86 protein-coding genes and 2 pseudogenes are annotated in these 105,409 nt (G+C 71.6%); 49 read left to right on the top strand and 39 right to left on the bottom strand.

Annotated features, from left to right (window positions below):
• From G3I41_RS23680 to G3I41_RS23640, 9 genes are all read left to right on the top strand, one after another.
• The coding region (locus G3I41_RS23680) for a glycoside hydrolase family 38 C-terminal domain-containing protein (RefSeq protein WP_239081795.1) at positions 1-1,121 on the top strand (1,121 nt) is incomplete at its 5' end.
• Between the two features lie 205 nt (positions 1,122-1,326).
• A complete protein-coding gene (yhfZ, locus tag G3I41_RS23675) occupies positions 1,327-2,265 on the top strand; it encodes a GntR family transcriptional regulator YhfZ (protein ID WP_164402403.1) in 939 nt (312 codons plus the stop codon).
• A gap of 109 nt (positions 2,266-2,374) precedes the next feature.
• Complete coding sequence (locus G3I41_RS23670) at positions 2,375-2,761, top strand: PRD domain-containing protein (protein WP_164402402.1); 387 nt, start codon at positions 2,375-2,377, stop codon at positions 2,759-2,761.
• A gap of 36 nt (positions 2,762-2,797) precedes the next feature.
• Complete coding sequence (locus G3I41_RS23665; protein ID WP_164402401.1) at positions 2,798-3,154, top strand: DUF2620 domain-containing protein; 357 nt, start codon at positions 2,798-2,800, stop codon at positions 3,152-3,154.
• Between the two features lie 47 nt (positions 3,155-3,201).
• A complete protein-coding gene (locus G3I41_RS23660) occupies positions 3,202-4,539 on the top strand; it encodes a YhfT family protein (protein WP_164402400.1) in 1,338 nt (445 codons plus the stop codon).
• Between the two features lie 48 nt (positions 4,540-4,587).
• Complete coding sequence (locus G3I41_RS23655) at positions 4,588-5,541, top strand: phosphotriesterase (RefSeq protein WP_164402399.1); 954 nt, start codon at positions 4,588-4,590, stop codon at positions 5,539-5,541.
• A 2-nt stretch (positions 5,542-5,543) separates the two neighbouring features.
• Positions 5,544-6,659, top strand: coding sequence for an aminotransferase class V-fold PLP-dependent enzyme (locus G3I41_RS23650; protein WP_164402398.1), 1,116 nt, complete (start codon positions 5,544-5,546; stop codon positions 6,657-6,659).
• A gap of 2 nt (positions 6,660-6,661) precedes the next feature.
• A complete protein-coding gene (locus G3I41_RS23645; protein WP_164402397.1) occupies positions 6,662-7,828 on the top strand; it encodes an alanine racemase in 1,167 nt (388 codons plus the stop codon).
• Positions 7,829-7,839: 11 nt separating this feature from the next.
• Entirely contained in the window at positions 7,840-9,084 is a 1,245-nt protein-coding gene (locus G3I41_RS23640; RefSeq protein WP_164402396.1) for a phosphopentomutase, read from the top strand.
• Positions 9,085-9,274: 190 nt separating this feature from the next.
• Here the strand turns inward: G3I41_RS23640 and trpS are convergent, their stop codons facing one another.
• The 5 genes from trpS to G3I41_RS23615 form a co-directional block, all read right to left on the bottom strand.
• The gene (gene trpS / locus G3I41_RS23635) at positions 9,275-10,384 is read right to left on the bottom strand and encodes a tryptophan--tRNA ligase (RefSeq protein WP_164402395.1); all 1,110 of its coding nucleotides are present in this window, start codon (positions 10,382-10,384) and stop codon (positions 9,275-9,277) included.
• 443 nt (positions 10,385-10,827) lie between these two features.
• On the bottom strand, positions 10,828-12,222 hold the full coding sequence (locus G3I41_RS23630) for an MFS transporter (RefSeq protein WP_164402394.1): 1,395 nt from the start codon (positions 12,220-12,222) through the stop codon (positions 10,828-10,830).
• Complete coding sequence (locus G3I41_RS23625; protein ID WP_164402393.1) at positions 12,222-12,683, bottom strand: nuclear transport factor 2 family protein; 462 nt, start codon at positions 12,681-12,683, stop codon at positions 12,222-12,224. The genes G3I41_RS23630 and G3I41_RS23625 overlap by 1 nt, the downstream gene beginning before the upstream one ends.
• Positions 12,684-12,727: 44 nt before the next feature.
• The gene (locus tag G3I41_RS23620; protein WP_164402392.1) at positions 12,728-13,618 is read right to left on the bottom strand and encodes an alpha/beta hydrolase family protein; all 891 of its coding nucleotides are present in this window, start codon (positions 13,616-13,618) and stop codon (positions 12,728-12,730) included.
• Positions 13,619-13,785: 167 nt separating this feature from the next.
• Positions 13,786-14,664, bottom strand: coding sequence for a LysR family transcriptional regulator (locus G3I41_RS23615; RefSeq protein ID WP_164402391.1), 879 nt, complete (start codon positions 14,662-14,664; stop codon positions 13,786-13,788).
• A gap of 304 nt (positions 14,665-14,968) precedes the next feature.
• Here G3I41_RS23615 and G3I41_RS23610 point away from each other — a divergent pair, with 304 nt between their 5' ends.
• Both G3I41_RS23610 and G3I41_RS23605 read left to right on the top strand, forming a co-directional pair.
• Positions 14,969-15,598, top strand: a complete 630-nt coding sequence (locus G3I41_RS23610) for a DUF6058 family natural product biosynthesis protein (RefSeq protein ID WP_164402390.1) — start codon at positions 14,969-14,971, stop codon at positions 15,596-15,598.
• Positions 15,599-16,316: 718 nt separating this feature from the next.
• The gene (locus G3I41_RS23605; protein ID WP_164402389.1) at positions 16,317-16,613 is read left to right on the top strand and encodes a DUF1579 domain-containing protein; all 297 of its coding nucleotides are present in this window, start codon (positions 16,317-16,319) and stop codon (positions 16,611-16,613) included.
• 253 nt (positions 16,614-16,866) lie between these two features.
• Here G3I41_RS23605 and G3I41_RS23600 read toward each other — a convergent pair whose 3' ends face one another.
• The gene (locus G3I41_RS23600) at positions 16,867-17,190 is read right to left on the bottom strand and encodes a hypothetical protein (RefSeq protein ID WP_164402327.1); all 324 of its coding nucleotides are present in this window, start codon (positions 17,188-17,190) and stop codon (positions 16,867-16,869) included.
• Positions 17,191-17,396: 206 nt separating this feature from the next.
• On the opposite strand from G3I41_RS23600, the gene G3I41_RS23595 reads away from it, so the two are divergent.
• The 6 genes and pseudogenes from G3I41_RS23595 to G3I41_RS23570 form a co-directional block, all read left to right on the top strand.
• Positions 17,397-18,911, top strand: a complete 1,515-nt coding sequence (locus G3I41_RS23595; protein WP_239081794.1) for an AarF/UbiB family protein — start codon at positions 17,397-17,399, stop codon at positions 18,909-18,911.
• 43 nt (positions 18,912-18,954) lie between these two features.
• Positions 18,955-20,052 (top strand): polyprenyl synthetase family protein, encoded by a 1,098-nt coding sequence (locus G3I41_RS23590; protein WP_164402388.1) that lies wholly within the window; start codon positions 18,955-18,957, stop codon positions 20,050-20,052.
• A 159-nt stretch (positions 20,053-20,211) separates the two neighbouring features.
• Positions 20,212-21,294: a hypothetical protein gene (locus tag G3I41_RS23585; protein WP_164402387.1), complete on the top strand. Its 1,083-nt coding sequence runs from the start codon at positions 20,212-20,214 to the stop codon at positions 21,292-21,294.
• 119 nt (positions 21,295-21,413) lie between these two features.
• A complete protein-coding gene (locus G3I41_RS37510; RefSeq protein WP_164402386.1) occupies positions 21,414-27,920 on the top strand; it encodes a type I polyketide synthase in 6,507 nt (2,168 codons plus the stop codon).
• Positions 27,921-27,929: 9 nt separating this feature from the next.
• Entirely contained in the window at positions 27,930-29,144 is a 1,215-nt protein-coding gene (locus G3I41_RS23575) for a geranylgeranyl reductase family protein (RefSeq protein ID WP_164402385.1), read from the top strand.
• Between the two features lie 64 nt (positions 29,145-29,208).
• Positions 29,209-29,475, top strand: a pseudogene (locus G3I41_RS23570) (TetR/AcrR family transcriptional regulator); the annotation flags it as partial.
• Positions 29,476-29,566: 91 nt separating this feature from the next.
• On the opposite strand, the gene G3I41_RS23565 reads toward G3I41_RS23570, so the two are convergent.
• Positions 29,567-30,418, bottom strand: coding sequence for a class I SAM-dependent methyltransferase (locus tag G3I41_RS23565; protein WP_164402384.1), 852 nt, complete (start codon positions 30,416-30,418; stop codon positions 29,567-29,569).
• A gap of 116 nt (positions 30,419-30,534) precedes the next feature.
• Between G3I41_RS23565 and G3I41_RS23560 the strand changes: the two genes are divergently transcribed.
• Positions 30,535-31,122, top strand: a complete 588-nt coding sequence (locus tag G3I41_RS23560) for a TetR/AcrR family transcriptional regulator (protein WP_164402383.1) — start codon at positions 30,535-30,537, stop codon at positions 31,120-31,122.
• 6 nt (positions 31,123-31,128) lie between these two features.
• Here the strand turns inward: G3I41_RS23560 and G3I41_RS23555 are convergent, their stop codons facing one another.
• Positions 31,129-32,274, bottom strand: coding sequence for an MFS transporter (locus tag G3I41_RS23555; protein WP_239081797.1), 1,146 nt, complete (start codon positions 32,272-32,274; stop codon positions 31,129-31,131).
• A 372-nt stretch (positions 32,275-32,646) separates the two neighbouring features.
• Between G3I41_RS23555 and G3I41_RS23550 the strand changes: the two genes are divergently transcribed.
• The 4 genes from G3I41_RS23550 (at position 32,647) to G3I41_RS23535 (ending at position 35,468) form a co-directional block, all read left to right on the top strand.
• Positions 32,647-33,012 carry a MerR family transcriptional regulator gene (locus G3I41_RS23550; protein WP_164402381.1) on the top strand — a complete coding sequence of 122 codons (366 nt, stop codon included), beginning with the start codon at positions 32,647-32,649 and terminating at the stop codon, positions 33,010-33,012.
• Positions 33,013-33,069: 57 nt separating this feature from the next.
• Complete coding sequence (locus G3I41_RS23545; RefSeq protein WP_164402380.1) at positions 33,070-34,086, top strand: NADPH:quinone oxidoreductase family protein; 1,017 nt, start codon at positions 33,070-33,072, stop codon at positions 34,084-34,086.
• Positions 34,087-34,131: 45 nt separating this feature from the next.
• Complete coding sequence (locus G3I41_RS23540; protein WP_164402379.1) at positions 34,132-35,016, top strand: DUF1963 domain-containing protein; 885 nt, start codon at positions 34,132-34,134, stop codon at positions 35,014-35,016.
• 218 nt (positions 35,017-35,234) lie between these two features.
• On the top strand, positions 35,235-35,468 hold the full coding sequence (locus G3I41_RS23535) for a DUF5133 domain-containing protein (RefSeq protein ID WP_164402378.1): 234 nt from the start codon (positions 35,235-35,237) through the stop codon (positions 35,466-35,468).
• 170 nt (positions 35,469-35,638) lie between these two features.
• On the opposite strand, the gene G3I41_RS23530 is transcribed toward G3I41_RS23535, so the two are convergent.
• The 6 genes from G3I41_RS23530 to G3I41_RS23505 all read right to left on the bottom strand — a co-directional run bounded on the left by G3I41_RS23530 (position 35,639) and on the right by G3I41_RS23505 (position 44,350).
• Positions 35,639-36,061 (bottom strand): ATP-binding protein, encoded by a 423-nt coding sequence (locus G3I41_RS23530; RefSeq protein WP_164402377.1) that lies wholly within the window; start codon positions 36,059-36,061, stop codon positions 35,639-35,641.
• A 150-nt stretch (positions 36,062-36,211) separates the two neighbouring features.
• Positions 36,212-37,465 carry a hypothetical protein gene (locus G3I41_RS23525; RefSeq protein ID WP_164402376.1) on the bottom strand — a complete coding sequence of 418 codons (1,254 nt, stop codon included), beginning with the start codon at positions 37,463-37,465 and terminating at the stop codon, positions 36,212-36,214.
• 41 nt (positions 37,466-37,506) lie between these two features.
• On the bottom strand, positions 37,507-40,572 hold the full coding sequence (locus G3I41_RS23520; protein WP_164402375.1) for a glycoside hydrolase family 38 C-terminal domain-containing protein: 3,066 nt from the start codon (positions 40,570-40,572) through the stop codon (positions 37,507-37,509).
• Positions 40,573-40,642: 70 nt separating this feature from the next.
• Positions 40,643-41,659, bottom strand: coding sequence for a LacI family DNA-binding transcriptional regulator (locus G3I41_RS23515; protein ID WP_164402374.1), 1,017 nt, complete (start codon positions 41,657-41,659; stop codon positions 40,643-40,645).
• Positions 41,660-41,714: 55 nt separating this feature from the next.
• Positions 41,715-42,641 carry an ROK family protein gene (locus tag G3I41_RS23510; RefSeq protein ID WP_164402373.1) on the bottom strand — a complete coding sequence of 309 codons (927 nt, stop codon included), beginning with the start codon at positions 42,639-42,641 and terminating at the stop codon, positions 41,715-41,717.
• Entirely contained in the window at positions 42,638-44,350 is a 1,713-nt protein-coding gene (locus tag G3I41_RS23505) for a class I mannose-6-phosphate isomerase (RefSeq protein ID WP_164402372.1), read from the bottom strand. The genes G3I41_RS23510 and G3I41_RS23505 overlap by 4 nt, the downstream gene beginning before the upstream one ends.
• 270 nt (positions 44,351-44,620) lie before the next feature.
• On the opposite strand from G3I41_RS23505, the gene G3I41_RS23500 reads away from it, so the two are divergent.
• The 5 genes from G3I41_RS23500 (at position 44,621) to G3I41_RS23480 (ending at position 52,123) form a co-directional block, all read left to right on the top strand.
• Positions 44,621-45,937: an extracellular solute-binding protein gene (locus tag G3I41_RS23500; protein ID WP_164402371.1), complete on the top strand. Its 1,317-nt coding sequence runs from the start codon at positions 44,621-44,623 to the stop codon at positions 45,935-45,937.
• Entirely contained in the window at positions 45,934-46,884 is a 951-nt protein-coding gene (locus G3I41_RS23495) for a sugar ABC transporter permease (protein WP_164402370.1), read from the top strand. Before G3I41_RS23500 ends, G3I41_RS23495 begins: the two co-directional genes overlap by 4 nt.
• 2 nt (positions 46,885-46,886) lie before the next feature.
• On the top strand, positions 46,887-47,717 hold the full coding sequence (locus G3I41_RS23490; protein ID WP_164402369.1) for a carbohydrate ABC transporter permease: 831 nt from the start codon (positions 46,887-46,889) through the stop codon (positions 47,715-47,717).
• 67 nt (positions 47,718-47,784) lie between these two features.
• Positions 47,785-48,963 carry a glycoside hydrolase family 76 protein gene (locus G3I41_RS23485; RefSeq protein WP_343242214.1) on the top strand — a complete coding sequence of 393 codons (1,179 nt, stop codon included), beginning with the start codon at positions 47,785-47,787 and terminating at the stop codon, positions 48,961-48,963.
• Between the two features lie 64 nt (positions 48,964-49,027).
• A complete protein-coding gene (locus G3I41_RS23480; protein WP_164402368.1) occupies positions 49,028-52,123 on the top strand; it encodes an alpha-mannosidase in 3,096 nt (1,031 codons plus the stop codon).
• 98 nt (positions 52,124-52,221) lie between these two features.
• Here G3I41_RS23480 and G3I41_RS23475 read toward each other — a convergent pair whose 3' ends face one another.
• Positions 52,222-53,169, bottom strand: a complete 948-nt coding sequence (locus G3I41_RS23475; RefSeq protein ID WP_164402367.1) for an NAD-dependent epimerase/dehydratase family protein — start codon at positions 53,167-53,169, stop codon at positions 52,222-52,224.
• Positions 53,170-53,298: 129 nt separating this feature from the next.
• Between G3I41_RS23475 and G3I41_RS23470 the strand changes: the two genes are divergently transcribed.
• On the top strand, positions 53,299-54,018 hold the full coding sequence (locus G3I41_RS23470; protein WP_164402366.1) for a TetR/AcrR family transcriptional regulator: 720 nt from the start codon (positions 53,299-53,301) through the stop codon (positions 54,016-54,018).
• Between the two features lie 101 nt (positions 54,019-54,119).
• Here the strand turns inward: G3I41_RS23470 and G3I41_RS23465 are convergent, their stop codons facing one another.
• Entirely contained in the window at positions 54,120-55,040 is a 921-nt protein-coding gene (locus G3I41_RS23465; protein WP_164402409.1) for an SGNH/GDSL hydrolase family protein, read from the bottom strand.
• Positions 55,041-55,503: 463 nt separating this feature from the next.
• Between G3I41_RS23465 and G3I41_RS23460 the strand changes: the two genes are divergently transcribed.
• The 3 genes from G3I41_RS23460 to G3I41_RS23450 all read left to right on the top strand — a co-directional run bounded on the left by G3I41_RS23460 (position 55,504) and on the right by G3I41_RS23450 (position 58,384).
• Positions 55,504-56,259 (top strand): SDR family oxidoreductase, encoded by a 756-nt coding sequence (locus tag G3I41_RS23460; protein WP_164402365.1) that lies wholly within the window; start codon positions 55,504-55,506, stop codon positions 56,257-56,259.
• 78 nt (positions 56,260-56,337) lie between these two features.
• Positions 56,338-57,183 (top strand): helix-turn-helix transcriptional regulator, encoded by an 846-nt coding sequence (locus G3I41_RS23455; RefSeq protein WP_164402364.1) that lies wholly within the window; start codon positions 56,338-56,340, stop codon positions 57,181-57,183.
• A gap of 214 nt (positions 57,184-57,397) precedes the next feature.
• The gene (locus G3I41_RS23450) at positions 57,398-58,384 is read left to right on the top strand and encodes an alpha/beta hydrolase (protein WP_164402363.1); all 987 of its coding nucleotides are present in this window, start codon (positions 57,398-57,400) and stop codon (positions 58,382-58,384) included.
• Between the two features lie 40 nt (positions 58,385-58,424).
• Here the strand turns inward: G3I41_RS23450 and G3I41_RS23445 are convergent, their stop codons facing one another.
• Complete coding sequence (locus G3I41_RS23445; RefSeq protein WP_164402362.1) at positions 58,425-59,324, bottom strand: endonuclease/exonuclease/phosphatase family protein; 900 nt, start codon at positions 59,322-59,324, stop codon at positions 58,425-58,427.
• Positions 59,325-59,466: 142 nt separating this feature from the next.
• On the opposite strand from G3I41_RS23445, the gene G3I41_RS23440 reads away from it, so the two are divergent.
• The 5 genes and pseudogenes from G3I41_RS23440 (at position 59,467) to G3I41_RS23420 (ending at position 63,164) form a co-directional block, all read left to right on the top strand.
• Complete coding sequence (locus G3I41_RS23440; RefSeq protein ID WP_164402361.1) at positions 59,467-59,997, top strand: GNAT family N-acetyltransferase; 531 nt, start codon at positions 59,467-59,469, stop codon at positions 59,995-59,997.
• A 167-nt stretch (positions 59,998-60,164) separates the two neighbouring features.
• Complete coding sequence (locus G3I41_RS23435) at positions 60,165-60,791, top strand: DUF6000 family protein (protein ID WP_164402360.1); 627 nt, start codon at positions 60,165-60,167, stop codon at positions 60,789-60,791.
• Between the two features lie 16 nt (positions 60,792-60,807).
• A pseudogene (locus G3I41_RS36985) lies at positions 60,808-60,954 on the top strand (carboxylesterase family protein); the annotation flags it as partial.
• Between the two features lie 166 nt (positions 60,955-61,120).
• Positions 61,121-62,230 (top strand): hypothetical protein, encoded by a 1,110-nt coding sequence (locus tag G3I41_RS23425; RefSeq protein ID WP_164402358.1) that lies wholly within the window; start codon positions 61,121-61,123, stop codon positions 62,228-62,230.
• A gap of 67 nt (positions 62,231-62,297) precedes the next feature.
• Positions 62,298-63,164, top strand: coding sequence for a DUF3592 domain-containing protein (locus G3I41_RS23420; protein ID WP_164402357.1), 867 nt, complete (start codon positions 62,298-62,300; stop codon positions 63,162-63,164).
• Positions 63,165-63,406: 242 nt separating this feature from the next.
• On the opposite strand, the gene G3I41_RS23415 is transcribed toward G3I41_RS23420, so the two are convergent.
• The 5 genes from G3I41_RS23415 to G3I41_RS23395 all read right to left on the bottom strand — a co-directional run bounded on the left by G3I41_RS23415 (position 63,407) and on the right by G3I41_RS23395 (position 69,022).
• Positions 63,407-64,399: a sugar phosphate isomerase/epimerase family protein gene (locus G3I41_RS23415; RefSeq protein WP_203601537.1), complete on the bottom strand. Its 993-nt coding sequence runs from the start codon at positions 64,397-64,399 to the stop codon at positions 63,407-63,409.
• 2 nt (positions 64,400-64,401) lie between these two features.
• Positions 64,402-65,319, bottom strand: a complete 918-nt coding sequence (iolE, locus tag G3I41_RS23410; protein ID WP_164402355.1) for a myo-inosose-2 dehydratase — start codon at positions 65,317-65,319, stop codon at positions 64,402-64,404.
• A 15-nt stretch (positions 65,320-65,334) separates the two neighbouring features.
• Complete coding sequence (locus G3I41_RS23405; protein ID WP_203601536.1) at positions 65,335-65,883, bottom strand: hypothetical protein; 549 nt, start codon at positions 65,881-65,883, stop codon at positions 65,335-65,337.
• A gap of 21 nt (positions 65,884-65,904) precedes the next feature.
• Positions 65,905-67,047 (bottom strand): ferritin-like protein, encoded by a 1,143-nt coding sequence (locus G3I41_RS23400; protein WP_164402354.1) that lies wholly within the window; start codon positions 67,045-67,047, stop codon positions 65,905-65,907.
• Positions 67,048-67,108: 61 nt separating this feature from the next.
• Positions 67,109-69,022 (bottom strand): GMC family oxidoreductase, encoded by a 1,914-nt coding sequence (locus G3I41_RS23395; protein WP_164402353.1) that lies wholly within the window; start codon positions 69,020-69,022, stop codon positions 67,109-67,111.
• Positions 69,023-69,496: 474 nt separating this feature from the next.
• Here G3I41_RS23395 and G3I41_RS23390 point away from each other — a divergent pair, with 474 nt between their 5' ends.
• Complete coding sequence (locus tag G3I41_RS23390) at positions 69,497-70,786, top strand: haloacid dehalogenase-like hydrolase (protein ID WP_203601535.1); 1,290 nt, start codon at positions 69,497-69,499, stop codon at positions 70,784-70,786.
• A 182-nt stretch (positions 70,787-70,968) separates the two neighbouring features.
• Here the strand turns inward: G3I41_RS23390 and G3I41_RS23385 are convergent, their stop codons facing one another.
• A complete protein-coding gene (locus tag G3I41_RS23385; RefSeq protein WP_164402406.1) occupies positions 70,969-71,574 on the bottom strand; it encodes a lytic polysaccharide monooxygenase in 606 nt (201 codons plus the stop codon).
• Positions 71,575-71,904: 330 nt separating this feature from the next.
• Here G3I41_RS23385 and G3I41_RS23380 point away from each other — a divergent pair, with 330 nt between their 5' ends.
• Positions 71,905-72,687 (top strand): calcium-binding protein, encoded by a 783-nt coding sequence (locus G3I41_RS23380; RefSeq protein WP_164402352.1) that lies wholly within the window; start codon positions 71,905-71,907, stop codon positions 72,685-72,687.
• A gap of 316 nt (positions 72,688-73,003) precedes the next feature.
• Here G3I41_RS23380 and G3I41_RS23375 read toward each other — a convergent pair whose 3' ends face one another.
• The 4 genes from G3I41_RS23375 to G3I41_RS37690 all read right to left on the bottom strand — a co-directional run bounded on the left by G3I41_RS23375 (position 73,004) and on the right by G3I41_RS37690 (position 79,265).
• A complete protein-coding gene (locus G3I41_RS23375; RefSeq protein ID WP_164402351.1) occupies positions 73,004-74,233 on the bottom strand; it encodes a hypothetical protein in 1,230 nt (409 codons plus the stop codon).
• A complete protein-coding gene (locus tag G3I41_RS23370; protein WP_164402350.1) occupies positions 74,230-75,327 on the bottom strand; it encodes a ThiF family adenylyltransferase in 1,098 nt (365 codons plus the stop codon). The genes G3I41_RS23375 and G3I41_RS23370 overlap by 4 nt, the downstream gene beginning before the upstream one ends.
• 137 nt (positions 75,328-75,464) lie before the next feature.
• Complete coding sequence (locus tag G3I41_RS23365) at positions 75,465-78,281, bottom strand: BTAD domain-containing putative transcriptional regulator (protein WP_164402349.1); 2,817 nt, start codon at positions 78,279-78,281, stop codon at positions 75,465-75,467.
• Positions 78,282-78,398: 117 nt separating this feature from the next.
• Positions 78,399-79,265: a universal stress protein gene (locus G3I41_RS37690; protein ID WP_164402348.1), complete on the bottom strand. Its 867-nt coding sequence runs from the start codon at positions 79,263-79,265 to the stop codon at positions 78,399-78,401.
• Positions 79,266-79,782: 517 nt separating this feature from the next.
• Between G3I41_RS37690 and G3I41_RS23355 the strand changes: the two genes are divergently transcribed.
• From G3I41_RS23355 to G3I41_RS23340, 4 genes are all read left to right on the top strand, one after another.
• Positions 79,783-80,616: an IclR family transcriptional regulator gene (locus tag G3I41_RS23355; protein WP_164402347.1), complete on the top strand. Its 834-nt coding sequence runs from the start codon at positions 79,783-79,785 to the stop codon at positions 80,614-80,616.
• Between the two features lie 139 nt (positions 80,617-80,755).
• Positions 80,756-82,423, top strand: a complete 1,668-nt coding sequence (locus G3I41_RS23350; protein WP_164402346.1) for an OPT/YSL family transporter — start codon at positions 80,756-80,758, stop codon at positions 82,421-82,423.
• A 49-nt stretch (positions 82,424-82,472) separates the two neighbouring features.
• Positions 82,473-83,540: a hypothetical protein gene (locus G3I41_RS23345; RefSeq protein ID WP_164402345.1), complete on the top strand. Its 1,068-nt coding sequence runs from the start codon at positions 82,473-82,475 to the stop codon at positions 83,538-83,540.
• A gap of 51 nt (positions 83,541-83,591) precedes the next feature.
• A complete protein-coding gene (locus G3I41_RS23340) occupies positions 83,592-84,866 on the top strand; it encodes an alpha/beta fold hydrolase (RefSeq protein WP_164402344.1) in 1,275 nt (424 codons plus the stop codon).
• A gap of 243 nt (positions 84,867-85,109) precedes the next feature.
• Here G3I41_RS23340 and G3I41_RS36490 read toward each other — a convergent pair whose 3' ends face one another.
• Together G3I41_RS36490 and G3I41_RS23335 are read right to left on the bottom strand one after the other, a co-directional pair.
• Positions 85,110-85,277, bottom strand: coding sequence for a hypothetical protein (locus G3I41_RS36490; RefSeq protein ID WP_203601534.1), 168 nt, complete (start codon positions 85,275-85,277; stop codon positions 85,110-85,112).
• A gap of 67 nt (positions 85,278-85,344) precedes the next feature.
• Positions 85,345-85,512 carry a hydrophobic protein gene (locus G3I41_RS23335; RefSeq protein ID WP_164402343.1) on the bottom strand — a complete coding sequence of 56 codons (168 nt, stop codon included), beginning with the start codon at positions 85,510-85,512 and terminating at the stop codon, positions 85,345-85,347.
• Between the two features lie 312 nt (positions 85,513-85,824).
• Between G3I41_RS23335 and G3I41_RS23330 the strand changes: the two genes are divergently transcribed.
• A complete protein-coding gene (locus G3I41_RS23330; RefSeq protein ID WP_164402342.1) occupies positions 85,825-87,009 on the top strand; it encodes a spore photoproduct lyase family protein in 1,185 nt (394 codons plus the stop codon).
• On the opposite strand, the gene lepB is transcribed toward G3I41_RS23330, so the two are convergent.
• Both lepB and G3I41_RS23320 read right to left on the bottom strand, forming a co-directional pair.
• Positions 86,997-87,671, bottom strand: a complete 675-nt coding sequence (gene lepB, locus G3I41_RS23325; protein ID WP_164402341.1) for a signal peptidase I — start codon at positions 87,669-87,671, stop codon at positions 86,997-86,999. The two genes, G3I41_RS23330 and lepB, sit on opposite strands and share 13 nt — an antisense overlap.
• A gap of 264 nt (positions 87,672-87,935) precedes the next feature.
• Complete coding sequence (locus tag G3I41_RS23320) at positions 87,936-88,580, bottom strand: hypothetical protein (protein WP_164402340.1); 645 nt, start codon at positions 88,578-88,580, stop codon at positions 87,936-87,938.
• Between the two features lie 349 nt (positions 88,581-88,929).
• Between G3I41_RS23320 and G3I41_RS23315 the strand changes: the two genes are divergently transcribed.
• Entirely contained in the window at positions 88,930-90,480 is a 1,551-nt protein-coding gene (locus tag G3I41_RS23315; RefSeq protein ID WP_164402339.1) for an alpha/beta hydrolase, read from the top strand.
• A gap of 6 nt (positions 90,481-90,486) precedes the next feature.
• Here the strand turns inward: G3I41_RS23315 and G3I41_RS23310 are convergent, their stop codons facing one another.
• Positions 90,487-90,657, bottom strand: a complete 171-nt coding sequence (locus G3I41_RS23310) for a hypothetical protein (RefSeq protein WP_164402338.1) — start codon at positions 90,655-90,657, stop codon at positions 90,487-90,489.
• Between the two features lie 562 nt (positions 90,658-91,219).
• Between G3I41_RS23310 and G3I41_RS23305 the strand changes: the two genes are divergently transcribed.
• Entirely contained in the window at positions 91,220-93,082 is a 1,863-nt protein-coding gene (locus G3I41_RS23305) for an ABC transporter ATP-binding protein (RefSeq protein ID WP_164402337.1), read from the top strand.
• 261 nt (positions 93,083-93,343) lie between these two features.
• A complete protein-coding gene (locus tag G3I41_RS23300) occupies positions 93,344-94,444 on the top strand; it encodes an NUDIX domain-containing protein (protein ID WP_164402336.1) in 1,101 nt (366 codons plus the stop codon).
• Between the two features lie 527 nt (positions 94,445-94,971).
• On the opposite strand, the gene G3I41_RS23295 is transcribed toward G3I41_RS23300, so the two are convergent.
• The 5 genes from G3I41_RS23295 to G3I41_RS23275 form a co-directional block, all read right to left on the bottom strand.
• The gene (locus tag G3I41_RS23295) at positions 94,972-95,523 is read right to left on the bottom strand and encodes a hypothetical protein (RefSeq protein ID WP_239081793.1); all 552 of its coding nucleotides are present in this window, start codon (positions 95,521-95,523) and stop codon (positions 94,972-94,974) included.
• Between the two features lie 170 nt (positions 95,524-95,693).
• Positions 95,694-96,689, bottom strand: coding sequence for a hypothetical protein (locus G3I41_RS23290; protein ID WP_164402334.1), 996 nt, complete (start codon positions 96,687-96,689; stop codon positions 95,694-95,696).
• Between the two features lie 249 nt (positions 96,690-96,938).
• On the bottom strand, positions 96,939-97,223 hold the full coding sequence (locus tag G3I41_RS23285; RefSeq protein ID WP_164402333.1) for a hypothetical protein: 285 nt from the start codon (positions 97,221-97,223) through the stop codon (positions 96,939-96,941).
• 191 nt (positions 97,224-97,414) lie between these two features.
• Positions 97,415-98,995 carry an amidase family protein gene (locus G3I41_RS23280; RefSeq protein ID WP_164402332.1) on the bottom strand — a complete coding sequence of 527 codons (1,581 nt, stop codon included), beginning with the start codon at positions 98,993-98,995 and terminating at the stop codon, positions 97,415-97,417.
• 66 nt (positions 98,996-99,061) lie between these two features.
• Positions 99,062-100,186: an NADAR family protein gene (locus G3I41_RS23275; RefSeq protein WP_239081791.1), complete on the bottom strand. Its 1,125-nt coding sequence runs from the start codon at positions 100,184-100,186 to the stop codon at positions 99,062-99,064.
• A gap of 151 nt (positions 100,187-100,337) precedes the next feature.
• Between G3I41_RS23275 and G3I41_RS23270 the strand changes: the two genes are divergently transcribed.
• The 3 genes from G3I41_RS23270 (at position 100,338) to G3I41_RS23260 (ending at position 103,349) form a co-directional block, all read left to right on the top strand.
• Positions 100,338-100,808, top strand: a complete 471-nt coding sequence (locus G3I41_RS23270) for a MarR family winged helix-turn-helix transcriptional regulator (RefSeq protein WP_343242213.1) — start codon at positions 100,338-100,340, stop codon at positions 100,806-100,808.
• Positions 100,809-100,947: 139 nt separating this feature from the next.
• Entirely contained in the window at positions 100,948-102,558 is a 1,611-nt protein-coding gene (locus G3I41_RS23265) for a DHA2 family efflux MFS transporter permease subunit (RefSeq protein ID WP_164402330.1), read from the top strand.
• A gap of 89 nt (positions 102,559-102,647) precedes the next feature.
• On the top strand, positions 102,648-103,349 hold the full coding sequence (locus G3I41_RS23260; RefSeq protein ID WP_164402404.1) for a response regulator transcription factor: 702 nt from the start codon (positions 102,648-102,650) through the stop codon (positions 103,347-103,349).
• On the opposite strand, the gene G3I41_RS23255 is transcribed toward G3I41_RS23260, so the two are convergent.
• Both G3I41_RS23255 and G3I41_RS23250 read right to left on the bottom strand, forming a co-directional pair.
• Positions 103,321-104,556: a sensor histidine kinase gene (locus G3I41_RS23255; RefSeq protein WP_164402329.1), complete on the bottom strand. Its 1,236-nt coding sequence runs from the start codon at positions 104,554-104,556 to the stop codon at positions 103,321-103,323. The two genes, G3I41_RS23260 and G3I41_RS23255, sit on opposite strands and share 29 nt — an antisense overlap.
• Positions 104,557-104,635: 79 nt before the next feature.
• A partial coding sequence (locus tag G3I41_RS23250; protein WP_164402328.1) for an FtsX-like permease family protein occupies positions 104,636-105,409 on the bottom strand: 774 nt, incomplete at its 5' end.

The following is a 105,409-nucleotide window of genomic DNA, read 5'->3' as shown; positions in this document are numbered from 1 at the left end:
CCCGCGGCGGCGTCCCGGCCGGCGCGGCGGCCACCGCCGCGACGGCCGGGACCACCCGGTCCACCCCGCGCGAGGGCGGCGGCCACGTGCTCGACAACGGCCTGCTCCGGGTGGAGATCGACGGCCGGGGCCTCGTCGTCTCCGCGTACGACGTCGCCGCTGACCGCGAGACCGTCGCTCCGGGCGCGGCCGCGAACCTGCTCCAGATCCACCCCGACTTCCCGAACATGTGGGACGCGTGGGACGTCGACGCGTTCTACCGCAACACGGTCACGGACCTGACCGACCTCGATGAACTGACCCCGGTGACGGACGGCGTGCGGATCGTCCGCAGCTTCGGCGACTCGAAGGTGACCCAGCTGCTCACCCTGGAGCCGGGCGCCAAGCGGCTCGACATCGACACCGAGGTCGACTGGCACGAGACGGAGAAGTTCCTGAAGGCCGCGTTCCCGCTGGACGTGCATGCCGAGCGGTACGCCTCCGAGACCCAGTTCGGGCACTTCTACCGGCCGACGCACACGAACACCAGCTGGGAGGCGGCCAAGTTCGAGGCCTGCAACCACCGCTTCGTCCACCTGGAGGAGCCGGGCTGGGGCGTCGCCCTCGTCAACGACTCGACGTACGGCCACGACGTCACGCGCACCGTCCGGGACACGGACGCGGGCACGACCACCACCGTGCGGGTCTCGCTGCTGCGCGCGCCGCGCTTCCCCGACCCGGAGACCGACCAGGGCGTGCACCGCTTCCGGCACGCGCTGGTGCCAGGGGCGGCGATCGGTGACGCGGTCCGGGAGGGGTTCCGCGTGAACCTGCCGGAGCGCCGGGTCACCGGTGAGCGCGAGGTGCCCCCGCTGGTGGGTGTCGACAACGACGCGGTCGTGGTCAGCGCGGTCAAGCTGGCGGACGACGGGAGCGGCGACGTCGTCGTGCGGCTCTACGAGTCGACGGGCGGCCGGGCGAAGGTGCGCCTGGCCACCGGTTTCCGGGCCATGGACGTCGTGGCGACCGACCTGCTGGAGCGGCCGCTGACCGATGCCCCGGTGCCCGAGAGCGACGGCGAGGGCGTGCGGTTGTCGCTGCGCCCGTTCGAGCTGGTGACGCTGCGGGTGACGCGCGGCTGACGCCGGGATGCGCGGGCTGCTGCCGCCCCTGGTGCCGCATGCGGACATCGGGGGCGGCAGCGTGTACGACGGGTCCCGGGGCGGCACTCCGAAGGACGCCGCCGCTCGGTGCGCGATCGCCGCGTAGGGGCACGCCCGGGCCCCGCTGGGTGGGCTTCGGCGGGGAGCCTTGTCAATATCCAGAATCCTGTTTACTGTTCCCTACGTGAACGCCTTCGATGAGCGCTTCCTTACGCGCAACGGCCTGGCCGCCCGCCAGCTCGCGGTCCTGCTGCTCAACCATGAGCCGGACACGCGGCTGCCCCGGGTGCGGGACTACGCGGAGGAACTGGGCTGCGGAAACGGCACGGTCCAGGCGGCTCTGCAACTGCTGGAGGAGTCCGGCGCCATCAGGACCACCGCCCGGGGGCACCTCGGCACCTTCCTCGCGCACTCGGACCGCTCCATACTCTGGCGGCTCTCCGGGCTCGGAACGCTGCTGGCCGCGATGCCCCTGCCGTACTCCCGCCGGTACGAGGGCCTGGCCACCGGACTGCGCGGCGCCTTCGAGAAGGCGGGCGCTCCCTTCGCGATCACGTTCATGCGAGGCGCCGGGGCCCGCACCGCCGCCCTGCTGGAAGGCAAGGCCGACCTCGTCGTCCTGTCCCGCTTCGCCGCCGATGAGCTGATCGCCGAGCATCCGGTGGAGCTGGTGGCGGATCTGGGGCCGGCCACCTACGTCGGCGCGCACGGCATGCTCCTGCGCCACGGCGTGGACCTGGACACCCCGGGGCTGCGGGTCGCGGTCGACCACGCGTCGGAGGACCTGCGGATGCTGGTCGACCTGGTCTTCGCCGGACGCCCGGACGTCCAGCGCGTGGAGGCTTCGTACATGCAGCTGCCCGACCTCTTCGCCCGCGAGGAGGTCGACGCCACCGTCTGGAACCTGGACGAGGTGCAGGACCGGCTCGGTTTTGGTGTCGACGTGCTTCCGCTGGGGGACGAGGTCACCCGCGAGCTGTCACTGCGCAACTCGAGCGCGGCCGTCATCGGCCGGACCGAAGGGGCCAAGGCCCTGGCTGCCGTCCGGGACTCCCTCGACCTCTCACTGATCACCTCGCTCCAGCGCGAGGTGCTCGAGGGCACGCGCCTGCCCTCGTACTGAGCCCCGGCCGACGGGACGGCCGGAACAGGACGAAGGTCCTGCCGCGGCGGGACCTTCGGCCGCATCAAAATACAAAATCCTGGTTACTGTCGATTTTAGGAGGAACGCCATGGACGACCAGCTGGCTCTGCGGCTTCAGCTCTTCCGCGAAGGCGGACAGATCAAGCCCGAGGTGGCCGACTTCGTCACGGCCGAACTGGCCGCCCTGGAGGCGGAGGGCAACACCGTGACCGAGGCGACCGCGGGCATGCTCACCAGCCACCTGATGATGGCGCTCACCAGGCTCCTGAACGGCGAGGCCATCGAGCAGTTCCTCACCGACGACCAGGTCGCCTCCGAACTGGCCGGACACCCCGAGGCCGTCAGCCGCGCCCGCGCCGTCGCCGAGCGCGCCCGGCGCGAACTCGGGGCCGCCCTTCCGGAGTCCGAGGTGAACTTCCTCGGCATGCACCTCGCGGTACTGGCGCAACAGGCCCCCGCCGCCCTCTCCTCCTGAACCACCCCGTCCCCACCATCCGGAAAGAAGCAGGACATGATGAAGATCCTCGCCGGCGGCGTCGGCAAGACCGAGGTCACCCACACCATCAAGCAGCTCGGCATCGAAGGCCTGGAGATCACCGCCTCCAGCGACATGGACGCCGCGATGAAGCTGCGCGTCGCCCAGGCCGACTACTACCTGGGCACCTGTCACACGGGCGCCGGCGCCTCGCTCGGCGTTCTCGTCGGCCTGATGGGCAGCGCCGTCTGCCACACCTTCGGCCGCAACGTCCCCACCGAGGAGCAGATCACCGCCCTGCTGGACGAGGGCAAGAAGGTCTTCGGTTTCTCGATGGACCAGATCGACACCATCGCCCCTCTCATGGCGCGCGCCATCGCCGCCCGCGGCTGACCCCAGCCACCCCGCTCTGATCACCCCGGGCACGAAGGAGTGACCCCGTGAGTACGACACTCGCAGCCGGTACGAGCCTCGACTTCTCGCTGGCCCAGCAACTGACCGTCATAGCCCTCTGTGCGCTGACCGCGTACATCTCTCACATGGCGCTGGCCGTCTTCAACGACGGCGTGCGTCCGTTCCTCCTGGACTTCATCCAGGGGCGCACCACGCGCAGCGCGACGACGGCGGTCTCGTTCGGCCTCTCGGCGGGGTTCATCTTCGGGCTCGGCGCCCCGATGGCGCTGTCCACCGGTGTGCTGAACCCGTGGCTCCTCTTCCTGCCCACCGACATCCTCGGCATGCTGTCGCCGAAGAAGTGGCTCGCGCCGATCCTCGGCGGCGCCTGGGGCGCCGTCGTCGTCTTCGGGCTCAACGGCGCCAACAACGTGGCCCATGACCTGCCGGTCGACTTCATCACCGCCATGCAGCAGATGTCGACCCCGATCCTCTTCCTCTTCACGCTGTTCCCGGTGCTGGCCATCACGAAGCAGTTCGGGCGCAAGTGGGGCGGCATCGCGGGGCTGCTGGAGTTCGCCCTGGTCGTCATGACCATGAAGCTGTGGCCCAACATGTTCGCCGGCGCGCTGGCCATGGCCGTCGGCGTCCTGATGCTCATCGGTCTCGCCGTCGCCAAGGACATCGCCCAGCGCAAGGCCGACAGGGCCGCGGGCGTGAGCGAACCCGTCGTCGAGGGTGACGACCCGATGGCCTCGCTCTTCAGCGCGAGTGCGGCCCGGCTGCGCAGGTACCTGCCGCTGTTCATGGTGCTGGGCGCCGGAGTCTGTGTGCTCGCCCAGATGCACATATTCGGCGGCGGCGAGGCCACCAGCTTCCTGATCGCGAAGGGGCAGTACTCGGAGGCGGCGCAGGTCGACTTCTACCGCGTCTTCGGTTTCATCCCGCTGATCGCGACCACCGCGCTGGCCTCCGGCGCGTACGGCATCGCGGGCTTCACCCTCGTGTACCCCATCGGGTACCTGATGCCGAACCCGTTCCTCGCCGCGGTCGTGGGCGCTCTGGTCTTCGCGGCCGAGGTGCTGGCCCTGTCCTACATCGGCAAGCTCCTCGGGCGGCTGCCCAGCGTCCGCGACTCCTCCGAGCACCTGCGCAGCGCGATCAGCGAGACGCTCCAGCTGGCGATCCTCTTCGGGTCGCTGATGGCGGCCAACGCCATGGGCGGCGGCCTGGGCATCCTCGTCGTCGGCGGGCTCTACCTGCTGAACGAGGCGATGGGCCGGCCGGTCGTCCGGATGGCCGCGGCACCGGCCGCGGTGATCGTCGGCGGCATCCTCCTCAACCTCCTCTACTGGATGGACCTGTTCACACCGATCAAGGGCTAGCCCCACGCCCCCGGATCACGCAGGCCGACCCCAGAAGGACCCCCCACGATGAACAGCTCCGCCCCCGTGCTCCGTACCGTCCTCGGCAACATCGCCCCCGAAGCGGTACGCGGCCCCGCCCTGGCCCACGAACACCTCGTCCTCGACCTCGACCACCGGGGTGACGGCGGCGCCGTGCTCGCAGCCGGCCGACACACCGCCGCCGTCACCGCCGAACTGGCCGCGCTCCGCGAGGAGTACGGACTCTCCCTGGTCGTCGAGCTGACCTGTCGCGGCATGGGCCGAGACGTGGGCACCCTGGCCCGGATCTCCCGGGACGCCAAGGTCGCCGTCGTCGCCGCGACCGGCTGGTACTACGAGCCGTTCCACACCCCCGAAATCGACCGCGGCAGCGTCGAGGACCTCACCGCCACCCTCGTCCACGAAATCGACCACGGCATCGGCTCCACAGGCATCCGCCCCGGCGTCCTCGGCGAGATCGGCAGCCACGGGGACATCCCGACGCCGCCGGAGAGCAAGGTGCTCCGCGCCGCGGCAAGGGCCGCCCTCGCCACCGGGCTCTCCGTCGCCACCCACGCCCAGCTCGGCCGCGGCGGCCTCGCTCAGCTGGAACTGCTCACCGGCGAGGGGCTGCCCCCGCACCGGATCTCGGTCGGACATCAGGACCTGCTGGACGACCCGGCGGTGCACCGGGAGCTGGCCGCGAGCGGCGCGTACGTCGCCTTCGACACCGTCGGCAAGGACGGCTACCAGAGCGACGACACCCGGCTGCGGCTCCTGCTCGCGCTCCTGGAGGCGGGGCACGCCGACCGGGCGCTGCTCAGCTGTGACATCTCCCGCCACGGCTACCTCACCTCAGAGGGGGGCCAGGGTTACGGCCATCTCTTCGGGAGCTTCCTGCCCAAGGCCCGTGCGGCGGGCGTGGACGACGACCTGATCGACCTGCTGACCCGCCGCAATCCGCTGCGCTTCCTCAGCGGCGCGAACGTGGAAGAGAGCTGACCATGCACCCCGTACTCCCCCGGACGTTCCCGCTGCCCACCGTGGCCCCGGCCGACGCCGTCGCCCGGCAGTTCCGGCTCATCGAGGCCACCGCCCGTCACTTCGAGGGCCCGCAGCTGTTCGCCTCCGACGCCGGGGTCGTGCCCGGCCTGGGACGACCGGCCACCACCGCCCGCGTCGAGTCCGTTCTCGCCGACTTCTTCGGCGCCGAGGGCGCCGCCTTCGTCCAGGGCGCGGGCACCGGCGCGATCCGGGCCGCCCTCACCGCCGCCGTCCGGCCGGGCGACCCCCTCCTCATCCACCGGGCGCCCGTCTACCGCACCACCGAGGTCACGCTGCGCGGCCTCGGCGTCCGGACCGTCGAGGCCGACTTCAACGATCCCGACGAGCTGCGCGAGGCCCTGGAGTCCGGCACGTTCCGCTGGGCCTACGTCCAGCACACCCGGCAGCGGCTCGCCGACTCCTACGACCCCGGCGCGGTCCTCGCCGCCTGCCGGGCCGCCGGCGTCCGCACCGTCGTCGACGACAACTACGCCGTGATGCGCACTCCGGCGGCCGGGGTCGAACTGGGCGCCGACGCCTCCTGCTTCTCCCTGTTCAAGCTGCACGGCCCGGAAGGCGTCGGCATCGTCGTCGGCGCCCGCGACCTGATCGAGCACATCCGCCGCGACAACTACTCCGGCGGCGGCCAGGTCCAGGGACACCAGGCGCTCGACGCATTGCGCGCGCTCACCCACGTACCGCTCATGTGGTCCGTGCAGTCCCAGGTCGGCGCCGAGGTCGCCGAGCGGCTGACCGCGGGCGAGGTGCCCGGGGTCGCCGAGGTCCGGCTCGCCAACGCGCAGGACCGGTGCCTGCTCGTCCGGCTCGACCGGCCCGTCGCCAGGGAACTGCCCGCCGTCGCGGCCCGCTTCGGTGCGGCCCCGTACCCCGTCGGTTCCAACTCCCGCTACGAGATCACGCCGCTCTTCTACCGGATGTCCAGCTCCGCCCTGGATGACTCCCCCGAACTGGCCGACTGGACCGTGCGCATCAACCCGATGCGGGCGGGCGCGGACCTCGTCATCGAGATCCTGCGCCGCTCACTGGCCGCGCTGAACGACCCGAAGGACCACTGACCGTGTTTCTCGACACCGTACTGACCCGTAACCCCGGGCTCGTCGAGGCCGCGGCCGCACTCCACGACGAGGGCGCGATCCCGCCGGACACCTATGTGATGGACCTGGACGCCGTGGAGGCCAACGCCGCACTGCTGGCCGCCGAGGCGGAACGGCTGGGCCTCTCCCTCTGGTTCGTCGTCAAACAGCTCGGCCGCAACCCGGAACTGATCCGGGCCGTCGCCCGGCACATCCCCCGGTACGCCGCCATCGACCCGCCCGAGGCGCGCACCCTGCACGCGTCCGGCGCCCGGGCCGGCAACCTCGGCCACCTCGTCCAGATCCCGCGCCGCGCCCTGCCCGAGATGCTGGCGTGGCGTCCCGAGACCGTCACCGTGTACGACCTGGACAACGCCCGCGCCGTCTCCGACACCGCGAGCCGGCTGGGATTCGTCCAGGACGTCCTGATCCGTCTCGAAGGCGCCGAGGGAAGCGTCTACCCCGGCCAGGAGGGCGGCGTCCCGCTCGACCGGCTCGACGCCTTCGCGGACGCCGCCGAACGGCTTCCCGGCGTCCGGATCGCGGGGGTCACCGCCTTCCCGTGCGTGCTGTGCGACCCGGCGACCGGTGCCCCGTACGCCACACCGAACTTCGCCCTCGCCCTCAAGGCCCGGGAGACGCTCGCCGCCCGCGGCCACAGGGGCCTGCTGCTGAGCGCCCCCAGCGCCACCTCGATGGCCTCCCTGCCGCTGCTCGCCGGCCTCGGGGCCACCCACGGCGAGCCGGGCCACGCCCTGACCGGCACGACCCCGCTGCACGCCCTCGACCCGGCGCAGCCGGAGACCCCCGCCTACGTGTACGTCACCGAGGTCGCCCACACCCTGGACGACGGCCGCCCCGCCGTGTTCGGTGGCGGGTTCTACGCCCGCTCCCACATCAGGAGCGCCCTGCTGCCGCGCAGCGGAGCCCGTCTGAACGTGCTGGACGCGCCCGCCGAGAACATCGACTACTACCGGCTGCTCGACGCGCCCGCCCCCGGACAGGACGTCCGCGTCGGCGACACCGCGCTGCTCGCCTTCCGCACCCAGATCTTCGTCACCCGCTCGACCGTCGCCGTCGTCTCCGGAATCTCATCCGGAAGGCCCCGTCTCAACGGTCTGTACGACGCCCAGGGCCGGTCCCTGAGCTGAGGAGGCACCCCATGGCCAAGACCGTCATCGTCGTGATCGACGGGTTCGGCATCGGCGCCATGCCCGACGCGGGCAGCACGCGCCCCGGCGATCTGACCGCCGACACCTGCGGGCATGTGCTGGACCACTGCCGGGAGGCGTTCGGCCGCCCGTTGCGGCTGCCCGTGCTGGGCTCGCTCGGCCTCGGCCTCGTCCACCCGCACCCCGATCTCGCCCGGCGCACCCATCTGCCCGTCGCCGCCGGCCGAGCCGCACTCGGCTACCCGGGCGCCGACACCTTCGCCGGCCACCAGACCATGATGGGCGCCGACTTCAGCCGGGTGACCGTCGCCCGGCTCGCCGACCACCTCGACGAGGTGACCGCCGCACTCGAAGCGGCCGGTCACCGGGTCGGCCGGCTGGACGGCAGGCCGCTCCTGGTCGTCGACGGCTCGGTGCTGGTCCACGACAACCTGGAAGCCGACCCGGGCATCAACTGGAACGCCTCCGGGCGGCTGGAGGACCTGCCGTTCGAGGGACCGGGCGGCATCCTCGCCGTGGCCCGCACGGTGCGCGCCGTCGCTCCCGTGGCGCGGGTCATCGCGGTGGGCGGACACGCGGACGGCCCGCTGGAGAGCTTCGTACGGGCCGGCGAGGAGGGCACGGTCGGCCTCGACACCCCCGCCACCGGCTTCTACCGCAACGGCGGCCTCGAAGTGCAGCACCTGGGGGCCCGGATCGACCACACCCGCCAGCTCCCCGACCTGGCCGCCCGCGCCGGCATCCCGGTCACGCTGGTGGGGAAGGCCGCCGACATCCTGGCCTGCGAGACCGCGGCCCGGCATCCGGCCGTGGACACCGCCGACGTCCTCACGCACACCCTCGAAGCGGTACGCGCCCGCGGCGACGGCCTGGTGGTCTCCAACATCCAGGAGACGGACCTGGCCGGGCACCAGCAGGACACCGAGCGGTACGGACGCCTCCTGGAACAGGCCGACGCGGGCCTGGCCGCGCTCGTCGCCCTGCTCGACGCGCCCGGCGACCGCCTCATCGTGACCGGCGACCACGGCAACGACCCGACGGCCGGGCACGCCTTCCACACCCGCGAGTACGTCCCCGTGCTCATCCACCGGCCCGGCGCGGACGGCGTGGAGCTGCTGCCTGACGCGGAGAGCCTCGCGGATGTCGGCGCGACGGCCGCCGTGTCCCTGTCGCTGGCCCCGGAGAGCCTGGCCAACGGCCGGGAGCTGCGGACGGGCCGAGGGGCGGCAGCCTGACGCCTGTCTCGTTCGGCCGGTCCGGCTCCGAGCACCACCTGACCGTCGACCGCGACGAAGCTACGGTCGCGTCACGCGCCCACGGAGCTGACGCGCCCCGTCGCACCGTCGTCCATGGCCCGCCGGAGGCCCGTATGAGCCGGGATCCTGCCGCTCTGACAGAGTGCCTTCCAGAGCGGCGGTCCGGGGCTCAGTAGTGGCTGTTCATCGCGGCACGCACCTCCGTAAGGGTGCTGTCGGCGATGGCGTTGGCTCGCTCGTTGCCCTCGCGCAGAATCGCTCGGAGGTAGGCGCGGTCGTTCGCGTAGGCCTTTCGGCGCGTCCGGATGGGGGCCAGGTACTCGTTGACCGCCTCGGTCACCGTCTTCTTCAGCGCGGCGGATCCTGCGGAACCGATGTCGGAAGCGACGTGCTCGGGCGTCCGGTTCTGGCACAGGGCGGCCAGGAGCAGGAGGGAGGAGACTTCCGGACGGCCGACCGGGTCGTAAGCGATGTGGCGCTCGGAATCGGTTTTCGCTCCCTTGATCAGGCGTGCGGTCTCGTCGGCGTCGACAGCCAGGGCGATGGCGTTGCCGCGGCTCTTGCTCATCTTGCCGCCGTCCGTGCCGAGCAGGAGCGGAGCGTTCGAGAGGAGAGCCTCGGGCCGGGGGAAGACGGCGGAGCCGGCGCTGTAGCGGTCGTTGAAGCGTCGGGCGATGGTCCGGGTGAGTTCCAGATGAGGGAGTTGGTCCCGGCCGACCGGGACCAGGTTGGCCTTGCAGAAGAGGATGTCGGCGGCCTGGTGAGCGGGGTAGGTGAACATCAGGCCGCTGACGGAGGACTGCCGGGAGTGCGTGATCTCGTCCTTCACTGTGGGGTTGCGTTCGAGGTCGGCGACGGAGACCAGGCTGAGGAAGGGCAGCAGCAGCTGGTTGAGGGCGGGGACGGCGCTGTGCGTGAAGATCGTGCTGCGCGCCGGGTCCACACCGATGGCCAGGTAGTCCAGGACCAGTTCCTCGACGTGCCCGGTCAGATTGTCCGCGATGTCGCGGTCGGTCAGGACCTGGTAGTCGGCGATGATCACGTACAACTCCACGCCGAGGTTCTGCAGACGCACCCGATTGTGCAGCGTGCCGAAGTAGTGGCCCAGGTGCAGACGCCCGGTGGGCCGGTCCCCGGTCAGCACCCGGAAGCGGCCGGGATCGTTGATGATCAGCTCCTCGAGCTCCGCGCTGCGCTTCTGTGCCTGGGACAGCCCGAGTGGGTCGGCGGAAGCCGGGGACGGGGTCGTGAGAGGTGCGGTCACGGCGGTTGTGTTCATCGGTGTCTCCTGGCGGGTCGGATGTCGCCGTCGGGACGGCAAGGCCCTGAGCCAAGGGGGGACACAACAACGGGCCGTCCGTCCGAACGGCCCGTTGGCATGCGTGAGAAGTGGCCGCTCCTACGAGGAGCGCCACCAGCTCAGACATGACGAAAGATGCATGCACGTACTGTACCGGGCGCCATGGGGAAAGGGGAGAAACGATCGGCAAGAAGTCGCAGGTGCGACTCCTGGTTCTTGCGCTGGAGGCACTGATGAGCCGACGCGGCACTGGGTCGCGTCGGCCTCGACACGACTCGGACCGCCTTCGCCGGCCGGTCGCCGATCGATGGCGGCGGGCCCCCTCGACCACGTGCTCATGTGACGGGGCGGAGACACCGCCCGCAGGGCGGCGCGTGCTCATGGCGAGCACCGCCGGCATCGCACCGGCTGCCGCGCTGTCCTCAGATCGCTGCCGGGGCTTCGGCGCGAGCCGCTCGCGGCAGTGTCAGCGTTGCACCGGCGCCGGCGAGCAGCCCGACTGCCGCGAGCAGCACGCTCCAGCGCATGCCCACGAGGAACGACTCCGCACCGGCCAGCAGCGCTCCGAAGACGGCCACGGCGATCGCCCCGCCCACCTGACGGGCTGTGTTGAGCGCGGCACCGGCGGTGCCCGCACGGTCGGCCGGGACGGCGTCGAGCAGCATCGCGGTCAGTGCCGGTACCGCCAGTGCGCCGCCGAGGCCCACCGGCACCATCAGCGCCGCCACGGCCCACACCGGGGTGTGGGCGCCCACGGTGAGCAGGGACAGCAGTCCCGCTCCTCCGACGAGTTGGCCGACCGTCATCGGAACACGCGGTCCGAACCGGGCGGCGACCCGTGCGGAGGCGAGGTTCACCACCGCGACCAGCGCCGTCATCGGGATGAACATCAGTCCCGCGTGCAGAGCTGTCTGTCCGCGTACCTGCTGAAGGTAGAGGCTGAAGTCGAACACGCCGCCGTAGTACGCCGCGTTGAGCATGAAGCCCACCACCAGGGAGACCGTCACGACGTGGGTGCGGAACAACGGCAGCGGCAGCATCGGGCGGGAGCCCCGCGACTGCGCGACGAGGAAGCCCGCGGCCGCTGCCGCGGCCACCCCGAAGGAGACCACGACCCCGAGGCGGCCGAAGCCCTGAGCTCCTCCCTCGATCACTCCGTATGTCAGCCCGCCCATGGCCAGGACCGCGGTCACCTGTCCGAGCCAGTCCAGTCGCGCCGGCATCCCCCGGGACGCGGGGGCCCGGGTGAGAAGGACGCGTGCCACGACCGCGGCCGGCAGGTTGACGTAGAAGATCCACCGCCAGCCGACCGACGCGGTCAACGCCCCGCCGACCACCGGTCCGGCCGCCACGGCCACCGCGCCGCCCACCGTCCAGACCGCGATCGCGCGTGCCCGTTCGGCCTGGTCGGGGAAGCTCTGCCGGACCAGCGCCAGCGACGCCGGCATCATGACGGCCGCGGCGGCGCCCTGCACCAGTCGGGCCGCGACGAGACCCGCGAGTCCGGGCGCCAGCCCGCACGCCATGGAAGCCGTCGCGAACAGGACCAGGCCGCCGCCGAACGCCCGCTTGGCGCCGATTCGGTCGGACAGCGCGCCCGCGGAGAGCATCAGCGCGGCGAACATCAGGGTGTAGCCGTCCACCACCCACTGCAGGCCGGACATGCCGACACCGAGACCGCGCCCGATGTCGGGCAGGGCGACCGTGACGATCAGCGCGTCCAGTGAGATGAGGAAGAATCCCAACAGGGCGGCGCCCAGCGCTGCGGGTGAACCGCCCCGGGCGGTGACCGGCGCGGAGGCTGTGCCGGTGGTCATCAGCCTGCCGCCCGCGCGGGCAGCGCCTGATTGCCGTCGCCCCAGGTCGCGGTCATGACCACGGTGTCGATCAGCCACCTGTCGCCGCGGCGGGCCAGCTCCCAGCGGTAGTCGCCGCCGAGGGTCCAGAGGGACGCGCCGTGGGCAGCCGCCGTCCGGTGGGTCGCCTGGAAGGAAGCGGTGCACACCGCGCGGTCGCCGTCGAGGGTGACGAGTTGGTTGGCGATCAGGTGCTGGGTGGCGTCGTAGCCGGAGAGGGTGGCCCGCCAGGCTTCGGTGATCTGACGGGGTGTGAGGCGGGCCGGCTCCCCTCCGTTCAGGCTGGTGTAGTCGAGCACGACCGTGTCGGCGAAGAGCGTGCCCAGCTGTTCCCATTCACGGCGGTCGGCGTGCACCGCCATGCGGGTGCAGGTCTCCGCGACGGCGTACCTTGCGGTGAGCGACTGGTCGGACATGAGCATGGTGGTCAGCCTGTCTACGTGGGTCAGGGCGGGAACTGGATGGTTCACAGCGTGCGGGCGAAGTGCTCGGCGGCTGCGTCGGCGGCCAGCCGGACCTGCGGTGGCCGGTCGTAGAAGTCGAACTGGGTGCCCTGCGTCCACAGGAACTCCGACGGTCCGGCCAGGCTGGCGTGGAAGCGGCGGGCGCCGTCCGGAATCGCCGCGTCCTCGCTGTGCACGAGGAGCGTCGGCGCGGTCACGTCCCGGGCGAGCGCGACGGCGTCGTGGTCGAGCCACTCGGTCCAGGCCATCACCGCGTACCGGTTGGACCACTGCGGTATCCCGCCCCGCTCCGGATTGAGGTAGAAGTCGATGTCGAAGGGCATGGCCGCGTCCGGGTCGCTGCCGCTGACCACCGGCACATAGGTGACATCGCCGGTCTCCTCGTACCGCCGCCGTGCCTCTGCCGCCGCGGCCTTCTTCGCCGCGATACCGTCCGGCCCGCCGTAGTTCTCCTCGCAGATGCGGCGGTCGTGCAGCCACGGTGCGACCAGCGCGAGCGACCGCACCCGGGTGTCCCGCGCGGCGAAGGCACTCGCGTACATCGCACCGGCACAGACGCCGAGCACTCCGAGGGTGTCATCGGCGACGGCCGGATGGCCGGCGAGGAAGTCGGCGGCGGCGTGGAGATCGCCGGCCTTCAAGGCCGGCGACTCGTAGTCACGTGGTGTGCCCTCCGACTCGCCGTACCCGGTGAAGTCGAACGACAGCGCCGCATAGCCGCGCGTCGCCAGTTCCCCGGCGTAGCGATCGGCCATCTGCTCCTTGACGGACGTCCAGGTACCAGCGACCAGTACGCCTGCCGCGGGGGTGGTTTGGTCGGCGTCGGGCAGATGAAGATGCCCGACGAGCTTGCCCTGGGCACCTAGGAAGCTGACCTGTTCACGTATCGGCACGTGCGACTCCTCAGGAGGTGAGAGGGGGAGGCCCTCACGCTCGCAGCCGACCGCCTCGCTGAACAACGCCGAATAGGTAAGGGCACGTTGAGCAGCACTAAACCTGAGGGCCGAGGATGAGAGGGTCTGCTCTCCAGGGTCCTGGCCGAGGCGAGCCGACTGGGCCATCAGGCCTGGTCGGCGACGGTCCTCGCGAGGGCGCGCAGCCCGGCCGAACGGTTGTCCGTCCGCCACATCAGCGCGTACTCGACCGGAGCGGCATCCTCGAACGGCACATAGACGAGGCCGGCACGCGCCTGGAACGGCTCCGAGCGGAGCGGGGCGATGGTGGCGCCCTTGCCCGCCGCGACAAGAAGGAACACGCCCTGCCAGCCGCCCGCGGTCGGGCCGTGCTCGACGGGTAGTCCGAGAGGTGTACGGGAAGGGAACAGCCCGTCGCCCCACAACTGGGGCATCCCTGAGGCGGTCACCAGCGGCAGGAGGGCCAGGTCCTCCAGGGACACGGTCTCCCGCCGTGCCAGGGCGTGCGAGGCGGGCACCACGAGAGCCAGGCGTTCACGGGAGAGAACCGGCCCCACGGTGATGCAGGTCTGGTCGACGGGCGGTACCGCGACGGCCACGTCGATCTGTCGCTCCCGCAGGGCGGTCACGACGAGGTGATAGGCGACCTCGTGGGGCTCGACGGTGCAACGCGGATTCCGGGCCAGGAACGCCTCGGCGGACCGCAGGAGCAGTTCGCCGGACCACGGAGCGGTGAAACCGATCCGCAGCACCTCACCGATCCCCGCACAGGCCGCCCGCGCGTCGGCCACGGCGCGCTGCATCCGCTGATACGCCGGTGCCACATCGTCGCGGAGCTGCCGGCCGACCGGTGTCAGGCGGACATGGCGGCTGCTGCGCTCGAACAGCGCGCCGCCGATCCGCCGCTCCAGCGCCTTGATCGTCTGGCTGACCCGCCCCGGAGTGACACCCAGCCGCTCGGCCGTCCGCGCGAAGTGCAGCTCATCGGCCAGGGCGAGAAAGGTCTCGATCTCGTACCTCTCCACCCAGCCCCCTTCGTCGCCGCGGAGTATGCCGCCGCCTGCCGGATTGCCGCCGCACCGCTCTCCGAGGGAGGTTACCGGCACCCTCGGCGGCGACGTCTGCGGTCCCACACGTGGGGGCGCTGCCGTACTCCCGGGTGCTCGGTGAGCAGCTGCACCGGACAGGGCGTCGGCCGGCAAGGGTGCCATGCCCTCGTGCCGTCGCGATGGCCTCGACAGTTCGGTGAGCGCCGAACGGTTCGGCCGGTAGCGTGCCGACTCCTGCGCGGGAGGTGCCCGCGGCGGTACACGCAGCGGAGGCGATCCGATGTCCGAGCCCGACCTGAAGCAGCAACTCGCCGAGCGGTTCCGCGAGGTCAACGGCGATCACCCGATGACCGACGCCGATGATCTGTATGTCAGCGCACAGTTCCTCGCCCTGGAGGAACTGTGCGCCGCCCGTGGCCGCGATGTCGACGCGGTCCGGCGGCTGATGCTGGAACGCCGTCTGCCGCTTCCCGGGTATCTGCGCTCCGACGGTGCCGAGATGGTGCCGGTCGACCTGTTCGCTCTCGCCGACGAAGCCGGTGGCGTGGAGCCGCTGGAGGCGTGGTTCACCGCTCACTGGGCCGACCCGGTCACCGGGAAGGTGGAGTGGGACGCGTATCTCAGCGGGCAGTACGTGTGCCTGCACTCGGTGACGCCGTCCGCCATTCAGCGCAAGGAGTACCTGACGACCGCGATCGGTTCCGCCGAGCACGAGGCGGACGCGGGTTCGGCCCAGTGGCGGGAGCGGCTGCACCAACTGGTGGACGAGCTCGACACGTTGGAGCCGGCGTTCACGGCCTATGACCGTCTTCGCTTCGGCGGGCCGACGTCCCGGGACACCTGCATCGACGCCACGCGCGCCCGCTTCTCGCGCCCATGGCCCCTCGTGGGCGACCCGGAGGCCCGCTGAGTACCGGCTGGTCCAACGATGTGCGCCGTTGTCGGCTTCCCGGCGGGAGGCAGTGGCCGACCGCCGGGCCCGGCTGCTGGAGACGGCGGAAGCGGCTTTCCGTCCGTTGGCGTACCACGCACAGCCATGTGGACAGCGAGGCCCTGGAGCCCGGGTGCCGGCGGCAGCCGGCTACCGGAACGTGACGTGGGGCCTCGTCACCGACGTGCGGAAACCGCTGTGCGGTGCCTGTGCGGCTTATTCGGCAACCAGGGAACGCCACTTGTCCGCATGCGTCACAGGCGTCGCCACGATGGCGTGGAAGCGCTCTGACGTGCGGAAGGTGATCACTACTTCGCCTGGTCCCCCGAACTCCGAAGGCGTCGAGCGCGGTCGCGTCGGCCATCAGCACCCGGCCGGAGTTCCCCTCCCGAAGACCATGGCGCGGCACGGTCAGGGGCGTACGCCGGAACGCAGCGGGTGCCATGCGGGCTCGCGCGCTCACTGAGGGCGCGCGGCAGACCGCCCCAGGCGCACAGGTACGCGCCCGGCCCACCGCTTCGCGACGCTCCGTACGCGTGCAAATGCATAGCGTAATTACGCGAGGGAATGCTGATCTTGTCGAAAGCAGTCACCCGCAACGTCGCCCTCGATCCGGGGCAGCGGGGCTTCCTCTCGCGCCGACAGGCGCGACCCCGCTCCTCGGCCGATCAGCCCAACCTGAGAGGACCCCTCCCCCGTGAACGCAATCTCCCAGATCGTCGCGCACATCGTGACCGCCGATATCGACCATGCCTCGACCGGCTCGTGGATCTATCTCGGGGTGGCGGGACGTGAGTTCAGTCTCGACACCCACGGTGTCGACTTCTCGCGGGGGGCGGATGCCAACTTTCGTCTCGGCCAGGACAGCAACGTGAAGTATCCGGAGTACAACGACCCCCGCAGGCCGCCGCTGAGCACTGAGGACCTGCACCACTTCCCCGTCTACCTGCGGGTGGAATCAGCGGGCGAGAGGGCAGCCTGGTGTCTCGAATAGGCGTCCGTAACCGTCGATCCGGGCACCGGGCACCGCCGTCGCTACACGCATCCCGCCCTGTCCGGAACCGGAGGGCACCGCATCTGGCTGGACACCGGCTACGGCAAGATCCTGTATCTGCGCCCCCAGGACGAGGACGAACCACGCCGCTGACCGCGAAGCCGAAGAACCGCGCCCAGCAGTTGCGATCTCGGAACTCTTCTCTCGTCCCACGTCTTGGAGGTCCTCTGTGTCCCGCCGCCATTCCCGTACCTCAGTCAGCCACGCCCTGCGCCGCATGGTCCACGCGACGGAGGATCTCGTCGATGACGCCCTTGACCGCGCCGGGGATTTCGAGCGCGGTGTGCGCCATTCCCTGAGCGACGCCCTGGACGACGACAGGCGCCCGCGCGACCGGGACCATGACGATCACGACGACGACCACGACCACGACCACGGTCACGACCACGACCACGACGGACATGACCGCCGTCGCCGCGGCCCGGACCGCCGCCAGGCCGGCCCTCCGGATCGCGACGACGAGCTGCGGGCGCTCACCGAGCAGATCTCCCTGCTGGCCGACCAGTTGGAAAGGCACCGGGACAGCAGCCGGGACGCCCGGGCGGTGGGGACGATCCCCCCTCCGCGGGATGCCGAGGACCTCGACGCCGTCCGGGCGGACCTGGCGGCACTGGCCGCCCGTCTCGACCGGATCAGCGACGTTGCGCGCTGAGCGCAACGGCCGGCGGGGGACGGACGCCGGTCCGATGACGCATGCGGGTGGGGCAGGCAGGAGTGGTGTCGATGGGTGAGCAGCGTGCTCGACTGCTCGCACGGGTCCTGGCGCAGCTCGCCGGGGCGGAGGCGGCACACACCCTGCTGCCGCGCGGCCGCCGCGCGTCTCAGGGCGAGAGCGCGCGGGTGCGCCGGGCCCGCCGCGCCCGCGAGGCGTTGGAGAGTCTGGGGCCTTTCTACATCAAGGCGGGTCAGATGCTGGCGACCCGCCCGGACTTCGTGCCGCCCGAGATGATCGCTGAGTTCGAGAAGCTGCACGACAGCGTGTCGCCTGCGCCGTTCTCCTCCTTCGAGCCGGTACTCAAGGAGGAGCTCGGTCCGTTGTGGCACCGGAGTTTCGCGGACATCGACACCGCCTCTCCGCTGGGCACCGCTTCCCTGGCTCAGGTCTACCGGGCCGAGCTGCCGGACGGACGGGAGGTCGCCGTCAAGATCCAGCGGCCCGGCGTCCGGGAGTCCGTGCAGGCGGACATGAAGCTGATCCGGTCACTGGCGCGGTTCGGGGCGAAGCGAGCGACCCGGTTCAACGACGTGATCGATATCGAGGCCATGCTCGGTGTCGTCTTCGACGCCATGCGTCCCGAACTCGACTTCGTGAAGGAGGCGCGGAACATGACCGAGGCCGCCGAGGCGGCTCTCGGCTTCGATCACATCGCCGTGCCCGAGGTCGTCCGGGCGACCGGCCGGGTGCTCGTACAGAGTCTGGCACCCGGGGTGTCGATCCGTGACGCGGACCGGGACGCGTTCACCCTGGAGGAGCGCCGGGCGATCGGCCATGACCTGCTCGCCTTCATGTACCGCGGTTACTTCGTCGACCGGATCTTCCACGGCGATCCGCACCCGGGCAACGTCTTCGTGGAGCCCGGCCGGCCGGCGACGCTGATCGACTGGGGCATGGTCGGCCGTATCGACCGGCCCATGAGCACCAGCATCCTGCTCCTGCTGCTGAACCTGGCCATGAACGACGGTGCGGGAACAGCCCGTGCCTGGATCGACATGGGCAGTACCACCTCGTGGACGCGGGCGGCCGCCTTCGCCGGTGACATGTCCGCGCTGGTGCCACAGATCGCCACGGCGTCCCTGGAAGAGCTCAACTTCGGCGTCACGCTGACCGCGGTTCTCCAGCACTCCACCCGACGGGGCATCCGCACCAGTCCCATGGTCGCCATCCTCGGTAAGTCGTTCGCGAACATCGAGGGCTCCATCCGCCATCTGTGCCCGGAACTCTCCCTCATCGACGTCTTCTCCGAAGAGCTGATCGGTATCGTCACCGACCTGGTCAAGGAGGCCCTGTCACCGCAGCAGGCCGTGCGTACGGCACTGGAGCTGATCACGGCCGGTGCGGCAGCGCCCCAGCAGTTGCGCGGTCTCACGAGGGACCTGTCCAACCGCGACCTCAGCATGCGGATGACTCTCAACGGCTCCCGGCCGACGTCTCCCACGAGGCTGGGCCCCGGCGTGCCGGAGCTCGGTCTGTCCATGGCCGCCGCCATGTTCTGGCAGCACTGCGCCAGAGCCAGATGACGTCGTCCGCCCATGCTCCCTCCCCCCACACCAAGGAGCCCTCATGCGTCCGCAGGCCCTGGCCGCAGATGCGCTCGATCTCGCTGATCTGCGCGAGCACATCGACACCGCGCTCACCGACTTCCTGTGCAGCCCCTCGTCCCGCGTCCCCGCCCAAAGCCGGCGCCCCCACGGTGGGCACGACCTCGACCGTGCGCTCGCCTGGTACGTACTCGCGCCGGGCAAACGCATCCGGCCACTGCTCTGCCTGATCGGCTGGCATACCGTGCGCTGCGGCAGGCAGAGCGCGGGCGAGAGCACGGCCCTTCGACTGGCCGCGTCACTGGAGTTGTTCCACGCGTTCGCCCTCATCCACGACGACGTCATGGACGGGAGCGAGCGCCGCCGGGGCGCGCCCAGCGCCCACCGGGCTTTCGCCGTCCGCCATGGGGACCGGGCGGACGCGGAGGCGTTCGGCAGGAATCTGGCCGTGCTTCTGGGTGATCTCGCGCTCGTACGGTGCGACGAGATACTGCATTCCGCCGGGCTCACGGAGGGGCAGTACCGCGTGGTCCTGCCCCTCGTCGACACCATGCGCAATGAGGTGGTGCTCGGCCAGTACCTGGACCTGCGAGCCGCCGGGCCGCCCGGCGGGGACACCAGCCTCGCCCTGCGGGTCGTGCGCCTCAAGACAGCCCGGTACACAGTCGAGCGCCCGCTGCACCTGGGCGCGGTGCTCGCAGGTGCGGGCGCCGGACTGCTCGAAGCCTGCTCGGCGTACGCGCTTCCGCTGGGCGAGGCATTCCAGCTCCGCGACGATCTGCTCGGCGTCTTCGGCGACCCGGCCGTGACCGGGAAGCCGGTGGCCGAGGACCTGCGGTCGGGGAAGGCCACCGTCCTCATGGCGCTGGCGGTCCGGAGAGCGACTCGGCCACAAGCGCGGCTTCTGCGCAGATTCGTCGGGGACCCATGCCTCGATGAGGAGGGGGCGGCGGCAGTACGCCGCGTCCTGGAGGTCACGGGCGCCCGCACGACCGTCGAGCAGATGATCAGCACGCGGTACGCGGCGGCAGTCGCCGCCCTGGAGCAGGCACCGTTCCTCCCACGGGCCGCGGAGGCACTGCGTCGCATCGCCGACAGCGCGGTCACCCGGGCGGCCTGAAGCCCACCGAGGCACGGCGGCCGTTCGGCGTTCCGGCTTCCGGCGAGGCCGACACCGTACGAAGGCCGTCTCGCCCGGCACCACGTCCCGACAGCTCCGGCAGCAGCCAACATCACCGAGACGGGACCCCTGCGGCAACGCCCCCGAGGAAGGCATCCCTTGAGCAGCGACACCTTCACCACCGACGCCTTGGCCCTGCCGTTCTTCTGCCCGATCGGACCGGCCGTCCATCCGCACGCCGAAGAGGCGGAACGCCGTGCCCTCACGTGGGTCGACGCCATGGGTTTCGCCCGGTCCGAGAAGGAACGCGCCCGCACACTGGCCACCAGGAGCGCCGACTTCTACGCACGCTTCGCACCCGAGGCCGACCCCGACCGCCTCTGGCTCGCCGTCTGCTGGGTGTACTGGGGATTCGCCTTCGACGACGCCCGCTGCGACGAGGGCCCCCTCGCCTCCGACCCGTCAGGTTTCGCCCGCACGGCGGCACACACGCAGCGGGCCCTGGAGATCCCTGGGCCGCTGCGCACCGGTGACACCTTCGCCGATGCCGTGCACGACCTCGGCGAACGCTTCCGCGCCTGTGCCACCCCCGTACAGAACCGGCGCTTCCACCACGCTCATCAGGCGTGGCTCACCGGTGTCCAGTGGCAGGTCTGCAACCGTGCCACCGCGCTGATGCCCACCCTCGACGAGTACCTCACGATGCGGCTGCACGCCGCGGGCGGCGAACCCACCTACGCCATGCTCGAGATGGTCAACGGCGAGGAAGTGCCAGCCCGGGAGATGGACGATCCGGCTGTGCGCGCGCTCACCGAGATGGCCGTGTGCGTCGCGGCCCTCGACAACGACCGCCACTCCTTCGCCCGCGAGTCCTCACGCCGTCAGACCGATCAGAATCTGCTCACCGTTCTGATGGCCCACGAGGGCAGCACGCCCGAACAGGCGCTCCACCAGGGCGTCAGCCTGCGCGACAGCGTCCTGTGCCGGTTCCTCGGACTCAGCGAGAGCGTCCGGGCACATGCGAGCCGGTCACTCAACCGCTACATCGACGATCTCGCCCACGGCATCCGCGGCAACATCGACTGGGCCGCGAGAACACCCCGGTATGCCGCCGCCGACAGGGGCGGCGCCCCGCGTCCCGTAGCTCCGGCGCCCTCGCACTGGACGGACACTCCGCTGCCGGAAGGGCACGACCCTCGCGGCCTGCCCTCCATCGCCTGGTGGTGGCAGGTCCACATCTGAACGCATCCGCACCTGGATGCGCGGCGCGGCGACCGGTGCTCCCGGACGCCGGCCGCCGCGCGGCCGGTCACGTGCCGTTGACCGGCAGCCCCAGCTTCCTCACGTTGAAGGACGGCTCCATGCACACCCAACTCGTCGACGACAGGCCGGAAACACAGCAGGACGGACCGATCGCGGTCGTGGGGGCGGCGTGCCGCTTTCCCGGTGAGGTGAGATCCCTGACGTCGCTGTGGCGACTGCTGCTGGCGGGCCGGGACACCAGTCGCGAGGTTCCCGACGAGCGGTGGCGACAGTCGGAGTTGGCGGGCCTGCCCTCCCAGGTCGCCGACCGGCTGCGGTACGGGTGCTTCCTCGACGACGACGTCTATGCCTACGAGCCGGAGTTCTTCGGCATCAACGCGCAGGAGGCACCCTGGGTCGATCCGGAGCACCGGCTGCTGTCCGAGGTGGCCTGGGAAGCGATCGAGCACGCGGGCATTCCGGCCCAGCGGCTCTCCGGCACGCCGACGGGGATGTTCTTCGGGATCTATCAGAAGGACTACATGGTGCGGGTGCAGCGGCCTCTGGAGGAGGTCAACGCCTACGCGATGTACACCGGGTTCGACAGCATCGGCCCGGGCCGCGTCGGGTTCATGCTGAACCTCAGGGGACCGCAGGTTGTCCTGGAGAGTGCGTGTGCCTCCGGTCTGCTCGCGGTGCACGCCGCCTGTCAGAGCCTGCGCACGGGTGAGTCGGAGGTGGCGCTGGCCGGTGCCACGATGCTCACGCTGGGGCCGGAGGGGGTCATCGCGCCGGCGCTCTGGGGTGTCTTCTCCCCTACCGGGCACTGCCACGCCTTCGGCGCCGCCGCTGACGGCTACGTACGCGGGGAAGGGTGCGGGGTCCTCGTGCTCAAGCGGCTCTCCGACGCGGTGCGGGCCGGGGACCGGGTGCTGGCGGTGCTGCGCGGCACGGCGGTCAATCAGAACGGCCGGGGCACCCGGCTGAGTGCCCCGTCGCGGAGCGCACAGATCGATCTGTACCGGCTCGCGCTGGAGCGCTCGGGAGTCGAGCCGGGTGACGTCGGGATGATCGAGGCCCACGGGCCGGGTACCGCGGTGGGTGACCCCATCGAGTTCGCCGCGGTGGCCGAGGTCTACGGCAGGGGCCGTGACCGGTGTGCGCTGGGGTCGGTGAAGACGAACATCGGCCACACCGAACCGGTCTCGGGCGTGGCCGGGCTGCTGAAGGCCATCGCGTCCCTGCGTCACGGAGTGGTGCCCGCCAGCCTGCACTTCGGGAGCTGGAACCCGCAGATCGACGCGTCCGGCACTCGCCTGTTCGTGCCGACCGAGACGACTCCATGGCCCGTCGGTGGTGGAACCCGGCTCGCTGCGGTGTCCTCGTTCGGGATCAGCGGTACCAACGTGCACGTGGTGGTGGAGCAACCGCCCGCACCGGTCCGGCGCGCGGTCCGCCCGCGGCAGTGCCGTTCATCCGGCGCCGCCGCGGGCGAGACCGCCACGTTCCTGTTCCCGTTGTCCGCCGGTACGCCCGCGGCCCTGCGCTCGGCGGCCGGCCGGCTGGCCCGGTGGCTGATGGACGAGGGGGCCCGGACTCCGCTGGAGGACGTGGCGCACACGCTGGCCGTGCGCCGCTCACCCGCCCGGGAACGGGGCGCGGTCGTCGCCGCCGACCGGACACAGTTGGTGGACCGCCTGCGGAAGCTGTCGTCCGATGCCGTGCTGCCCGCGGGAGTCGCGACCGGCACGGCGGTGCCGGACGCCGGTCGCCGGGGCGTGGTGTGGGTCTTCTCCGGACACGGGTCCCAGTGGGCGGGCATGTGCCAGGGGCTGCTGGACCGTGATCCCGACTTCACCCGGGTCATCGACGAACTCGAACCGCTGGTGGCCGAGGAGTCCGGGTTCTCGTTGCGGCGGACGCTGCGGAGTCCTGAGGTGGTGACCGGGTTCGACCGGGTGCAGCCGGTGATCTTCGCGATCCAGCTGGGTCTCGCGGCGATGTGGCGCTCCCGCGGTGTCCAGCCGGCGGCGGTGATCGGTCACTCCATGGGCGAGGTCGCGGCCGCTGTCGCCTGCGGCGCGCTGAGCGTCCGGGACGGCGTACGGGTCATCTGCCGCCGCTCACGCCTCATCCTGCGGGCCGCCGGGCAAGGGCTGATGGCCTCGGTCGCCCTGGACCGCGAGGAGGTCGAGCGGCGGTTGTCGCGGGAGGGCGTGCGGGGGGTGACCGTCGCTGTCGTCGCCGCGCCGGGGAACACCGTGATCGGCGGGGACGCCGACCGCATCCGGCAACTGGCCGGGAGGTGGGACGCCTGCGGGGTCGGCGTCCGTGTCGTCGAGGTGGACGTGGCCTCGCACACCGCCCACATGGACCCCATCCTGCCCGACCTCGCGGAAGCGCTCGCCGGTGTGGCCGGTACGGCTCCGGAAGCGACGTTCTACAGCACCGTCACCGACGATCCGCGCGCCCGTGTCGGCTTCGACGCCCCCTACTGGTCGGACAACCTCCGCCAGGTCGTGCGCTTCGCCGACGCGGTACGCGCCGCGGCCGAAGACGGCCACCGGCTGTTCATCGAGGTGGGCCCCCACCCCGTGCTCACGCACCCGGTCCAGGCCACGCTCGCGGAGCACGGCTGCGCCGGCACGGCGGTCGTGCCCTCCCTGACCCGCGACACCGATGACCTGCTCGCGTTCCACACCCACGTCGCCGCCCTGCACTGCGCCGGCCACCCGCTGGACTGGGCCGAGCGCTACCGGGACGGGATCCTGGCGGACGTGCCCCCCACGACGTGGGAACGCACCCGGTACGTCGTGGACCCTTCCCCACTGAGGCAGTCCTCGGCATCCCACGGCAATGCTTCCTGGCACCCGCTCACCGGGCCGCACACCGTCGATCCGGACGCGGAGGGACGCCACCTGTGGCAGACACGTCTCACCGCTGCGACACTCCCCTGGCTGGATGCCCACCGTGTCGACGGCGTCGTCGTGGTACCCGGAGCCGCCTTGTGCGAGATGGCGGCAGCGGCCGCCCATGACGTGTACGACACCGGCACCGACCGGCTGGCGGTCACCGGCATCGACCTGCAGCGCCTCCTGCTGGTGTCCGACACCACGTCGGTCACCGCGACGGCCGAAGCGGCCGGCCCGGACTCCGCGCGCTGGCAGGTCGTCAGCACCACGGCCGACGGAGCACCGGTCCGGCACGCCCAAGGCTGCCTGCGCCTTGTCCCGAAGGACGAGCCCGTGCCACAGACGTGTGACCTGGAGCGTCTGCGGGCCGAGTTCGCCGACCCGGTGGACGCCGGGGAGATCTACCGCCAGATGCGCGAGGAGCGCGGCGTGCACCACGGCCCCGCCTTTCGCGGACTCCACTCCCTGCACGCGGACGGCGCACCCGTCGGCCACGCGGGCGCGCGCCTCCTGGCCCGGCTCCGGGTCCCCGACGAGGGCCGGTCCGGAGCACAGGCACTGCACTGCCACCCCGTCATCCTGGACACCTGCCTCCAGGCCGTCGCCGCAGTCGTCCTGCGCACCGGTGCCGTGCCCGAGGGAGGCATCCTGCCGCAGCGCATCGCCACACTGCGCCTGTACAGCACCCTGCCGTTGAGCGGTCACTGCCTGGTGACCCTCCGTCAGGTGGAAGATGGCCAGTACACGGCGGATTTCCGGCTGTGGGCCGACGACGGCAGCGTGGCCGCCGATGCCACGGGGGTGGAGTTCCGCCACGTCCCCGCGCAGAGCCCGCAGGAGCGCTTCTCGCAGCGCCTGCTGCGGACGGCGTGGGAGCCCTGCGAGCGCCCGGTGCCGCAGTCCGAACCCGGAAGCTGGGAACTCCTGGCGGAATCGGGACGCGCGCAGTGCGCGGAGGCCCTGGGGGACGCACTCCGGCGGCAGGGTGCCACGGTGTCCGTCCGGACGTTCGCCCCGGACGACGGCCACGGACCGTCGCCGGTGTGCGGGACGGACGGCCGGGCGCCACGCGCGGTGGTGTACCTGCCCGCATCGAGTGGGGCGGGCGACCGCTCACCGGACAGCCTGGCCCGGGCCCAGGTCGCACGGCTGGTGGAAGTGACCCGTGGTGCGGCGCGAACCGCGGGCGGCGGCGCTGCCGCACGCCTGTGGACCCTCACTCGGACCGCGCAGCGGATCGCCCCCGGGGACCGGCCGGACCTCGGACAGGCGGGTCTGCGGGGGCTGGTGCGGGTGCTGGGTTACGAGCATCCCGAACTGCGTCCGGCGGTTCTCGACGTGGACCCCGACACCCCGGTGGCCGAAGTGGCCGCCGAGCTTCTGTCCTGCCCCGACGAGCACGACGAGATCGCCTACCGGGGAGGCGTCCGGCACCTGGCGCGGCTGCGCAACTGTCCCCTGGACGAGCAGGAGCGCCGGCGCGCCACGGTCGACCGGGCGCGGGACCGGGTGGCCCTGCGTCTCACCCGGCTCGGTGACCTGGACTCCTTCGAGTTCGTCGCACAGTCCCGCCGTTCACCGGGGCACGGTGAGGTGGAGGTCCGGATCGACGCGACCAGCGTCAACTTCATCAACGTCCTGCAGGCCATGGGGGTCTACCAGCGCTTCAGCGCCGGAGAGGAAGCCCAGGACGTCTGCGCGTTCGACGGTGCCGGCGTCGTCACCGCCGTGGGGGACGGGGTCCGCGGTGTGCGAGAGGGCGACCGGGTGGCCGCCATGTTCGTGGACCGCTCCGATTCGGCCGTCATGTCCTCCTTCGCCGTGGTCCGCGCCGACTGCCTGCTGCCGCTGCCCGACGGTGTGAGCGGACCGGACGCGGCCGCCCTGCCGTGCGCCTATCTGACCGCCTGGTACGCCTTGCGGCATCTGGCGCGGCTCCGGCCGGGCGAGAAGGTGCTCATCCACTCCGCGAGCGGCGGGACCGGCCTGGCGGCGCTGAACCTCGCCCGTGCTTGCGGCGCGGAGGTCTTCGCCACCGCGGGAAGCGTGACCAAGCGGGCGTACCTGCGCGGACTTGGAGTCCAGCACGTGATGGATTCCCGTACGACGGACTTCGCCGAGCAGGTGCGGGTGCTGACCGGTGGGCGGGGCGTCGATGTCGTACTGAACTCGCTGACCGGGCCCGCGCAGTCCGCCGGGCTGGAGCTGCTGACGCACCAGGGCCGGTTCATCGAACTCGGCAAACGGGACATCTACGCCAACACCCGTCTGGGGCTGCTCCCGTTCCGGCACAACGTCACCTTCTCGGGCGTCGACATCCTGATGATGACGCAACGCCGCCCCGAACTGCTCGCCGAGGGCTACCGCGAACTGGCCGGGATGCTCGCGGACGGCGCCCTGCCGCTGCTGCCCGTCACGGAACAGCCCGTCGCCGAGGCCTCCTCTGCCTTTCACACCATGGCCCGTGCGCAGCACACCGGAAAACTGGTCCTCACCTGGCCGGCCCGGGGTACCGACATCCTTCCGGTGCTGCCCGAGGACGTCCCCGTGGTGCGGCCGGACGCGAGCTATCTGATCACGGGCGGGCTCGGTGGGCTGGGACTGCTCGTCGCCCGGTGGCTCGCCCGGCGGGGGGCCGCAGCCGTGGTCCTCAACTCCCGTACCACCCCGTCGGCGGCCGTCCGGGCCGATCTGGCCGCCATCACCGCGGATTTCGGTACCCGGATCGACGTCGTGAGCGGGGATCTGGCCGAGCCGGACGTCGCCGACCGCCTGGTCGGGGCCGCCGCGGACACCGGTCGTCCGTTGCGCGGAGTCGTGCACGCCGCTGCCGTCGTCGAGGACGCGACCGCGGACAACATCTCCCCGTCCCTCCTGGAGCGGGTCTGGCGCCCGAAGGCGACCGGCGCCTGGAAACTCCACCACGCCGTCGAGGGCCACCAACTGGACTGGTGGGTGGCCTTCTCCTCGGCCGCGTCACTGCTCGGCAACCCCGGGCAGGGTGCGTACGCAGCCGCCAACGCCTGGCTGGACGAATTCGCTTCCTGGCGCCGGGAGCAGGGTCTTCCGGCCACCTGCGTCAACTGGGGGCCGTGGGCGCAGGTCGGGCGCGGAGCCGGGATGGCGGAGCGGGGCTACGCCATGATCGCCGCCGAGGAGGGCATCGACGCCCTGGAACGCATCCTCACCCACGACCGGGAGCGCACCGCCTACACGCCCATCGACATGTGCCGTTGGCTGGACTCCTATCCCGACACCGCACGCACCGCGTTCTTCTCCCAGCTCGCCTCCCCGGCCGGGGACGGCTCACCCGGCTCCCCCAGCGCGCTGCTGGACCAGCTGAAGGAGACCGTAAGCGCCCAGCAGCGGTACCAGTTGCTGCAGGCCCATGTGGTCGAGCACATCGCCACGGTCCTGCGCCTGGAGACCAGTCGCTTCGACGCGGAGACCTCCCTGGTCTCCCTCGGACTGGACTCACTCATGGCCATCGCCCTGCGCAACCGCCTCCAGCGCGATGTGGGGCTGGACATCCCCACCACGGTGATGTGGACCCACCCGACCGCCTCCGCCCTGACCCACTACCTCATGGGCCGCCTCCACCCCGACGAGGACGACCATGAGGCGTCACCGCGCCCGGCCGCGGACGTGCCCCGCCCATCCGCACCGACCGACAGCACCCTCACCGCCCCCGTTTCCGCCCCGGACAACCGCTAGGTGCCTGCCATGACTCCTGCGCACACTTCCGCCCGCCCGCGCGCCGTATGGGACGTGATCGTGATCGGGGCGGGGCCGGCCGGTGCCACCGCCGCCCGCGTCGCCGCCCGCAGCGGCTGCACGACTCTCCTGCTGGAACGCGCCTCGATCCCTCGCTACAAGACCTGCGGCGGCGGCCTCATCGGCGCCTCCCTCGCCGCCCTGCCCCCCGACCTGCCCCTCAACATCCGCGACACGGCCGACCGGTTCACGTTCTCCCACAACGGGCACGCCGAACACACACTCAGCTGCTCCACCCCCACCTGCGCCCTGGTCTACCGCAGCGAACTCGACGCGGCGCTGACGGAGGCCGCCGCGACCGCGGGAGCACAGGTCGACGACTGCACCGCGGTCACCTCCCTGGAGCAGGAAGGCGACACGGTCACCGTACGGACCGGGCGCGGCGACACGTTGCGGGCGCGAGCCGTCGTCGGTGCGGACGGCAGTGCCGGCAGAGTCGCCCGGTACGTCGGAGTGCGCTGCGCCCAGGTCGATCTGGCGCTCGAAGTCGAGGTCCCGGTCTCGGACGTGGCCGCGGCCCGGTGGCAGGGGCGTGCGCTCATGGAGTGGGGTCCGCTGCCGGGCTCCTTCGGATGGGTGTTCCCGAAGGGGGATGTCTGCACCGCCGGAGTGGTCGCGGCGCGCGGGAACCCCACAGCACTGCGCGCGTACAAGGAGGACTTCCTCAGCCGTCAGGGCCTGGCCGGCTCCCGCCCGCTCCACGACACCGGTCACCTGACCCGGTGCCGCCGCTCCGACTCGCCCCTGGCACGGGGCCGTGTTCTCGTAGCGGGCGACGCCGCCGCCCTCGTCGACCACTGGTCCCGCGAGGGCATCTCCTACGCACTGCGCTCGGGCGATCTCGCGGGCAGGGCCGCCGCCCGCCTCATGGACGCCCCCGAGGAGGAGGTCGACGCTGTCACCGGTGACTACGGGTGGCAGATCGCCGAAGTCCTCGGCGTCGAGATGGAGGCCAGCAGCACTTTGATGAACCTCTTCGTCCGCAACCCCCGCCTCGTGCACACCGCCTTGACCCGTCTGCCTCCCGCCTGGCGCCGCCTCGACGCCTACATCTCCGGCCGCACCAGCGTCGCCCGGATCATGGCCACTCCCCTCCTCCGCACCACCACCGCAATCGCCACCCGCCTCTCGCCGGCGATCGAAGCCATGCACCGACCGGTATGACGAGCCGGCCTGTCGGCCCCACCGGCTGCCCTGAGGCGTGCCCGCACGTGCGAAAACGGCATGGGTGACCAAGCACGGCCTCGGCGCGGCGCTGGGGTCGGGAGGACCTGGACTGGAGAACCTGCACGCCCTCATGCTCGACACCCTGGTACCGGCCTGCGCGACGCTGCTGGACGCCTGCGCCACCGAGGACGGGATGCCCCCTTGTGCCACCGCCTACAGGCTGATGCGCGCCATCGGAAACCTCCGCATCACCGGCCCCGACTACGGCCAGTCCTACGCCAAGCACATGGTCGCCCTCGTCCCTGCCGGATGCCGCGACACCGGATGACGGTCCGCCGGCCCGCGCCGCCCCGCACGCGTCCCGGCCCCCGCAGCACCGCTCCACCCCGTCCCGCGGCACCCGCGTATCCGAACCGGGCTCAGCCGTGTACCGGACGACGGGCGGTGACCAGCCAGGAGCTGCTGCGCATCCGCACCCCGTGGTCCGTCTCGTGGCGCCGCAGGGCGGCCGTCAGCACCTGTCGCGCCGCTTCCCGCGCGGGCTGGGCCACCTGGTCCAGCAGGTGGCGTACGGGGCCGGAGTCCAGCAGGAACGCCGCGGCGTCCGCGGCGTCGGCGCCCCACTTCCCCATCGCTTCGGTGCGCCGCACATGCGCTTCCTCGAACCCGCCCCCGGCAAGTAGTGCCCGGACGCGGCCGGGATCGGCGAGGGAGAACATGCCGGGCCCGTCGGCGTTCCCGAACCCCCCGAGCGGAAGGATGTCCTTGAGCGAGGCCAGCGCGGCGAGCCATTCCTGAGCCTCCGCCTCGGCCGCACAGATGAACGCCAGCCGGCCGCCGGGCCGAAGCGCGCGGCGGAGGTTGGCGAACGCGGCGACCGGGTCGCCGAAGAAGGTCATTCCGTAGCGGCTGATGACCGCATCGAACGCCCCGCCGTCCAGCGGGTGAACCTGCGCATCGCCCTGCATGAAGGCCACATTCGCGACCCCTTCGCGCACGGCGCTTTCACGGGCGCTGCCCAGCATCGGCCCCGAAAGGTCCAGGCCGAGCACCCGGCCGCGTGCGGCGCGACGGGCGGCGAGGCGGGTGGTACGGCCCGTTCCGCAGCCCACATCCAGGACCGCGTCGGCCCCGGCGATGACCGCGGCATCCAGCAGGGGCTGGTTGAACCCGTCGTTGACAGCGTCCCAGCGCTCCTGGCTGCGGGCCCACTGCGCACCCTCGTACCCGTTCCACGCCTCGGCCTGCGCGGTGTTGGCGAACTGCCCCATGGTTGACCTCCGTCCCGCCGGGCGCGACAATGCACCCCCGACCCTAGAATGGGCAAGTGCCCAAAGAGTATGGGCGAACGCCCATAGTTGCAACGGGCCGAAAGGAAGGGGCTGTTGTGTCACCTCGTGGAGTCGCGATTCCGGATCTGCGCGAGCGGCTGTTCGCGGCCGCGGAACGGGTGGTGGCCCGCGACGGCGCCGCCTCTCTGACCAGTCGGGCGGTCACCACGGAGGCGGGCTGCGCCAAGGGGGTGTTGCACACGCACTTCGCCGGCCTGGACGAGTTCGTCGCCGAGCTGGTCCTGGACCGCTTCGCCCGCAGCGCCCGCCAGGCGGAGGCGCTGCGGGCCAAGGCGGGCCGCGCCACGGTCGCGGAGAACCTCCAGGAGGTCATCCAGACGCTGATGGACTCGCTGCCGCCCGCGGTGGCGGGCCTGGCGATGACCCGCCCTGCGGCCGCGTCGCACACGCGCGACGGTCTGCAGTCCGGCGCGCCCGCGTTCGAGGCGATCCAGCATGCCGTCACCGCGTACCTTCAGGCGGAACAGCGCATCGGCCGGGTCCCTGCCCGCAGCGACGCCGCCACCATCGCGCTCGCGCTCGTCGGCACGACCCACCACCTGCTGATGACCGGCAGCCCCGGACAGACCACGGACTCCGCGGCGACCACGCGGCGGCTACTGGCCGTGCTCCTTTCCGTCTGACGCCGGTCAGTCGGTCTGCACCCCGCCGAGCGCGGGTCGGCGGGCGGTGGTGAACAGCGCCGCGGCAAGGAGGGCGGTTGCCGCTCCGAGGAGGGCTACGGCGGTGGCGAGGCCGCCCGCCGGTTTCTTGGCCGCCAGAAGGATCAGGGGGCAGAGGAACTCGCCGAGGAAGAAGGCCGCGGTCCACAGGCCCATACCGCGTCCCCGGTCCGCGAACTGCAGGAGGGACATGGCCTTGGTGACCAGCGCAGGCAGCAGCAGACCGGTACCGACGCAGTTGATGACGGCGCCGGCGATGAGGAGAGGGAGCCCGTCGGCGAGCCCCATCAGCACGAAGCCCGCGGCGCACAGGGCGAACAGAACGGGCAGGCGGTGGCGGTGATCCGGGGAGAGACGGGTGAACAGGACGGAGCCGAGGACGGTGGCGGCGCTGGCCACCGCGGTGACGGCGCCGATGGTGGCGGTGGAGTCGGTTCCCAGGTCGTCGAGGAGGTAGGCCATCTCGACGGGGACGGTGTAGAAGACAACGGCGCCGAAAACCGTGAGGAGGCAGATGCCGGCCATACGCCGGACGGGGAACGGACGTCTCGGGAGCGGTACCTCCGCCGCTCTGTCGGGCGTCGGCGGAAGGGGCGCGGGAAGGGCGCGGGCCATGAGGGGCGCGACGAGCAGTCCGACGGCGTAGAGCCAGAAGGGGGCGCGCCAGTCGGCGGCCCCGAGGGCCCCGCCGAGTACGAAGAAGACGGTGGCCGAGGCGGCCGCGCACATGGTTTGCAGGGCCAGGTAGCGGTCGCGGAGTTCACCGCTGTAGTAGTCGCCGATGAGGGTGGTGCAGGCGGTCATGATCGCCGCCTCGGCTATGCCCACGAGGACGCGGCTGATCAGGATGGCGTGGAGCGAGTCCAGCCACAGGGGGGCCGTTCCGAACAGCGCGTAGAGGGCGGTGGCGACGACGAGCAGGCGTTTGCGGCCGAGCCGGTCCACGATCATTCCGGCGAACGGGGCGAGCAGTGCGAGGGCGAGCGCGGGGACGGTGAGCACGACGGGGACCAGCGCTTCGCTTCCCGGCACGCTGTCGAAGTGGTCCTGCATGCGGGGGAGCACAGGGGCGAGGAGTACCGCGCCGAGGACGGGCAGGCAGCTGCCGGCCATGAGCACGACGGCCGGAAGCCGTCCGGCGCGGGCGGTGCCGGGGTTGGCGGGCGGCGGTGCGAGTGGGGCGGACATGGGAGCACTCCAAGGCAGCGGAGGGGCACTTCGTCAGTGACGTTGCGCCCGGGACGGAGCGATTGTGCCTCGAATATGCGTGCTACAGGGGGTACTGCCCATCTTCTGGATCATCAACGTCAGCGACGAGCAGCGATCGGCCGCGCGAACAGAGGGCGTTCGAGGCGATGCCCGCCACGAGTGCTGTTTACAGGGGCAGCTGACAACGCCTCAGTAGCGCGAGGCAACGGGCCGGTGCGGGGCCTTCGATTCTCGTCGCCCGGAAGATTCCGATGGGTTGGGGCGTTGGACACGGGCATGAAGATCAGTGAGGCTTCCACCGTCAGCGGTGTGAGTGCGCGGTCGTTGCGGCACTACGAGGACGAGGGGTTGATCGTCCCGGGGCGGCTCGGCAACGGGTTCCGCGACTACTGCCAGACCACGATCGACCGGGTGCTCGTCATCCGGTCACTGCTGGAGTCCGGGTTGCCCGTGAGGTTGGTCAGGGACGCTCTGCCCGGCCTCACCGACGGATCCGGTGCGGGCGCCCAGGTGACGCGCGCGGAGTTCCTGCACGAGGTCGGCGACTTCCGCGATCGGCTCGCCGCTCGGATCGCCGTGCTCAGCGCTCAGCAGACGGCACTCGACGCATACCTGCGCGCGGCTCGCCGGGCCGATCTCTGACCGTTCACCGGCGTCCCCTTGACCTTGCCACAAGTGGCAGGTTCCTACGGTCGATCCATGGACACCAACGAACGGAACGACACCGCCGCGCAGACCATGCGAGCCCTGGTACAGCGATCGCACCGTGGGCCGGAAGACCTTGCTCTCGCCACCGACCACCGCCGCCCCGCCCCGGGGCCCGACGAGTACCTGATCCGCGTCGGCGCCGCCGGAGTCAATTTCGCCGACGTCATGCAGGCCCGCGGCCTCTACGGAGGAGGTCCGCGGGCACCCTATGTGGCAGGGTTCGAGGCCGCCGGCGAGATCGTCGCGGTCGGCGCGGACGTCGGGGATCCGCTGCCGCTCGGCACCCACGTCGTGGGAGCGGGCCCGGGCGCCTTCGCGCAGTACATGACGATGCCGGCCGGTGGGGTCCTGCCCGTGCCATCGGGCTGGAACGATGCGCAGGCGCTCGGCCTGGTGCTGAACTGGGCCACCGCGTTGGCGGCGCTGAAGCCATTGGGCGGGATCGAGCCGGGTGAGACGGTGCTCGTGCACGCGGCGGCCGGCGGCGTCGGGCAGGCCGCCGTGCGCCTGGCCCGGCACTACGGTGCGCGGGTGATCGCCACGGCCTCGCCGGAGAAGCACGACACCGTCAAGGCGCTGGGCGCCGACGAGGTGGTGAACAGCCGCCACCCCGAGCTGGCCGAGGAGATCGTCCGCCTGACCGGTGGCGTCGATCTGGTCCTGGAATCGGTGGGGCGGGCGACGTTCGACGCCAGCCTGTCGGCCGCGAAGCCGTTCACCGGTCGTGTCGTCGTGTTCGGTGCCGCGTCCGGTGACGCCACCGTGACGACACACGGCCTGGTCTTCACCCACCAGGTCCGGATCCAGGGCCTGCACATCGGTGCTCTGGCGGTCGCGGCCCCCGCCCTCTACCGGTCCCTGCTCGTCGAGCTCGATGCCCTCATCACCCAAGGCGTCTATCCGCCCGGCACTCCCCGGGTGCGCCCCCTGGCCGAAGGAGCGAGGGCGCTTCAGCAACTCGCAGCGGGCCGGACCCGGGGCAAGCTGGCCCTCGACCCCTGGCGTTGACCGCCCCGGTGTACAGCGTCGACGGCCGATCCTTATCTTTTGGCCATGGATCATCAGGGAGAGTTTCGGCGGGCGGCGCTTGAGTTGGGCATCCCGGACGACGAGATCAGCCGATTCCGGCAGCACCTCCGACTGTCGATCGGCTTGTCCGCGGGTCGTGGTCCGGTGGTCGGGCAGCTCGGTGGGGTGCCGAGACTGCCGGTGGGTATGGAGTGGCCGTCCGCCGGGGACACACCGTTGCCCTTGCTCCTCTCCGTCGATTGTGGAGCGCTGCCGGGAGTCGACGGTTTCGGCCTGCCCGAGGACGGGACGCTGCTCTTCTTCGTGCACCAGGAGAGGGACTGTGGGGACAGTTCCGGCAGGTACGCGCGAGTCGTGTACGTACCGCCCGGCACGGAGACCTCGGTCGCGGAAGCCCCCGGCTCCGCGCATGTCCGCGAGAAGTCCGACGTGGGCGCCGGGCTCGAAGCCGAGCTGCCTCTGTGGCTCCAGGAGGGTGACGAGGACTGGCACGAGTTCTGGGAGGATCTCGACTGGGAGGACATGTCACCCTTCCAGCAGCGGTTGGCTGGGTTCATGGAACGTGATCTGCCGCACCTGGCCGAGCTCCGGGCTCTGGCACACGAACTCTGGCCGCCCCGCTCCGGCATTGCCATCGGCGGTTATGCCGATGACGAGGTGATCAACAGCATCGCGGAGCAGACCCTCGCGGGACGCGAGAAGGCAGGTGAGATACCCGCCATACCGATCGCTCAGTGGTATGCGCGTCTGGAGGAGGAGAAGCACCGGATGGCGAGCGAATGGATATCGCTCGCCGGAGAAGCGCGGGCCTACGAGGAGTACTGCACGAGTTTCGTGATCCGCCACGACGACTTGGCCGCCGCCCGGGTGGACAAGGCGCTGGCCCTCACCCGCTTCGAGGTGCCGTGACCAGGTCCGACGTGCCTTCATGACGGGTAAGCGCCGGGTGGGACCCTGCGTCGTTCCCGGTCCGGACGTCGACACGTCTGTCGCCGTCGGCCGCTCTCGCGCTCAAGGCCACTCCCCCGGCACTCGATCGCCCGCGCGAGGAGTGCCGGGGGTGACAGCGGGTACAGGAGCGCGCGGCACTGAGCCGATCGGTGCCGGTGCGAAAGAAAGGTTCTGTGATGTTGATGGCCCACCCCGCGGTGCTGCGGGACCTGATCGAGAACTACGAGGCCCTCCTGGCCGTGGGCGCCGCGGAAGCGGACAGCGCGGAGGTGCGGCAGCGCATGGACGACATCGCCTACACCCTGTGCGTGTGCACCGGCACCCGGGACATCGACGCGGCGCTGATCGCCGCCCGGCACCAGTTGCCCGGCGCCCGGCCCCTGGACGACTCCGTCCTGGCGGGCAGCTGACCCGACGGCCTGCCGCGCCGACCCGCCCTGTCACGGCTTTCGAAGGTTCTGGACCGGGCGGGGCGGCGCGGATGCGCAGCGCCCGGTGCCGTCACCGCTCCACACGGCGCCGAGCGCCCGCGCCGACGACGGCGATGCGTTCGCCGACGTCGACCGCCCCTTGCGCGGCGTCACGCACCGTCCCGCCGGCCGGCCACGGGCGGGCGGAAGCAGGCGATCACCATTTTGCCGTCGTTGCAGGGGTGGGCCTCCCAGTCGTCGGCCAAGGCGGCGACGAGGAACATGCCGCGGCCGCCCGGCCTTTCGAAGCTCGGCGGCTGCGGCGTGGGCAGTGTCGTCGAGGAGTCGTGCACGGCGACGTGCAGGCAACACTCGTCCCAGGTCATCACCAGCTGCGCGCTGCTGCCGGCGTGCACATGTGCGTTGGTGACCAGCTCCGAAACGGTGAGCAGCACGTCATCGATGACGTGCGGGGCGTCGCCCGCCCACGGCAGGGCCTCCAGGTGGCCGCGTGCCCACTCCCGCGCCACCTTGACCTCGCTGTGCAGAGGCAACGACCGCGCCCAGCCGACCGCGCGCAGTGATTCCCTCATGATGTCCCTCCAACGGTTCGACGTCTGCCTCTCACGCCTACCCCCGACCGGGGCACTGACGCGGCAGGAACCGCTACGCCGGTCACCCTCTGCCCGGGGAGTGGACGAGTACCGGGAGAACGGCGAGGCCGAGGGCGAGGATCCGGGTGGTCAGACCGGCAGTAGGCCCGGGAACTGTCCGTGTCCCCTGTCCGGTGCGGTGACCGCCAGCCACCCGTGGCCCCGTACGACCGTGTCGAACACGCCCACCAGGTCCAGGTCGACCGACAGCTTCCCGCACGCCTCACGGACGCCGCCGGTGATGTCATCGGGGTCCTCGTCGGGGTCCTCGTCCTCCTCCAGGTCGTCCTCCTCCAGGTCGTCCTCCCCCGCGTACTGCCCGACCATCCGGCCGTCCTCGGCCGCGAACCAGATGTCCGCGCCGCCCGCGTCGTCCACGAAGAAGAGCTGGGCCTTGCCGCACACGGCACTGACGCGCTCCACCGTCTCGACCATGTCGTTCCAGTCGTCGTAGCCGACGAGCTGGCGGAACTGGCCGAACACCAGCCGCCAGCCGTCGAGTTCCGGCGTCACGAAGGCACGGCTGACGCCCCGGGACGGGTCCTCCGGGACGGGGCTCGGTATCGCCTCGCACATCGCTGCCGCCACCCCTGCCTGGACCGTCACCGGGCGCGGGTCATGCAGGCCCAGCGCTTCGAAGACGCCCTCGTACGTTGTCCCCGGCACGGCCAGCCACCAGGCACTGAGCTGCGTGTCCGGCACCGCGCGGACGCTGCCCGGGAGCTTCACCCGTACCAGGCGTTCCACCAGCGCGCGGTCGCGTGCGTCGAGCGCGTCCAGACCACCGCCCTCGATCAGCAGCCCGAGCGCACCGCGCCGAACCGGCCGGGACGCCGTCCGGTCCCGGCACAGCTCCCGCAGGCGCGGCGCGAAGGCGTCCAGCATGGCGCGGGCGTACTCACCGGCCGGACCGTAGAAGTCGCCTCCCCGGCCGGCCCTCTCCACCAGGGCCCGCAGCCCGGCCTCGGAGTCCACGCGCAGCCTGAGCAGTCCCTCGAAACCACCGTCCGCCACCCAACGGTCGGGGTCGAGGGCCAGCGCCGCGTACCGCCCGGCACAGCGCTCGTCGAAGACGCGGAGCAGCCGGGCCCTGAGCCATCCGTCCAGCTCCCCGTCGCGTTCCGCCGCGAGTACGGCGTCGAAGGCAGGCGGTCCGATGCGGCTCAGCACGTCTCCGTACGCCGTGAGTCGCTGGGCCGAGTGGGGTGCGCCCAGCCCGCCCAGCAACCCTGGTAGCACACGCTCGCCCTGAGCCGCCACCTGCTCGACCGCCGCGGCCACACGTTCCGGGTCGTCGCTGTTCAGGTCGCCCGTGAGCGCCGCGATGTCGGCTTCGATCTCCATGCGGGGATCCTAATGACCGCGTACACGACTCGCCGCGCCCGTCATTCGCCCGGTGTCAGGCAGAGGGTCAGGATCTGGAACGGACGCAAGGTGAGATGGACGTCCCGGCCCTCCACGGCCGGCGCGGGCTCGTCCGTCAGTGCCCGTTCCAGCAGGTCCGTGATCTGTGCGCCGGCCAGGGGGAAGCCGGCCCTGAGCGTGGTCCGCGCGCGGCCGCCCGCGGATTCGTAGAGGCGGACGACGACGCGGCCCGAGCGGTCGTCGGCGAGTTTGACGGTCTCGATGACGACGTCGGCCGTGGTCTCGCCGGCCAGCCGGACCAGGGGTTCGACGGGCGCGCCACCGGGGACGGCGCGTTCTGGGAGGTTGAAGTGGTAGCCCTCGCGGACGGCGTCCCGCAGCCCGGCGCCGATGACCAGGCCGTAGCGCAGGCGATGTGCGCCGCGGTCGCAGTCGGGGTCCGGGAAGAGGGGGGCGCGCAGGAGCGAGAGCCGCACGGTCGTGGTGGTTCCACCGTCGGGGCGTATGTCCCGCGTGACGTCGTGGCCGTAACTGGAGTCGTTCACGAGGGCCGCGCCCCAGCCCGGTTCCTCGACGTGCAGGTAGCGGTGGGCGCAGATCTCGAAGCGTGCGCTGTCCCACGAGGTGTTGGTGTGGGTGGGGCGCCGGACATGGCCGAAGGGGATCTCGGCGCTCGACTCCGCCGCCCGCAGGTCGAGCGGGAAGGCGGCCTTGAGGATCTTCTCGCACTCCCGCCAGTCGACGTCGGTCTCGACGTCGAGGCGGCGGCTGCCTTCGCCGAGGCGCAGCACCTGGGTGATGCGGGAGGAGTTGAAGCTACGGACCACCCGGACGCCTCCGGGCACGGCGGCGACCTCGTCCGCCTCGGTCAGGTCGCGGACGGTGTTGCGGTAGAAGGAGTCGACGTCCCAGGCGTCCCACTGGTTCGGGAAGTCCTGGTGCAGTTGGAGGAGGTTCCCGACCGTGCCGGGAGCGAGTGCCTCGCGTCCGGCGGTCAGGTCGCAGGCGGAGGTGATCAGACCGCGGGCATCCACCGTGACGCGTACGAGGCCGTTGTCCAGGACGAATCCGCCGGCTCGGGCGGGGCCGGGTTCGACCGGACGCGCGGCCCGCTCGCGGCGGGCTGCCCCGAGCGCGGGGATGCCGTCCCGGGTGTGCGGGGCGGCGTTGAACACGGTTTCGCCGCCCGCCGCCTCCACGCCGGATGCCGCGAGGGTGCGTTGCGCGGAGTCGATGACCTCGCCGAGTTCCCGGGCGGTTTCGGCGTAGGCCGCCTCGGCCTCCCGGTGCACCCAGGCGATCGAGCTACCGGGCAGGATGTCGTGGAACTGGTGGAGCAGTACCGTCTTCCACACCCGGTCGAGCAGCTCGTACGGGTAGGGCAGACCGGTCCGCAGTGCCGCCGTCGCCGACCACAACTCGGCCTCCCGGAGCAGGTGTTCGCTGCGCCGGTTGCCCTGCTTGGTGGCGAGTTGGCTGGTGAGGGTGCCGCGGTGCAGTTCCAGGTACAGCTCGCCCGACCATACGGGGGCGTCGGCGTACTCCGCCTGCGCCTTCGTGAAGAACTCCGCGGGGCCCTCCACCTCGATACGGGCCGACCCCTCCAGGTTCTCCAGCCTGCGGGCGCGGGCCAGCATCTCGCGGGTGGGGCCGCCGCCTCCGTCCCCGTAGCCGAAGGGCACCAGGGAGCGGTTGGCCGGTCCCTTGTCGCGGAAGTTCCGCTCGGTGTGTCCGATGTCGGCGCCGGAGAGGTCTCCGTTGTAGCTGTCGACAGGCGGGAAATGGCTGAAGATGCGGGTTCCGTCGATGCCCTCCCACCAGAAGGTGTGGTGCGGGAAGGGGTTGGTCGCGTTCCAGGAGATCTTCTGGGTGAGGAACCACTTGATGCCGGCCAGCTTCATGAGCTGGGGAAGGGCCGCGTTGTACCCGAAGGTGTCGGGCAACCACATGTCCTCGGTCTCGACCCCGAACTCCTCCAGGTAGAAGCGCTTGCCGTGGACGAACTGGCGTACCAGGGACTCGCCGCCGGAGAGGTTGGTGTCGGGTTCGATCCAGAGGCTGCCGGTGGGGATGAACTGCCCCGTGCGCACTTTCTCCACGACGCGGGCGAACACCTCGGGCCGCTGCTCCTTGAGCCAGGCGAGCTGCTGGGCCTGGGACATGACGAAGCGGAACCCCGGGTGGTCGTCCATCAGGGCGGTGACGTTGGAGACGGTCCTGGCCGCCTTGCGGACGGTTTCCCGTACGGGCCAGAGCCAGGCGGTGTCGATGTGCGCGTGTCCCACGGCGGAGACGCGGTGCGCCCCCGCGTGCGCTGGCGAGGCGAGCGCGGGGGCGAGTGCGTCACGCGCTCGCGCCGCGGTGCCGCCGATGTCCTGGAGATCGATCGCGTCCAGTGCGCGGTCCACGGCGTGCACCAGCTGCCAGCGCCGGGTGGAGTCCTCGGGCAGCTGGTGCATCAGCCCGGACAGGACGTCCAGGTCCTGTACGAGTTCCCAGACAGTGGGGTCGAAGACGGCGAGGTCCATCCGGTTCAGGCGGTAGAGCGGTGTCTCCGGTGCGGTCTCGCCGCTCAGCCAGGAGGGGACCCCGCCGGCCGGGGTGGGGACGAAGGGGTCGCCGCCGCTTCCGGAATCGAAGATGACCGGGTTGGCCGCTGCCTCGATGTAATAGACGAACCGCTCTCCCCCCTCGGCGCGTTCGGTGATCGGCAGCCAGGCGTTGCGGGGGTTCAGCGCCTTGACCGGGCTGCCGTCGGGCCGGTACACGAGCCCTTCGGCGGAGAAGCCTGGCTGGGTGGCGCCGAAGCCGAGGTCCAGGACCGCTTCGACGCGCTGCCCGGCCCATCCGGCGGGGACGGTGCCGCTGATCCGGAACCAGGTGGTGGACCAGGCGGGGCCCCACGGTGCGCCGGTGCGGACCGGCTCGTAGGGCGCGTCGATCCCCTCGGACACGGGTACGGGCTCGCCGGGAACCTTCCACCTGGCGATGTCGAGGGGGATGCTCTCGCGGTACACGGCGGGCCTCAGGCGCAGATCGAGTACGCGGGCCACTCGGCGTTCGGTGACGATGCGGTCGTGGTGCATGGGTGCTCCGGGGGAATGTGCGGGGGCAGAAGGGCAGACCGGTGCCGTGGAAGCGGCGGTGACGTCCGGGTCAGCGCGTCCCGTAGCGGATGACGCGGGTGGGCACGACGGTTCTGCGGGCGGGGATCGGCTCGGCGGACGAGCCGTTGATCCGGTCGATGAGCATCTGGCCCGCCCGTCGGCCGATCTCGTCGGCGTCGTAGGAGACGATGGTCAGGGGCAGGCCGAGGACGTCGGCCAGGTCGAAGTCGTCGAACCCCGCGAGTGCGACGGGACGGCCGCGTCCGTGCACGGCGCGGATGGCCCCCTGGGTGAGCCGGTTGTTGGTGCAGAAGAGCGCCGTCGGCGGGTCGGGGGCGTCGAGGAGCGCGCGTGCGGCGGCCTCGGCGGTGGGTACGTCGGTGAGGCCGCGCCGCACATGGCTCTCGGACGGCTCGAGTTCGGCCGCTTCGTGGGCCGCCCAGTAACCGCGGAACCGTTCTGCGCCGGTGTACAGGGCGGGCGGGTTGCCCAGGAAGGCGATGCGGCGGTGGCCGTCCGCGATCAGTTGTCCCACGGCCTGTTCGGCGCCGCCGAAGTCGTCGACCAGAACGCAGTCGGCGTCCATTCCGGCGGGTGGCCTGGACGCCAGGACGATCGGCATGCCACGCAGCGCCGCGGGGGCGAGGTGCCGGTGGCTGCTGCCGGCCGGAACCACGATCATGCCGTCGACCTGACGCCCCGCCAGGTCCTCGACGAGGCCGCGCTCCCTGTCGACCTGCTCGGCGGTGTTGCTCAGCAGGACCCGCAGGCCGTGTTCGGACGCCACCTCCTGCACGCCGAGCGCCAGGCGGGAGTAGAACGGGTTGGCCAGGTTGGTGACGACCAGCCCGATCATCCCGCTGCCGCCCAGGCGCAGGCTGCGCGCCGTCTCGTTGCGCCGGTACCCGAGCGCTTCGACGGCTGCCAGGACGCGTTCGCGGGTACTGCCGCTGACCCGGGCGTCGTCCTTGAGCACGCGGGAGACGGTCATGGCACTGACACCGGCGCTCGCGGCCACGTCGCGCATCGTCGGGGCGCCGGTGTCGCCCGAGCGGTGCTGAGCCATGAGCGGTTCTCCTGCGGGTGCGTGGACGGGCGTATGGGTCGGTGACGCGGTCATTCTAGGTCGGCGTCCGCAGGGCGGCGGCGCCTTCGCACAGGGCCCAGTGGGCGGCACCGATCAGCGGCGCGTCCGCCGGGCGCAGCGCCGTGAGGGCCGGGGGCGCGGCTCCCGCCGCCCAGGCGTCGAAGCCCTCGCGGACGGCGGGTCCGACGAGGTCCCACGAGCCGGCCATGGATCCGCCGACGACCATCAGGTCCGGCCGGAACCGCTCGCACCAGGGCGCGAGGGCCCGTCCCAGGGCGCCGAAGCAGTGCCGGATGGTCTGCCGGGCGGGCGCCCCGCCGCTGCGGGCCGAGGCCGCGATGTCGTGCACGTCGGGGAGGGGCCCGTGGCCGGGGAGTCCGGCGGCGGTGGCGTAGAACCTCCGGATCGCGCGTCGCGAAACCACCTCCTCCAGCGGGAGTCCGTGCGCGGTGAGCCGGTGGGCACGGCCGCCGGGCGGTACGTCGGGGCCGTCGGTCACGGGCCGGCCGTCGAGCAGGAAGGAGGAGCCGACGCCGGTTCCGAGGGTGATGCACAGCACCCGGCGCCGGCTGGCGGCGGCACCCGCCCGGTACTCGCCCAGGGCGAACGCGTCGGCGTCGTTGACGAAGCTGATGCGGCGCGGGCCTCCGGGGAGCCGGACGAGAAGTCCCGCTCCCACGTCGACTCCGTGCAGCGATTCGAACTTGCCAATGCCGCGGAAGCGGCCGATCCCGGTCTCGTAGTCGAACGGGCCGGGTATCGCCACGCCCCAGTGGGCGCCCGCCGGAGCCTCGACCCGGGCACCGACGGCGGCGATCGCGTCCAGGAGCTCATCGGCCGGCGCGTCGGCCGGGACGGGCTGCCGCACGACGGCCAGGGGGGCGGTCTCCGCGGACGTGGTGTCGATGACGGAGGCCGTCACGTGGGTGCCGCCGATCTCCAGTACGGGGACGCGGCTCATGCCGGGCTCACCAGGGACTTCACCACGTGCACCGGGTCGCTTCCCATAGGGCGCAGCCGGTAGCCGCCCACGCTCGCGGGCACGGTGAGGGTTTCGGCGAAGGCCAGGTCGTGCCGGTCCCCCCGGTCGGTCTCCACGACGACGCCGCCGCCCGAGGAGACGTTGAGGATGTGGAAGCGGCCGTCGGTGTCGTCCTCGGCGGGCTCCGGCCCCTCGATCACGAAGCGGTGCACCGCGTAGAACATCTCGGGCAGCGCGCCGATGACCTCCTCGCGCCAGCCCCGGCCCTCGCGCACCGTCCTCGGCTCCTGCACGAGTTCCTTGAGGACGTCGTCGCCGCGCCGTGCGGTGTCGAGGTTGGCGAAGGCGTGGGCGGAGGAGAGGGGCCTCGGGGCGCCGGAGAGGCCCTTGCGCAGCCAGTCGTAGAAGCGCAGGGAGTAGAGGTAGGGGGTGGCGCTGATCTCGAGGACCAGGTTGCCCTCGCCGGAGGCGTGCGGGGTGCCGGCGGGGATCATGTAGAGCTGCCCGGTGTCCGCCGCGTGCGTCATCACATGGTCCTCGACGCGCAGCGGGACTCCGTCCGCCGCGGACGCCTCGACCTCCTCGCGCATGACTGTCACGTCCGTACTGTCCCGCAGCCCGAGGTAGACCTTCGCACCGGGGTCGCACGCGGTGACGTAGTACGTCTCGTGCTGGGTGTAGGGCCACCCGAAGGTCTCGCGCATGTACTGCTCCCGGGGGTGCAGGTGCAGCGAGAGGTTGCCGCCGCCGACCGTGTCGAGGTAGTCGAAGCGGATCGGGAAGGACGTGCCGAAGCGGCGGTGGACGTCCGGGCCGAGGAACGTCTCGGGGTGGAGCGTGCAGAGCAGTTGGAAGGGCAGTTCCACCTGGGCCGCCTCGTCCTGGCCGACCAGGATTCCGGCCTCGGGGGCGATCAGCTCGTAGCCGAGTGCCGTGTTGCCGTCGCGGGGCTCGAAGCCGAGTTCCCGGGCGGCCCACTGACCGCCCCACGCGGTGGAGTTGAAGAAGGGGCGACTGCGAACGGGCCCCGCGGCCAGGGTGGCCAGGGTGGCCCGTACGGACGCGCCGTCCAGCGAGGCCGGGCCGTTCTCGCCCTGGAGGTCGATCCAGCGGTCGACGCGCGGGGCCAGGCGGTCGCGGTGGCGGTCGCCGACGGGCCAGTCGGTGTAGAAGAGGCTGCGCAGCTCACCGGGGGTGCCGGGGCGCCCCAGATTGACGCCGAGGGGCAGTTCGGCGCGGGTGACGGCCTCTTCCGCGTACCGCTTGGGCAGGTCGGCCCACCACAGCAGGTCGGGCTCGCCGAGCCCGGCGCCCGGCCCGTAGACGAGCAGGACGCCGGTGTCCGGACGCGGCCGGACGGGCGGCGTCTCGAACAGGTCGTCCAGGGAGAACTCGGCGAGCGGCAGGAAGAACGCGTCGGCGTCCGCGTCGGGAACGCAGAGCCGCTGGACCGCCTCGGCCGACCAGAGGGTCCGCACGTCGCACAGCGCGACCCGTGTACCCCGCGCGCGCAGAGCGGCGGCGAGGGATCCGGCGGCCTCCTCCCAGTCGAGTGCGGCGGGGCCGTCCAGGGCGAGGACGGTGGGCGTCGTGGGCACATCGGCGACCGCGGCGGCCCAGCCGGCGACGACGGCGCCACCGGTGACGGCGTACCGCGGGTTGCGGTCATAAGGACGGGGCTGGTGCACAGAAGCTCCTGAGGAAGGGACCGGGCAAGCACGCGAATGGTATCGATAACACGCTGAAGGAACAAGGCACCTCTCGAATGCCTCCATGTAAGCCCTGTCCAGGAGCCATTTTTCGAGCCCTGGCGGAAGAACCTCTTGTTTCGGTCACATGGTGTCGTTAACATCCTCGCAACCCGAAGCGCGGAAACGCACGCCGTACACGCTTCCGGTGGCTTCTCCACCGAACACCGGAGCCAGGGACCCCCAGCGGGTCCAGAGGGAAGTGAGCCCATGAGATCAACCGGCGAGACGACAGAGCGGTCGTCTCACCCGCTCCGCCGGCGCACCGTGCTGGCCGGCCTCGGGGCCGGTGCCGCAGCCGCACTGGCGGGTGGCTGCGCGCGGGGCGACAGCACTGCGGCGAAGCCGGGGACGACGTCCCTGGCCAACGACAACGCGACCTGGGACGACGGCTACGTGGCCGCCGGACGGGAGCTGAAGAAGCTCACCGGCTATGCCCTGCGCCCCCTGTCGAACCCGAATCCGACCGCGTACACCCAGGTCACGCAGATCTCCCTGCAGACGACCAAGGCGACCGATCTGATCAAGTGGCAGTCGGGCTACAACCTGAAACAGCTCGCCCGCACGGGCAGCCTCAGTGACCTGACGCGGCTGTGGGAGGCATACGAGCGCAAGGGCTGGGTGACCAAGTCCCTTCGCGACTCGATGTCCTACCGGGGCGCCGTGTACGGGATGCCTCTCTACCAGTCGTACTACGTGCTCTTCTACAACACCCATGTGTTCGACAAGCACGGCCTGCGGGCGCCCGAGACCTGGGACGAGCTACTGCACACGGCCGAGGTGCTGAAGAAGTCCGGTGTCGTTCCGTTCGTCGCCACGCAGAGCGGCAACTGGCCCGCCTACGAGTGGTTCGAGGAGCTGATCAGCAAGGTCGACCCGGTGTTCTACGCGGATCTGATCGCGGGGCGGGCCCGGTACACCGACCCGCAGGCGCACAAGGCCATGCAGATCTGGCAGGACTTCATGAAGAAGGGCTGGATGACCCCGGCCGACTTCGATCAGAACAACGGTCCGGCCGCGCTGAAGACGGGCAAGGTCGGCATGTTCCTGCACGGCTCCTGGCAGTCGCAGGGGCTGGCCGCGGCCGGGATGAAGCCGGGCGAGGACTTCGACGCCTTCGTCCTGCCTCCCGTCGACACCTCCACCAAGCGTTCCGTGATCACCGAGGCGGGCGTGCTCGCCGTCCCGGAGAAGGCCGTGTCGCACGACGCCGCGATGGCCAACGCGGGCCACTGGCTGCACCCCTCGGTCCAGCGGGTGTGGACCGACTTCCTCCAGGACGGCTCGGCCAACCCGAAGGCGGTCACCTCCAACCCGGTGCTCGCCCGGCTCAGGAAGCGGGCCCTGGACGAGCGCTGGACCGAGCTGCCCCGCTACGGGCAGTCCGGTCCGCCCAATCTCATGCAGGGGAACACCGATGACCTGGGAGCCTTCATGACGCACGCCCTGTCGCCCGAGGCGACGCTGCGCAGCATGGCGGGCCGTGCCACCAAGGAGTGGGCCGCGTGGAACAAGGACGAGTCATGACATCCGCCCTCGACGCGCGCCGCACCCGGGCCGGCGCCTCCCCCGCTCCCGGCACCCCGCCCGCTCCCCCGGCCCGCAAGCCCTCGCGCGGGCTCAGGGACCGTTTCGCCTCGGCGGGCTTCCTCGCCCCGGCCGTCCTGCTCGTCGCCGGCCTGCTGCTCACCCCGTTCGTGATGACGCTGTACCGCGGCTTCTTCAGCGACAGCCGGGTCTCCGGCTTCACCTGGTTCACCAACTACGGGCTTTTCTTCAGCGACCCGGTGCTCGCGAAGTCCGTGGAGAACACCCTGATGTGGGTGGTCGGCACGGTGGCCCTGCCGCTCGTCCTGGGGCTCGCCATCGCCGTCATGACGAACGGTTCCGGGTGGTCCCGGGTGGCGCGGCTGCTGGTGGTCCTGCCGTACGCGATCTCCGGCTCGGCCGTGGCCGTCGTCTGGAACTTCCTCCTGACCACGGACGGAGCGGCCAACCAGGCGCTCGACGCGCTGGGGCTGGGGTCGTTCGCCCAGGGCTGGCTGCTGGAGTGGCCGGGGAACACCCTCGTCATGATCGTCGCCAACACCTGGCAGGCCACCGGGGTGGCCGTGATCCTCTTCCTGGTCGGCCTGCAGACCATCCCCCCGGAGACCCTGGAGGCCGCGTCGCTCGACGGCGCCGACGGCATCCGGAAGTTCTGGTACGTGGTCCTGCCTCAGCTGCGGACCGTGTCCGTGATCGTCGTCGGCAGCAGTCTGGTGAACGGGCTGAAGTCGTTCGACCTGATCTGGGTCCTCACCCAGGGCGGGCCGGGCCGCAGCTCCGAGACGCTCGCGGTCTCGATGTACCAGGAGACCTTCCTCGCCCTGCGCCCCGGCGCCGGAGCGGCCGTCGCCGTCGTCCTCACCGTCATCGTGCTGCTGGCCTCCTGGCTCTACCTGCGGCGCCAGCTCACTCCGAAAGGCGCCTGAGCATGTCCCTACGCCGCGTCTCCGCCGGCACCGCCGTCCGCAACACCGTTCTGGTGGTCGTCTCGCTCCTCTGGGCCGTACCGACCTGGCTGCTCCTGGTCAACGCGCTGGTGCCGGCCGCCGAATACGGCGGTGCGCCGCACTGGCTGCCGCACGGAGGATTCGGTCTGTTCGACAACATGTCCGAGGCATGGTCGCGGGCCAGGCTCGGTCCCGCGATGGGCAACAGCCTGCTCTACGCGGTGACCAGCTCGGCCGCGGCCATCGTGGTGGCCACGACCGCCGCGTTCGCCACGGTCATCATGCCGGTCAAGCGCAAGACCCTGTGGTTCTGGCTGATCTACTCGGGCACCCTGCTGCCCCTCCAGGTCTTCCTGCGACCGCTCTTCCTCGCGTACGCGAACACCGGCCTGTACGACGCGCAGATCGGGCTGTTCCTCATCTACGCGGCGGTGGCCATCCCGTTCGCGTACTTCATCATGCGCAACTTCGCCCAGACGCTGCCCACCGAGGTGATCGAGGCGGCGCGGCTCGACGGTGCCTCCTGGTGGCGGGTGTTCTGGCAGATCCACGTACCGCTGTCCCGGTCCGCGATGATCGCCGCGTTCGTCTTCCAGTTCGTCGCCGTCTGGAACGACCTGCTCTTCGGCATCACCCTGTCCACGAGCCGCAACATCCGGCCGGTGATGGCCGCACTCGCCGAACTCCAGGGCAACTACTCCAACGTGGGGCCCCCGGTCGTCCTCGGCGGAGCCCTGCTCGTCTCGCTGCCGACCGTCGTCCTCTTCTTCGCGGCGCAGCGGTTCTTCGTCAGCAGCCTCAAGCTCGGATGAGCCGTGCCGTACCCGCGTGCGGACCTCCCGCACGGACGCCCCGAGCCGATCCCCGAAAGGCATCCCGGTGAAACTCTCTGCCCGTACCGCTCTCGCCCTGGCCGCGGCACCGCTGCTCTGCGCCGCCCTGTGCCCTTCCCCCGCCCTCGCGGCCTCACACCCGGCGGCGGGCCCCTGGAAGGCCCGGGCCACGCGGACGTACGACGCGCTCCAGCATCACCTGTACCAGGGTGCGAACGACCACGGCCTCTACCAGGAGGCGACACCGCACCGCAGCGCAGACAACGCCCACTCCTACCTCTGGCCGATGCGGGAGGCGGCCGCCGCGACGGTCGACGTGGCCGGCCTTCCCGGATCGGGCAGGCGCTACACGGCGGACGCGGCGGAGCGCTTCACCACTCTGGAGCTGTACTTCGAACCGCGCGACGGCCGGCCCGGCTACGACTCGTACCTCCCGGCTCCGCTCGGGCAGGGCGGTGACGTCTTCTACGACGACAACTCCGTCGTCGGGCTGACCCTGCTGGACCAGTACGAGGCCACGGGCGACGCCGTCTACCTGCGCCGGGCCGAGCGGACCTTCGACATCGTGAGCCGCGGCTGGGACGACGACCCGGCCAGGGAATGCCCCGGCGGGATGCACTGGGTCGACTCGCCGGCCAACGACATGCGCGCCGCCAACGTCACGGGCCTGGCCGCGGAGCTGGCCGCCCGGCTCCACCAGGAGACCCACGAGAGCCGCTACCTGACGAGCGCGCAGCGGTGGTACGAGTGGAACTGGTCGTGTCTGCGCCAGTCCCCCGGGCTGTACCGCAACAGCCTCGGCGACGACGGCTCCGTCAACTCCACCCTGTGGACGTACAACTCGGGGGCCATGGTCGGTACCGCGGCCACGCTCTACAAGACCACCGGGGACCGCTCGTATCTCCAGCGCGCCGTGGAGGACGCCGAGGGGTCGCTCGCGTACTGGAAGCAGGGCGAGCGCCTGCACGACCAGCCGGCGGTCTTCAACGCGATCTACTTCGACAACCTCCGCGTTCTGGACGGGATCCGTCACGACCCGGCCTACCGGCAGACCGAGAGCGCCTACGCGGAACGCGTGTGGAAGGAGAACCGCGATCCGTCCACCGGTCTCTTCCGCTTCCAGCCCTCGGGCGGCGGCGACTACGACCCGTCCGCCTCCGCCGAGACCCTTGAGCAGTCCGCGATGGTCCAGATCTTCGCGGGCCTCGCCACCGACGCCCCCTGACCCGCACCTCCCCGCCCGCCCCACGCACCGAACCGGCACCCTGCCAGAGCGGAGAACCCTCTCCATGCCCCGCCCCCATCTGTCCCGCCCCTCCTGGTGGGACTCCGACATCGCCCGCGACATCCTGCGCGACCGCGGCGTGAGCGCCACCGGTGTCCTCGGCGGACACCCCGTCCGGCTCTCCTGCGAACCTCTGCTGCGCCGGGACGGCGACGGCGGGCTCCTCCAGTCCGTGCGGATCCGGGCCGGCCGCCCCGTCGGCCGGGCCGTGGTCACCACCCTGTCCGGCACCTCCGTCCGCAGCGAGCTGATACCCGGGCCGGCCGGTGAGATCCGCCTGCTGGTCCCCGAGGTGGACGCTCCGCTGCCGGTGCTGGTCGAGCTGCCGGACCTTGCTCCGGGTGAGCGGGTCGAGGTGCTGCTGACCCCGCAGCGGCACTGGACGCTGCACCTGGTTCAGCACGCCCATCTCGACATCGGTTACACCGATCCTCAGGGCACTGTGCTCGCCGAGGGCCGCAAGTACCTCGACTCCCTGCTCGAACTGTGCCGTTCGACGGACGACCGGCCCGACGCGTCGAAGTTCCGCTGGGCCGTCGAGGGGTTCTTCAGCTTCGAGAACTGGTCGGCGAACCGTCCGCCGGAGCAGGTCGCACAGTTCCTGGAGCGGGTGCGCCAGGGGCGCATCGAGCTGACCGCGATGCCCTTCAACCTGCACACGGAAACCTGCTCGACGGACGAACTGCACGAGTTGCTGCGCCCGGTACGGGAGCTGCGCGCCCGGCACGGCATCGACGTCACCACGGCGATGCAGACGGATGTCCCCGGTCAGGTCGTGGGCCTGCCCGACGTCCTCGCCGACAGCGGCATCCGCTATCTCTCCGTCGCCCACAACTGGGCGGGCCGCGCGGTGCCGCACCACACCGGCGGCGGGTCGCTGCCCCGGCTGTTCCGGTGGCGCGCGCCGGGCGGACGCAGCGTCCTGGTGTGGCGCACCGACACCCCGCACGGGCTGGCGTACATGGAGGGCTCGATCCTCGGGTTCGACGAGTCCTACGACCGGGTGGACGATCTCCTGCCGCACTACCTCTCGGCGCTGGCGACCCGTCAGTACCCGCACGAGGGCCGTGGCATTCCGGGCTTCCCTGTCCTGGACGAGGAGTTCAAGGGCGATCCGTACCCGTGGGACGTACTGCATCTGCGGGTGCTGGGCAAGTTCGCGGACAACGGGCCGCCGCGCCGGATCATCGCCGACACCGTGCGCCGGTGGAACGAGGAGTGGGCCTTCCCCGTTCTGCGGACTTCACGCAACGAGGACTTCTTCGTGGACGCGGAGGACCGTTACGGGGACCGGCTGGAGACCTTCGAGGGGGACTGGAGCGACTGGTGGGTGGACGGCGTGGGCGCCGGCGCGGTCCCCCTGGCCGCGACCCGCGACGGTCAGGCGGCGCTGGCGGATGCCCAGACGGTCGCGGGACACGCCGAGATCCTGGGCGCGGCCGGTGCGGGCACCACGGCCTCGGCCCCCGACGTGTACCGGGCGGCCTCCCTGTTCAACGAGCACACCTGGGGCGGTGGCGATCCCTGGACCCACGGCGACCACGGGCACGCGTCCGGCGAGCGCCAGTGGCACTGGAAGTACGCCCAGGCACTGCGCGCCCACGACGACGCGAAGACGCTGCTGGACGGCGCGGGCGCGGCCCTCGGCGGCCGGCTCTCCCCGCGCGAGGGGGCGCTCGCCGGTTTCTACGTGGCCAATACGTGCGGCTGGCCGCGGTCGGAGACGGTCCGGCTGTTCCTTCCCGAGAGCACGGTCGCGCTGGAGGACCCGGTCCGGGTGCTCGACGCGCGCGACGGTTCGGTGCTGGAGCACACCGAGGAGGCCCAGGCCAACGAGCTGCACCGGGCGGCCGGCCGCTTCCTGTTGTTCCGGCTCGCGGAGGTGCCGGCGCACGGTGCGGTACGGGTGGACGTCGTCGCGGACGCCCGGGAGGAGGCGCCGTCCGCCGAAGGCGGGCACGCCGGCGATCCGGCGGTCCTGGAGAACGAGTTCCTGCGGGTGAGCGTGGACCTGCGCGCGGCCTGGATCGGCTCGGTCGTCGACAAGCGCACCGGCCGGGAGCTGGTGCGGCAGGACGCGACGGTGGGGCTCAACGGCTACCTGTACGACGAGTACGCGACGGCGGGCGGCTTCAACCACCAGTCGAGCAAGACCACGGCGGACGATTCGATGCACCTCCTCGCCTCCCGGACGGCGGCGCCTCCGGCCGCGCTGGTGGACCGTTTCCGCGACGCCACGGGTGAGACGCTGGTCTACGAGTGCGCTCCGGCCGGCACCGAGCGGCTGCGGGTGCGCGTCCACCTGCCGCACGGACAGGCCCGGATCGATCTGGAGAACCGGATCGTGAAGCCCGCGACGCTCACCAAGGAGAGCGCGTTCTTCGCGTTCCCCTTCGCGATGCACCGGCCGGCCGTCCGCATGGAGGCGACCGGCGGTATGACGGGCACCGGCCTGCCGGTCGTGCCGGGGTCCGCGCAGCACATGCGCGCGGTACGCCGCTGGGTGAGCTTCGAGGAGGACGCGGTGGTGGCGGCCGTGTCCACGCAGGACGCGCCGCTCGTCCAGGTGGGCGGCATCGCCGTCCCGTACGCGCCCTATCCGCAGTCGCTCGCCCAGGACGAGCCCGGCACGCTCTTCTCCTGGGTCCACAACAACATCTGGGACACCAACTTCCCCTCCGAGCAGGCGTTCGACCACGTGTTCCGCTACAGCGTGGGCTTCGGACAGGCCCCGCACACCAGCGGGCCCGTTCTGGGCATGCACACCGCTGCCGCGGGCAGCCGTCCGCTGCTCGCCGTCCGCGCGCTGGGCGAGGAGAGCGCGGCCCCGGAGGCGTCGTACGCGTTGCTGACGGTCGGCGACCGGCGCGTGCGCGTCTTGGGGCTCACCGTGCCGGCGCCCGGTCGGGTACTCGTGCGGCTCCAGTCCTTCGCCGAGGAGCCGGTCGCCTGCCGGATCACCCCCGGCTTCCCGGTCGCGGAGGCCCGCGCGGCCGACTACCTCGGCGCCGCCGGTGACCTGCTGAGGCCGGACGCCGAGGGCGTCCTGACCGTCGACGTACCCGTGCTGGGCACGAGCGCGGTGCTGTTGCGGCTCTAGACCGCCCGTTCGGCCCCGGAATCCCTAAGGGGCTCCGGGGCTCCGGGGGCACCTCGATGTCGGGGACCGCACCGGGGTCGCCTGCCGCGGGACGTCGCTCAGTGCGCGGCGAGCAGCTCTCCGTACCAGGCGAGCGTGGCGTCGATCGTGGCCGGCATCGGGTTCGGGACGAGACCGTACGCCTTCTCGATGGCCCTCGAGTCGAGGATCTGTGCCTCCGTGTGCTGGTAGAACATCTCGGCGTACTCCGCCATGAACACCTCGTCGAACGGACCGAACGGGCGCGGCTCGGTGACGACGGTGAGGTTCAGGGGGCGGCCGACGCGCTCCCCCACCAGGTCCATGATCTGGCGGCTGGTGAGCGCGGGCGCCGTGGGCAGGTGCCAGACGCGGCCGTCCCCGTCCGGGTTCTCGCCGAGCGTCGCCAGGCCCGCCGCCACGTCCCCGATGTACGTGTAGCTGTGCGGCAGGTCGATGTCGCCGAGCACCGGGACCTCTCCCCCGGTCAGCGCGGCCGGGAACACCGCACCGCCGAGCGTGGAATTGAGGACGCCGGGTCCGACGAAGTCGGCCGACCGGCCCAGCACGACGCGCAGCCGGCCCTCGTCGTGGGCGGCCAGGTAGCGGGTGTCGAGCTCCGCGCGCATGCGGCCCTTGCGGGAGGTCGCGTTCCAGGGGGTGTCCTCGGTCATCACCGCCCCGTGTGTTTCGCCGTACGGGTACAGCGTGTCGAGGACGACGAGCCGCGCGCCGGCCGCCTCGGCCGCCGCCAGGACGGACCGCTGAATGCGCGGCATGACCTCGACCTGGAGGTGATAGCCGACGTTCAGGCAGTGGTAGGCGACCGCCGCCCCGTCCAGCGCGGCCCGCGCTCCTTCCGCCGTCGACACGTCGGCGGCGAACCGCTGGACTCCGCCCGGCGCGTCGCCGCCGCCGCTCCGGTCCACCAGGCGGACCCGGTGGCCCCTGCGGGCCAGCTCCGCCGCGAGCGCGGTGCCGGCCGGTCCGGCGCCGAGGACTGCGTGGAGGTCGTGTGCTGCGGCCATGAGGACTCCCGGGATCGAAGTGACTGCCAATCGCGTTCGTTATGGACTGTAACTCTTGCAATGAGGCGTCGCAACAACTCTTGTTAGACTCCATAACAGGAGTGAGCTTGCCTAGCGAAAGGGCCGGGAATGGCGGAGACGCAGCAGGGGCCCCGGGCCAGGTACCGGGAGCAGACCCGGGCGGAGATCAAGGAAGTGGCGCTGCGCCAGCTCGCCGACGGGGGTGCGGGGGCGCTCGCGCTGACCCGGATCGCCAAGGCACTGGGCCTCTCGGGCCCCGCTCTCTATCGCTACTTCGCCAACCGCGACGACCTGCTGAGCGCCCTGATCAGGGACGCGTACGACGACGCCGCCACCGCGATCGGCGAGGCGGCTGCAACGGCGCGCGACCGCAGCCCGCGTGAGCGGCTGCACGTGCTGGCCTCGGCCTACCGCGCCTGGGCGATCTCCGAGCCGCACCGCTATCTGCTGATCCAGGGCTCCCCGGTGCCCGGATATGTGGCCCCCGACGACACCCTGGAGCGCGCGCGTGCCGCACTCGGGCCGTTCCTGCCGGTCTTCGCGGGCGGTTCCCCCGGGGCCCGTGCGGCCTCGATGGTGGACCGGATGGCGGCGTGGCTGGAGGCGGACGCAGGCGTGGGGTCCTGGGTGGCGCGGTACGCGCCCGACGCCGCGGGGGACGCCCGGGCCTCGGCCGGTGCGCTGGCCGGGGCGGTGCTGGCCTGGGCGCAGTTGCACGGAGCGGTGGGCTTGGAGGTGGCGGGGCAGTTCGCCGGCATGGGCCACGACGGGGAGACCCTGCTCGCGGCCCAGAGCGGCATGCTGGCGGACGCCTTCGGCCTGGAGTAGGCGGTCGGCGCCCGGGGTCGGACCCGGTCAGCGGCTAGGTGTATCGATCACGAGCGGGACCCGCCCTCGGGTCCCGCTCGCCCGCCTGTCCGCCTCATTAATCAGTGGCGACCGGGCCCCGTGCCCAGGGTCTTCAGGAGCGCCTGCGCCATGACCTCCTCGCCCTTCGCGTTGGGGTGGGCCGGAGCGGCGGGCGCAGCGGGGCGCAGCGGCTCGATCCACCGGTCGGCGGGTGCCTTGCACATGTCGTGGCCCACAGTCGGTCCGTACGTGTCCACGTAGTCGGCCCGGTTCAGCAGTGCGACCGCGCGGAGCATCAGGTTGAGGCGCTTCTCCGTGTCCCGCAGGTACGGGAAGTCCTTCGCGGCGAACGGGACATCGGGGTAGCAGCCGGTGCCGTCGTCGGGAAGGAGGTCCGGGTAGCCGACGACGACCACGCGCGCGTGAGGGGCCCTCTTGCGCACCTCCCTCAGTACGCGGGCGACCTTGGGCGCTGTCCGGAGGATCTTCAGCGTCAACTGGTCGTAGCCCGCGGCACCGTAGTACCGCTGGCAGGGGTTGCCGGCGAGGTCCTTGGCGCTGAGGCCGGCGCAGGTGCCGATGATGGAGCCGAAACCGACGTCGTTGCCGCCGATCTGCAGGGTCACGAGATCCGTGTCGCGCTTCACCGCGTCCAGTTGAGGTCCGTTGGTGCCCTGCGCCTGCCACATCTCGGCGGTCGTCGCACCGCCGCAGCTCACGTCGGTGAACGAGGTGACCTGGCGCTCGCGCGCGGTGATCGACGGATAGTTGTGGTCGGAGCGGGCACAGTTCGCGTCCACCTGCGTGGGTATCAGAGGGCCGGACGTGTAGGAGTCGCCCAGCGCCACATAGGTGGAGCGGGGTGTCCCGTGCGCATCCCTCGGCGCGGCCGAGGCCGTGCCGGTGAGGCCGACGGTGAGCGCGCAGCTGCTCAGCGCGGCCAGCGTGACGGCGGTGCGCCGCTTGGATACGGCCTTGCCCCGACGCGTCCGGTACATCATCATGCCCTCCCCAGAGATCCCGGTGATCCGCGGTCGGGCAGCGGTGACCAGCGCGCACGAAGCGCCAGACGGCACCCGGCCGCTCGGCGACTCGTGCCCGGCGGACCCAACCCCGCCTGTATACCCGCCAGTAGGCCGTGAGACCAGTGATCGGACGAACTCCGCGGGGTGAGGGGGCCTGCGTCGATGTCGCCGGTTCCTGCCCTGCGTCGCGTACCCGGCGGCCGGCTACAGGACGCTGATCATGGTCGCATCGCCGTGCTCGCCGTGAGGCACCGCGACGTGTGACGGGGCCTCGGGACGTGGACGTGCTTGCGGGCGGACGGCGGGGGCCGGCGCTGAGACAGGGATCCGCGATCCCTGGACAACCGCGGCCTTCATCCGGGTCCCGGGGCGCGCGACCGTTGAGGGGCAGGCGGCGGACCGGCCGGTTCGCCCGCACCCGGATCCGAAGGAAGCCACCATGTCCCGCATCGCCCTGATCACCGGCGCCAACCGCGGCCTCGGCCGCAGCACGGCCCTGCACCTCGCCGAGGCCGGTACCGACCTGATCCTGACCTACCGCTCGCACTCCGACGAGGCCGAGGCCGTCGTCGAGGCGGCCAGGAAGCTGGGCCGTACGGCGGTCGCCCTGCGGCTGGACACCGGGGACACGGCCCGGATCCCCGCCTTCACCGCACAGGTGCGTGACGCCCTGGCCCGGGAGTGGGGCCGCGACGACCTCGACGTCCTCGTCAACAACGCCGGACACGGAGTGCACGCGCCGTTCGAGGAGACCACCGAGGAGCAGTTCGACGGACTGATGGACGTCCACGTCAAGGGCGTCTTCTTCCTCACCCAGGCCCTGCTTCCCCTGATCAAGGACGGTGGCCGCATCCTCAACGTCTCCACCGGCCTGACCCGCTTCATCGCCGCACCGACCACCGCGTACGCCGCGGCCAAGGGTGCCGTGGAGGTCCTCACCCGCTACCTCGCCAAGGAGCTGGGCCCGCGCGGCATCGCGGTCAACGCCCTCGCACCGGGTGCCACCGGCACCGACTTCGGCGGTGGCGGGGTCCGCGACGACGAGGGAATGCGCTCCGTGCTGAGCGGTCTCACCGCGATGGGCCGCCCCGGCGAGCCCGACGACATCGGCGCCGCCGCCGCCGCGCTGCTCACCGAAGGCACCTCCTGGATCACCGGGCAGCGCATCGAGGCATCGGGCGGCATGATGCTCTGAAGGCCCCGGGCCGACCCGCGCCTTACCGCCACCGCGCCCCGGATGTCAGGCACCGGGGCCCCGAGGGAGACTGGAACCGTGGACCGAGCACAACTCGCGGACTTCCTGCGCACCCGGCGCGAAGCTCTGCAACCGGAGGACGTGGGCCTGCCCCGCGGACCGCGCCGCCGCACCCGCGGCCTGCGCAGGGAGGAGGCGGCGGCGCTGAGCGGCATGTCGACCGACTACTACAGCCGACTGGAGCAGCAGCGCGGCCCGCAGCCCTCGGAGCCGATGCTCGCGGCCATCGCCCGCGGCCTGCGGCTCTCGCTCGCCGAACGCGACCACCTGTTCCGCATCGCCGGCCACAACACGCCCTCCCGCCCCGGCAGCCTGCGCTCCGACCACATCACGCCCGGTCTGATGCGCATCCTCGGGCGGCTGGACGACACCCCGGCGCAGGTCATCAACGATGTGGCGGAGACCCTGGCCCAGACACCGATGGCCACCGCGCTCCTCGGCGACCAGACCCGGTTCACCGGACCCGAACGCAGCCTCACCTACCGCTGGTTCACCGACCCCGCGGCCCGGCTGCTGTACCCGGAGGAGGACCACCCGCTCCACAGCCGCTTCTTCACCTCCGGCCTGCGAGCCGCGTACTCACGCCAGGGTGCGGGCGGGCGCGCCGAGCACCTGCGCGATCTCCTGCTCGCACGCAGTCCGGAGTTCTCGGCCCTGTGGAGCGCCCACGAGATCGATGTCCCGCGTGTGGACCCCAAGCTCGTACGCCACCCCGAGCTGGGCCTCCTCACCCTCCAGTGCCAGGTCCTGCTGGACCCGGAGCAGAACCAGGCGCTGCTCGTGTACACCGCCACCCCCGGCTCGGCGGACGACGAGAAGCTGCGCCTGCTGCCGGTGCTGGGCACGCGGTCCGCGGGCACCTGACAGCCCCGCCGCACGCGGTCGTCCTGCGAAACGGTGACGACGACGTCGGTGACGTGATGGGCTCTGGAGGACCGTCGCCGGGTGGGTGTCAGTACACCGCTCGCTTCATGCCTGTTTGCCGAAACGGCAACGCTGATCGCGCCGAACGGCCGGGTCGTCGCATGATCGTGGGGAGCCCCACCGGCCACCCCGAGAACCGAGGAGAAGTGCCCCCATGCGATCCCGACCGACCGCCGCACTCCGCCATCGCACCGTTCAGGGCCCAGCCGGGCGCCTGCACCTGGTGGAGCAGGGCACCGGCCCCTTGGTCCTCCTCCTCCACGGCTTCCCCGAGTCCTGGTACTCCTGGCGCCACCAGTTCCCGGCTCTCGCCTCGGCCGGCTACCGCGCGGCGGCGATCGACGTACGCGGTTACGGCCGCTCCTCCAAACCCGCTGCCGTCGACGCCTACCGCATGCTCGACCTGGTGGAGGACAACGTCGCCGTCGTACGCGCTCTCGGCGAGGAGAACGCGGTGGTCATCGGTCATGACTGGGGCTCCAACATCGCCGCCACCTCCGCTCTGCTCCACCCTGACGTGTTCCGCGCGGTCGGCCTGCTCAGCGTCCCGTACGCACCGCCCGGCGGCCCCCGCCCCACCGACGTCTTCAGCCGGATAGGCGGTCCTGAACAGGAGTTCTACGTCTCCTACTTCCAGGAACCCGGCCGCGCCGAGTCGGAGATCGAACCCGACGTCCGGGGCTGGCTCGCCGGCTTCTACGCGGCCCTGTCCGCCGACACCATGCCCGCGGGGAACGAGTCCGACCCGCACTTCCTCGCCCACGGCGGCCGACTGCGCGACCGTTTCCCCGCCGCACGGCGCCCGGCGTGGCTGAGCGAGGAAGACCTCGACGTCTACGCCTCGGAGTTCGAACGCACCGGCCTGACCGGCGCCCTGAACCGCTACCGCAACATGGACCGCGACTGGCAGGACCTCGCCCCCCACCGGGGAGCCCCCATCGAACAGCCCTCCCTGTTCATCGGCGGCACCCTGGACGCCTCCACCACCTGGATGTCCGACGCGATCGACGCCTACCCCGCCACACTCCCCGGACTGTCGGCCTCCCACCTCCTGGAAGGCTGCGGCCACTGGGTCCAGCAGGAACGCCCCGACGAGGTCAACGACCTGCTCACCGAGTGGCTCGCCACACTGCGGGGCTGAGACCACACCGGCTTCGGCCCCCATGAACCGGGCCGCGAGATCACCGCGCCGACCGCCGCGACACGTCGGCACTCAGATCGGCCCGCACCAGATCGTGGTCCGACCACGGGGTGGGATGCACCCGTTGCTCCAGCGGGCCGAAGCCACGAAGGAAGATGTAGTCGAACTTGCTGCGCCAGTCGGTGGTCGGCTCGCACGGACCCGCGCCGGAGGGACCGCACGCGGCGTCCGCGTCCCTGGCCATGCGCCACATCACGGTGAGTTCAGAGGCGTCCGGCACCGCGTTGAAGTCACCCAGAACGATCGCGCGGTCGTACCGGACGACCGCCTTGGCCAGTACGCCGGCTTGCTCCGCACGGACCGCCTGCTGCCTGCGCTGCGCCAAGTGGGTGTTGAACACCCGGACGCGCCGGCCGTCGACGAGAGTCGTGACGGCCATGTACCCACGGTCCTCGGAACCGCCGTGGGGATACTCCACGTTGACATGGTCAGTCATCGGAGCGGCCGACAGGATGGCCTGGCCGAACCCTCCGGGGCTCCACGGGACTCCCCCGCATCGGCTCCAACTGGGCAGCACCGATCCGTACTCGACGTGGTACACCCGTCCGTACCGGTACCGCAGATAGTCCCGGATCCGCTGGACATCACCGACGCACGCTTCTTGCAGGCCGATGACCTGGGGCGCGTACGTGGCGATCTCCGCCGCCCTGCCGCCGTTCTGCCCGCTGCCCTTGCAGGGGTTGCAGATGTTCCAGGTCATGACACGGTTCGGCACGACCTCCCTGGGAGCGCCGGCCGGCAGCGGCCCGGCCGTGTAGGCGCCGTTCGACACGCTGGGGCCTGCGAGCAGCAGGCACGCCATGACCAGCGTGCCCGCCAACCACCGCGCGCCTGTTCCGGCCACCTTCGGCTCCTGGAAGTAGATTCGCCACACCCGCATGAGGGGTCTCCCCGCACGAGCTTATGCGGCACGAAACGCCTGAGCTGCTGGCGGCATCACACCGAAGGAAGCCCGGGCACAAGGCAGCACCCGGTCGTGCTCCGGCTCCGGTCGAGCGTTCCGGCTCTGGCACAATCGCCGCATGACCGTCCAGCCCGACGCCACCGCCGCATCCCACCGGCCCCTTTCCGAGCCGGTGCGCCTCGACCTGGCTGATGCCGACACCCTTCGGCAGCTGTGGAACCTCCAGCGGGCCTCCTACGCGGTCGAAGCACGGCTCATCGGATTCGACGGCCTGCCACCCCTGCTCGAATCCCTTGATCAGCTGCGCGCATGCGACGAGTCCTTCCTCGGGATCCGCGAGGAGTCGGTACTGATCGGAGCAGTCGGCTGGACCCGCCTGCCGAACGGTGCTCTGGACATCTGCCGCCTGGTGGTCCATCCCGACGCACATCGCCGCGGCGTCGCAACCGTGCTTCTCGACGCCCTGGACTCGATCGAGCCCGCGCACCTGGCCATCGTCGCCACCGGCGCTGCGAACCTGCCCGCGCTCGCGCTCTATCGCCGGCGCGGCTTCGTGCCCGTCGGTGAGCGCCGGGTCGCACCCGGCCTCACCATCACGGAACTGGAACGACGCGGCTCTGTTCAGGAGTCCGGCATCAAGCACCGCTAGGGCCTGGCCCCGGACCAGGTCCCGTCTCGTCCCATCTCGTCGTCTCGTCTCGTACGCGAGGATCATCGTCGATCCGTCCCTTCCCCGGGTCCCGCGACCCGCGAAGGCGGTCGGGGGCAGCCGAGAACGCACTGGTCGGGCGTCCTCACGCAGGACATGATGCGGCCATGCGTTTCGCCCAGGATGACCGGGAGCTGCTCGCTCTCGTCCGCCGCTATGTCACGCCCGACCGGCGCTACCTCAAGCTCGGGGGCGCGGCCCTGGGCATGGCCGCGCCTGCTCGCGCCAAGTTCACGCGGAGACTCGGCAAGGCCGCCGGCGTCATCACGCCTCGCGAGCTGACCGTCCTGCTCGAAGGCGGGTGGCGCGAGCGCAAGACCGCAGCGTGGCTCATCGCCGTCGCACGCAGAACCGAGTTCCGCGAACGCCTCGGCGAACTGCTGCTCGCCAGCGAGGTCTGCTACGCGGGCACGGCCTACTGCGTCACCCTCGCCACCTTCGGTACCCGTGCCGACGCAGACCTGATCGCTGCCTACCTCGACCGCTATCTGCGGCGGCCCGATCTCTTCTACGACCAGTCAGCCGCCATGGGTGCGCTCCTGCACCTGGATGCCGAGCTCCGCACCCATCAAGCAGCCCGCGTACTCGCCCCGGGCGGCCTCTGGCAGCAGTGGATCGACGGGCCACCGCGCAAGGAACACCACGGGACGCCGGACAGCCACCATGAAGCCATCAGCCGACTCTGTGACTTCGTCGATGAGGCCACCGAGCACTGCACGGCAAGGAGGCGATGACACAGCCCCCTCCGGTCAGCAGACTGCCTTGCGCTGGGTACGGGCGAACGCGGCGCGGTTCGGCGGGGACCCCGGCTCCGTCACCCCGTTCGGTGAGTCCGCGGGTGTCCTGAGGGTCTGCGCGCACCTCACCTCCCCGGGCGCGGGCCGGCTCTTTCGGCGTGGCCGAGTGGTCACGGTTTCCCGGTGCCCGGAGCGGTCATCGCGGTCGGCGACCTGCCTGTGTTGCTCGGGAGGTGCCAACGTCCCGACCTGGGAACGCCGTTGAGGGGGAGACAAGTCCGCCCGGACGCCTACCGGGCCGTGGCCCGGGCCGTCACAATCTCGGTATGACGATCACGCCGGCCCCTCCGAGCGGACCGCCGACGCGCCGCACCCCCCTCGACCTCGCCCGCGGGGTCCTCACGGGCGCGGTGATCGGGAGCTCGCTCGCCGCCCTCGTCGTCGGCACTGTCCTTGAACGCGTTCCGCTGCTGGTCGGCGGCTTGGCCGTCCCCCTCGCGTACGGACTGCTTGTCCTCGCCGCTGGGGCGCCCGAGCGCGCACGCGAGGCGGCCATCGTCCCCCGCACCGCGCTCGCCAGGATCGAGAGCCTGCGCGCCACCGGGGGTGAGACCAGCGACGTGCCCGTCCGCTTCGACCTCACCGTCGCGCCGGACAGCGGGCCGGCGTACCGCGTCGAGTCCACCCAGTCCGTCAATCTCGTCGACCTGCCCGACTACAAGCCCGGCGGCATCGTCGTCGTCCGGTACCCACCGCACCAGCCGTGGGCGGTGAAACTGGTGAAGCGCCCGACACCGGAATGGGAGGACCGCGCGACCGCGGCCCGCATCGATTCAGCGCCCGGCCCGGCCCTGACCGACGAGCCGCCCCGGGACGGCGCCGTCGGCGGCTACCTCACCCTCCTCGCCCTGCTGCTCGGAGCGGCCGGCGTGGTCTTCCTCTTCCGGGCCGACCTCTTCGGCCCGGAAGACCCTACCGACCGGCCCCCCTCGGCCGCTGGGACCGCCGACTCCGGCACCTCGTCCACCACGATCGTCTCGGCCGCGTCCGGCACCGTCGCCCTCGGCCCCGGACAGTCCCTGTTCGACGAGGGCCGGCTGCGTCTGGCGGTGGACGCGCTCACCAGGGGCGACGGCAGAAAGCGCCGGGCTCTCACCGTCGTCGTGCAGGACCGCCTCCTCACCGTCGTCTTCACCCCTACGGGCTCGCAGGCACCCGGCTTCGACCTGGACGCTCTGCCCTACCCGCGCATCCCCGCCCTCGTCCGGGAGGCCCGGACCACGCTCGGCGTCCGCTCCCCGCGGACCTGGCAGCTCACCGCCGAGAGCCTGTCCGGCGCCCTCACCCTCCGAGTCGGGGTGGCCGGCGCCGACGGCGCCGCCTCGTTGGAGGCGAACGGCCTCGGCGAGATCGTGCGGCGCTTCTCGGCGCGCTGACGGGACGCGCGCCCGGACGAAACGGGTGAGCCGGGCGGGGCAGGCTATCGGACCAGGAGGAGCACGGATGGGCTTGCACGGATATCTGGCGCTCTGGTGCGTCGTCCTCGGCGCCGTAGCGGTCGTCGGATACGGACGGTCGCTGGCCGGGGTGACCCGCGGCCAGCGGGCGGTCCGCGTCATGGGCCGGATCGAACGGGTCACGGAGCCCCGGCACGGGAGCTCGGCACGCGAGGGGATCGCCGTGGTCGTCACCTTCCGCGACCCCGCCACGGGGCAGGAGTTCACCGTCACCAACGACGGCGAATGCGGCGACCGGATCAGCACGGCCTGGACGGGCCGGGAGATCGGCATCCGCTACCCGCCCGGCCGTCCGCACGCCTACCGCTTCACCACGGACCCGGACGCCGGACGGAGCGGGCTCGGTTGGCCCAACTTCGCGGTCTTCCTCATCTACGTCGGGCTGGTCGTCGTCGCCTCGATCGACTGGGGCCGGCCGTGGGCCCTCATCGGCTTCGGCGTCCCCTGGACGCTGCTGAGCGCGACCTACCTGCCCGGGGCCATACGCGACTCACGCCCGCGCATCGAGAGCCTCGCCTCCGGCGGCCCGGTCCCGGGCCGCGTCATCGCCGTACTGAAGGACGTCACCGTCGACGAGGACAGCGGAACCACCACCAGCCACACCCCGGTCGTCGCCTTCACCACCCACGACGGCACCGCCGTCACCGCCTACCGCACCGTAGGGCTGAGCGATCCCGCCGGCTCGCGCGGCCGGGACCTCACGATCCACTACCGCCCCGACAACCCGGACGTCTTCACCACGGACCTCGCCGCCGAACACCGCTCCCGCGTCAGCGAGATCGCGTTCGCTGTCGGGGCCCTTCTCGTGGGGGTCGCTGCGGCCGTGGCGGGAGGGATCCTGATCGTGGGCTGATGCCCACCGCCCCGGCCGAGCCGGCTCCGCGACCAGCGCGACGCCGGACGACGGCCGCCGCCTCCGATGCGCCGATCACCCTCTGACCGTCGGCCAAGCCGACGCACGGCCCGGGCACCCGTCGAATGACGCATGGCGCGGTCGAGCGGCCCCCGCCCGTAACCTCAGGCCGCCCTCCCGGCAGGTACCGGGAGGGCTCCAGCGGGGCCGTCACACGGCGTCAGGGCCGGCCGGCGCCGGGATCAACTCCCTTCGAGGCGGGCCAGTTCGGCGCGCAGCTTCTTGATTCCGTCCTCGGCGACGTCGTACGCGCTCGGCACGCCCTCTACCGGCTGGTCGTCCCCGGGGACCCAGAACTTCCGCCGCGTCAGCCGCAAGGAGTCGAGGAACTCCGGGATGGCGTTGAAGACTTCGATGAGCAACGGCCCGTCGTATACGGGCAGGACGGGATCGAGGAACTCGCGCCAGGGGATCCAGCTGTCAGCGACCTCGCCGCGGTCCGGCGGGGAGACCTGGACGTAGTGCAGACGCTGCCGGCCGGCGGCGTCCTCGATGTCTCGCTGGTACGCCTTCGGGCCGCTGCTGCCGAGGACGACGTGGGAGCTGTCGACGCACACGCCGATGTGCGGACTGCTCACGCCGGCCAGGAAGTCGAGTACGTCGCGCACCATGTTCGGGGCGGGGGTCTCCCAGTGGTCGACGGGTTCGATGGCGACCTGGACGCCCCTCTCCGCCGCGTACGCGCCCAGTTGCTCGAAGAGCGGCTGGGCGATCTCGTATCGGGGCCGCAGCCAGTCCTGCAGCGCGTCACTCCACAGCGGCTTGCCGTTGGCGGTGGGGAAGACGTTGTACGGGAACAGGACGGGGCCCGCCATGATGGTGCCGCGCAGAGCCGCTGTGATGTCCACCCGTGACTTGAGGTAGCCGAGCGCCGCCTCGCGTTCCTCGGCGATCAGCGACGTGGGGTCGTAGGCCGGCGTCGTGGCCACGTTGGTGGTCAGGCCCACGTCGGCCAGACCGGCCGTGTCGAGGGCCTCCCTGAGCTTTTCGTAGCGGGGCACCTCGCCTTGGGGGTCGCCCGTGTCGTTCGGGAAGACGGGCATGTCGAACCCCGCGTACCCGATGCTCCGCAGCTTCTCCATGTGCCGGACGACGACCTCGGTGTACCGGGGATCGTCCGGGTGCAGATTGACGGTGAACATGAAGAAGCTGAGGTAGATGTCGCGCGCGCTCATGGCTACCATCCCAGGACTTCGGCGAGGTAGGCGCGGGCCATCTTGGCGTACTTCAGCGGGCATGCCCTCGCCGGGTCCTGCTCGGCCTCGACGACCAGCCATCCCTCGTAGCCGGCGTTCCCCAGGGTGGTGAGGACGGGCCTGAAGTCGATCATCCCTTCCACGTCTCCGGGCACGGTGAACACGCCCTGCCGGATGCCCTCCTCGAAGGACAGGTGGTCGCTCTTCACCTTCTCGGCAACCGGCTCGCGGACGTTCTTGAGGTGCACGTGCTTGATCCGCTGCTTGTGCTTCTCCGCGGTGCGGAGCGGGTCGTCACCCGCGAGCTGGAGATGCCCCGTGTCGAACAGCAGGTGCACGAGGTCCGGGTCGGTGCCTGCCATCAGCCTGTCGACGTCCGCGGCCGACTGCACGCCCGTGCCCATGTGGTGGTGATAGCAGAGCCGCATCCCGCTGTCCGCGGCCAGCTTGCCGATGTCGTTGAGCCCCTCGGTGAGGAGGTGCCAGTCCGAGTCGGTGAAGTGCGGGCGGTTCCTGAAGACGGGGATGGGCTGCAGATGGGACGACTGCCCGAACTCCGCGACCACGATGTCGTGACCGCCCACCTTCTTGAGGAACTCCAGCTGCCTCTTGAAGTTCTCGACGGTCCGGTCCTTTTCACCGATGGTGAAATACGTACTCACCCAGGGCTCGGACACCTGCAGGCCGCGCAGGTCGAGCGCTTCCTTGAGGACGGTTGCCTCCGCCGGGTACTTGTGGCCGATACTGCAGCCCTGAAATCCCGCGAGCGCCATCTCGCTCACGCATTGCTCGAACGGGATTCCGTTGTCGATCAGGGGGAAGTCGTCGTTCCACCACAGGGTCGGCGTGACGCCGAGCGACACCTTGTCGGGGCCCAGGTTCGGGACAGTGCTGGTCATGCGCGTCTTCTCCGTTCAGTGGTTCTCGAGTGCGGGCGGAGTGGCCCACGACCCGTAGCCCGGCGCCTTCGCACCGGACGGATGGGCACCGATCGCCCGCCACAGCAGGCCCTCGGTGTAGGCGTCGGGGGAGACGACGAACGGGGGTGTGCGCTCACCGCTGTCCTCCGCCCGGCCTTCTCCGGCCTGCTGCGGTCCGGGCGCGGTCTGCCAGGGCAGGCTTTCCTCGGGCTGGCTGTCGTCCGGTACTGCGGGCTTCGCTCCACTGCGGCCGGGCGCCGTCCAAGCCGCCACGTCCACGCGTCCCGTCAGTTCGGGGCCGTACCAGACGCCGACGTACCAGAGCTTGATGATGCTCTTCACCACCGGATCGGCGGGGACGGCGGAGAGATCGGACGAGATCGCGTTCCGGAGCGCGTCCGACCCTTCTTGAGCCACGACCGTTTCGTGGTACGCCTCCGCCTGACCGGTTCCCCACAGGTCGAACTCGCTGAAGCCGGTGACAGTGGCAGAGAACTTCACGAATGCGCGCAGATCCTCTTCCGTGGTCGCTGTTCGCGTCACGGTGTTTCCTCCTTCGACGGTCTAGATCTCGAATGTCGGGCCGGCGTGGAATCCCCCGTGCCCGGTGAGCGGGTTGCGGATGAGCCGGTTCATGCTGTCGCGAATGCGGAACATCTCCCAGACCGCCTTGAGCAGCAGGTCGGGCCGGCCGTTGTAGGCCAGGTTGATGTTGGTCAGGAAAGTGGCGTAGGACCGGTTGAATTCCTCGGCCGCCGCCAGGATCTCCGGGTCTCCCACGAGATCCGCCAGTTTGATGTCCGGCTTCACCGGATACGCGGCATCCCAGTCGACGTTCACATCCGGGCCGGAAGGACTACCCGGCGGGTCGCCCTTCTGGTAGTACTGGCCCTTCTCCAGTTGCTGGAACCTGTAGTAGTGGGCGATTTCGTCCTGGCTGTCGAAGATGCCGCCGTGCAGCCCTTCGCCCTGCTCCGCGACGAGGGTGAGCGCCGCGACCGCGGTGTCGCGCCCCGTCACCTCGATCACATCGCCGCCACCCGAGTAGAAGTACTCGGGGGTCACCTGGCGAGCGGGCTCGCCGGTGAAGATCGTCGTCCCCGCCTGCCGGGCCTGGTCCTCCAGGTGGTTGATGCCCCGCATGATCTCCTCGTAGAACTCACCGATGCTCGCGAAACGCAGGGTGGGTTCTCCGGGGACGAGGCCGAGGACGGTGCCGGACTCCTCGATCTCCGCCAGTTTCTCCGATGGTGGCGCCACGCCGTCGGACGCCAGCCCCAGGGCCGCCCAGTCCATCGGGACGAACCTGTCCTCCTCGTTGGCGGCAGGCGCCGGCTTCTCGATCCTCAGGAACGTGTCGAGAGCCTCGCGCGAGAACGGCCGGAGATGCACCTCGAAGTCGTCGGGACCACACGGCAGGCGTGTCGGGTAGTTCGGCACGAAGCCGGACCTGGTGAGTTCCGGAGTCCCGCCCACGGCGTTCAGGACGTTGGCGACCAGGGTGAGGTGCAGCATCTCCTCGACGGCCACGACCCTGATGACGTGCCAGGCATCAGAGTTCTTCCCCGGATGCAGCGAGTAGAGGGCGGTGAGGTAGGGCGGGAGCGTCGCGTGCTCCAACTGGAGCCCCTTGTACAGGTATTCGCGCAGTTCCTCGATGGTCTTGATCTTGGAGTCCTGGGACGGCTCCGATTGTGCAACGGACATGTTCCCCCAATCGTGGGCGGTGGCGGCGGCCGGATGCGTCGGGCCGCGGGTCTCTTGCCGTTTAGCTGCGGACGGTGGCCGGGGCCTTCGCCGCGCGCAGGTACCTGACGATGTGGGTGGAGCTGCGGAAGGCGAGCGCCGCCATGGTCAGGCTGATGTTGGACGTACCGATCGAGGGCAGGCTGCCGGGTCCGACGAGGTAGAGGTTGTCGTGGTCCCACGACTGCTGGGTGTGGTCGACCACCGAGTTCGTCGGGTCGGTGCCCATGATGTGGGTGCCCGCGAGGTGGTTGCCGCCCACGATGTTGTACCACTGGCCCTCGTGCTCGACGGCGCTGTAGCGGTCCTTGTCGTACTGGGTCCGCTCCTCGGCACCGAGCTTCGCGAAGATGTCGGTCGCGAGATCGCGGGCGAACGCGGCACCCCGCATGGTGTACGGCGGGATCGTGAGCGACACGACCGGCTTCAGGTTGTCGAGGGCGTCCTTGTACCGCTCGTCCACGGTGACCGTGTTGTTCCGGTCGGGCAGCAGGTCGATCATGAAGGCCAGCAGAAGCTGCCGGGAGATCTGGTTCCCGAGGGTCCGGCGCAACTCCTTCCCGTGCAGACCCTGTTTGTCGACGAGTTCGACCAGGTCCGTGTAGGGCGAGCCGGTCGCCCAGCCCCAGCCGTCGTTGTGGATGTCCACGCCGAATCCCGCCTGGGTGCCGCGGAAGCGACCGCCGCGCAGGTCGGTGATTCCGCTCGTGCAGGACGTGCCCCGCATCGTGCCGGCCGGCTCGGGCAGCAGGCCCCAGGACAGCAGGTACGCGTGGTCCATCAGGTTCCGGCCGATCAGCTGGCTGCGGCTCATGCGCTGCATGCCGGAGGCCAGCATGAGCCGGGCGTTCTCGATGGCGTGCGCGCAGAGAATGTAGACGGTGCCCTTCACCGTGTACGTCTCGTAGCTGTTGGATTCGAGCGACTGGTAGTTCTTGATGGTGATCCCGGTGACCCGGCGGTCCTGCTCGTCGACCTCCACCTTCGACGCGACCGCCTGCGTCAGGATCTTGACGTTGCCTTTGCTGAGCGCCTTGGTCAGGGTCTTTCCCGCGTGATACTTGGCCTGCACGGGGCAGAGCGGGACGCAGTTGGTGTTCCCCTGGCAGCGCTCGCCCTCTTCCACCTGGTTGGTGCTCACCGCACCGACCGGGACGAAGCCCTTTCCGCCGTCGTACGCGGCGTTCGGAACGCCGTTGCGGGCCTGCGGAAAACTCCGCACCCGGAGGGTGTAGTCGTCGTCCGCCAGGTTGACCCGCATGCCGTCCACACCTCGGGCGACCGTCTGGTCGAGATAGGACGGCGGCATGCGGTGCATCGGGAACACATACCCCTTCGGGAAATGCATTCCCAGATACGCCTGGTCCTCGACTTCCGCGGCCACCCCCAGTTCGGCCTCGGCCTGCCGGTAGTAGGGTTCCAGATCGTCGTAGCTGAGCGGCCAGTTCAGCCCCTGCCCGTACTTGGTCCGCAGGTTGAAGTCCTCGGGAAGCATGCGCAGCGCTTTCCCCTCCCAGTGCATGGAGGTGCCGCCGAGGACTCGGGTGAACGTGGTGTCCGAGCAGTACGTGTCTTCCTGCACGAGGTAGAACTCGTCTCGGGGCGTGCCCGGATCCACCGGCATGGTGTCGGTGCTCCTGGGCATCCGGGCATTCGGGTTGAACGGGTACGGCGACTGGTTGTCCTTGATGACCGCACCGTAGAACCGCGTCAGGTACGACTCGTACTCCGCGAGGTCCAGGTCCTTGCCGGGACCGGCTTCCACGATCAGCACCTTGTAGCCCGACTGGCTCAGCTGCTCGGCGACGATGGAACCCGCCATGCCGCCGCCGACGATCACGGCATCCCATTCACCTCTCGCGGCCTCGGCCGCACTGGTCTGCGTCGCAGCACCCGCCGGGAAAATCACCGGGTCCGTATCGTCGAAAGACGTCATTGATGCCCCTTGTCGTGTCTGGGGGTGGCCTCACCCCGATTCGGGCCGAACAGCCCGGTGAAATCCCACCAGTTGCCCAAGTCGATACGGCGTCCACTGATGAGCCGATGAGGAATTCCCGTGAGCCCCAGGAGGGTCGCCTGCTGCGGTGGCCCACGCCTGACGCCGCACACCGATCCGCAGGGGAACGAGGGAAGGGCCTCGGCATGAGGTTTGCATATGACGCGGTCATTCGCTCTACCGCGGCTGGGATATCGCCGGGAAACCCATCGATCGGACGTAATCAGCACGCCAAAGTCAACTCAACTGATTGACAAGTCGGTTGAGCCTAAGAGCACTCCCCCGGAGACGTGGTGTGCTTGTCCATTTTTCAGCCGTTGACGTTTCCGGCCCGGCTGTGCACGCCAGTTGACTCCTGCGGGCGGGAGCGTGCCCCCTCTACATCACCGAAACATTGATGTACCGTCCACACGCATGCGTACCCGACTTGTTCTCGCGTGGACCTCGGCCGTGACGGCCGCTTTCGCGGTCGCGGCCGCAGCCGGACCCGTGACAGCCGCACCGGCCGCTCGCGTGTCCGTGACGCCGACGGCCCGCTGCCCTCAGCTCTCCGACGCTCTTCCCTGGTACGGCGACAACAGGGCCCAGTTGCAGCGCGTGATCGACGAGCGCGGCACCTGCCGCGGGAGAGGCGGGCCGCGCCCTGTCGCGGCGTTCGACTGGGACAACACCATCACCAAGAACGACGTCACCGACGCCACCATCAGCTGGTCCCTGCGCCACGACAAGATCCTTCGGCCCGCCAGCTGGAAGGACACCAGCACCTGGCTGACCAGCACCGCGAACACGGCCCTCACCGATGCCTGCGGAACCGACGTGGCCGTGGGAACACCCCTGCCCACCTCCACCAACGCCCGCTGCGCCGACGAGATCCTCCAGATCCGCGAGAACGGCAGAACGATGAGCGGCGAAGCGGCCTTCGCCGGAAAGTGGAACCACCGGCGTACCGTCCCGCAGTACGCGTGGGTGCCGCAGCTGTTCGCCGGACACACCGTCCCCGAGCTGCGCGCGTACACCGAGGCCGCCCGCGCCGAGGCCCTGGCCGCGCCCGTCGGTGCGACCCGCACCGTCGGCACCCATGTACTTCCCGCCTACGTCCGGTACTACGAACAGCAGCGCGACCTGGTGCGGACGCTCCAGAAGGCCGGATTCGACGTCTGGATCGTCTCGGCGGGTTCCGAACCGGTGACCGAGGTGTGGTCGCGCGGCATCGGAATCGACCGGGCGCACACCGTCGCCATCCGGTCCGTGCTCGACTCCGAGGGCCGCATCACGACCAGCAACGAAGGCTGCGGCGGGGTGGGCGCCACCGAGGGGGAGGTGATCCCGTACATCGACGGCAAGCGTTGCTGGATCAACCAGGAGATCTACGGGATCCACGGCCGGGCCGCCTGGAACCAGCAGCCCCCTCATCGGCGGATCGCGCTCGGCGGCGGCGACGCCGACACCGACGTGACGTTCGTCGGCGATGCCACGGGCGCGCACCTGGTGCTCAACCGCAACAAGAACGAGGTGATGTGCCGTGCCTACGACAACGCCGACGGCCGCTGGGTCGTGAACCCCATGTTCATCGAGCCGCTGCCCCGCAGGACCACGGCCTATCCCTGCGAGACCGCCGCCTACACCAGGCCCGACGGAAGCCTTGGCCCCGTGCGGCGCGGTGACGGCAGCGTCGTACCGGACCAGCAGGACACGGTGTACTGACGGGGTGGAGCCGCCCCTGCCGACGGCTGTCACGGCCTGGCGGTGCAGCCCTGCGCCGGGAAACCCTGCCGCATGCCGGAAGCTCCGCCGGAGCAAGGTGTCCCCTGCCCCGGCGGAGCTCGGCCGGGCGGTGCCTCAGCGGCATGCGGCCGGGACCGGTGCCCCGTGCGGCACTTGCCGGCTCAGGCGAAGTTCACGTCGCTGCACCACATGTACGCCTGGTCGAGGTGCGATGCCTGCCAGATCACGAACATGATGTGGTGTCCGGTGTAGCCGGAGGTCTGCACCGGGAACGTGATGTCCTGCGCCGGAGCGTAGCGGCCGGTCTGCGTGATGAAGTCGAGGTTGCCCCAGCCCAGGGTCTGCGTCTTGGGGTCGAAGCCCTGCTTGCTCACGTAGACCTTGAAGTAGTCGGCACCGTGGGACGCCTGATCACGCAGGTGCACCGAGAAGTTGGCGCCGACCGTGGTGGTCTTCCACGCCCCGGGCTTGTCCAGACTGGCGTTCCGGGACAGGTTGTTGCTGCAGAGCGTCCCGTCCGGGGTCTTCGCCTGGAACTGGCCGCCGAGGCCGTCGCGCAGGGCGCTCATCCAGTTCCACATGGTGTCGGTGTTGGCCTGCCACGCCTGCCAGCACATGGGGTCCTGCGTCTGCATGGCCGGGTCCATGTGATGGCTGCCCCAGGTCTGCCAACACTGGTACGCGCGGCTGGCGGGGTCGACGATGGTGCCGTGGGCCTGAGCGGGGGTCGACCAGGTCAGTGCGCCGACGACCACGGCGAACAGCATGGCGAGCGTCTGGAGGGGGCGACGAAGGTACGGCCTCGAACGCCCGGTTAACGGGATCTTGTTGTCCATGTGGGGGGACTCCTTCCAGTGGTGAAGCTGTCATGGGAGCGCTCCCAACGGTACGGCTTTCGCTGGACATGTCAATGAACAAATCAAGTCGGTCGCTCCGCGACGGCGGGGCTGCCTTCCGGCTTCGCGCTCTTGCGGATCCGCGCCGGCACGGGAGACTGCCTTCATCACCCGGCTCCCCGGCCTCGGCAGCACCACGCCGCACAGGCCGGCGCGGACCGGGTCGGACCGTCCACCGCCCCTCCCCCGAGACGAGGTCTCATGAACCGGAACCGAGCCGCCGTCAGCGCCGTCACCCTGACCCTGTTATGCGCCGGCCTCTCCGTCGGCCCCGCGTTCGGCGCCTCCGCCGCCGCTCCCGCCACCGAGGCGAAGGCACGCGTCGGTGCCGACTGGGAGACGCAGTCGATCGTCTTCACCGCCGCTGCGGGGCAGACCAACGACCTCAGCGTCTACCCGATGTACACGAGCGACGGGATCCGCCGGATCGGCTTCAGAGACGTGGTCCCGCTGGCCCCCGGCGACCACTGCGCGTACGCCGGGCCCGAGGACACCACCGGCGTCGTCTGCGAGCTGCCCGCCGACCGTGCGCGCCCCGACAGGATCGACGTCTTCCTCGGCGACGGCGACGACACGGTCGCCGCCTTCACCCCCGGAATGAACACCGTCAGCGGCGGCGCGGGCGACGACGAGCTGCACGCCCACACCGCCCGCACGGTCCTGGGCGACGCGGGGGACGACATGGTCATGGGGCCCGGGACCCTCTACGGCGGCGACGGCATGGACCACCTGATGGGTGACGGCGAGAGCCAGCGCATGTGGGGCGGCCGGGGCGACGACATGATCGAGGGCTACGGCGGTGACGACACCGTGTACGCCGGCCCGGGCGACGACCACGTCATGGGCGGGGACGGCCGGGACATCCTCTTCGGCGGCTCCGGCGACGACACGGTGCACGGTGAAGGGGGCGACGACTTCGTCTGTGGTGGCACCGGGAAGGACGCCCTCGACGGCGGGGACGGCCGGGACATCATCCTGCCGTAACCCCCGCTCTCCCTCTCACGGTGGGGGCCGGACGCCTACGCCTTCGGCGAGGTGACCGGCCAGGAGCGAGTGCCCGCTGGGGAGGGGAGGAGCCGGAGCCCCTTCCCTCCCCAGCGGCTGTCGCGCAGCCGATCCGCGATCGCGGGTCGGGCGCGTGCGGCGGCCGGGCCGCCGCCGGTCGATCAGACCTGGAGCCCCGTGGCCTTCACGTCCTCTACCTTGCGGACCTTGATCTCCATGCGATTCACCTCCTCTTGACTGGATGACCTGCCCCCGGCCGGTGGTGTGGCCGGGGTGGACCGGGTCCCGCGGGGTCTCAGGTCCTCGTCGTGAGCCGCCGTACGCGCTCACGGACCGAGAGGACCGCGGGAAGAACAAAGGGGGTCATACAGACCGCGGTGCACAGCAGTGCCCACCAGAACCGGCCGGTGGCCGGGCCCGTGCCCAGCCGGTCCGCGGCCCAGCGCAGCACCTCCCACGCGGAGGGCGCCAGGAACATTCCCGCCCAGACGAGGGTCAGCGCGGCCCCGAAGAACCGCACCCAGCGGAACCAGCGCCCGGCGCTCGCGTCGGCCGGATGCGCGTCGGCCAGCTCCGCCGCGCCTGCGGCGTCCAGGCGCCCGACGGCTCGCCGGAGCATCAGCGTCGAGACCCGCCACAGGTTGCGGCAGCCCAGCGCGTTGACCAGCACCGCGTACAGGTCCGTGCGCAGGAAGACCATGCACTGCCACAGCATCGCGGTGAGCTTCACGTAGATCCACGTGGCGAGGAGCGCGTCGAGCGGATCCGGCGCAGCCCACGCCCCGGTGTCGATCAGCAGCCGTGCCACCAGGGGCACGGCGAGCAGCACCGTGTCGAGGGCGAGGCCGGCCAGCAGCGGGCCGTACCGCTTGCGTCTCGGTACGGTCCACAGCTGGGTCAGGTCGGTCTCGAAGACCAGCAGGAACCCCATGCGCCGGTCCATGCCGAATCTGGCGCCCAGGCCGAGGGCGCGGGCCGCGAACCAGTGCCCCAGCTCATGGATCGCCGTGGCGACCGTGGCGAGCGGGATCAGGATCAGGCTGCCGAGGCCGATGTCGTCCACGACGAACGCGTCGGTGGCCGGATCGGGGAAGAGGCCGGGCCGGAAAGCGAACACCGCGAGGGCGACCACCGCGCACGCGGCGTAGCAGCTCCAGGCCACCCGCCCGAAGAAGGGCCGCGCGACCTCCTGGCGGACGCCGTCCAGCCACCGGCCGCCTTGCACGGGCGCCGAGCGGACCGGTGCGGCCTGCTGCCCCTCGTCGAGGAAGCCGAGCTCGCCCAGGGTCTCCACGAAGGACGGCACATCGACGGGCTGCCCGGCGAACTCCTCGGCCTCGGCGGCGGCCTCGGCGATCGTCGCCCCGCGCAGCAGCGCCTCGATGACCACACCGCCGACCTTCGGAATGGCGACGAACTGCCCCGTTCCCGGGTCGCCCACCAGTACCTCGTCCTCCCCCTCGGGCACCAGGCTCAGCGGTCGCAGCCGCACGGTGGTCCGCGGGGGTCCGCCCACCTCGGTCATGCCGCGGCCGCCCGGGCCGGGGCCAGCGCGCAGACCGGGCAGTCCGGCACGTCGGGGAACGCCACCCGGCTGCCCGCCAGGCCGTCCCGCAGGTCGAGCCGGACCCGGGCGCCGGCGGCCAGCGGCTCCTGGAAACCGGTGAGATAGCGCAGGCCCTCCAGCGCGATCAGCGAACCGATCTGCATGGCCACCGGGCCGATGAGCGGATTGGTCGTCCGCATGCCGTGCACGAGGTCCTCCGCGGCCGCCGCACCGGTGCCGGCCTCGGGTTGCTGCGAGAACTCGCAGGCGAGGCAGGCGCTCGTCCCCGGGTCGACGGACATGTACGAGAGCAGCGTGCGGGTCGCACCGCCGACCACCAGGGGGGCACCGGCCCGGACAGCGGCCTCGTTCACCCACAGGCCGGCGTCGGGGTGGCCGTCCAGGCCGCCCACGATCAGATCGATCCCGTCGGTGAGATCGGCGAGGTCCTCGGGGCCCGCGACCCAGCGGTCGACGGTGCGCACCTCGATGTCCGGGTCGTACGCCCGCACCCAGGCGGCGGCGCGCTCGACCTTCGAGCGGCCGACGTCCTCGTGCCGGTAGAGGAACTGGCGGGCGAAGTTGCGGGTCTCGACGCGGTCGTGGTCCAGCAGCGTCAGCCGGCCGACGCCGAGGCCGGCCAGGCACTGCACCAGCGAGGATCCGCCGCCGCCCACGCCGAGCACCAGGACGTGCGCGTCGCGCACCCGGCTCAGGAAGTCGGTGCGGTGCCGGTCGAGGTCCGAGAAGGTGCCGAAGAACGCCAGGTTGGAGAAGTGCCGTTCGTCCACCGCCGGATCACCGGTGAGCCTGCCCTCGTCGCGTTCGACCAGCCCCAGGCCCGCGAGTCCCTCCAGTCCGCCGTCGAGCTCCCGGCCGGTCACCTCGACCCCCCGGGCGGCGAGCGCCGCGCGCAGTCCGCCGACGCTGCGGGGCCCCTCCCGCAGCACGGAGAGAAGCGCCTCGACCTTCCCCTCGGGGTCCTCCAAGGTGATCGACTCACGGGGGTCGAAGACGACGATCAGGTCTTCCCCCACCGCTTGCCAGGTGCACTCCTTGAGCGCGACACGCATCAACCCACTCGCTTTCGGCCCCAACGGACCCCGGTCCCCCGGGCATGGCCGCAACTCTGCTGTCCGGCGCTGAACTTCCCCTTTGACGACGCTTTGAGCCGGTGCCGGTGCCCGTGCGGCCCCGCTACGCCGGTCGCTCAGTCCGGCGCCCGCAGCAGTTCCCGTACGGCGTCCGCGTCCGGGTGCTCCAGTTCGTCGAAGAGGGCGAGGGAGGACCGCCACGCCTCGCGCGCGCCCGCGGGGTCGCCGACGGTGCGCATGACCTCGCCGAGGCCGCGCAGCGCGACCGCTTCGCCGTACCGGTTGCCGAGCCGGTGGAACCCTTCCTGGCACCGGCGGAAGCAGTCGAGCGCTTCGTCGTACTGGCCCATGGCACGGCGGATGACGCCGAGGGTCTGCCAGGTGTACGCCTCACCGAGGGGGCTGCCCTCCTCCCGGTGCAGTCGCAGCGCCTCCTCGCAGCAGGCGAGCGCCTTCTCGTGGTCCCCCAGATGGGTGTGGCACCAGCCGATGTTGTTCAGCGCGCCGCCCCACCCGGCCCGGTTGCCTGCCGCGCGCTCCAGTTCGAGCACCTGCTCGACGCAGCGGAGCGTGGCACGGTAGTCGCCCTGCTGCTCGTACGACCAGCCGAGCGCCCGCAACGTGTGGGCCTGGGCCGCCAGGTCGTTCAGCTCGCGCTGGAGTTCCAGTGCCCGCGACAGCTCGTCCCGGGCCTCCTCGTACCGTCCCAGCCGGATCGCGGCCCGGCCCGACTCGCAGTGGCACCGGGCCGTCCCTGCCCGGTCCTCCTGCCGCCGGGCCGCGGCGATGGCCGTGCGCTGGGTGGCCGCCCAGTCGTGCCAACGACCGCTGAGGTGGAGGAAGTCGCCCATGACGAGGGGGAGTTGCCAGGCGTGGTCGTCGAAGCCCGCCGGTCCCGCCGCGTCCGTGACCGCGAGCAGCGAGGCGTGTTCCGTCTCGAACCACGCCATCGCCTCCTCGTAGCCGTCCGGGTGGTGGGGTGCGGAGCCGGGCGCCGGCGGTGACAGCGGCAGTTCGGCGCGGACCGGGGCGAGGCGCCGGCCCGCCGCGTGCGCGGTGTGCAGGAAGTGGTCGAACAGGCGGTGCAGTGCCTCGGTGCGTGACGCTTCGGATTCCTCGGTCGCCGCCAGCTCCGCCGCGTAGGTGCGCAGCAGGTCGTGGAAGGAGTACCGGCCGGGGTGGTGTTCGTCGATCAGATGGACGCGGGCCAGCGCGGTCAGCGCCGCCGCGGCCTGCCGGACGGACAGCCGGGCCAGTGCCGCCACGGCGGGCGCCGCGGCGTCCCGGCCGGGGTACAGCCCGAGCAGCCGGAACACCTTGGCCGTGCCGGCGTCCAGCCGGAGGTACGACCACGAGAAGACCGTCCGTACGCTGCTCACCCCCTCGCCGGCGTCCAGGGCGTCCAACCGCCCCCTGGTGTCGCGCAGTTCAGCCGCGACCGCGCTCAGCGCGAACCCGGGGCGGCCGACGGCACGGGCTGCGGTCACGGCGAGCGCCAGCGGAAGCCGGGCGCACAGCTCGATCAGCTCGGCCACCGCCTCCGGCTCCGCGGCGACCCGGTCCGTGCCGAGGCGGGCGACGAGCAGTTCGTGCGCCTCGTCGCGCGGCAGCACGTCCAGGGAGACCAGCAGGGCGCCGTCGGTGACGGCGAGACCGGCCAGCCGGCCCCGGCCGGTGACGACCACGGCACAACCGGCACCGCCCGGCAGCAGGGGGCGTACCTGGGCGGCGTCGGCGGCGTTGTCGAGGACGAACAGCAGCCGGCGGCCGGCGGTCTCGGTGCGCAGCAGCGCCGCGCGTGCCTCCAGCGGATCCGGGATGCGCTCCGGCGGCACCGACAGCGCCTCCAGGAATCCACGGATCGCCTCGCCGGGGGCCACGGGCCCGGCGGCGGAGTCGAATCCGCGCAGATTCACGTACAGCTGGCCGTCCGGGTAGTCCGGTGCCGCCCGGTGCGCCCAGTGCAGTGCCAGCGCCGTCTTTCCCGCGCCCGCCGTGCCGGTGATCGCGCGTACGAGCGGGCCCGTGCCGGTGGCCGCGTCGCCGGGAGACCCGTCCAGCATTCGCAGCTCGGCCCGGCGTCCGGCGAAACCGCCGGCCGCTGCGGGGAGTTGACGTGGCGGCGCCGGAGCCCGTCCGGGGCGGGCCGGCCCCTTCGGCGGCCGTGGGCCGGGCACGGGGGTGGCGAGCCCCGGATCACCGCGCAGTATGCGCAGTTGCAGCTCGCGCAGGGGGGCCGACGGTTCGACGCTCAGCTCGTCGGCCAGCAGCCGGTGCACCTCCCGGTAGGCGTCGAGCGCCTCGGCCTGCCGCCCCGACCGGTGGAGCGCCAGCATCAGTTGCTCCCACAGCCCTTCCCGGAGTGGGTGCTCGCGCACGGACTGCCGTAGTTCCGGCACCAGTTCGGCGTGCCGTCCGCAGGCCAGGTCCGCCTCGACACGGGCGTGGAGGACATCGAGCCGCTGCTCGTCCAGCCGTGCCGCCTCGGCTTCCACCACCGGCCCGGCCGGTACGTCGGCGAGCGCGGGACCGCGCCAGAGCGCGAGCGCCTCGGCGAACAGAGCCGCCGCGTGTTCCGCCTCGCCGGCTGCCAGGGCGGCACGGCCGGCTTCACCGAGCCGCCCGAAGGCGGTGGCGTCCAGATCGTCCGCGCCGTCGGGCACCACCTGGTAGCCCGGTGGCCGGGTGACGATCAACCGGCCGTGCGGATCGCCGAGTTCACGGCGCAGACGCAACACGTACTGCTGGATGAGGTTGGCGGCCGCCCTGGGTTCGCGCTCGCCCCACAGCTCCGTCGCCAGCCGGTCCGTCGGTACCGGAGTGTCGCGGCGCACCAGTAACGCGGCGAGCAGAGTGCGCGGCTTGGCGGCGGAGATCCCCCGCCAGTGGGTGCCGTCGAATATTTCGAGGGGGCCGAGGATACGAAAACGCATCCGGCCTCCCCCGTTCTCCGTACCTTGCGCATGCGATCTTGCCATCGGCCGCCGCGAACCGCCACGTCGTTGCCGGCTGGGGGCGGCTCCGCAGCCGCCGGGTCGGAGCGTGGGCCGTCAGCCGGCCGGCGACCCCTTCGTGGGGACGACGGCGATGGGGGCGTTGGCGAAGTGCAGCGTCGAGTGGACGACGTGCCCCACGTACCGGCTGCCGGTTCTGCTGCTGCGCCCGAGAACCAGGAGCTGGGCGCCGGCGGCCAGGGAGACCAGCATCTCGGCGGCGAAGCCCACTTCGGTGTGCTCGGTCACCGTGACGTCGGGATAGCGTCGGCGCCACGGCCTCAGGAGGGTGACCAGTGCACGGCGGTGGTCTTCCGCCAGCTGGGCGGGCCTGTTCGAGAGGCCCATGACACCGGACTGGTTCGTGAACATGGTGGGCAGGTCCCACGCGCGGGCCGCCCGCAGCGGGACGCCGTGTGCGACCGCCGCCCGGAAGGCGAAGTCCAGGACCGCTTCCGCCTCGTGGTCCTCCTCGGGGACGCCTGCCACGACCTCGCCGCTCCGTGGACGCCGGCTGACGTCGCCCCCACGGATCAGCACCACGGGACAGTCGGCCCGGCTCAGGACGCGAAGTCCGACCGATCCGAGGAGGAATCCGGTCACCGGTCCCGGTCTGCGGGATCCGACAACGACCATCTGGGCCTCGCGGCCGCGCTCCGTCAGCAGATCGGCCTCGGGCCGGTCGACCAGCTCGGCACTGGCCTCGACATCGCCGTAGTGTTCGCGCACCCAGTCAAGGGTGCCTGCGAGCGCCTGCTCGGCGGCCTGGCGTTCGGTTCCGGCGTCCGCGAAGAAGGACGGATCGTGTCCGTGCAGCAGCAGGAGCGGCGCGGAGCGCCGACGCGCCTCGTCGGCTGCCCAGCCGGCTGCGAGCAGGCTGTCCGGCGTGATGTCGATTCCGGCGATGACGGGTTGGTGCTGCACGGTGTCTCCTCGGGGGCGGCAGGCGGCGGATGGTCCGCGCCGGGGCGGGGTGACCGCTGACGTCGCGGATCAGGTGCACGTCGGTGAACAGGCGGGTCGATGCGGCGAACCCCTGCCGAGTACGTCCGGGCCGGCCCCGGGGCAGCTCTGGGGGGCGCCTGGCAGGAACGGCCGGCCGGGGCCGTTGTCGAGAGCGGCGCCGTCAGGCGGGGCCGGGCCGTGCCCGGCTCGGGCGCCGGGGACGCGGAGGGATCTCGGACGCATGCCAAAAATGTACGAGTATATGACCGTTTGCGCTTTTCGGCACGCGCCCCTCCTCGCAGCGGCACCCGATCAGGTGCGCACCCGGAGCCGACCGCCCGGGCCGTCGACGCGGACGCCTGGTGCCGCGCGCCGGTGAAGCCGCCGTGCCGCGGAACACCCTTGACACCACGCCCCCCTGATCACATAGTTCTCACCGCTGAGCGCAACGGCGTTGCGCTCAGCGCACCGGGACAGCGAAGAAAGGGACGAGGCCATGAACGAGGTGAACGGCGCGTCCGCCGACGGCACCGCCCACGAGGCCGGCCGAGGCGACGACGTGGACGCCCCGGCTCCGCCCCAGCCCGGCGTGCTGCAGGGAGCCGACCGCGCCCTGCTCGCCCTGCTGTCGTTCACCGAGCGCCGCCCGGAGTGGGGAGTGAGCGAGATGGCGCGCAGGCACGGCTGGGACAAGGCCGTCGCCCAGCGCATCCTCACCACGCTCGCTTCCCGCTCCTTCCTGACCTGCGACACCACCACCCGCCGCTACCGGCTCGGCCCCGCCGTGTCCCGGCTGGCGCGCGCCGGGGAGCACAGCGGTGTGCTGCCCTCGCTGGTCCGGCCGATCCTCGCGGGGCTGCTGCGGGAGACCGGCGAGAGCGTCGTACTGAACGTGCCGCAGGGCGCCGGATACCGGTGCGCCGCGGCAGTCGACGGCACCGGCCCGGTCCGCTACACCGCGATCGTGGGCGCCGTGATGCCCGGCCACGCCGGCGCCTCCGGCCACGCCATCTTCGCCCACTACTCCGAAGCGGAGATCCGCCGCCTGTTCGGAGCCACCCCGCTCCAACGTTTCAACGACCACACCGTCACCGGCCTCGACACCCTCATGGCCCGGTACGCGGACGTACGCTCCCGGGGGTACAGCGTCAGTCACGGCGAATACGACGAGGCCGTCGCCGCTGTGGCCGCCCCCGTGTTCCAGGCCGGCGGCATCGCCGCCTCCCTCACCGTCATCGGGCCGGCGCACCGCGTCACCCGTGCCGTCGACCGCATCACCGAACTCGTTCTCGCCGGGGCCGAGGAAGCCACAGCCGCCTTCGGCTCCTGACCCGCCCGGCCCGGCGGCACCGTCCAGCGGGCCACACATCCGTACGACGTGCATCGTGCCGGAGTACGCGGATCACCGCAGCCTGCCCGAAAAGTCCCTCCCCGCCCCGGGGCAGGGCCCACCCACCAAGGGGTGTTCCGTGTCGCATCACACCTCGCCGTCGGCCACCGCGCCGCCGCCCTCCGAATCCGGCTCCACCGCCTCATCCCCCGGCGCCGGCCACCCCCGGGTGCGCGAACCCGTCGTGTTCGTCGTCCTCGCCGTGCTGTCCGTCGTCGGCGCCGTCATCGGCGCGGACCTGGTCGCCAAGCTGGGGATCTCCGCCAACACCTCGGTCGTCGGCGCGCTGATCGCCATGCTCATCGGACGCATCCCGCTCGCCGGACTGCGCTCGATGCGCTCCGTGCACCGGCAGAACCTCGCCCAGAGCGCCATCTCCGCGGCCACCTTCGCCTCCGCCAACGCGCTGCTCACCTCGATCGCGGTGCCGTACGTCTTCGGACGCGAGGACCTGGTGTGGCCGATGCTGGCCGGTTCCTTCGTGGGCCTGCTCATCGACACCTGGGTGCTCTACCGCTCCTTCGGTTCCCGGCTGCTGCCCGCCGACGCGGCCTGGCCGCCCGGGCAGGCGGCCGCCGAGACGATCAAGGCCGGTGACAAGGGCGGCAAGCGGGCCCTGGTGCTCGGCGCGGGCACGCTCGTCGGACTGGGCGGCACCCTGTTCAGCCTGCCGCTGTCCGCCGCCGGTGTCGCCTTCCTCGGAAACGTCTGGGCGCTGCTCATGTTCGGTGTCGGGCTCGGTCTGCGGGAGTTCGGCCCCGATCTGTTCCACACCGACCTCGGCGCCGGGTACGTACCGCACGGCGTGATGGTCGGCGCGGGCGTCGTCGCCCTCGGCCAGGCGGTCGTACTGCTGGTCCGCCGCCGTTCGGAGCCGAAGCCCGTCGCCGCGGCGACCCTCGCGGGACACGACGAGACGACCTCGTACACCGTTGACGAGAAGGCCCTGCGCCGCTCGCTCGTCCGCGGCTACGCGCTGTTCGTCGCCGGAGCCGTGCTGCTCGCCGTCCTCGGTGGGCTGATCGGTGACATGAGTCCGCTGGGCCTGCTCGGCTGGGTGCTGTTCGCCGCGTTCGCCGCGCTCGTGCACGAGCTGATCGTCGGGCTCGCCGCGATGCAGTCCGGCTGGTTCCCGTCGTTCGCCGTCACCCTGATCTTCCTGGTCCTGGGGCTGCTCATCGGCATCGCGTCGGTGCCGCTCGCGCTCCTGGTCGGTTACGTGTCGGCCACCGGCCCGGCCTTCGCCGACATGGGCTACGACCTCAAGGCCGGGTGGCTGCTGCGTCGCGAGCACCGGCCCTGGGACCCGTACGAGCGGGAGGGGCGCCGCGAACAGTTCCGCGCCGCCCTCATCGGCTTCGCCGCGGCCCTCGCCGTAGTGGCCGTCCTGTGGCAGTCGTACTTCAGGCAGGGGCTGATCCCGCCCGTCGCCAAGGTCTACGCCGACACCGTCAAGAACGGGCTGGGCGAGCCGGGTGTGCTGCGCACCCTGCTGCTGTGGGCCATCCCCGGCGCCATCATCCAGCTCATCGGCGGGACCAAGCGGCAGATGGGCGTCATGCTCGCGACCGGCCTGCTGATCCTCACGCCGAATGCCTGCTGGCTGGTCCTCGCCGCGCTCGCCGTGCGCGTCGGATACCGCAAGTGGCGCGGCCCCGCCGCCGACGAGGAGCTGAACCTGGTCGGCGCCGGCCTCATCGCGGGCAGCTCCCTGGGCGACTCGGCCCAGATCATCAAGGCGAGCTAGCCCCCCTCTACCACCTTCGTTCATACGCACCACCGCAAGGAGAAGATCCATGGAGATGTTCAGCCGGCTCGAGCCCCGCCCCGAGTACCTGAGCTACGAACTCGCCCTCGCCGCTCGCAAGCTCGTCGAGCAGGTCATGCTGGTCAAGCCCGGCGAGCACGTCGTCCTCACCGGCGACACCAGCAGCGACCGCCGTGTCGTGGACGCCACCGCCCAGGCCGTCGCGGCTGCCGGGGCGCACCCCGTCGTCGTCTGGTACGAGACGATGCCCAGCTCCTCCATGGAGCCGCCGCGCCCCGTCGCCGGCGCCATAGCCGACGCCGACGTCTGGATCGAGTTCGCCGTCTCGTACGTGATGCACTCCGACGCGTTCCGCCGCGCGATGGCGAACGGCTGCCGCTACACCAACCTCACCGCGATGGACGTGCACATGCTCGTCGCGACGGTCGGCCGCCCCGACTTCGAGGGCGTCATCAAGCTCGGCAAGGCGCTCGTCCGCCTCCTGGAGCAGGCGGACGAGGTGCGCATCACCTCCGCCAACGGCACCGACATCACCGGCCGCAACGGCGACCGTCCCATCAATCTGCGGGGCAAGCCCGCCGAGAATCCCGGCGAGACCGTCATGCTCTCCGGCCAGATCTCCTGGAACCCGCTGGAGGAGACCCAGGACGGCGTGCTCGTCTTCGACGGTGCCCTGTGGCCGCCGGACCAGCTCGGTCTGCTGCGCACCCCGGTCCGCTGCACCGTCGAGAAGGGCGTCGTCACGAAGATCGACGGCGAGGGCCAGGACGCGGAGATCTTCCGCCGCTGGATGGAGTCCTGGGACGACCCGAACATGTTCCGCGTCGCCCACTGGTCCCTGGGGTTCAACCCGGGCGTGCCCGCGCCGACCGGCCGCATCGTGGAGGACGAGCGCGTCTTCGGCTGCGTGGAGCTCGGCATCGGCACCAAGGGCGCCTGGATCGGCGGCGAACCGTGGGTGTCCGCCGCCCACACGGACGGCTCGATCCTCGGCCCGTCGATCTACCTTGACGGCGAGTGCGTCGAGAAGGACGGCGTGTACGTGCACCCCGAGCTGGTCGAGATCTGCCGTGAGCTGGGCGTCGCCGGCTACTGACCGACGACCGCGTCCCCCCCGCCCCCGTTCACCCCGCCCCAGGAGCCGGACTTGACCGACGACCAGATCACGTACCGCCACAGCGGCCTCGTCTGCACCGATCACACCCTCGACGTACCGCTCGACCACGCCCGGCCCGACGGGCCCGGCATCTCCGTCTTCGCACGGGAGGTCGTGGCCGAGGGCATGGAGGGCCGTGAGCTGCCGCGGCTGCTCTGGCTCCAGGGCGGGCCGGGCGGGCGCGCGGAACGTCCGAACGCGGCGGGCGCCTGGCTGCGCCGCGCCCTGAAGGAGTTCCGCGTCGTCCTCCTCGACCAGCGCGGCACCGGCCGTTCCACCCCGGCGGACCGCACCACACTGGCCGGCCGGGCCGATGCCGCGCGGTACCTCACCTTTTTCCGGGCCGATTCGATCGTCCGCGACGCGGAGCTGCTGCGCCGCCGGATGCAGGGCGACCGGCCCTGGACGGTCCTGGGCCAGAGCTTCGGCGGCTTCGCCACGCTCACCTATCTCGGCCTCGCCCCCGAGGGCCTCGACCGGGCCCTGATCACCGGTGGCCTGCCCACGCTCACCGGTCACGCCGATGACGTGTACCGCGCGGCGTACCGGCGTACGCTCGCCGCCAATGCCCGGTACTTCGCGCGCTACCCGCTCGACCGTGCCCGGGCCGAGCGGGTAGCGGCCCACCTGGCGGACCACGATGTCCGTATGCCCTCGGGCGAGCGCCTGTCGGTGCGGCGGTTCCAGACACTGGGGATCACGTTCGGCACGGCGTCGGCCTTCGACTCCCTGCACTACCTGCTGGAGTGCGCCTTCGTCCCCGGGCGGGGCGGGCCGGTCCTCTCCGACACGTTCCTGCGGGGCGTCGACTCCGTCGTCTCCCTCGCGCCGCGTCCGCTGTACGCGGTCCTGCACGAGGCGATCTACGCGCAGGGCGGCCGTCCCACGGCATGGTCCGCCGACCGGGTCCGGGCGGAGTTTCCCGAGTTCGACGCCTCCGCTGGCGGACCGCTGCACTTCACGGGCGAGATGATGTACCCCTGGATGTTCGAGGAGGACCCGGCCCTCGTCCCCCTGAAGGCGACCGCGGACGCGCTCGCCCACCGCACGGACTGGCCCGCCCTCTACGACCTCGACCGTCTCGCGGCCAACACGGTGCCGGTCGCCGCGGCGGTGTACCGCCAGGACATGTACGTCGACCACGACCACGCCCTGACCACGGCGTCCCGGGTACGCGGCCTGCGCACCTGGGTGTCCGAGACCCATCTGCACGACGGCGTGAAGGCCGACCCGGGGGTCCTGGACCGCCTGCTGTCCCTGTCCTAAGGGCTGTCCCGCAATTCCCGGCGGGCGCACGACGACAGCTGCGGCACCTCGCCGCGTTGTCGAAACGCCCGAATACGTCCAGTATGCGGGCGCCTCTCCGCCTTGCGATGCACCGCATCTGACGCCGCGCGCTGATCCACCGGAAATTGCGGGACAGCCCTTAGGGAAGCCGCCGGACGCGAAACGAGCCCTCGACTGCGAAGTCGGGGGCTCGTTCACGGCCAGGGGACGCGGGGCGGCACATCACCGCCTGCGGGCCCAGCCGTTTCCTATCCCAGCCACGTGGAGAGCCAGGGCCGTAAGACCCAGCAACATCACGTTGGTCGAGGAGAAGACATCGTTGGTGCTGATATCCGCCGCGTTGATCAGGAACGACACGAAGAAAAGCACTGCGGCGACTATGCCGAGCATGGCAGGCCCCTTCCGTAGAAGCGAAATTCTTTGTGCACCGTTACCGCGGACCCGGGCAGCGAGGAATTCACCACCGGTACCAGCGGCCTCGCTTGCCGTTCGCCGTCGGCCGGATCACGAATCCGAGCAGCCAGACCACCAGCACGATGACGGCGATCCACCACAATGCCTTGAGTGCGAATCCGGCACCGAAGAGAATCAGGGCGAGCAGAAGAACAAGAAGGACAGGAACCATGATTATCAACCTCCAAGACGTCCTGTGCCCCGAAGGTTCGGCTTCACTCACATGACCTTACGCAAATCTTATGGGGCGCTTTGAAACGCTCATTCGACGGTCCACCGGAAGGAGCGCGCACCGGGGCATCGGAACACAGCGTGTTCACGTCACTGCGCATCCGTCCGCCCGGTCGCTCGGGCGAGCTCCGGCGAGTAGGGGCCCCTGGCGGCGTGCGGGTCGGTCCCGGCCCCCTGCCGCCCGCGCTGGGACACCGCCGGGCCGTGCCGTTCCCGTACCGTTGACCGGGCAGCCCCTGATCCCGGAGTCATCATGCAAAGCCCTCCGCCCTCCCGGCGCCCGGAGCACGTCCCGGACGGGTTGTTCGAGCTCGACGACCTGTCGGCCGGGCCCGAGAGCTCCAGGGCGCCCGGGCCGCTCTTCCGTGACTCGGAGCAGGCACGCCGCATGCTCGCGGTACGGGAGATCCATGCCGAGCCCGGGGCCGCGGCGTCGTGGCAGGGCAGGCGGATCCTCGCCCGCTTCCCGGACGCCGAAGTCGTGCCCGTCGATTCGCACTGGCGCATCCCGGGCCTGCACGGCAACCAGGGGAATGCCGAACGCTGGGTGCGGATCAAGAGCACGGTGCTGGTGCTGGGGGAAAGGAAGACGTTCAGTGTGCGGCCCAACGGCCGCTCCGCCGACTGGATCGCCCCGGGCGGCGCCAACGGGTGCGCGATGGCCTGTGCCTACTGCTACGTCCCGCGGCGCAAGGGCTACGCGAATCCGGTCACGGTCTTCACCAACATCCACGGCATCGTCTCCCGGCTGGCCCGCCATGTCGCCGCCCAGGGGGTCAAGGGGCAGCCGAACCAGTGCGACCCCGACGCCTGGGTCTACGACATCGGCGAGAACAACGACTGCTCCGTGGACGCGCTGATCAGCGAGAACACCGCCGATCTCGTCGGTGCCTTCGCCCGCTGGCCCACGGCGAAGGCTTCCTTCGCGACCAAGTTCGTCAACCCGGACCTCCTGCTGCTCGACCCGCGCGGCCGCACGCGCGTCAGGTTCTCCGTGATGCCTCCGGACGACTCACGGCTGCTGGACATCCGGACCAGCCCGGTCGAGGACCGCATCGCAGCGGCGGCGGACTTCGTCGAGGCCGGCTACGAGGTCCACTTCAACCTGTCGCCCGTCGTCATCAGGGACGGCTGGGAGGAGGCGTGGGCCCAGTTGCTGCGGCGGATGGACGATGTCCTGCCCGCCACGGTGAAGCGCCAGGCGGCGGCCGAGGTGATCATGCTGACGCACAACCGTCAGCTGCACGAGGTCAACATGGCCTGGCACCCCCGGGCGGAGGACCTCATCTGGCGCCCCGGCATCCAGCAGACCAAACGGTCCGAGAACGGCAGCCTGAACGTGCGCTACCGGGACGCCGCCAAGGCCGCCGCCGTGGAGACCATGCGCCGCCTGGTGCACACGCACGCCCCTTGGCTGCCGATCCGCTACGCGTTCTGAGTTCCGGGCCACCGGGGCGTGACGGGCGGCGTGACCTGCCCCTTCCTGGCCGCGCGGCGTCCGGCCGCGTACCCGCCGAGGCCGGCCGCGGTCAGTACGAGGCCCAGGATCGCGAACACCGCCGGGCCGGTGGGCACGGTCGCGCCCGGTACCACTCGTCCTCGTACGCCCGAGACCGCGAAGCCGCCTTCGTGCGCATCGAGGTGATAGCGGGAGTCGTTGGAGTTCGCGCGATGGTCGCCCAGCACGAAGAGTCGGCCCGCCGGGACCCGTACGTCGTACGGCTCGGCGTGCGGATCACCCTGCGTGTCCGCCACGTACGGCTCGTCGAGCGTCTTCCCGTTCACCGTGACCCGGCTTCCGTCGCCGGTGACGTGGTCGCCGCCGATGCCGATGACGCGCCGCAGCACCGGCTCGGTCATGTACCGCTCGGGCGGATCGATGAGGACGACGTCACCCCTGTGTATGCCGTCCGAGCCGACCCGTCCGACCAGCACGTGGGCCCCGGGCGGGAATCCCGGCCGCATGGAGTCGCCCCCGACCGTCACCGTGTCGTACCACCCGACGCCGTGAGCGACCGAGCCGGCCAGCAGCACGAGCCCCACCGGCGTCAGCACCCAGGCCGCCGCCCGCCATCCCCGACCCGCACTCCGCCACCCCATGGGGCCTCCACCCGTTGTCCTGATCCCCCGCACACTCCACACAGCGTGCCCGGCGCGCGAACCGTCACGGGCGAGGTCGTCAGGTCCGTGACGGACGCCGGCGGGCCGCACCGGGCGGAGGCGTCCGGCAACCGCACGGACCGGGGCCGGACGACGGGTGGTGGCGCGTCGAAGCCGCCCGCGCCACCGCCGTGTGGCGCGACGCGTAGGCCGGGCGCGCCGTCAGCAACGGGCCGCCCGGCCCGCGCGGACGGTAACGGGTGGTCAGTTGGCCCAGAGGACCGGGCTGTCGCTGTACGCGTCGCCCTCCTCGAACGACGCGACCGCGATGGGGTCGGTCTTCGTGGCGCTGAGCGAGCACGTCTCGTACGAGGCGCCCTTCGTGGTGAAGTCTCGGGGGGCCGTCTCACTGTCGCACTTGCCCGGGAGGTCACCGATCAGGATGACGCCCGTGGGGGCGCCGCCCGCCAGCTTGCCGCGCAGCCTCAGTGAGGAGTAGGAGAGGTCGGTGCCGCCGACGTTCTCCACCTTCATCCGGATGTAGTAGGGCGTCATGCCCTTCGCCTTGTCACCGAAGGGGGCCATGTCGGCCTCGGTGCCCTTCTCGATCGCCGTGACCGTCACGGCGACCGTGCCCTTCTTTGAAGTCCCGTATGTGAACGGCAGGACCGCCCGGTCACCGACCTTGAACTTCGTGCCCGGTGCGGCGACGTCACCGCTGGGCGCGGTGGAAGCGTCGTCGCTCGGCTCCGCGGAGGGGCTGTCACTGCTCGGGGCGGGCGAGGCCGGGGCGGAGGCCGAAGGCGATTCCTGTCCCGTTGCCTCGTCCTCGCCGTCGTTGCAGGCCGTGAGCCCGAGGCCCAGGGTGGTGAGGGCAACTGCGATGACGATGCGTCCCTTGCGTATCATTTTGACCTAACTCGCGGTAAGGGCTGCGTTGTACGACAGCCGGGGTGTTCAACAACTGGACCGTGCGCCCGGGTGCGCCGGGTGCCACGGCGACGGCAGTGCGTCAATGAGGCGCGCCGCGACACCCCACTCACACTGGGCCAGGAATGACACAGACTCGTCCCAGGGAAGGCACAGCCACGCGACGACTGTTCACCGTCACTGTGTGTGCAAGTGGTCCGTGACGCGGCCACCGTGCGGTTCCTCACGACGGCGCCGCCCGTCCTCCCGGAAGCGGCTTGTACGCTGCACCCATTCGACGGGCATCAGTTCGGGCGCGGGCGTCCGGGACGGGAACGCGGGGTCTTCCATGAGCGACGCACATCAGACAGGAAGCCGCGGACCGGGCTTCTCGGTCGGTGCGCGCGTCATCGCGGTCCTCCTCCTCGCCGTGATGGGGGCCGTCGGCGCCTGGCTCCAGCGCGACGCACGGCAACACGCGGAGCCGCGAACGGAGTTCACCGCGACCAACCCGCCCACCGGTCTGCCCGCCGCGCTCACCACCGGCCAGCACCTCCGGTGGTCCCGCTGCGCATCTCCGCGGTCGGCGCGCACGGGCTACGACTGCGCCGTCATGAAGGCGCCCCTCGACTACCGGAAGCCGGACGGCCGGACGATCGACGTCGCGCTGATACGGCGCAAGGCCACCGGGCAGAACAGCCGGCGCATCGGTTCCCTCGTCCTCAACTTCGGCGGTCCCGGCGTCTCCGGCGTGAGCGGACTCCCCGCACGCATCCGCCAGTACGGACCGCTGCTCGACCGCTACGACCTGGTCTCCTTCGACCCGCGCGGCGTGGGCGCGACCATCCCCGTGCGCTGCGGGAAGACCGCGGGGGGCACCGCGTCCGAGAGGTTCGACGCCTGTACCGAGCGCTCCAAGGCGGTCCTCCCGTACATCAGCACCTCGCGCACCGCGCGCGACCTCGACCTGATGCGGTACCTCCTCGGCGACAGGCGGCTGCACTACTTCGGCGTCTCGTACGGAACGGCGCTCGGCGCGGCCTACGCCCACCTGTACCCGTCGCACGTCGGGAGGCTCGTCCTCGAAGCGTCGGTCGATCCGACCGAGGACCTCGACGAGGAGCAGGTGTCGCAGGCCAAGGCGGTCCAGGCGGCGTTCGACCGGTTCGCCGCGCACTGCGCGGCCCACGTCCGCGACTGCCCGACCGGCGACGGGCCCGAGGAGGCCGCCCGCCGCATGGCGCGTCTGGCCGGCCGCCTGGAGAAGAAGCCCGCCCCGGCCGGAGGCGGCAGCACCCTCGACGCCGACGACTTCGCGTACGCCGTCGGAGACCTTCTGGCCCGCGGCACGGACGGCTGGCAGCCGCTGGCCGAGGCGCTCACCGCGCTGACCGACCACAACGACGGCCGCCCCCTGGCCAAGGGCTCGGACCGAAGCGGCTCCGCCGACGGAACGGCGGCCCCGCTCGACGACGGCCGTTTCGCCCTGAACGCGATCACCTGTGCGGACTCCAGCCTGCGCCCTGACCTGGACCGCCTCGGCAGGGACTCGGCACGCGTCGAGGCCGCGTCGCCCGTGTTCGGCGCGGCCTGGTCCTCGGGCGTCTACCTCTGCTACGACTGGCCGTTCGACGGCGAGCGGGTCACCCCTCGGGTGAACGCCGACGGCGCGGATCCCATTCTGGTGGTCGGCGGAACCGGTGACCCGATCACCCCGTACGCGGGGGCACGCCGTATGGCCCGCGCTCTGGGCGAGGGCGTGGGCGTCCTCCTGACGGCCGAGGAGGAGGGCCACGGGACGTACCCGCAGAACCGCTGCGTCGTGGAGACGGTCGACCGATACCTCCGCACGGGGCGCGCTCCGGCCTCGGGGACGGTGTGCCGGGGCGACATGTCCTGACGCGAGTCAGGTGGTGGGGCCGCGTGCCTGCCGCATCGCGGTGAGGCGGGACACGTACGGGGCGGGCGGCTTGCGCATGCGCCGGTGCCCGCGCCGTCCCGCGCCGCCGGAGACGTCTTCCCCGTGATCCACCCCGTTGTCGTGCCGGGTGAAGTCCCGCACTCGGCCCATGCGCAAGCCGCCCAGTACAGGCACGGCGGCGAGGTCATCACGCGACGGGCGCCGGCATCGAGCAGGCGGAGGCGGGTCCGCCGGAGTACCGGTACGCGTAGCGGTCCGGGGCCACGGCGTCGGCTCGGAGCGCGTCGAACGCGCTGCCGGCAAAGAGGGTCGCTCTACGGCCACCTGACGGTCCTGGCCCGGACGGCCGCGCAGGGGCCGCAATCCCCCGCAGGGGTGACCCGACCTGATCGAACGAGTTTCAGCGACGACACTCCAGAGGCCCCATGGCCTGAGCCCTCCATGAGAACTTGTGTTCGCAGAATGTCCTCCGATCCGGCCGTTACGGGTCCGGATCCACCGCGTTTTTAGAGCATCAGTGCCACATCGACGCCCAGACGGAGGAACGCCATGCACCCCGCCCCTTCCCCCTCGCAGCAGCCTCCTGAAATCGAACAGCGGCGCCCGGTGAACGCGAGCGGCCATGAGTGAGCCCACCGGTGCACCGGCCGACAGCGTCCCTGGACCGCGCCCCGTACCCTTAGCGCCCGCGCCCTCCGGAGCGGCTCCCGGGACGCAGATGCGTTACGTCGATCTCACCGGCAGCCGTGAGGCGGCCGGCCGGTCGATCCGGATGCGGGACATGGCCCGCCGGCTGCCGCAGCTGGTGCGCCGCTCACTGGCCCTGGCCTGGCGGGTCGACCGGCGGGCGACCGTCGGCCTCCTCCTGTGCCAGGTGGTCACCGGAGCGATGCAGGCCCTGGGCCTGGTCGCCATCGCGGGCACCCTGACGGCCCTGCTGCGCGACGGGGACGTCTACCACCGTCTCCTGGAGGCATGGCCGTCCGTCGCCCTGCTCGCCGGCGCCGCCGGAGTGCGGGCGCTCCTGGGCATCACCGTCAACTGGCTCTCCTCCAGGCTGGGTCCGCTGATGTCCCGCGAGGCGGAGCAGATGCTGCTCACCGGCTGCGCCGAGGTGGAGTTGTGCGCGTACGACGACCCCGACTTCAACCGTGACCGCGAGGCCGCCGACCGCGGTGCCCAGGTCACCGGCGACCTGATCAACGAGGGGCAGGACCTGATCGCCTCGGCCGCCGCCTTCCTCGCCGGGGCCGTGGTGCTCGCCGGTGTGCACTGGGTGCTTCTCCCCCTGCTCGTCGCGGCCAGCCTGCCGCAGGCCGTGGCCCAGGTCAGCGCCGCGCGCGTCCGCTACCTGGCCAACCTCCGCAGCAACGGCGACAACCGGATGCTGTCCGTGCTGCGGTGGCACATCTACACCAAGGACGCCGCCGACCAGATCCGCGCCGGGACCATGGCCGACTTCCTGTCCGGCCGGTACCGGGACACCGTCGCCCGCATCAACCGCGAGGACCGCGCCGCCGCCGATCAGGGCGCGCGGATGTCCCTGGCCGGCGCGGTGTGCGGAGGGCTGGGCTCGGCGGTGGTGTGGGCGGCGGTCGTGTGGCTGCTCGCGACCGGCCGGATCAGCGTCGGCCGGGCCGGTACGGCCGTCTTCGCCCTGCAGACCGTCGGCATGTCGGTCCGCGGTCTGGTGGCGGTCGGTGCACGGGCCGTGCGGACGGGGCTGTACATGGACGACTGGACCGGTTTCCTCGACAGGGCGGGCGGCTTCCGCATGCGCCGGGGCCCGCGCCGTCCCGCGCCGCCGGAGACGATCGAGGTCGCGTCGGTCACGCACCGCTACGCGGGCAAAGAGCACGACGCCCTGTCCGGGGTGTCCCTCACCCTGCGCCGGGGCGAGGTCACCGCGCTGGTGGGCTTCAACGGCTCCGGCAAGTCGACGCTGTCGAAGCTGGTCAGCGGACTCTACCTGCCCACCGAGGGGCAGGTGCTGTGGGACGGCGTCCCCACCACCGAGGCCGACCCGCGGGCCCTGTGGCGGCACGTCGCCCTCGTACCCCAGGACTACGCGCACTGGCCCCTGACCGTGCGCGAGAACGTCACCCAGGGGCAGCCCACCGCGCGCGGCGACGCGGCGGTCCGGGAGGCGTGCGAGGCGGCCGACGCCGACGAGGTGATCGACAAGCTGGGCGCGGGCCTGGACACCCTCCTGGCCCGGGAGTGGCTGAACGGCGAGGAGCTCAGCGGCGGCCAGTGGCAGCGCATCGCCCTGGCCAGGGCGTTCTTCCGCCCGGCCGGGCTGCTGGTCCTCGACGAGCCGACGGCCAACCTCGACCCCCGTGCCGAGTTCCGCATCTTCCAGCGGCTGCGGTCCCTGGCTCGGGACCGGGCGGTACTGCTGGTGACCCATCGCATCGCGAACGTGGCCGTCGCCGACCGCATCGTCGTGCTCGACACGGGCCGCGTCGTCCAGGAGGGCACGTACGCCGAGCTATCCGAACAGCCGGGTCCGTTCCGGGAGTTGCTCTCCTACCAGATCACCTCCGAGCCGGACGACGACAAGCACGAGGCGCCCGCGTGAGCCGCCCCGTCTGCTGCCCGCCGGAGACGTCCTGGACAAGGCGTCCTCCCGGCTGGTGTTCCGCCGGCCGGGCCGGGGCGGACGGCTGCCGGGCCCGGTCCGGCGCGGGGGCGCGGTCGCGGCGGCCCCGGGAGAAGCGTGACCGTCCGGCCGTGCGGACGTGGGGTGGAGCCGTGCGGACGGGATACTGCACCCGTCCGCACGGCTCCGGCCCCGACCGCACCCCGGCCGACACCGTAAGTACCCTTCGAACGGAGAGAGATGACCACGACATCCGCACCCGACGAACTCCCCGGTGTGGCGAAGCGCGAGGAGGCGTACGGGACGCTGCGTGCCTCGGCCGCGCTGTGGGCCGGCACCAGTGTGCTGATCACCAACCGGCGCGGCCAGGTGCTGCTCCAGCGGGTCAGCTACCGGCCCACCCGCCTACTGCCCGGCGGAGCCGTCGAGAAGGGCGAGTCACCGGCCCGGGGCGCCGCCCGCGAGCTGGAGGAGGAGCTCGGTATCGCGGCGACCGTGACCCGCGGGCTGGCCGTCGACTGGGTCTCCCCCAGCGGCCGGACGACGCACCCGGCCATGCGTTTCCCGGGCGAAGTGCTGCACGTCTTCGACGGGGGTGTCTGGGACGACGAACGCGTCGCGGCCATCCGGCCCGCCCCGGGTGAGATCGACGGCGTCGAGTTCGCCGAACCCGCCGCCCTTCCCTCGTTGATGTCTCCCGACGACGCCCGCCGCGCCCTGTCCGCACTCCGCGCCCGCATCAACGGCGCCGGGCCCGTGCTCCTGGAGGACGGGCTCCCGATCGCCCCCACCGTCCTCGACCGGGTCGGCGCCCTGCGCACCGCCCGGGCCTGTCACCACCTGCCCTTCCACCCCGGCCCCGTGCCCGCCGGCCTCACGGTCCGCCAGTCCTGGGTCTGGGCCTTCGCCCCGGACGGGCGCGTCCTCGTGCTTTTCGGACCGGGCACCGGCGCGTCCTGTCTCCCCGGCGGTACGCCGGAACCGGAGGACGGCGGCGATCCGCTGGCGACTGCCGTCCGGGAATGCCGCGAGGAGGCCGCCGCTGAGCTCGGTGACACCCGCTACCTCGGGTATCTGTCCGACCCGTCCGGCGCCCGCGCGAGGGTCCGTTACGCCGGCGCGCTCGCGAGTCTGGGCGAGGCCGCCGTCGATCCGGCCACCGGTCAGACGTACGTACGCGTGCTGGCCACCCCGGAGCAGGCTCTGGAGTTCTTCGACTGGGGGCCGTCCGAGTCGGCCGCCCAGCTCGCGGCCGCCCACCGGGGCCGCGTCATGCTCGGCATCCCCGAGGCCGTTCACCCCCAGCCCGTCACCGAGATCACGCGCCCCACCACCTGGTAGCGCTCCTCTCTGCCGAAGGGGCATCCGATGACCAGCGCTCCCGCGCCTCCTTCAGGGACAGCCCGGACCGGGCACTGCCGGTGCCGCCCCATCACGTACCGGGTGCTCAGTGACCCGATCGATCCGCACCTGTGCTCGTGCCCGCACGAGACGCGCGTCTCCGACACGGTCATGGTCACCGGCTTGAGCCTCACCGACCGCGGCGGCACCGACCCGGTCGGACCCTCCTACCGGCAGGAGGCCGTTCCCTGGACGACCATCACCTCGCCCCGCAGCCGTTCCGTCAGGCCCGTCTGCGTCGCCGGCTTTCCGGAGGTGTTCGCCGAGTACGAGCGCCGAGCGCCTGGGCGTCGGCCGCGTGCTGTCCGTCATGGCCGATGACGCGGCCCGGGCCGGACTCCAGGACGAACGACCCGCCCAGTGAGATCCGTACGGCGTTCTCAGGACGCGCTCCTTCCGAGGCGCCGACGGGGCGAGTGGAGCGGCCTTTCCCCGCCCCGGAATCGGGAGGGGAAAGGCCGCCGGGGTCAGCAGGGGCGGATGTGGAAGACGGGGGTCCAGGAGGCGGTGCCGGTGCCCTTGGCCACGTGGGACCAGCGTTCGCTGCCGTCGCTGTTGTAGAAGCGGGCGCGGGTGCCCGATGTCTGGTTGTTGTTGAAGGTGCCGTCGCCGACGCCGTTGAAGTCGTAGTAGCCGCAGTAGTAGTAGTCGTAGTTGTAGCCGCGCCCGTCCGTGATGCACAGGTGCCCGTTGGCGCAGGCCAGGGCCGTTCCCGGCGAGGCCAGATTGCGGGTTTCGGCCTGTCCGGGGACCGGGAGCGTGACGGTGCCGCCCTGGGTGGCGAGGGAGTTCGCGGAGGTCTGCCGGGCCTGGGGCTCCTGGGCGCGTACCGCGTCGACCTGTCGCTGGAGTTCCCCGGCCTGCCGGTCGGTGAGGCCGGCGGCCCGCGCCTGCGCGGCGTAGCTCTGCTGACCGCTCGGGGCGGGGGTCGTGGCGTGGGCGGACAGGGCGGGACCGGCGATCAGGGCCGCGGCGGCGGCGATCAGTCCGGCGGAACGGCGGAACGAGACACGCTTCAAGGTCTTCTCCTCGGGTTGGCCGTGCGCCTCTTTGAGGTGCACGGCCAGCCTTTCCAACTGAGCGCCGTTTCAAGGGACATAGCGGAGATGTTCACCGTTAAGTGGTGCAGATGCCTTTTTTCGCACGGGCAAGAATCCACCGAGCGTCTGTGTCAGTCCCGGCCGACGGCCTACGCCAGCACCCATCGGGGCGCGTGACCGGGCACCTTCGGGCAGACGAAGACGTGCAGATCGCGGTCCCGGCCGAAGCGGAGCCGCGTGGGTCGTGTGACGGAGACACCGCCCCGGATCGACGCCTTGCCCTTCAGCAGCGGGTCCCGGTCCTCCCGTGGCGCCCAGCTGTGCGAGCCGCCGTCCGTCTCGCAGCCGTCAGCCGTCAGCAGGAGCTCCATGGGCATGCCGCAGGGCGCACAGGTGACGGCCATCGGGCCCGTCGACGCCCAGCTGGGGTAGCCGCCGACACGCCAGCCGGGAGGAATCGACAGGTCGTACTGGTAGTTCGGGGCATCGGATCCGTGCTCCGCCGCCTGCGCGTCGTCCCATGCGTCGATGCGTGCGATCAGGGACGGGGGCAGCGTGTCGTCCTCGGCCCAGGGGTACGTGTCCACTTCCTCCGGGTGCAGGACACAGGGTTCGGGAAGTTCGTCCTCCCACCGCAGGAGGGGCGTCCGGGGTGGCGCGGCGAGGAAGTGTTCCGCCCGCTCCGTCCGTGCGGCCTGTCGTCGCCGCAGGTGGTAGCGGCGCTCCATGTACGGGCCGTGGGTGAACGGGCAGCGGAAGAGCTGCACCAGGTCCGCTCCGTCAGGCCCGCAGGCGAGTCCCGGAATGTCGCGGCGGAAGAGCTGGGCCAGCCCCATGAAGGGCGCCGGGCCGCCGTCCGCAGCGGTCTCCTCGGTGGGCCACGGCCTGCTCGGCGGCCATGCCCCCGCGGCCCGGGCGCCGCGGATCTCCTCCGGCGCGTACCCCTCGGTCTCACGCCGGTGCGGCTCACGGCAGAGCGGCCAGGGCTCGTCCGCCGGCCACAGCATCGGCCCGCCGATATGGCTGTCGCGTATGCCGGGCCGCCCCGGTCTGGGGTGCAGCCGTGTCGTCCGGGCCCGGTAGGGGGCCAGTTCCGGGAACACGGCTTCCACGGAGACCGGTCTGGCCGGCGTGGTCCTCGTCATGTCCGGTCGGCTTCGCGCGGGAACGCGCGGGCGCCCCGGAGCCGCGGGTTCGCCGCCCGGTGTACCGGCTCGGCGCCCGGAAAGCCGCTGCCGCCGATGATCAGGACAGTCATGCCGCCTCACGCTACAGGCGGACGCCGTTCCGTCGAAGCGGCGCTGCGCCCCGCTCGGTACGCCGTCACCCGGCTTCCGGGGCGTCGTCCCCCGCACCGGCGCGCACCTGACGGGTGCGGCCGCGCCAGGACACGGTCAGCCGACGGTCACCCAGGTCGCGGCAGCCAGCGTGAGCGGAACGGGGCACGCCACCGCGCACAGCAGCAGCGCACGCCGGGGCGGAGCCATGCGGCGCACCGGCGGAACGAAGGCCAGGGCGGCCAGCAGAGCGGCCCCGCCGGCCAGGCACGCCGCGTACGTCGCGAGAAACCCGCCGGCCGGCGTCCCGGAAGCCGCTCCCCAGACGGAGACCATCCACACCAGGAAGGTCAGCCACGCCACCGATATGGCCGTGGCGGCGCCGAGCAGGGCCGCCGCCACGGCAACTCCGGGCCGCACAGCGGAGGTCGACGGGGCAGGTCCCCACGGGGCCGGGGGCTTGGCTTGGGTCCGCGTATTCATGCCGCGATGATCGCCCGTAGCCGCCGCGCCCTCATGAGCCTCGCTACTCAGCCGTACGCATCGACGTACTCAGCCCCGCTTCACCCAACTCGCCCGCTTGGCGGCTCGGTTCAGCCGGTCGGCAGCGTCGGCAGGTACCGGGGCGCGCGCCGGCCGTCCAGCCGGTGTTCCACCGCCGCGCCCAGGGAGAGCAGGTCGGCGTCCTGGTGGTTGCCCGCCATGAGGAGCAGCCCGACCGGCAGTTCGCCCACGAAGCCGGCCGGCACCGACAGGGACGGGTATCCGGCGACGGCGGCGGGAGTCGACGACGGGATCACGTCGTTGTCACCCCGGCCGCAATCGGTGGTCCAGGCGGGCGGGTTCGCCGGGGAGGCGATCGCGTCCAGGCCGTGCTCGGCCATGACCTCGTCGATGGAGCGGCGGGACAGGATCGCCAACTCCGCTCGCATCGCGAGGTATTCCGGATCGGTTGTGGGCGGTGCGGTGAGGGCCTGCTCGAAGAGTTCCTGCCCGGCGAAGCAGGTCTGCTCCTGCGGGTGGGTCCGGTTGAAGGCGATCAGTTCGGCCAGGTCGCGCGGCCCCTTCCTGGTCGCGAGGTACGCGTCGATGTCCCGGTGGAACTCGCTGAGCAGGGCCGGGAATTCGAGTTCGGCCAGGCGCTCCTGGTACGGCAGGTCCACCTCCACGATCTCGGCGCCCGCCGCTCGCAGCCGCTCGGCGGTGCGCGTCATGAGGGCGTCGACCTCGGTGCCGAGCAGCGGCAGCCGCCACAGCCCGATCCGCTTGCCGCGCAGTGCGCCGGGGCGGACCGCCGCTTCCGCGAGGCCGGAAGCGGGCTCACCGCCGCTGAGGACCGACAGGGTGAGCGCGGTGTCGACCACGTTCCGCGCCATGGGGCCGGCGGTGTCCTGTTCGGCGGAGATCGGGACGACGCCCGACTGACTCACCACGCCGAGGCTCGGCTTGAGGCCGACGACGGCGTTCATCCCGGCGGGGCAGACGATGGAGCCGTCCGTCTCGGTGCCGATCGCCACCTGTGCCAGCGAGGCGGCGAGGGCGGCGGCCGATCCGGCGGACGAACCGCAGGGGTTGCGGTCGAGGACGTACGGGTTGCGGGTCTGGCCGCCCACCGCCGACCAGCCCGATGTGGGCTTCGCCGCACGGAAGTTGGCCCACTCGGACAGATTGGCCTTGCCGAGGATCACCGCGCCGCCCGCCCGCAGCTTGGCGACGAGCTCCGCATCGGTCGCCGGCGGCTTGCCGGTGAGGGCGAGGGACCCGGCGGTCGTCGGCATGTCGCGGGTGTTCACGTTGTCCTTGAGCAGGACGGGGATGCCGTCGAGCGGGCCGCGCGTCCGGCCGAGGCGGTGCCGGATGTCACTGGCCACCGCCTGCCCCAGGGCCGTGGGACTGGTGTGCAGGACCGCGTTGATCCTCGGGTCGACGGCCTTGATCCGCCGCAGGTAGGCAAGGGTCAGCCGGACCGAGGACAACGACCCGCGGGCCATGCGGGCCTGCAGTTCGGGGATGGTGACCGTGTCGAGGTCGATGCCGCCGACCAGCGTGGACTCGGCGGATCGCGCCGTGCCGTTGGGGCGGGACTGAGCGGCTGCCTGCGGACCGGGCGCCACCGCGATCAACGGGGCCACGACCAGGATCGCGGTCAGGGCCGCCATGCTTCTCGTCTTCATGGCGGACACCCCACTACACGCGGCCGTGCGGCACAAGAGGCCCTCGCCTCGCCCCGTGGCGATGTCTCAGAACAGCCGCCCGGCGAGCAGTTCGGAGCGGGTCAGCTCCAGCAGCCGGCCCATCCAGTTCCGCCCCCGGTCGTCGGGGACGTCCCGCCAGAAGGGTGAGTCCGCGAAGCCGGTGTAGCTGATCCTGGCGTCCCCGGTGGAGAGGAGGACCCGGGCGAGGTCGGGGTGCTGGGTGAACTTCGCGCGGAGGAGTCCGGCCATGACCGCGAGCCGGACGTCGGACCAGTCGCTCCGGCGCGGCGCCCGCCCGCCCAGCTCCTGCGCCTCCCTGCCGGAGGCCGCGTCCCGGATCGCGCTCCGGTCGGAGGCCTCGGCCGCCGACAGGGCCCAGTACCCGTGCTGGACGGAGGCGTAGGAGTCGCCGGCGAACTCGACGGGTGCGGGAAAGTCGTTGCGGAGCACGAACAGCCCCGGCTCGTCCGGCCATCCCTGCGGGTAGACGGTTTCGCTGGAGACGAGCGGCGGCCGGCCGGGTTCCGCCGGGTCGTCCGCGTGCTGGGCCGCTCGCCGCTCCCCTTCGTCCTGGACGGCCTTGTTCACGCGGGCGAAGTAGTCCAGGACGCTCTGGTGCATCTCGGCCGTGACCACCGGGCCGTCGCCGTCGACGGCCTCGCCGGTCTCCGTGAACAGGATGCGCAGAGGACGGTCCTGGCGGTCCATGTCGCCGAGGACGTAGATCCGCAGGTGCGCGGGCACCGCCAGGTAGGCCGCGCGGAGAAGTTCCCGGTTCGGCTCGGTCGGCTGCCGCTCGTACCGCCTGATCGCATCCCAGCAGCGCTGCCCGGAAGTCGGCCGCCCGTTGAGTGCTTCGACACGGTCGGCGACTTCCAGGAGGAAGCCCTTCGGTGTCAGCGGTTCGCCGGACCGGGACTCCCACTTCGACGGCGGGTCGGGAAGCGGTGGCGCCTCCGGATCGGTCGCCGTCCAACGGCCCTCCGCCAACTTCCTCGCGAGGCCGGCAAGGTCGGTATGTTCGCCGCAGGTGATCCTTCCGTCGGCGAAGACGACCAGGTCGTCGAGGTAGTACCCGCCACCCATCTGGTTCCGCCGCCAGATGTGGCACCAGGCTCCGTCGATTCTTTCCCCGTCCACCATCCGGTACGTCGGTCCCCGCCATGTCATGGACGCACGCTATCGCGTCCGACGCGCACGTGGATCCGGCGCCGGGGCGCCCGCTCCCCGCACGGCGATACGGCCGGCCCCGGCCCGGGCGCCGCCGCACACCATTTAGCTACCTTGACATAGGTATCCCTGGATACCTATGCTCGCCGGCGTGAGTCAGAACAGCGCGTCCGCGCAGAGCGTCAGCCAGGTGGCCTCCGGCCTCGTGGCGTGCCTGCCCGCGCTGTCCCGTGCCCTGGACCGGCGCGTCGGCCAGGAGTTCGCCGCCCCCAAGCCGCCGGAGGCGCAGCTCGCTCTGCTGCGGCATGTCGAGGCGCACGAGGGTGTCACGGTGCGCAAGGCCGCCGAGTCGTTGCTGATGAAGCCCAACAACGTCAGTGCGCTCGTCACGCAGCTCACCGAGCAAGGACTCCTCGAGCGGCGACAGGACGTGGCCGACAAGCGGGTCGCACACCTGTATCTCACCGCGAAGGCGCGGCGGGAGGTGGCCGAGGTGCACCGGCTGATGAGCGCGCACATCGCGGGCGCGCTGCGGACCATGACCGACGGCGATCTGAAGGCCCTCGGCGCCGCCCTCGGGACGCTGAACTCACTCGCCGAGCGGCTGCACTCCGACCAGTAGGCCGTCCGTACGGCCGGTTTCCAGGGGTGTGCTGTGTCGTGCACACCCCTCTTCGCGCTGCCGTCCCGTCTCGCGGCGGCCGCCACCGTCTCTCCGCGCGTGCGTACCGGCACGCGCCCCTCCGAAGGACTGAACCGTCGTGCCCTCCGAAGTTCTCAGCTCCCCCGCGCCCCTGGCCGGGTCCCCCGCCGAGCCACGTCCGGGTGGCGTGCGCGCCAACCCGTGGCTGACCCTGATCGCCGTCGCCTTCGGGCTGTTCATGGTCGGTCTCGACGGCTCGGTCGTCTCCATCGCCAACCCCGAGATCGGCCGGGACCTCGGTGCCACCACCGCCGATCTGCAGTGGGTGACCAACTCCTACCTGCTGGCCCTGGCAGCCGCGCTGATCCTCGGCGGCAAGCTGGGGGACCGGTTCGGACGCCGCACCTTCTACCTGATCGGCGTCGCGGGCTTCACCGCCGCGTCCGTCGCCATCGGCCTGTCGGGCTCCATCGAGGGGGTCATCGCCTTCCGGGCGGTGCAGGGCTTCTTCGGCGCGCTGCTGATGCCCAACACGCTCGGGATGCTGCGCGCCGTCTTCCCGCCGCGGAAGTTCGGCATCGCGGTCGGTATCTGGGCCATGGTCTCCTCCGTCTCCACGGCGCTCGGACCCATCGTGGGCGGCCTGTTGGTCGAGCACGTGAACTGGGAGTCGGTCTTCTACATCAACGCCCCGATCGGCGTCGCGGCCCTCGTCTTCAGCATCCTCGTCCTGCCCCAGACCCGTAACGCGGCCGCCGCGCGCGAGAAGTTCGACCTGCCGGGCGTCGTGCTGCTGGCCGTCGGCCTGCTCGCCGTGGTGTTCGGTGTCGTCAAGGGCGAGACGTGGGGGTGGACGTCGGGCAGCACGCTCGGGGCCATCGGGGCCGGCGTGGCGGTGCTGCTGCTGTTCGGCTGGTACGAGACGCGGTCGGCGCACCCGCTGCTTCCGATGCGGCTGTTCCGCAACCCGGCGCTGTCCATCGGGACCGTCATCACCGCGCTGAACTTCTTCATCCTGCTCGGTGTGATCTTCTTCGTCATGCTCTACCTGCAGAACGTGCGCGGCTTCACGCCGGTCCAGGCGGGTGTACGGACCCTGCCGCTCAGTCTCGCCTCGGTCGTCGCCTCTCCCCTGGGCGCCGTGCTCACCCAGCGGTTCGGTCCGCGCCTGACGATGCCGCTCGGCATGGCTCTGCAGGCCGCCGCCTGCTTCGTGATGCTCGGCTGGACCGCCGCATCCTCGTACTCCGCGCTGTGGCCGCCGTTCGTCGCACTGGGTCTGGGCGTCGGTATGGTCATGGCCTCCTCCTCCGACGCCATCGTGGGCAACGCGCCGGTCGAGGACGGCGGTGTCGCGGGCGGCCTGCAAGCCACCGCCCTGCAGATCGGCGGCGCCCTGGGGACCTCCGTGCTGGTGTCGCTCATCAGCAGCCGCGTCGGCTCCACTCTCACCGGTGAACTCACCTCGGCGGGCGTACCCGCGCCCGACGCCCAGGGCTTCGCCGCTGCCAAGGACGCGGTCTCCATGGGCGTCGCCCCGGTCTCGGCTCGCATGCCGGAGCAGCTGAAGGACGCGGTGGCCGAGGGCAGCCACCAGGCGTTCATGAACGGAGTGCACACCGCCGCGCTCGTCTCCGCCGTCCTGGCCGTCATCGGCATGCTCCTGGCGGTCACCGGCGTCCGGCGGGCGCCCGAGGAGGGCCGGGACCAGGTGGCGGCCGATGGATGACCGCATGAGCTAATGGGCTGATGAGCGACGACACGTACGACGTCACCGGCCGGGCGGCCGGCGAGCCCGCTCCGCGGACGCCGGCGCGGGTGGTCCGCCGGCGCCTGCGCGTGGTGCTGGCCGAGGACTCCGTCGTTCTCCGGGACGGCTTGGCCGAGTTGCTCGGCGCACGCGGGTGCGAGGTGGTGGCCACCGCGGGGACGGCGCCGGGCCTGATCGACGCGGTGGCCGAACACCGGCCCGACGTGGCCGTGGTGGACATCCGGATGCCGCCCACCCGGACCGATGAAGGCATTCGTGCCGCGGTGGAGATCCGCGCCTCCACGCCCGAGGTCGGCATCCTGGTGTTCTCGCAGCACGTCGAGACCGCCTGGGCTTCGCGGTTGCTGGCGGGCGGAGCGGCGGGGGTCGGATACGTGTTGAAGGAGCGGGTCGCCCGTACCTCCGAGTTCGTGGACGCGCTGCACCGGGTCGCGGACGGGGGCACGGCCCTCGACCCGGAGATCGTCACGCAGCTGATGCGGGGTGGGCGGCGCAGCCGGGTGGACGCCCTGACGCCCCGTGAGCGCGAGGTGCTGGAGCTGATGGCCCAGGGGCACTCCAACCGTTCGATCGCCGCACAGCTCGTGGTGTCGGAGCGGGCGGTGGAGAAACATGTCGCCGCCGTCTTCGGCAAGTTCGGTCTGCTGGCGACGGGCACCGACAACCGCCGGGTGAAGGCCGTCCTCGCCTACCTCGCGGAGACCGGGAGCCGGCCGGACGTCACAGACGGGACGGCAGTTCGGCCGTGACCACGGTCGGTCCGCCCGGCGGGCTGTCGATCCGCAGCTCGCCGTCCACCGCCGCGAGCCGTTCGGCCAGGCCCGTCAGCCCCGTCCCGGCACCGGGCGTGGCGCCGCCCCGGCCGTCGTCCCCGACGGACAGGCGGATGCGGTCCCGGGTCCGGCCGGCCGTGAGCTCGGCCGAGTGGGCGCCGCTGTGCTTGGCGACGTTGGTGAGGAGTTCGGCGGCGCAGAAGTAGAGGGCCCGTTCGATCGCGGGGTCCGGGCGTTCTGTCAGGTCGAGGCGGAGGGTGACCGGCACGGGCGAGGTGGCGGCGAGTCCCGGCAGCGCCTCGCCGAGGCCCCCTTCCAGCGCCACCGGGTGGATGCCCCGGGTGAGCCGTCGCAGCTCGGACACGGTCTCGTCGGTCTGCTTACGGGCGCGCTCGAGGAGGGCGCGCAGCCGTACGAGCTCCGGGGCGGGGGCGGGGGCGGGGGCGGGCGGGAGCTCGTCCTCGGCCAGCGAGAGGGTGATGGCCAGGGCGACCAGCCGGGCCTGGGTGCCGTCGTGCAGGTCGCGCTCCAGGCGGCGCAGTTCGTCGGTGCTCTGGGCCAGCAGGGTGGCGCGGGCGGTCTCCAGTTCCCGTACGCGCCGCTGGGTGCGGGCCGGGCCGAGGAGGAGCCGGGCGAGCCGGCGGTTCGCCCCGCTCAGCGCCCGGATCCCAGGAGGCACCGTGCACAGGATCGCCAGGCCCGCCGGCACGGCCGCGGCATCCAGCGGGCCGGCCGGGTGCGGCCCCGGTTCGAGCAGCCGGACCCAGAGCGGAAAGCCGGCCAGCCAGCCGCAGCCGAGGGGGAGGACCAAGGCGGCGGCGAACCCGAGCAGCCCCAGCGGCAGCCGCAGCAGCAGATAGAGCAGTGCCCGCCAGGCGGCCGGGTCGGTCAGCGCGAGGCGTGTCCGGGCGACCGGGCCCGCCACGCGGGGCGGCCGGGCCGGCGCCTCGATGTGCTCACCGAGCCACCGGCCGACCAGTCGCCGGTGCAGCGTGCCGAGCCCGCGGGCGCCCTGCAGCGCGACGGCGACGAACGGCAGGCCGAACACGGTGAGGGAGAGCAGCGTCCCCGCGTAGAGGACGGTCAGTGCGTAGGCCCCGCCGAGCAGGGCCGGCGGCAGTCCCGCGACGGCGAAGGCCCACTCACCGCCGCGGACCGACAGGAATCGCCGCTGCTCAGCCACGCGCGGCTCCGGGTCCCCGCAGGGCGGCGCGCTCGAACCGGGTGGCGCCGTGCCGAGGACGGCCGGCCCGCCGCCGTACTCAGTCACCGTCGGTGCCCGCCAGTTCCGTGGCCGGGCCGCGTACGGCCCAGAACCCCGTGGCCACGACGGCTGGGACGGTCAGCGCCGCGGCGCCCGTGCCGATCCACCAGCAGCCGGCCACCGGGAGGTGCGGCATCGGCGACCCGCTCACCGCCGTGCTGAACGCCGACGCGGCGGCGCCCGCGACGGCCGCGCCGAGCAGGACGCCCACCGCCGTGGTCAGCAGGGCCTCGGCGGTCAGCATGCGCAGCAGTTGCCCGCGGGTGGCTCCGGTCAGCCGCAGCAGCGCGCATTCACGGCGGCGTTCCGCGGTCACGGCGACCAGGGTGTTGACCGTCGAGACGGCGGCGAAGCAGACGAGCAGGGCGAGCTCTGTCCGGCGCAGCCAGACGTCCGTGTCGGACGTGACGCCGGACGCCGCTGTCCCGGCGGCGTGCTCCGCGGTACTTGTCATGATCAGCATGGTGCCCGACAGGCCCACGAGCAGTGCCACCGGGACCACTGCGGACGACAGCCGCCGGGCGTACCCCCGCAGGTTGGCGTCGGCCAGCCATCCAGCGGCGGGTGCCGTCGCCCGTAGCGGTGCGCCCAGCACGGCCGCGAGGACACGCGCCGCGAACGGTCCCGCCAGCGCGGTCGCGACCAGCAGCACCAGCGCGCCGAGCAGTGCCGCCTGGCCCGCCTCGTCGACCTGCCCGGCCGGCCGTGTCGCGGCCAGCCTCAGCAGGAAGCCGCCGCCCGTCAGTACGGCCAGCGCGGCGAGCAGACGCGG

This window comes from Streptomyces sp. SID9727 (assembly GCF_010550605.1).
Classification (GTDB): domain Bacteria; phylum Actinomycetota; class Actinomycetes; order Streptomycetales; family Streptomycetaceae; genus Streptomyces.
The sequence above is the reverse complement of the archived record's forward strand: the minus strand, read 5'-3'. Positions and strand labels throughout refer to the sequence as shown.

Coding starts and splice junctions, on each gene's coding strand:
- G3I41_RS23670 (WP_164402402.1), top strand. CDS start 2,375: ATGGACGACCAGCTGGCTCTGCGGCTTCAGCTCTTCCGCGAAGGCGGA.
- G3I41_RS23665 (WP_164402401.1), top strand. CDS start 2,798: ATGATGAAGATCCTCGCCGGCGGCGTCGGCAAGACCGAGGTCACCCAC.
- G3I41_RS23655 (WP_164402399.1), top strand. CDS start 4,588: ATGAACAGCTCCGCCCCCGTGCTCCGTACCGTCCTCGGCAACATCGCC.
- G3I41_RS23650 (WP_164402398.1), top strand. CDS start 5,544: ATGCACCCCGTACTCCCCCGGACGTTCCCGCTGCCCACCGTGGCCCCG.
- G3I41_RS23640 (WP_164402396.1), top strand. CDS start 7,840: ATGGCCAAGACCGTCATCGTCGTGATCGACGGGTTCGGCATCGGCGCC.
- trpS (WP_164402395.1), bottom strand. CDS start 10,384: ATGAACACAACCGCCGTGACCGCACCTCTCACGACCCCGTCCCCGGCT.
- G3I41_RS23630 (WP_164402394.1), bottom strand. CDS start 12,222: ATGACCACCGGCACAGCCTCCGCGCCGGTCACCGCCCGGGGCGGTTCA.
- G3I41_RS23625 (WP_164402393.1), bottom strand. CDS start 12,683: ATGCTCATGTCCGACCAGTCGCTCACCGCAAGGTACGCCGTCGCGGAG.
- G3I41_RS23610 (WP_164402390.1), top strand. CDS start 14,969: ATGTCCGAGCCCGACCTGAAGCAGCAACTCGCCGAGCGGTTCCGCGAG.
- G3I41_RS23595 (WP_239081794.1), top strand. CDS start 17,397: ATGGGTGAGCAGCGTGCTCGACTGCTCGCACGGGTCCTGGCGCAGCTC.
- G3I41_RS23590 (WP_164402388.1), top strand. CDS start 18,955: ATGCGTCCGCAGGCCCTGGCCGCAGATGCGCTCGATCTCGCTGATCTG.
- G3I41_RS37510 (WP_164402386.1), top strand. CDS start 21,414: ATGCACACCCAACTCGTCGACGACAGGCCGGAAACACAGCAGGACGGA.
- G3I41_RS23575 (WP_164402385.1), top strand. CDS start 27,930: ATGACTCCTGCGCACACTTCCGCCCGCCCGCGCGCCGTATGGGACGTG.
- G3I41_RS23565 (WP_164402384.1), bottom strand. CDS start 30,418: ATGGGGCAGTTCGCCAACACCGCGCAGGCCGAGGCGTGGAACGGGTAC.
- G3I41_RS23555 (WP_239081797.1), bottom strand. CDS start 32,274: ATGGCCGGCAGCTGCCTGCCCGTCCTCGGCGCGGTACTCCTCGCCCCT.
- G3I41_RS23550 (WP_164402381.1), top strand. CDS start 32,647: ATGAAGATCAGTGAGGCTTCCACCGTCAGCGGTGTGAGTGCGCGGTCG.
- G3I41_RS23545 (WP_164402380.1), top strand. CDS start 33,070: ATGGACACCAACGAACGGAACGACACCGCCGCGCAGACCATGCGAGCC.
- G3I41_RS23540 (WP_164402379.1), top strand. CDS start 34,132: ATGGATCATCAGGGAGAGTTTCGGCGGGCGGCGCTTGAGTTGGGCATC.
- G3I41_RS23535 (WP_164402378.1), top strand. CDS start 35,235: ATGTTGATGGCCCACCCCGCGGTGCTGCGGGACCTGATCGAGAACTAC.
- G3I41_RS23530 (WP_164402377.1), bottom strand. CDS start 36,061: ATGAGGGAATCACTGCGCGCGGTCGGCTGGGCGCGGTCGTTGCCTCTG.
- G3I41_RS23525 (WP_164402376.1), bottom strand. CDS start 37,465: ATGGAGATCGAAGCCGACATCGCGGCGCTCACGGGCGACCTGAACAGC.
- G3I41_RS23520 (WP_164402375.1), bottom strand. CDS start 40,572: ATGCACCACGACCGCATCGTCACCGAACGCCGAGTGGCCCGCGTACTC.
- G3I41_RS23515 (WP_164402374.1), bottom strand. CDS start 41,659: ATGGCTCAGCACCGCTCGGGCGACACCGGCGCCCCGACGATGCGCGAC.
- G3I41_RS23510 (WP_164402373.1), bottom strand. CDS start 42,641: ATGAGCCGCGTCCCCGTACTGGAGATCGGCGGCACCCACGTGACGGCC.
- G3I41_RS23500 (WP_164402371.1), top strand. CDS start 44,621: ATGAGATCAACCGGCGAGACGACAGAGCGGTCGTCTCACCCGCTCCGC.
- G3I41_RS23495 (WP_164402370.1), top strand. CDS start 45,934: ATGACATCCGCCCTCGACGCGCGCCGCACCCGGGCCGGCGCCTCCCCC.
- G3I41_RS23490 (WP_164402369.1), top strand. CDS start 46,887: ATGTCCCTACGCCGCGTCTCCGCCGGCACCGCCGTCCGCAACACCGTT.
- G3I41_RS23480 (WP_164402368.1), top strand. CDS start 49,028: ATGCCCCGCCCCCATCTGTCCCGCCCCTCCTGGTGGGACTCCGACATC.
- G3I41_RS23475 (WP_164402367.1), bottom strand. CDS start 53,169: ATGGCCGCAGCACACGACCTCCACGCAGTCCTCGGCGCCGGACCGGCC.
- G3I41_RS23470 (WP_164402366.1), top strand. CDS start 53,299: ATGGCGGAGACGCAGCAGGGGCCCCGGGCCAGGTACCGGGAGCAGACC.
- G3I41_RS23465 (WP_164402409.1), bottom strand. CDS start 55,040: ATGATGTACCGGACGCGTCGGGGCAAGGCCGTATCCAAGCGGCGCACC.
- G3I41_RS23460 (WP_164402365.1), top strand. CDS start 55,504: ATGTCCCGCATCGCCCTGATCACCGGCGCCAACCGCGGCCTCGGCCGC.
- G3I41_RS23450 (WP_164402363.1), top strand. CDS start 57,398: ATGCGATCCCGACCGACCGCCGCACTCCGCCATCGCACCGTTCAGGGC.
- G3I41_RS23445 (WP_164402362.1), bottom strand. CDS start 59,324: ATGCGGGTGTGGCGAATCTACTTCCAGGAGCCGAAGGTGGCCGGAACA.
- G3I41_RS23440 (WP_164402361.1), top strand. CDS start 59,467: ATGACCGTCCAGCCCGACGCCACCGCCGCATCCCACCGGCCCCTTTCC.
- G3I41_RS23435 (WP_164402360.1), top strand. CDS start 60,165: ATGCGTTTCGCCCAGGATGACCGGGAGCTGCTCGCTCTCGTCCGCCGC.
- G3I41_RS23425 (WP_164402358.1), top strand. CDS start 61,121: ATGACGATCACGCCGGCCCCTCCGAGCGGACCGCCGACGCGCCGCACC.
- G3I41_RS23420 (WP_164402357.1), top strand. CDS start 62,298: ATGGGCTTGCACGGATATCTGGCGCTCTGGTGCGTCGTCCTCGGCGCC.
- G3I41_RS23415 (WP_203601537.1), bottom strand. CDS start 64,399: ATGAGCGCGCGCGACATCTACCTCAGCTTCTTCATGTTCACCGTCAAT.
- iolE (WP_164402355.1), bottom strand. CDS start 65,319: ATGACCAGCACTGTCCCGAACCTGGGCCCCGACAAGGTGTCGCTCGGC.
- G3I41_RS23400 (WP_164402354.1), bottom strand. CDS start 67,047: ATGTCCGTTGCACAATCGGAGCCGTCCCAGGACTCCAAGATCAAGACC.
- G3I41_RS23395 (WP_164402353.1), bottom strand. CDS start 69,022: ATGACGTCTTTCGACGATACGGACCCGGTGATTTTCCCGGCGGGTGCT.
- G3I41_RS23390 (WP_203601535.1), top strand. CDS start 69,497: ATGCGTACCCGACTTGTTCTCGCGTGGACCTCGGCCGTGACGGCCGCT.
- G3I41_RS23385 (WP_164402406.1), bottom strand. CDS start 71,574: ATGCTGTTCGCCGTGGTCGTCGGCGCACTGACCTGGTCGACCCCCGCT.
- G3I41_RS23380 (WP_164402352.1), top strand. CDS start 71,905: ATGAACCGGAACCGAGCCGCCGTCAGCGCCGTCACCCTGACCCTGTTA.
- G3I41_RS23375 (WP_164402351.1), bottom strand. CDS start 74,233: ATGACCGAGGTGGGCGGACCCCCGCGGACCACCGTGCGGCTGCGACCG.
- G3I41_RS23370 (WP_164402350.1), bottom strand. CDS start 75,327: ATGCGTGTCGCGCTCAAGGAGTGCACCTGGCAAGCGGTGGGGGAAGAC.
- G3I41_RS23365 (WP_164402349.1), bottom strand. CDS start 78,281: ATGCGTTTTCGTATCCTCGGCCCCCTCGAAATATTCGACGGCACCCAC.
- G3I41_RS23355 (WP_164402347.1), top strand. CDS start 79,783: ATGAACGAGGTGAACGGCGCGTCCGCCGACGGCACCGCCCACGAGGCC.
- G3I41_RS23345 (WP_164402345.1), top strand. CDS start 82,473: ATGGAGATGTTCAGCCGGCTCGAGCCCCGCCCCGAGTACCTGAGCTAC.
- G3I41_RS36490 (WP_203601534.1), bottom strand. CDS start 85,277: ATGCTCGGCATAGTCGCCGCAGTGCTTTTCTTCGTGTCGTTCCTGATC.
- G3I41_RS23335 (WP_164402343.1), bottom strand. CDS start 85,512: ATGGTTCCTGTCCTTCTTGTTCTTCTGCTCGCCCTGATTCTCTTCGGT.
- G3I41_RS23330 (WP_164402342.1), top strand. CDS start 85,825: ATGCAAAGCCCTCCGCCCTCCCGGCGCCCGGAGCACGTCCCGGACGGG.
- lepB (WP_164402341.1), bottom strand. CDS start 87,671: ATGGGGTGGCGGAGTGCGGGTCGGGGATGGCGGGCGGCGGCCTGGGTG.
- G3I41_RS23320 (WP_164402340.1), bottom strand. CDS start 88,580: ATGATACGCAAGGGACGCATCGTCATCGCAGTTGCCCTCACCACCCTG.
- G3I41_RS23315 (WP_164402339.1), top strand. CDS start 88,930: ATGAGCGACGCACATCAGACAGGAAGCCGCGGACCGGGCTTCTCGGTC.
- G3I41_RS23305 (WP_164402337.1), top strand. CDS start 91,220: ATGCGTTACGTCGATCTCACCGGCAGCCGTGAGGCGGCCGGCCGGTCG.
- G3I41_RS23300 (WP_164402336.1), top strand. CDS start 93,344: ATGACCACGACATCCGCACCCGACGAACTCCCCGGTGTGGCGAAGCGC.
- G3I41_RS23290 (WP_164402334.1), bottom strand. CDS start 96,689: ATGACGAGGACCACGCCGGCCAGACCGGTCTCCGTGGAAGCCGTGTTC.
- G3I41_RS23280 (WP_164402332.1), bottom strand. CDS start 98,995: ATGAAGACGAGAAGCATGGCGGCCCTGACCGCGATCCTGGTCGTGGCC.
- G3I41_RS23275 (WP_239081791.1), bottom strand. CDS start 100,186: ATGACATGGCGGGGACCGACGTACCGGATGGTGGACGGGGAAAGAATC.